Origin of the sequence: Inquilinus ginsengisoli (assembly GCF_050434925.1) — a bacterium.
Taxonomy (GTDB): domain Bacteria; phylum Pseudomonadota; class Alphaproteobacteria; order DSM-16000; family Inquilinaceae; genus Inquilinus; species Inquilinus ginsengisoli_B.
In genome coordinates this window covers 6721539-6834834 of the sequence record NZ_JBNDJK010000001.1, presented here as the reverse complement: position 1 = coordinate 6834834, position 113296 = coordinate 6721539, and the positions used below count along the sequence as shown (strand labels likewise).

Below are 113296 nucleotides of genomic sequence, written 5' to 3'. Positions count from 1 at the left end.
TGTGCGGCAACAACTACCTGACGAAAAACTTTGTTCCCCTTCCGTCAGACGCATTGAACTGGGCGCCGGAACACGGGCGCCGGCCGGCGCCGCGAGCGTCGCGGCCAAGCGAGACTAGACGCATCTGGCCAGGCCGTCACCGGTCCTGAATCGGACGCTCCGTGAAGCCTGGCTTCACGATGGGGTCGGATGATGGCGCCGTGGTGGCGCGGGCGGGCCAAGCAGCGCCGGCATGAACACCAGCACGGAGAACAGGGTGAACAGCAGCTCGATCGTCAGCAGCTCACCCATGCCCGCCGTGCCCGGATGGGGCGAAAGCCACAGGCTGCCGAAGGCCGAAGCCGTGGTCAGGGCGCTGAACACGATCGCGCGGGTGGTGCTGGACTGCAGCGGCTCGCCGCGCCGGGCGCGCCAGTTCACCACGAAGTAGATGTCGAAGGCGACGCCGACGCCGAGCAGCAGCGGCAGGGCGATGATGTTGGCGAAGTTGATCGGCAGGCCGGTGATGACGGTCGTCGCCAGGGTCAGCAGGCCGGCCAGCAGCAGCGGCGTCAGCGCCAGCAGCACGTCGCGTACCCGGCGCAGCGCAATCGCGAGCAGGGCCGCGATCATCACCGTCGCCAGTATGCCGGCGGTGATGAAGGCGCCGACGATGGTCCGGCTCGATTCCTGGATCGTCACCGCGGTGCCGGTGGCGTGCGGCGCGACCTTGCGGACGGCGTCGACGAATCGCTCCATGACGGCGTTGTCGGCGGCATTGCCCTTGGGGAACACCGTCAGCTTGGCCTGGCCGTCCGGTGCGACCCAGGTCTCTTTCAGATCCTTCGGCAGATCGGCCAGAGACACCGGCTCGGCCGAGAGCAGCAGCCGCAGCCGGTCCAGCGTCATCGGCAGCGCGTTCAGCAGGGCTTCGCTGACCCGGGCCAGGGTCGCCGCATCGGCCTTGGACAGCCGGTCCAGCCCATCGGCCAGGCGCCGCTCGGGGCTGTCCGGCTCCGGCGCGATCTGGCGCAGCGTTGCCGCCGTCTTGGCGGCCGCGGCGCGAATCGCATCGTCGGAAGGCGGGGTCGCGGCGGCCGGTGCGTCCAGCGTCGGGCCGATCAGCAGGCCGAGGTCGGACAGGATCGCCAGCTTGGGCTCCTGGTCGCCGGGCACGAAGCTGTTCAGCGACAGCACGGTGTCGACCTCGGGCAGCGCCTGCAGCTTCGGCGTCAGCGCCGCCGCGGCCTCGACCGACGGGGTCAGGATGTCGATGGTGTTCGGCGTGGTCAGCGGATCCCGCATCAGCTCGAGCATCGTCGAGGCCGCTTCGGAGCGCGGATCCACCAGGTTCAGGGGGTTGAAGTCGAAGGTCAGCCGCGGCATCAGCGCCAGGCATCCCAGCGCCAGCAGCGCACCGGCGGCGAGCACCCAGCGCCGGTGCTTCAGCAGGAAGCGGTCGGCTGGCGCCAGCTCCGTCCAGCCGACCTCGCGCGGCTCGGCCCGCACCGGCAGCACCGCCAGCAGGGCGGGCAGCAGCGTCAGGTTGAGCGTGACGGCGATCAGCATGCCGACGCCGGCGATCAGCCCGAGCTCGGAGACGCCGCGATAGTCGGTCGGCAGGAAGGCGAAAAAGCCGCTGGCGGCGGACAGCGCGGCCAGCACCAGGGCGGCGCCGACGCGGCGGATGGCGGCGTTGGTAGCGGCGAAGATGTTGGGCGCGGTGGTGCGCTTGGCCCGCACGGCGATGCAGAGCTGAACGCCGAAATCGACGGCGATGCCGACGAACAGCACGGCGAAGGCAACCGAGATCAGGTTCAGCGCGCCCACGGCCAGCGCCGCGAAGGCCGCCGTCATCAGCAGCCCGACCAGCAGCGTGACCATGATCGCCCCGGTCATGGCGAAGGAGCGCAGGGCCAGCAGCAGCAGCCCCAGCACCAGCACCACCGACACCGTGGTCGACACGCCGATGCCTTCACTGACGCTGGCGAACTGGTCGTCGTTCAGCGGGATGTTGCCGGTCTGGCGCACAGTGATGCCGTTGTCCGGGGTCAGGTGCAGCCTCTCCGCCGTGGCGCGGACGAAGTCGGTGGCTTTCGCCCCCGGCTCGAGCGCGCCGTAGTCGAGCACCGGCTGCGCCAGCACGAAGCGGCGCAGGGTCCGCGGCGACGGCGGGCCGGAGGACAGCAGGGATTGCCAGGACAGCGGCTGGACCACATGCGTCGAGGTCAGGTTGGCCTCGATCGTGGCGGCCATCCGGGTAAAGGCCGGTTGTGTCTGCGACCGCTCCGCCTGGCCCGTCTGCACGCCCTGCAGAGCCAGGTCGAGCACGCCGAGCAGCCCACGCAGCGTCGGGTCGGCCGCCAGGCCGCCGAGCAGCGGCTGGGCGGCGATGATGTCGTTCGCGGTCTGCTGCACCTCCTTCACCGACAGGAGGAGGATGCCGTTCTTATCGAAGAACGGCCCGCCATCCGGGCGGCGGACGGTCCTGAACAGCGACGGCTCCGCCGTCAGCGCCTTGGTCAGCTGCGTTGCCGCCGCTTCCGCCAGCTCGGGTGTCTGGCCGTCGATGACGATGGCCAGCAAATTGGTGTTCTGTGGAAACGCCTTGTCGAGCGCGGCATTGTCCTGCTGCCAGGGCAGGTTGGGGTCGATCAGCGTGCCGGTGTTCGTGTTGATCGACAGGCGGTGCATCACCACCAGCACGGCGCAGACCGATAGCACCAGCGCGGCGCCGATCACCCATGGGGCGCGGCTCTGGCAGAAGGCGCCCAGATAGACCAGGGCACGGGTGGCGGACAGTCTGGAGGCAGGCACGCGGTCTGCTTTGCAATGACGGGAAGGGCAGGCGGGCGAGCGGAGTTGTATCCTGCTTCGCCGATGCGCGGAAGCTGTCCGGTGACCGGGCGCAGCACTATGGCGCGGGGCAGGCGATCCGGGCCAGACCCAGCCAGGCCAGCGCCGCCGTGGCGATCGCCGCCATCAGCAGCCAGGGATCGGCGCCGGTGACGTGCAGCGCCCAGGGAATCAGCGCGGTGGTCCCGGCCAGGCCGACGAAGGTGGTCAGGAAGGCATAGCCGGCCTGGGCCATGTAGTGCAGCTCGGGCCGGATTCGGGTGCGGATCACGGTCTGGGCCGCCAGATAGGCGCCGCCGAAGGTCATGGCATGGCCGAACTGGCTGAGGATGATCAGGGGTGAGGGCGGGTCGGTCGCCAGCAGCAGCCAGCGGCCGATCGCGACCAGGCAGCAGACCGCCAGCAGCGTCGCCGGCGGGATCTTCTCCAGCCGCCGGGCGAAGTAGCGATAGACCACGATCTCGGCGGCGACGGCGGCGCCCCAGACGATGCCGGTGCTGCCCTTGGCGACGCCATGATCGATCCACCAGATCGTGCCGAAGGAATAGTAGAAGGCGTGCGACGCCTGCAGCAGCAGGGCGGGGACCAGGAGCGGCGCCGCCACCGCCAACGCGGCGGCACTGGCGCGAGGGTCGAGGCGCGGCGTCGGCGGCTGCCAGGTCGGGCCGAGGACCGAGACGCACAGGCACAGCAGCAGCCCCGCGGCGATGTAGGGCAGCAGCGCCGCGCCGTCCGGCAGGACCAGCAGCGCGCCCATCCCGACATTGCCGACCATGAAGGCGAAGGAGCCCCAGGCACGCATCCGGCCGTAGCCATGGCCGCTGCGCAGAGTGACGGTGTTGGCGAAGCTCTCGATCAGCGGGATCGAGCCGTAGACCAGCCCGACCGCCAGGACCGACAGCAGGCGGACGGTGCCAGGGTCGCCGACCAGCGCCGCCGCGATCAGCACCAGCGCGGCGGCCAGTGCGGCGCCGGCAGCCAGGCCGCCGGCCGGCAGCAGCAGGGTCGCGACCATGCCGAAGCCGAGAATGCAGACGGCGCGAAGGGCGAAGCCCGCGGCCATGGTCCAGCCGACCGCATCGGCGGCCAGGCCGCTCGCCGTCAGCCACACCGGCAGATAGGGCGTCAGGATGCCGCTGACCCCGTAATGCGCCGACAGCGCGGCGACCGCGCGCAGCCTGCTGTGATCCGGCCGGGCCTCGGCCCCGCCTGCCGCGCCGTCGCTCAAGATCGGCCCGTCACAGCCGGACCATGGTGCCGGTGCGGCGCGAGCGTTCGGCGGCGAAGGCCATGAAGTGGCTGTCCAGCGATTCCTCCAGCGAGGTCAGGGCGACATTCACCTGGCTGCGGCCGCGGCGCTGGATCTGCCGGCCCAGGAACTCGGCCATCAGCCGGTCGTCGCCGCCGGCATGGCCGCCATCCCCGGGCACGGTCAGGCGGATCGTGGTGACGTCGTCGGTGCGGAAGTCGATCACCGTGATCTCGTTCTTCTCCAGATGCCCGGCGATCTCGCCATGGGTGCCCATCAGATGCAACGTCCGGGTGTTCTCGGCGGTGAAGGCGCTGACGTTCAGCGTGGCGCTGACGCCGTTGGCGAAGCGCATCGCCACCACCTGGTTGTCCACCACGTCGTTGTCGCAGCGATAGACGCAGCGGCCGTAGGGGCCCTCGCGCAACGCGGCGCGGATGCCGTCGGGCGAGGTGTCGAGGCTCAGCACCTTGTGCGGCCAGGCATCGGCCGGCTTGAACTTCTCCAGATAGATGCGCTGGGCGGAATAGGGGCAGACGCGCTCGACCTTGCAGCCTTCGTCGCAGCGGTCGGTCGACCCGTCGGGCGCGTTCTCGCGCCGGAAATGGGCCAGCGAGCCGTAGGAGGAGACCTCCTGGCAGGGCGCACCGGCCAGCCAGCGGATGATGTCCAGGTCATGGCAGGTCTTGGCCAGGATCAGCGGGCTGGACTCCGCCTCGCGCCGCCAGTTGCCGCGCACGAAGCTGTGGGCGAAGTGCCAGTAGCCGATGTGCTCGGTCTGGCGCAGCGTCACCAGCCGGCCGATCACGCCACGGTCGAGGATCTCCTTGATGCGCGAGAAGAAGGCGGTGTAGCGCAGCACATGGGCGACGGTGACGTCCGCCCCGGTTTCCCTCGCGGCCTCGGCCAGGATGCGGGTCTCCTCCTCGGTCGGCGAGATCGGCTTCTCCAGCAGGATGCCGAGGCCGCGGCGGATCGCCGCCAGCGCCGGCTCCAGATGCAGCGCGTCCGGGGTGGTGATCAGCACCGCGTCCAGCTCGGTCTCGCGCGCCAGCAGGTCGCGCCAGTCGGCGTAGAGATGCTCGGACCCCAGGCCGTGCCGGGCCGCGGCGTCCTGCAGCCGGTCGGCCCGCGGGTCGGCGATGGCGACGATCCGCGCCTGGTCGGGCCGGCGCCGGATATAGTCGCCATAGGCCTCGATGCCGCGGCTGCCGGCGCCGATCACCGCAACGCGGATCTGCTGGGATTTCAGGGATTTGGACATCGGTCTTGGCTTTCGGCTCGAACGATGGGTTGAGAGCGAGGATTAACCTTTCACCGCGCCGGCGACCATGCCGCGGGTGAAGTGTTTCTGGACCAGGGCGAACAGGATCGCGGCGGGCAGGGTGGTGACGACGCCGGCGGCCATCAGATAGTCCCAGCGGATCACGTTCTCGCCGACGAAGCGGGTCAGGGCCAGGGTGACCGGCCATTTGCCGTCATCGGTCAGCATCACCAGCGGGAAGATCAGATCGCTCCAGGCGTGGATGAAGGTGTAGATCGCGGTCATCGCCAAGCCCGGCCGCACCACCGGCAGGATTATGTGCCACAGGCTCTTCAGCCGCGAGCAGCCGTCGACCATCGCCGCCTCCTCCAGCTCGCGCGGGATGCCCAGCAGGAAGCCGTGCAGCAGCCAGATCGCGATCGGCGTGGCCAGGGCCACGTCGCACAGGATCACCGACAGGTAGGTGTCCAGGAGGCCGACCGCGATCATGAATTCGTAGAGCGGGATGACGATGACGATCGGCGACAGCATCTGCGTCGCCAGCACCAGGAACAGCAGCGTGGTGCGGCCGATGAAGCGGAACCGCGCCAGGCCGTAGGCGCCGAGGAAGCCGAAGCTGGTCGAGATCGCCGCGGCGGTGCCGGCAATGATCAGGCTGTTGCCCAGCGCCTCGATCACCCGGTACTGGCCGAACAGGGCGCGGGCGTAGTTGCCGATGTCCAGGCTGCGCGGCAGGAACTCCGGCGGCCAGACATAGAGCCGGTCATAGGGGGTGAAGGAGGTCTTCAGCATCACCCAGACTGGCAGCAGCAGGAAGCCCAGCAGCAGGATCAGGGCGCTGTGCCGGCCGACCTCCGGGAGGGTGCGACGCGTGGTCATTCCTCGCCCCCTTTCAGCACGCGCCAGTACAGCAGCGACACCGACATCAGGATGGCGAAGACCACGACAGCCATCGCCGATGAGGTGCCGAAGTCGAAGTTGCCGAAGGCGGTCTCGTAGATCTGGATCGGGAGGGTGGCGGTGGCGCCGGCCGGCCCGCCCTTGGTCAGCGGCCAGATCACCTGGAAGGAGTTGAAGGTCCAGACGGTCGACAGCAGCACGCAGGTCATCAGCACCGGCCGCAGCAGCGGCAGGGTGATGCGGCGGAAGATCTGGACCGGCCGGGCGCCGTCGATCCGCGCCGCCTCGACGAGGTCGTCGGGGATGCGCTGCAGCCCGGCCATCAGCGTCACCACCATGAACGGGATGCCGAGCCAGGCGTCGACCACCACCGTGGCGATGAAGGCCGTAGTCTCCTGGCCGAGGAAGGAGATCGGCTCGCGGATCGCGCCGGTCATCAGCAGCACGGCGTTGATCCAGCCGGACTGGCCGTCCAGCACCCAGCGCCAGGAGATCGCGGCTATCACCGCCGGCGTCACCCAGGGCAGCAGCAGCAGCGCCAGATAGACCTTGCGGCCGGGGAAGGGGCGCTGCAGCAGCAGCGCCCCGCCCAGGCCAATTAGCAGCTTCGCCCCCACCGAGCAGGCGGTCCACGTCACCGTCAGCTGCAGCGTCCGCAGGAAGGCCGACTCCTGCACCAGCGCCAGGAAGTTCTCCGCCCCGACGAAGTCGTTGCCCTCCCAGGGCGCGGTCAGCACCACATGGTGCATCGACTGCCAGAAGATCCGCAGCACCGGCAGGCCCAGCAGCGCCGCGATCAGCAGTAGCGGCAGCGCCAGATAGGGCCAGGGCGCCCGGTCCGGCGACCAGGGGCGGGCCCGGACAGCCCGGCGCGGCGCGGTGGGAGCGAGCGCGACCACGGGATCAGGCGCGCGGTTCGATGCGGGCCTTGCGGATCTTCTCCGCCGCCGCATCCAGCGCCTCCTGCGGCGTCGCCTTGCCCAGGATGGCCGACTGCACCGCCTCGACCAGGATCTCCTCGAAGGGCTGCCAGGCCCGCGGCGTCGGCTGGGCGAAGCCGTTCGCCTTCATGGCGATGAAGGTCTGCCAGAACGGCGTCTTGAAGGTGTCGAGCTTCTCCTCCTCCGCCAGCAGCGGGACCAGCCCGCTGGTCGCGTCCCACTTCGCGTGGATGTCGGGCTGCAGCAGATAGGCGACGAATTTGCCGGCGGCCTCGGGATGCTCGCTCTTGGCCGAGATGGCGAGGCTGTCGGAGACCAGCTCGCCCTTGCACTCCTTGCCGCAGGGCAGCGGCGCCACGGCGTAGGGGGCGGTCTTGTTGTCGGGATCGAGGCCCATGATCGCCTTGCCCCAGGGGCCGCTGACCATCATCGCGATCTTGCCCTGGGCGAACAGCGGCGGGTGCTGCTCGCGGTTCAGCTCCAGCGGGTTGGGCACGACCTTGTCCTTCTGGAACAGGTCGACATAGAACTGCAGCGCGCCGACTGCCTCCGGGCTGTTGATCTTGGTCTCGCCTGATGAATCAAAGGCTTCGCCGCCATTCTGGTAGACGAAGTTCAGGAACTGGCTGACCAGGGTGACATGCGCGGCCGCGGCGGTGGCGTAGCCGTACATGCCGGGGTTCTTCTCGGTCACCGCCTTGGCCGTGGCCACCAACTCGTCCCAGGTCTTGGGCGGGGTCGGGATCAGGTCGGTGCGGTAGTAGAGGGCTTGGGTCGAGAATGCCATCGGCACGGCCATCTGCTTGCCGCCGAACTGCGCCGCGACGCGCACCGGCTCCGGAATCCGCCCCAGCGTCTCGGCGTCGACCAGCCCGTCCACCGGCTGGATCGCGCCCATCATCGAGAACTCGGCGACGTTGCGGGTGCCGATATAGGCGACGTCGGCGGCGCGGCCGGCGATGAAGTCGGTCGACAGCTTCTGGAACGCCTCGTCCCAGCCCACGCCCTCGACCTTCACCGTGATGTGCGGATACTTCTCCTGGAAGCCGGCGACGATCTCGTCCAGCAGCTTCTGATTCCGCTCCTCGCTGGCGCCGGGGATGAAGAAGCGGATCTCCTCGGCCAGGGCCGGCCCGGCGAGGCCGGCGGCTAAAGCAAGGATGCAAAGGCTCGGCCCGAGCCGCGTTGTGCGCAGGTTCATTCTAGCCTCCCGTGGCTGGCTGTGTTGCTTGGCTTCGGAACGCCCCGATCCCCGCGGGATCAGGGCGGGCGTCTCATCCCGCCCTGACGCAAGAGAAGATCCAGCGCCAGGCCGACCGCGCCGCGCAGATAGCCATCGCCCTCGTCGGGGCTGATGACGATCCCGGTGCGGCACTCGTCGAAATTGTAGCCATGGGCGCGGAAGCTCTCGTTCAGCGCCTTCAGCAGGTAGATGTTCAGCGCCGGCTGCGGCGCCCGGAACACGATCGCCTCCAGGTCGAACAGGTTGGCCACTTGGGCCAGGGCCTGGCCGATCCAGCGCCCGGCGCAGTCGAAGATCTCGATCGCCTCCGGGTCGCCCTGCGATGCGATCTGGGCCAGCACGGCGATGTCGTCGGACAGGCCGCGCTTCAGCGCCTGGCGCGAGATGGCGGAGAGCGAGGCCAGGGAGGCCAGGCAGCCGCATTTGCCGCAGCGGCAGGCGGCGCCGGAATAGGGGGCCAGCGACAGATGGCCGATCTCGCCGGCCTGGCCCTTGCCGCGATAGACGTCGCCGTTGATCGAGATGCCGGAGCCGATCTCGTTCTGCAGACTCACGACAGCGTAGTTCTCATAGGCCCGGGCCAGGCCCAGCATGCGTTCGGCGACGACGATGGCGTTGGACGGGGTCTCGGCCGCGACGCCGATGCCGAAGGCATCCTGCAGCGCCGCGGTCAGGCGCTGGCCGGCGCCGATCACCTCGGCCCGGCGCGGCCCGACCTCGCCTAGCACCACGCCGCCGGCGGCGAGGGCATCCCAGCCGGGACCGCCTTGGCGGCGCAGGCGGTCGAGCGCATCGACCAGCGGCGAGGGGTCGTCATTGGCCGGGGCGGGCAGGGGGATCGGGCTCTGCTTCGGCGTGCCCGCCAGGTCGGCGATCACCAGCTGCGTCGACTCGGCGCCGAGATGCAAGCCCAGCAACGTGCCGTAGCCGGGGTCGAGGTCCAGCATCATCCGCGGCCGGCCGCCGCCCGACGCCTTGGCGCCGGTCTCGCGCAGCAGGCCGTGGCCGATCAGGGTGCGGACCAATGGGGTCATGGCCGAGGCGCTGAGGCCGAGCTCGCGCGCCGCCTCGATCCGGCTGGCGCCGCCACGGCGATGGATCAGGCGCAGCAGCTCCGAGGCATCGCGCCCGCGCAGATCCAGCTCTCCCGTGCCTCGCCCCATCCCGCCCCCGCCGCGCTGCCCTTCGTTCGCGAAGGATGCGTCTGCTGCGACTCATATTTCAGGAGGCCGCAGGGAGCAAGCTGCATAATTTCTATTTCAGAAATAAGTTGCGACTCTATCGGAACAGCGCCCGCATCAGCGCCGAGGCGATCCGGTCCAGATGGGTCGCGTCCTGGTAGACCCGCTCCATCACCGCCAGGCCGCGGGTGAAGGTGACGACCAAGTCCGCGGCCTCGTCCGGCGTCACCGCCAGCCGGGCGCGGGAGGCGTCGGTCGACAGCGCGGCCAGGACGATGCCGTGCAGCTCGTCCAGCATGCCGCGCAGCCTCGCCCGCAGCCGCGGGTCGTCCAGCGCCGCCGGCTCGGTCGCCGTCCGGGTGCTCAGGCAGCCTCGCGCCGGTGAGCCGCTGGTCATGCTGGCGATGGCGGCGTTGAACAGCGCCCGCAGCCCCTGTTCCGGGTCCGGCGTCGAGTCCAGCGCCTGCCGGATGTTGTCCAGGAATCGGCCGACATAAGAGTCGAAGGCGAGCAGGAAGATCTCTTCCTTGCCGCCATAGGCATTGTAGAGCGAGCCGCGCAGCACGCCGGTCGCCTGGGCGATATCCTGCATGGTGGTGGCGCGCAGGCCCTTGCGCCAGAACACGTCCAGCGCCTCCGCCAGCATCTCGCCTTCGTCGAATTGCCGCACGCCGGCCATGGTTGCTCCGGATCATTCTTGACATCGATGTCAAATTTGACATTGATGTCAAACATAGCCGATCGACCTCGCGACGGCCAGACCCAAGGACCCGATGATGATCGACCTGCACTACTGGACCACGCCGAACGGGCACAAGATCACGATCGTGCTGGAGGAGTTGGGACTGCCGTACCGCATCCTTCCGGTGAACATCTCCCAGGGCGACCAGTTCAAGCCGGACTTCCTGGCGATCGCCCCGAACAACCGCATCCCCGCCATCGTCGACCACGACCCGGCGGAGGGCGGCGCGCCGATCTCGATCTTCGAATCCGGCGCCATCCTGGAATACCTCGCCGATAAGACCGGCCGGCTGCTGCCGCGGAGTCCGCGCGAGCGGTTCGGGGTGCTGCAGTGGCTGTACTGGCAGATGGGCGGCCTCGGGCCGATGGCCGGGCAGAACCATCACTTCTCGGTCTACGCGCCGGAGCGCATCCCCTACGCCACCGAGCGCTACGTCAAGGAGACCGGGCGTCTCTACGGCGTGCTCGATCGCCAGCTCGTGGGGCGGGACTTCGTGGCCGGCGAGTTCTCGATCGCCGATATCGCGATCTACCCCTGGATCGTGCCCTATCAGCGGCAGCAGCAGCGGCTCGAGGACTTCCCGAACGTCGCCCGCTGGTTCGCCGCCATGGCGGTCCGGCCCTCGGTGGTCCGCGCCTATGAAATCGCGGCGGAGGTCAACACCGTGCCGACGGTGACGGAGGAATCGAAGCGCCATCTGTTCGGCCAGTCGGCCGCGAGCGTGCAGGGCCGGGCCTGAACCATGGGCGAGGCCGCGCTGACACTTTACGAACTGGCCGGCGCCGACGACGCGCTGCGCTTCAGCCCGCATTGCTGGAAGACCCGCATGGCGCTGGCGCATAAGGGGCTGGAGGCCGAGCGGGTGCCCTGGCGCTTCTCCGAGAAGGAGGCGATCGCCTTCTCTGGCCAGGGGCTGGTGCCGGTGCTGGTGCATGACGGCGAGACGATCTGCGATTCCTGGCAGATCGCGCTGCATCTGGAGGAGCGGTTTCCGGACCGGCCGTCGCTGTTCGGCGGGGCCGCGGCGATTCCGCTGGCCCGCTTCATCAACAGCTGGGCGGATACCGCGCTGACGCCGGCGATCGCGCGGGTCATCATCCTCGATATTCATGACCGGGTGCATGATGCCGACCGCGCCTATTTCCGCGCCAGCCGCGAGCAGCGGTTCGGCCGGACGCTGGAGGAGGTGGCGGCCGACCGCCCGACCAATCTCGCCGCCGTCCGCCAGGCGCTGCTGCCAGTGCGGCGGGCGCTGACGGCAGAGGACTTCATCGCCGGGGCGGCGCCGGCCTATGCCGATTACTGCGTCTTCGGCATGCTGATGTGGGCCCGCTGCATCAGCCCGGTCGAGCTGCTGGAGACCGGCGATCCCGTCTTCGCCTGGCGCGACCGGCTGCTCGATGCTTGCGGAGGTATGGCCCGCGCGGCGCCCTGCGCCTAGGGCGCGACGTCGAAGGCCGGGTGGAACGTCACCGTCCCGCCCGGTACCTCCGCGCCGAAGGGCAGCACCAGGAAGTATTGGGGCGGGATGCCCGGCGACTGCAGCCGCGGGTCGGCGGTGAAGCCGAAGCGGCCGTAGTAGCCCGGCGCCCCGGCCAGGACGCAGCCTTGGGCGCCGAGGGCGCGGATCCGGTCCAGCCCGGAGCGGATCAGGGCCTGGCCGATGCCCTGGCCCTGCCGGTCGGGGCGGACCGCCACGGGGCCGAGCCCATACCAGTTCCGGGCCGTGGCATCGATGGCCACGGGCGAGAAGGCGACCTGGCCGAGGATCTCGCTGTCTTCTTCCGCCACCAGCGCGACGGTCAGAGCCCCGGCGGCCCGCAGCGCGTCGAGGATCGCCGGCTCGCGGCCGTCGCTGTAGGGTCGGCCGCGGAACGCATCCCCGACCAACTGCCGCACCGCCGCATCGTCCTCCGGCTGCTGGTCCCTGATCATGCCGTTGCCCTTGCCGACTCAGGTGTCCAGCATGGTCAGGGCGGCGCGGCGGTCGCCCGGCTTCAGCTTCAGGAACAGCGCCCGGGCCGCCTTGATGTCGCGCTCGATTCCGCTCTCCGCCGCGGCCTTGAGGGCCACCGCCGTCGCGTGCTCCGGCCCGCAGATGAAGGCCACCGCCTTGGCCAGGCGCCCCATGGCTTCGCGATCGATCTTGGTCTCGTCCATCTCGGTCCTGCTCCCTGCCGTCGGGGGTCTCAGGACCGGTTTGAACCATCGCCGGAGCGTTGCACAGGATTTTCCGCCGGGCGGTACCGGTCAGTCGCCGGTCCGCTCGAAGCGCATGATCCAGTTGGTCTCCCAGCTGTCGCCGCCATCGGTCGAGAACGCCTGCTCCCAGCGCGCCGAGCGCCCCGTGATCTCCGACCAGATGAAGCGCACTCGGATCGGCGTGCCCTCCCAGACATCGTCGGCGAAGAAGGTGCCGACACCGTTCTCGAACCGGCCGCGCAGTGGCGCCTCGTCCATGCGGAGAGTCCGGCCGTCGAACCACCAGATCGACCACAGCTTCGACTCGGCGTCGAACAGGCGCAGCGTGGCGGCGCGGTAGGTGCCGGCCGGCAATTCGAGGATGTTGTCGTCGATCGTGCCCAGGCCGCCGATCAGCGGGCGCATCTCCGAGGCGCCGGCGAACTCGTCCCAATGCGTGTCGCCGGCCAGGCGGCGGCGCAGCCGGCGGTGCGACACCGACCAGCGGCCGAACAGCGGGCCGAAATCGTCGCGGCCGTCGTTCGGCATATCGGGCACGCTGGAATCGGTGCCGGGGGCGGGCTTGGCGAACAGGGCGGGCATCGGTCTCTCCGGGTTGGACTGTCGATGCGACTGATGATGCCGGCGCCCAACTGACATCCAGTGTCAGGATTTTTTCGGCTATGCTCGCTTCATGCGTGCCAATCGCCTGCTGTCGATCCTGTTGCTGCTGCAGTCCCGCGGCCGCCTGACGGCGCAGGCGCTGGCGGCGGAGTTCGAGGTGTCGGTGCGCACCGTCTACCGCGACATCGACGAGCTGTCGGCCGCCGGGGTGCCGGTCTATGCCGATCGCGGGCCGGGCGGCGGCTTCGCACTGCTGGACGGCTATCGCACCCGGCTGACCGGGATGACCGCCGGCGAGGCCGAGACCCTGCTGCTGGCCGGGCTGCCCGGGCCGGCGGCGGATCTCGGCCTGGCCGAGCCGCTGGCCGCGGCACGGCTGAAGCTGCTGGCGGCGGTGCCGCAGGCGGCGGGGGAGGGGGCGGTCCGGGTCGGCGACCGCTTCCACCTCGACCCGGTCGACTGGTACCGCCGGGCCGAGCCGCCGCCGCACCTGCCGGCGATCGCGCGGGCGGTGTGGGGCCAGCGGCGGCTGGTGATCCGCTATGAGAGCTGGTCGGCCACGGTGCGACGGACGGTCGACCCGCTCGGCCTCGTGCTCAAGGGCGGCGCCTGGTACCTGATGGCGCGGATCGGCGCCGACACTCGTACCGACATCCGCACCTACAAGGTGGCCAAGGTGCTGGACCTCGACGTGCTGCCGGACGGCTTCGACTATCCCGCCGGCTTCGACCTGGCGGCGCAATGGCAGGAGTCGCTGCAGCGCTTCGCTCGCGAGCTCCGCCGGGCCGAGGCGGTGCTGCTTGTATCGTCCGAGGCGCTGCCGCTGCTCGACCGGCTCGGCGCCGACGCGGTGGAGGCGGTGCAGCAGGCGGAGCCCGACGCCAGGGGTTGGCGGCGGGCGGCGGTGCCGATCGAGGGTGTCGGCCATGCCGCGCGGCTGCTGCTCGGCTTCACCGACACCATCGAGGTGCTGGGGCCACCCGAGCTGCGCCAGGCTCTGGCGGAGGGCGCGCGGCGGGTGACGAAGTTGTATGACAAGGAGGATTGACAATCCCGGCCGGCGGCCTACCGTCCGGCCGATGCCGCGCCGCCAAGATGGTAAGACAAGCGGCCCGGCCTGCCAGCAAGAGAGAATACGATGGACAAGCGCGGCCTGCGGAAGGGCCTGACCAGCTACGGCGACGCCGGGTTCTCGCTGTTCCTGCGCAAGGCCTTCATCAAGGCCATGGGCTATTCCGACGACGCGCTGGACCGGCCGATCATCGGCATCGTCGACACCGGCAGCGACTTCAACCCGTGCCACGGCAACGTGCCGCAGCTGATCGAGGCGGTGAAGCGCGGGGTGATGCTGGCGGGCGGCATGCCGATGGCGTTCCCGACCATCTCGATCCATGAGTCCTTCGCCCACCCGACCAGCATGTTCCTGCGCAACCTGATGGCGATGGACACGGAGGAGATGATCCGGGCCCAGCCGATGGATGCGGTGGTGCTGATCGGCGGCTGCGACAAGACCGTGCCGGCCCAGATCATGGCGGCGGCCAGCGCCGACCTGCCGGCGATCGTGCTGCCGACCGGCCCGATGGTGGTCGGGCACCACAAGGGCGAGGTGCTGGGCGCCTGCACCGACTGCCGGCGGCTGTGGAGCCGCTACCGCGCCGGCGAGATCGACGATGAGGAGATCGAGGCGGTGAACGGCCGGCTGGCCCCATCGGTCGGCACCTGCATGGTGATGGGCACCGCCAGCACCATGGCGATCCTGGCCGAGACGCTGGGCCTGTCGCTGCCCGGCGCCGCCGCCATCCCGGCCACCCATGCCGACCGCATCCGCTGCGCCGAGGCCACCGGCCAGGCGGCGGCGCGGATGGCGGTGTCCGGCGGCCCGCGCCCGTCCGAGATCCTGCGGCCCGGCGCCTTCCGCAACGCCATGGTGGCGCTGCAGGCTGTGGGCGGGTCGACCAACGGGCTCGTGCATCTCGCCGCCATCGCCGGCCGGGTCGGGCAGCCCCTGGACTATGCCGAGTTCGACCGGATCGGGCGCGAGACGCCGGTGCTGATCGACCTCAAGCCCTCCGGCGCGCATTACATGGAACACTTCCACCACGCCGGCGGCGTGCCGCATCTGCTGGCGGAGCTGCAGGACTTGCTGGACCTGACCGTGCCGACCGTGGCCGGCGGCACCCTGGCCGACACGCTGCCCAAGCCGGGCGAATGGCGGGACGAAGCGGTGATCCGGCCGCGGTCGAACCCGCTGAAGGCGCAAGGCGCGATGGCGGTGCTGCAGGGCAACCTGTGCCCCCGCGGCGCGGTGATCAAGCAGTCGGCGGCGACGCCTTCCCTGCTGCAGCACACCGGCCGGGCGGTGGTGTTCGACTCGATCGAGGACATGGCGGCGCGGATCGACGATCCGGAGCTCGACGTCGCGGCCGACGATGTGCTGGTGCTGTGCAGCGCCGGGCCGAAGGGCGCGCCGGGCATGCCGGAGGCCGGCTACCTGCCGATCCCGCGCAAGCTGGCGCAGCAGGGGGTAAAGGACATGGTCCGCCTGTCCGACGCGCGGATGAGCGGCACCGCCTTCGGCACCATCGTGCTGCACATCACGCCGGAATCCGCGGATGGCGGGCCGCTGGCCCTGGTCCGCACCGGCGACCGCATCCGGCTCGACACCGCCGGCCGGCGGCTGGATCTGCTGGTCGACGACGCCGAGCTGGCCCGCCGCGCAGCCGAGGCGCCGCCGCCGAAGCCGGCGCCGGACCGCGGCTATGCCCGGCTGTTCCACGACAGCGTGCTGCAGGCCGATGAGGGCTGCGATTTCGACTTCCTGGTGCCCGGCCGGAAGGCCGGCTGAATGAAGGTGCCTGCCATGCCGAGACTGACCGGCGTCATCGCCGCCGCCGCCACGCCGCTGCGCGACGACCTTTCCATCGACCACGAGCGGCTGGTCATGCATTGCCGCTGGCTGCTCGGCGACGGCGGCTGCGACGCGATCAACCTGCTCGGCACCACCGGCGAGGCGACGTCCTTCTCGCTCGAGCAGCGGCTGGCGGCGATGCGGGCGGTGGCCGAGGCTGGCCTGCCGATGCATCGCTTCATGGTCGGCACCGGCGCCTCGGCGCTGGCGGATGCGGTGCGGCTGACCGCGGAGGCCAAGGCGCTGGGTTTCGCCGGGGCGCTGCTGCTGCCGCCGTTCTACTACAAGGGCATCGACGACGAGAGCCTGGCGGCCTATGTCGACACGGTGATCGACCGGGTCGGGGCCGAAGGGCTGAGCCTCTACCTCTATCACATCCCGCAGAACACCGGCGTGCCCTGGCCGATCGAGGTGGTGGCGCGGCTGGCGGAGCGGCATCCGGGCACCCTGGCCGGGTTGAAGGATTCCTCCGGCGACCTCGCCTATTCGACCGATCTGGCCAGGCGGGTGCCGGGCATCGCCGTGTTCCCGAGCTCCGAGGCCACGCTGGGGATGGCCAAGGACCGGGGCTTCGCCGGCTGCATCTCGGCCACCACCAACGTCACCGGCCCCCTGGCCCGGATCGCCTGGCACCAGGCCGGCACGCCGGAGGCGGAGACCGCGGTGGCCGCCGCCGCGGCGGTGCGGGCGGCGCTCAGCACCGTGACGCTGGTGGCGGCGGTCAAGGACACGGTGGCCGAGATCCATGGCGACGCCGCCTGGCGACGGCCGCACCCGCCGCTGCGCGCCCTGACCGAGGTCGATCGCCGGACCCTCCGCGAGGCGCTGGCCGGGACCGAGTATCCGCGGCTGTTCGGGCGTTGAGGGGAGAGGGGCTGGCGTTACACTACCTTGCCCGTGGAGCCGAATAATAATCCTCCCCCTCCCCTTGCGGGAGGGGGCAGGGGGAGGGGGTGTCGCAGCCAGGACCGGCGGTTGCCTGCACCTGATCCAGCCTCTCCCGTCAGGTCGTTCGCGCGCGGACGCGCGCAGCCCCTCCCCCAACCCCCTCCCGCAAGGGGAGGGGGAGAGTGAAAGGCTGGGCAGGCTTGCTGATCGACAGACAGGGTGGGCGACACAGCGCTTAGTTAGCTGCTGTCTGGTTCCGCTGGCTTCGGCGTGGGCCGGCCGGCGCCGGACTCATCCGGCGGGTGGGGCCAGCCCTCTGCGGGCTCGCGATCGTCAGCCTCTGTGCTCTCCGCCTCGGTCTCGGCGACGTCGTCCGAATCATGTGGCGACCGGATCGGGTGCGGCGGGCGGCCGATCTTGCGGCACACCGCCTGCAGGAACGCCTCCGGCGACAGGGTGTCGATCTGCACGTCCAGGATCTCGTCCTCGACCAGCGTCTCCCGCACCAGCTTCCGCATATGCTCGATATCGTCGATGTCCTCCGGCTGCGTCACGGCCTGGACCACCGCCTCGGCGGCCTGCTCCCGGCGCTGCCGCCGGCGCTCCTGCTCGCCCGATGCCTTGCGCTCCGTCTTGCGCATCAGATAGTCGGTGCGGATCCGCTCGGTCATCGCCAGCGACAGCCGCACCGACCGGGACAGCCGCGACTGCGTCAGCCCGAAATCCGGCGTGTCCGGCCCCGCCGGCGTCCTGTCCTGCTGCCGCTCGATCATCCGCTTGGTGCGCAGGTCGGACTGGACCAGCTCGCGCAACGCATCCAGCGCCCATCCCGTCCAATGCATGTCGGGATCGGTCGCCTTGATCTCGTCGGAGTCGGATTGCGGCATGTCCATGGAACACAGCATGAACAGAAGCGCCCGGTAATACTACCGCGATTGCGCTCGCCACCAGCGCGACCCGAAGGCCTACACCGCCTGCCAGTCCCCGAAGGCGGCGGCCTGACCGTGCAGAGTGCTGGCTTCGTCGATCAGCTGCCAGACGACGGCGCTTTCGATCCAGAAGCGGCGGCCTGATTTGGCGATGCGGATGCCGCGATAGTCGGCGATGAAGCCGTCGCGGGTGACGGCGTCCAGCAGGCGCTGCCGCTCCGCCCGGTCCGGCGCCTCGGCCGAGAGGCGGGAGGGCAGGCCGGTGAACTCGTCCCAGCCATAGTCGAAGCAGGCCTGGGCTGCCCGGTTGGCGTAGACGAAGCGCGGATCGGCCTCGGTGTTGTGGGCGAGTACGCAGAAGGGTGCGTCCTCATACAGCCAGCGCGCCCGGGCCGCGTCGTCGTCTCCGACGTCGTCCGGCAGCAGCGGCGCGCCGACCAGCCGGGCATGGCTGCCGGCCAGGAGGTGCAGGAAAGCGGGATCGTGGGACAAACCAGCAGGATGGAGACGCGGGGCGCGGAGGGGCTGGGCCATCACAGGTTGCTCGCTCTCGGATTGATGCCGAGGATGTGCCCGGCATCGACCGGCACGGTGACCAGGGTCGAGGCCGCGCCGCGGCGATGGGCGTCGAGAATGTCGTCCAGATTGCCGAGGTCGGGGCGCAGCGCGGCCGAGCGCCAGCCGCAGGCGCCGGCCATGGCGGCGAAATCCATCCGGGCCAGGCGGTGGTGGCGGCGCGAGGCCGGCGCGTCCGGGATGATCGTGTGCACCCCCTGCTCGATGATGCCGTAGCTGGCGTTGTCGAGCAGGAACAGCAGGATTCCCAGGTCGCTGGCCTCCGCCAGATACCCGGTGAACAGGCGGAAGCAGCCGTCGCCGGTGAAGCCGACGACATCGCTGTCCGGCGCGGCGAGCCTGGCGCCGATGGCCAGGCCGAGCACATTGCCCATGGCCGAGCCGCGATAGAGCGAGAAGAAGCGCGCCTGCGGGTGCGGTCGCTGGATGACGTATTGCCGATCCTTGTAGGCCAGGCAGACGTCGTCGAAGCCGATGGTGTTCGGCCGCCAGCGGGTATCCAGCGCCCGGAACAGCGCGGCCATGTCGACATGGCCGGGCCTCGGCGCCCCGGGACGGCGCGTGTTGAGGTCGTCCGGTGCCGGCCCGGTCCGGCGGGTTTCCGGCGGATGCCGTTCGAGCCGGCCGAGCAGGGACCGGAGCGCGGTGTCCAGCGGAACGACGAGCTGCCGGTAGGCGCCGGCGGCGCGGTGCCCGAACCCGCCATCGACCTGGCCGTAGCCGTCCGGCAGCCCGGTCAGGACGAAGGTGTCGCCGGCGGCATAGGGGGCGTGGTTGACCGTGTATTCGTCCGGGCAGGCCCCGAGCACCAGCAGCACGTCCTCCGCCCCGATGCCCCGCCAGAGCCGGATGGCCGCGTCGTTGCCGCCGAAAGAGAGATAGCCGTGGCCGTAGGGATTGCCGCGCTCGACCCCGTTGGCGCCGTTGATGCTCCAGACGATGGAACTCCCGAGCCGCTCGCACAGGCGGGAGGTCAGTTGCGGCGCGTCGGGATACCGCGCCAGCTCCTCGCCGGCGAGGATGACGACGCGCCGGCCGCCGATGCGCCGGCAGAATGCGTCGGCGAAGGCATCCGCTTCGGCCGAGGCGATCGCCGGATCCGGCTGCGGCGGCGCGCGATGCGGAGCCATTTCGGTCTTGAGCGCGCCATGATCCAGGACCAGGACGACCGGCTTGCAGCGCTGCAGCTGGGCATGGGCCAGCCGCAGCTGCCGCTCCAGGGCCGCGGAATCGTCCAGCACGAAGACGCCGTCCGGCAGCTCGGCGCGCAGCTGGGCCAGCATGTTGCTGCCGTGGCGGCTGGTGTCCTGCAGCGGGGACAGGCCTGCGGTCGCTTCCGGCGAGGCCGGGACGATGTAGACCGCCGGGATGTCGTGCAGCTTGGCGTCGCTGAGGCCGCAGCCCAGCAGCTTGGTCGCCGCGCCGGTGGTCGCGATGCAGGCGCCGATGCGGCCGGACGCCAGGTAGCTGCCGAGCGGCACGAAGCCGGCGGCATATTCGCCGAGCGACAGGAAGCGCATCCCGTCAGGCTCGCCCAGGCCGGCCGCATCCTCTCCCGCCTGGAGCGGCGCGAGCTTTTCCAGGAAGCGGATGGCGCCGCCGCCGGTGACGCCGGCACAGATCTCGATACCCCAGGATTCCAGCGTCGCCACCAGGGCGTCATAGCCGGTCACGGTTTCCGTCAGATGAATATCCATGCGAACGCCTCGTGTGCACGAATGTGCAAGTCGGGGATTTCTGGTTCAGGCCGGCAGCGCCGCTTCCGCCGTGTTCTGCAGGACCAGGGAGCGCAGCTTGCTGTCGCTGCAGACGGGTTCGTCCGACGCCGTCAGCTCGCGATAGATCGATTCGACCAGGCCGGGCGTCGGCGCCAGGCCGAAGGCCTCGATCTTCGCCTTCAGCGCGTGCCGGCCGGAATGGCGGCTGATCACCATCCGGCGCTCGGCGCCGAACCGGTCCGGCTCCAGGAACTCGTAGGTCTGCGGGTTGCGGATGATGGCGGCCTGATGAATGCCCGCCGCGGTGGCGAAGGCATTCTCGCCGATGATGGCCTTGCCGCGCGCCATCGGCAGCTGGAGGCTCTCGATCAGCAGCCGGCAGGCGGCATAGACCCGGCCGACATCGATGGTCGTCGACCGGTTGAAATGCCTCGGATGGGCGGTCAGCGCGGCGACCACCTCCTCCAGCGCGCAGTTGCCGGCGCGCTCGCCGATGCCGCACAGCGTCACCTGGATCTCGTCGATGCCCGCCTCGATGGCGGCGAGGGTGTTGGCGACGGCCAGGCCGAGATCGTCATGGGCGTGCATGGCGACCTTGACCCCTGGCGGCACGCCCGCCCGCACGGTGTCGACCAGGCCCGCCACCCGGCCGGGCAGCAGGCAGCCGACCGTGTCCGGGATCAGGATCATCGTGGCGCCGGCCCGGGCGGCGGCCCGGCACATCGCGCCGAGGAATTCCGGATCGGCCCGGGTGGCGTCCTCCGGGGCGACGCAGATGTCGTCGAAGCCGACCCGCCGGGCCAGCTCGACGGCACCTTCGATCTCGTCCAGCGCCTGCTGATGCGTGATCTGGCGCTTGTGGCGCAGGTGGATCTCGGAGGCGACGCCGAGGATCTCGATCTGCGACGCGTGGGCCGGCTCCACGGCCTTGGCGGCGGCCTCGATGTCGGTGCGGTTGGCCCGGGCGAAAGCGCAGATCCGGCTGTCGCGCACGGCCTCGGCGATGGCGCGCACGGCGGCAAGGTCGTTGTCGGACGCCGCCGGGAAACCCGCCTCGATGGTGTCCACCCCGAGTGCTTCGAGCTCGCGGGCGATGCGCAGCTTCTGCTGCAGCGACATGGCGTTGCCGGGCGCCTGCTCGCCGTCGCGCAGGCTGGTGTCGAAGATCGTCAGCGGCCTCTGCGTTGAAACAGTCGACATGATCGAACCTCCATTCAGGGCGTCCTCTTCTTCCGTAAGGACGCCAAGCCCCCTGTTTCAGGGCGCGAAGTTGCTTCACCGGATCCGTCGTCGTCTTCGCGACGAAGCCGGATTGGCGCGGCAGTCATGTTGTTGGATACAGTTGTTTTAGCCTTATTCGCGCGTCGCGAATATAGATGAGAATGCGCGATTCGTTTGTCTGACCTTATTTATGTCAGCAATGTTTTCCGAGTCAAAAGATTCCTTATCTCAAAAAGTGCAACCAATTTTATTTTAATGATAAAGGAGATGAAGAAAATTGCATTGAGTTTGTCGCGATATTAGGATTTTTATCATTGCAAATTCTGCCCATTGGCGCGGCGCATGCACAGGATGCAGCAAATGCTGAATTCAGAGATTCTGCCGCAGCGACTGAGGCGAGGCGTTGCGAATCGGATAAGTATCCGCTTATATGATCGCATGACCGCGCCCGAGATCTTCCAGGCCCTGGCCGATCCGACCCGCCGCGCCGTGTTCGAGCGGCTGGCCGACGGTGAGCTGAGCGTGACCGAGCTGAAGGCCGGCTTCGCCGTGTCGCAGCCGGCGATCTCGCAGCATCTCGCCGCTCTGCGCCGGGCCGGGCTGGTGGCGGAGCGGCGCGACGGCCGCTTCGTCTACTACCGGGCGGCGCCGGAAGGCCTGGCGCCGCTGGCCGGCTGGATCGACCGCTACCGCGCCTTCTGGCCGGACAAGGTGGCGCGCCTCAAGACCCTGCTCGAGGACATGGATGATGAGTGACCCGAAGCCGGACGATGCGGTCGTCGTCGACTGCGACCTGGACCACCCGCCGGAGAAGGTGTGGCGGGCACTGACCGAGCCGAAGCTGCTCGGCGCCTGGCTGCTGCCGAACGACATCGAGGCCGAGCAGGGGAAACGCTTCACCCTGCGTAATGGTCCGGGAACGGCCCAGCCGATCGACTGCGAGGTGCTGGCGGCGGAGCCGCCGCGGCTGCTGCGCTACAGCTGGCGCGGCCGCGACGCGGATGCCGCCGGCCGGAAACTGGACACGGTGGTGACCTTCACCCTGGACGGCACCGCGGCGGGCGGTACCCGGCTGTGCATCGTGCACAGCGGCTTCCGGGCCGAGGCGCTGCCCTGGACCGGGACGCCGGCGCCGCGGCGGGGGCGGCGCCCCGCGACGCGTCCGCTGATGAAGGCCTCCGCGGTCGGCGGGAGGCTGCGATGGGCGGCGTGAACCTGGTGCCGATGGTGGTGGAGCAGTCGGGCCGCGGCGACCGCGCCTTCGACATCTTCTCCCGCCTGCTGCGCGACCGGATCGTGTTCCTAAACGGCCCGATCGACGACGGCGTTTCGGCGCTGATCTGCGCCCAGCTGCTGTTCCTGGAATCGGAGGACCCGCGGAAGGAGATCGCGATGTACGTCAACTCGCCCGGCGGGGTGGTGAGCAGCGGCCTCGCGATCTACGACACGATGCAATACATCAAGAGCCCGGTGTCGACCGTATGCATGGGCACGGCGGGGTCGATGGGGGCCTTCCTGCTGATGGCCGGGGCGCCGGGCCGGCGCATCGCCCTGCCCAACGCCCGGGTGGTGCTGCACCAGCCCTCCGGCGGCTTCCAGGGTCAGGCCTCGGACATCGAGCGGCACGCCGAGGACATCGTGAAGCTGAAGCGGCAGTTGAACGGGATCTACGCCCGGCACTGCGGCCGGAGCTATGACGAGGTCGAGCGCACCCTCGACCGCGACCGCTTCATGACCGCCGCGGAGGCCAGGGACTGGGGCATCGTCGATCATATCTTCGCGCATCGGGAGGATGTGGCTGCTTAGAGCCGAGCGGCGGTTCTGCGTTGCCTCTCCCGCCTGGCGGGACCTTTTCAGAATGACTTCCACCCTTCCGGTATAGACTTTTTATCCTCCCCCTCCCCTTGCGGTCTACGGGATGCACGAAAGTGATTTGCGTGTGGAGGGAGGTGTGATTCAAGGCGAAGTCAAGCCGAGAGGAGACTTTGCCGTGACGTTTGGGCTGGGCGACATCCGGGTGGCAGCGCGAGCCGAGTGGTTGATCGAGCAGATCGTGGCGACGGGATCGCTGGTGGTGCGCGAGCTTGGCGGGACGCGGGCCGGAGAGATGGCGGTGCACCGGTTTTTGTCGTCGCCGTACAGCTCGGTGGAAGGGATCGTGGAGACGCTGGCGTCGCGGACAGCCCAGCAGTGTGTGGGGCGCCGGGTGGTGGCGATCCAGGATACGAGCGAGGTCAACTTCAAGGGTCGGGCGGCCAAGCGGCGCGGGCTGGGTCCTGGGGGCAACGGGAAGGACCCCGGCTTCTTCCTGCATCCGGTGATTGCGGTGGATGTGGAGGAAGAGGCGGTGATCGGCCTGGTCGGGGCCCAGATCTGGACGCGAGGCTCGGTGCCGGTGGGCGAGCGGCGTGGCCGGGCCCTGGCGGAAAAGGAATCGATGCGCTGGCACGACGGCTGCACCACCGCGGCCCGGGTGCTGGCCGAGGCGGCGGCGGTGACGATGATCGCCGACCGCGAGAGCGACATCTGGGAGCTGTTCACCGAGCGCCCGGACAATCTCGACCTGATCCTCCGGTCGGCGCAGAACCGCAGCCTGGCCGGCGGCGGCCGGCTGTTCGCCGCCCTGGACGATGCCCCGGAGCTGACGCGCCGCCGCATCCTGGTGCCGCCGAGCCGACCGGGCGAGCGCAGCCGTGAAGCGACCCTCGCGATCAAGGCGGGCAGCGTGCAGATCGCCCGTCCGAAGAGCCGCAAGGCCGAACCGGGCGCGGTGCGCACCGTAACCCTGACGCTGGTCCAGGCCATCGAGATCGATCCGCCCGACCCGAAGCAGGCCATCGCCTGGCGCCTGCTCACCACCCATCCCGCCGACGGCGCCGACGCCGCCACCGAGATCATCGATCTCTATCGCCTGCGCTGGCGCATCGAGCAGGTCTTTCGTGCCCTCAAGAGCGATGGCCTGGGCCTCGAAGACACTCAACTCGCCGATGCCGAGCGGCTGTTCATCCTCGCCGCCATGGGCTTGGCCGCCGCAGTCCGCACCCTGCAACTCGTCGATGCCCGCGACGGCAGCCCCAGGCCGGCCACCGACGTGGTCGATCCCGACCTCCTCGCTCCACTTGCCGCCATCTCTCGATCCCTCGAAGGCAACACCCCGCGCCAGAAGAACCCCCATGCCCCCACCAGCCTCGCCTTCCTCTCCTGGGTCACCGCTCGCCTCGGCGGATGGAACTGCTACGGCAAGCCACCGGGTCCCAAAACCATGCACAATGGATGGAAACGGCTCGCCCCTATGCTCCATGGCTATGCCCTCGCAACACAGGCAAAACTTCCGTGAATCCCGTAGCCCCTTGCGGTAGGGGGAGGGGGCTCTTTCGGCTCGACCTGGCCTGGATTGTCGGCAGACCAACGAACGGCAAGCTCCATTCACTGCCCATGCGCGCGCGGACGCGCGCAGACCCCTCCCCCTGCCCCCTCCCGCAAGGGGAGGGGGAGGATTAAAGGCATAGGTCGAGTCGAGCGGCTGTGTTCTGAAAAAGTCTCGCCTGGCGGGAGAGGCGACGCAATGAATTTTCAGGTCTTTCTTGCCGCGGCCAGCACCCGGTCGATGAAGGCGTCGGCGGCGCCGAGGTGGCGGGCGGGGTCGCGCAAGACGGGCCAGTCGACCGGGGCCGCGGACATCTCGGCCAGCAGGTCGAACAGGTGGCGGCCGGTGGCGGTCGCTTTCGCCGCCGCCTCCTTCACCAGGCGCTGCGCCTCGGGGCGCGGCATGTGGGCGGCGAGGGCGAAGCTGGCGGCCTCGGCCAGCAGCAGGCCGTGCGAGGCTTCGAACTGGTTTGCCATCCGCTCTGTGTTGACCGTCAGGCCGCCGACGACGGCCAGGGCATGGTTCAGCGCCGCGCCGGCGGCGACCGCCATCTGCGGCAGGGCCAGCCATTCGACCGGCCAGGCGGCGCCGTCGCGCTCATGCTCGTGCAGCATCGCCTGGTGCAGCTGGCCGGTGAGGCCGGCGTTGAAGCGGGCGAGGGCGACCAGCGTCTCCGGCCCGACCGGGTTGGATTTCTGCGGCATGGTCGAGGAGCCGCCGCCGGCACCGGGCCGCACCTCCGCCACCTCGGTCTGGGCCAGGAGGCACAGGTCGCGGCCCAGCTTGCCCAGCGTGCCGGTGACCAGCGCCAGCCAGCCGGCGAATTCGGCGATGCCGTCGCGCTGGCTGTGCCAGGGCATCGGCGGCACGGCGAGGTCGAGGATCTCGGCCAGCGCCGCCTCGACCCTGGTGCCGTGCTCGCCCAGCGCGCCGAGCGTGCCGCTGGCACCGCCGAAGGAGAGCAGCAGCAGGCGGGGCTTGAGTTCGGCGAGCCGGTCGCGGTCGCGCAGCAGCGGCGCCAGCCAGCCAGCTGCCTTCAGGCCGAACGAGGTCGGCGTCGCCTGCTGCGACCGGGTGCGGCCCGGCATCACCGTGGCGCGATGGGCGTCGGCGAGGCTGGCCAGGGCCTCGATCAGCGCCGTTAGCCGGGTTTCCAGGATCGCGATCACCCGGCGCAGCCGCAGCACCAGGCCGGTGTCGAGGATGTCCTGGCTGGTGGCGCCCCAATGCACCGCCTGGGCCGCTTCCTCGCCCGCCGAGACGGCGACCGCCTGGCGCAGTGCCGCGACCAAAGCGGGCACCGGCACGCCGTCCTCGGCCGTCTTCGCCGCCAGCGCCGCCGGGTCGGGGTCGAGCGCGCCGACGGTCGCGGCGATGGCGCTGGCGGATGCAGCCGGGATCACGCCGCAGCGCGCCTCGGCCTCGGCCAGCGCGCCCTCGACCCGCAGCATCGCCCGTAGCGCCGCCTTGTCGCTGAACAAGAGGGCTGTCTCGGCATCGGAGAGGAGCGGGGCATACAGGGCGGAATCGAAGGGTGAGACGGTCATCTTCTACTCAAGCTCATCGTCGCTATCGGAAACGGCCTCGCGCCCGAACCTGTCTCTGAATTTTTGGCTGATCTGCTGGTGCCAATTGTCCTCATAGAGCGGATTCATGCCTTCGGCCGTCAGCACCAGGTTCGCGAACAGGCGGTCCGTGATCGTGCCGTGCTCGCGGAGAAGGTCGGCGCCCGACAGTCGGTTGCAGAAGCCCAGTCCGACGCAGAGGTCGCCGAGAAGGAAATCGAGATCCTGCGCTAGGGTGCGCTGGCGCGTGGTTCTCCCCGATTTCCGGTATCGCTTCGACATCGTGCGACGTTGGCGCATCGCCTGAGTGTCGGCAAGCTCGCGTCGCTTCTCCCGCCGATCAGATCGCTTCGTTGCGCGAGCCCAACCTCGTCATTGCGAGCGCAGCGAAGCAATCCATGGGTCAGCACGAGCGGCGGCATGGATTGCTTCGTCGGCTTCGCCTCCTCGCAATGACGGTGAGGGGTTCAGACCGCTTCCAGTGCCAGGGCGATGCCCTGGCCGACGCCGATGCACATGGTGGCGAGCGCCCGCTTGCCGCCGCCGAGGCTCAGCTGCAGCGCCGCGGTGCCGGCAAGGCGGGCGCCGGACATGCCGAGCGGGTGGCCGAGCGCAATGGCGCCGCCGTTCGGGTTCACCTGCGGCGCATCGTCGGGCAGGCCGAGGTCGCGGGTCACCGCCAGGGCCTGGGAGGCGAAGGCCTCGTTCAGCTCGATCACGTCGAAATCGCCGATCGACAGGCCCAGCCGCGCCAGCAGCTTGCGGCTGGCCGGGGAGGGGCCGAAGCCCATGATCCGCGGCTCGACGCCCGCCACGGCGCCGCCGAGGATGCGGGCGATCGGGGTCAGGCCGTGGCGCGCCGCCGCTTCCTCCGACGCCACGATCAGCGCCGCGGCGCCGTCATTGACGCCGGAGGCGTTGCCGGCGGTGACGGTGCCGCCCTTGCGGAACGGGGTGGGCAGGGCGGCCAGCTTGTCCAGCGAGGTCTGACGCGGATGCTCGTCGCGGTCGACCACCACCGGCTCGGCCTTGCGCTGCGGGATGGTCACCGGGACGATCTCGCGCGCCAGGCGGCCATTGGCCTGGGCGGCCAGCGCCTTCTGCTGGCTGCGCAGGGCGAAGCCGTCCTGGTCGGCGCGGGTGATGCGGAACTGCTCGGCCACGGTCTCGCCGGTCTCCGGCATCGAGTCCGTGCCGTAGAGCTCCTCCATCCGCGGGTTGACGAAGCGCCAGCCGATGGTGGTGTCGTAGACGGCATTGGATCGGGAGAAGGCGCTCTCCGCCTTCGGCATGACAAACGGAGCGCGCGACATGCTCTCGGCGCCGCCGGCCAGCATCAGCTCGGCCTCGCCGGCCCTGATCGCCCGGGCGGCGATGGTCACGGCGTCGAGGCCGGAGCCGCAGAGGCGGTTGAGGGTCGAGCCGGGGATCCCGGCCGGCAGCCCGGCCAGCAGCAGCGCCATGCGGGCGAGGTTGCGGTTGTCCTCGCCGGCCTGGTTGGCGCAGCCGAGGACGACGTCGTCGACCGCCTCCCAATCCACCTTAGCGTGACGCTCGACCAGCGCCTTCAGCGGGATCGCGGCGAGGTCGTCGGCGCGGACGGCGGACAGGGCGCCGGCATAGCGGCCGATCGGGGTGCGCAGATAGGCGCAGATATAGGCGTCGCGGCTCATGCGGCCTCTCCATGGGCGATGCGAGTGCGCTCCTTCAGGTCGCGCAGCGTCTTCAGCTCGAGCGCCGAGGGCGGCGGGGTCTGTTCCAGGTTATCGGCGAAGCGGACGGTCCAGCCGCAGGTCTCCTGCACCTGGTCGCGGGTCGCGCCCGGATGCAGCGAGACCACGGTGAATTCCTTCGTCACCGGATCCGGCCGCCAGACGGCGAGGTCGGTGACCAGCAGGGTCGGCCCCTTGGTGGTGACGCCGTGGCGGGCGCGGTCGTCGCCGCCGGTGCCGTGGCCGAGCGAGGTGAAGAAGTCGATGGTCTCCACCATGCCGCGCTTGTTCTGCTTCATGGTGATGAAGATCTCGCCGCAGGAGGTCGCGATCTCCGGCGCGCCGCCGCCGCCCGGCAGGCGGACCGTGGGCTTGCGGTAGTCGCCGATCACCGTGGTGTTGATGTTGCCGAAACGGTCGAGCTGGGCGGCGCCGAGGAAGCCGACTGTGACCCGGCCGCCCTGCAGCCAGTAGCGGAACATCTCCGGCACCGAGACGGTGGTGACGGCGGTGTCGCACAGATCGCCGTCGCCGATCGACAGCGGCAGCACCTCCGGCGCGGTGCCGATCGTGCCGCTCTCATAGATCAGGGTGATGTCCGGGGCGTGGGTCAGCCGCGCCACGTTGCAGGCGGCGGACGGTGCGCCGATGCCGACGAAGCAGACATCGTCGTTGCGCAGCGCCCGGGCCGCCGCGATGGTCATCATCTCGTCGGGGGTGAAGTCTGAGGTCATCTCACACCGCCAAGTGCTTGAACACTTTACAACTGTCATGCCCGGGCTTGACCCGGGCATCCAGGGAATGTCGATGCCGCGCCGGGTGGCCCCTGGATCGCCGGGTCAAGCCCGGCGATGACAATAAAAGAGAAAGCCGGTCCTTCACCCTCAGACCCTCCCGCTCAGCGTCGCGACTCGGCCGGCGAAGGCGTCTGGGCCGCTGTCGATCACGTTGGTCTTCATCCAGGCCAGGAAGCCGTCGCGGTCGGTCGCGATCTTGTCCCAGGCCAGGTAGAAGGCGTTGTCGCGCGGGTAATAGCCATGGGCGTAGGAGGGGTGGGCGCCGCCCGGGACATGGATGATCGAGGTCACGGTCCAGCGCGGCAGCACGCAGGCATTCGGGTGGACGTCGTCGAAATCCTCGACGATCGCCTCCACCGTCACCACCGACCGTTTGGCGGCCAGCACCGCCTCCTTCTGCACCCCGACGATGCCTTCGATCAGCACGTCGCCGCGGCGGTTGGCCTTCTGGGCGTGGATGAAGGACACATCCGGGCGGATCGCCGGCACGGCGGCCAGGGTCTCGCCGGTGAAGGGGCAGGTGACCGATCTGATGTTCGGGTTCACCTCGGCCAGGCCGGCGCCGCGATAGCCGCGGAACACGGCGCAGGGCAGGCCGGCCGCCCCGGCCTCATAGGCATTGGCCATGGCGGCGTGGGAATGCTCCTCGATCTCGACCGGGTTCGGCCAGCCCTTCTCGATCGCGTCGCGCACCCGGCGCAGCAGGCCGACGCCGGGGTTGCCGGCATAGGAGAAGACCAGTTTGGCGGCGCAGCCCATGCCGACCATCTGGTCGTAGACCAGGTCGGGCGTCATCCGCACCAGCGTCAGGCCGCGCCGGCCCTGGCGGATCGCCTCATGCGCGGCGGCGTGCGGGATCAGATGGGTGAAGCCCTCGAAGGCCGCGGTATCGCCGTCATGGAGATTGTCGGCGACGGCCTCGGCCAGGGTCTGGAATTTTGCCATGGGTCAGATCTCGAAGAAGACGGTCTCGCCGTCGCCCTGCATGCGGATGTCGAAGCGGTAGCGGCCGGGGCCGTCGCTCTGCGCGATCAGGGTGCCGCGGCGGGACTCGGGCACTGCCAGCAGCACCGGGTCCCCGGCGTTGGCGGGTTGGTCGGGAAAATAGATGCGGGTGAAGCAATGCACCAGCAGGCCGCGCATGAAGACAATGACGCTGAGATGCGGCGCCTGGCCCGGCCCTGGCGCGCCCGGCTTGATCGTATCGAAGACGAAGCGACGCTCGGGATCCGTGCCGGTGCCGCAGCGGCCGAAGCCGGTGAATCCGTCATTGGCGGTGCGCTGCGGGCCCGGGAACACACCCTGGGAATCCGCCTGCCAGATCTCGACCAGCGCATCCTCGATCGGCTGGCCGGCGCCGTCCAGCACCCGGCCGGTGAGGCGGATGCGCTCGCCCGGCACGGCGTCGCCGGCGATGGTGCCGTCGGCGATCTGCGGGAAATCATAGCCGTATTGCCGCGGCGTCAGGCCGTAGGCGAAGAAGGGGCCGACCGTCTGCGACCCGGTCTGGAGAAGCTTCGGCACGATCAACCCTCCATCGGCGTCGCCAGGCGCCCGCGCAGCACGATGTCGAATTCGTAGCCCAGCGCGACTTCCGGCTCGGTGAGGTCGAGGCTAAAGGCGGCGACCAAGCGCTCGCGCCCGGCCGGGTCGGGGATGCTGTTGAACATCGGGTCCAGCGTGTGCAGCGGGTCGCCGGGGAAGTACATCTGCGTCACCAGCCGGGTGGCGAAGGCCGGGCCGAACAGCGAGAAGTGGATGTGCTGCGGCCGCCACGCGTTGGCGTGGTTGCGCCAGGGATAGGCGCCCGGCTTGATCGTCAGGAAGCGGTAGCGGCCCTCGGCATCGGTGACGCAGCGCCCGGCGCCCAGGAAGTTGGGGTCCAGCGGCGCGTCGTGCTGGTCGACCTTGTGGATGTAGCGGCCGGAGGCGTTGGCCTGCCACAGCTCGACCAGCGTGTTCGCCACCGGCCTCGCGTCCTCGTCCAGCACCCGGCCGGCGACGATGATGCGCTCGCCCAGCGGCTCGCCGTTGACCCGGCCGTTGCGGGTCAGGTCGGCCTCGCCCGCCAGGGCCGCGGGGAAGGACGGGCCCTGATGCTCGGAGAGGGCGCCGGAGAGCGGGAGCAGCTTCTGCGACGGGGCGCGCAGCACGGTCGAGCGGTAGCCCTCGTAGAGATGCGGCGGGTGGATGCGCCAGTCGCGCGGCTGGAAGCTCACTTCTGTTCCTCCCGGTCGACGCCGTCGCGTTCGGCGAAGACTTGCTTGGCGGTGGCGAAGGCCGCGTTGGCGGCTGGCACCCCGGCATAGACCGCGACATGCAGCAGCGCCTCGCGGATGTCCTCCGGCGTCGCGCCGGTGTTGGCGGTGGCGCGGATATGCATCGCCAGCTCCTCATGATGGCCCAGCGCGGCCAGCAGGGCGATGGTCAGCATCGACCGCTCGCGATGGGTCAGCTGCGGCCGGCTCCACACCCCGCCCCAGGCGCCGCGGGTGATGAACTCCTGGAACGGCGCGTCGAATTCGGTTGTGCGGGACTGGGCGCGGTCGACATGGGCGTCGCCCAGCACGGTGCGGCGCACCGCCATGCCCTGGTCGTAGAGCGGGTCAGCCATGCCCCACCTCCTTGTCGACTCCCTCCTCGACGAAGTCGCGGATCAGCCCGGCCAGCAGCTCCGGCGCCTCGACGCAGGGCAGGTGGCCGGCACCGGGGATGTCCTGGTAGCGCGCGCCCGGGATCAGGGCGGCGAGGGACCGCACCAGCTCCGGCGTGGTGGCGATGTCCTCGGTGCCGCACAGGCACAAAGTCGGCACGGCCACGGCCCGGACCGCCGCGGTCATGTCGCCGTCGCGCAGCGCGGCGCAGGCGCGGATGTAGCCGTCGGCCGGGGTGCGGCTGAGCATGGTGCGGGCGATTGCGACCAGGTCCGGCCGCCTGGCCCGGAAATCCGCCGAGAACCAGCGCTCCATCGTCGCCGCGGCGATGCTGCCGACGCCGCCGGCCTCGACCCCGGCGATCCGCGTCCGCCAGGCCTCGGCCGTGCCGATCTTGTGGGCCGTGTCGCACAGGACCAGCCGTTCGACCAGGTCCGGCCGCAGCCGGGCGAGGCCGAGCGCGATCATGCCGCCGATCGACAGGCCGACAACCGTCGCCCGGCGGATGCCGCTGGCTTCGAGCAGCGCGGCGAGATCGGCGGCATGGGCGTCGATGCTGTCGCCGCCCTCGCTGGTCGACAGGCCATGGCCGCGCTTGTCGTAGCGCAGGGTCCGGTGATCGGGGAATTGCGGCACCACCGCATCCCAGATGCGGAAATCGGTGCCGACCGAGTTGATGAAGACCAGGACGGGCGCGTCGCGCGGGCCCCTGTCCTCGACATGCAGCACGATGCCGTTCGCCTTGACCGCGTCCATCCCTCGCCCTTGGCCCTCGTCCCTGGTTCCGCCCGGGTGTCGTGCCGCACTGTGCGTCGCCGGCACGGTTATGTAAAATGAGGAATTCGCCGCAAAACATAACCTGGAGAGTATGGTGGAGCGCGACAACGCCGGCGCGATCGAGCGGCGGATCAAGCTGCGCCACCTGCAATGCTTCCTCGAGGCGGTGCGGCTGCGCAGCGTGGTGGCCGCGGCCGACGCGCTGGGGATCAGCCAGCCGGCGGTGTCGAAGACCCTGCGCGAGCTGGAGGAGGCGCTGGGCGCGCCGATGTTCGACCGCAGCCGCAAGGGCGTGGTGCTGACGCCGTTCGGCCGCACCTTCCTGCACCATGCCGGCACCAGCGTCACGGCGCTGCGCCAGGGCATCGAGAGCGTGGTGCGGGCACGGGCGGCGGGGGAGGAGCTGCTGCGCGTCGGCGTGCTGCCGACCGTGGCCGGGCAGATGATGCCGGCGGCGCTGGAGCGGTTCCGCACCGCCTGTCCCGGCGTGGTAGTGCGGGTGGTGGACGGGCCGAACCAGATGCTGCTGGGCCAGTTGCGCGTCGGCGGGCTGGACCTCGTGCTCGGCCGGCTGGCGGAGCCGGAGCAGATGACCGGCCTGTCCTTCGAGCATCTTTATTCCGAGCGCATCGCCTTCGCCGTGCGGCCCGGCCATCCGCTGCTGTCGCGCCCGTCCCTGGCCATCCGCGACATCAGCAGCTTCCCGGTGATCGCGCCGCCGCCCGGATCGGTGATCGGGCCGACGGTCGACAAGCTGCTGATCGCCGCCGGGGTGGGGGCGCTGCCCGACCGGATCGAGAGCGTCTCCCCCACCTTCGGCCGCTCCTACACCCGCCGCACCGATGCGGTCTGGATCATCTCGCGCGGCGCCGTGGCCCAGGATGTGGCGGAGGGCGTGCTGGCCGAGCTGCCGATCGACGACGGCGATTCGACCGGCCCGGTCGGGCTGACCATGCGGGCCGAGGTGCTGCCAACCGATGCCGGCCGGATCTTCATGGCCATGGTGCGCGACGCCGCGCGGGAGGTGCGGGGTACCTGAAAGGAGGATAATGATCCGGCCCGGTGCCGGCCGTGCCCTGTGGTAGGCTCGTGCCGTTCGGAAAGGGTGCCGAACCCGTATGACGTGAGCCGCCACTTGCTTCCACGCAGACAGGGAGACCGCCCATGGCCATGAGGCCCGACCCGACCTTCCACGCCTCGCCGAAGCTGGCGATGGAAGCGCCGCCCGAAGATTTCGCCTACACGCTGCTGCTCAGCCCGGACGCCTCGCAGCCCGACGCGCTGGCAGTGATCGACGTCAAGCCCGGCTCGCCCAATTACAGCCGGATCGTCCACACCGTGGCGATGCCGCACAAGGGCGACGAGTTCCATCATTTCGGATGGAACGCCTGCTCCTCTTCGCTGTCGCCGCTGACCGGCCACGCCTTCCTGGAGCGGCGCTATCTGATCATCCCGGGCATCCGCTCGTCGCGGATCTATGTCGTGGACACCAAGCCGGACCCGACCCAGGCGAAGATCCACAAGGTGATCGAGCCGGAGGAGGTGTTCCGCAAGACCGGCTATTCCCGGCCGCACACCGTGCATTGCGGGCCGGACGGGATCTATGTCTCGACCCTGGGTGGCGGCGGCAAGGACGGCACCGACGGCCCGCCAGGCATCTTCATCATGGATTGCGAGAGCTTCGAGGTGCTGGGCCGCTGGGAGATCGACCGCGGGCCGCAGGAGCTGCATTACGACTTCTGGTGGAACCTGCCGCGCGACTACATGGTCAGCAGCGAGTGGGGGCTGCCGCCGCAATTCGAGAACGGCATCGTGCCGGAGGACCTGCTGGCCAACAAATACGGCCACCGGGTGCACTTCTGGGACCTGCGCGCCCGGCGCAACGTCCAGACCATCGATCTCGGCGCCAACCACCAGATGGCGCTGGAGATCCGGCCGGCGCATGACCCGGCGAAGGAATATGGCTTCCTCGGCGTTGTGGTCGACACCACCAACCTGGAAGGATCGATCTGGACCTGGTGGCGCGAGGGCGGCCGGTTCCACATCGAGAAGACGGCGACGATCCCGCCCGAGCCGGCGGAGGCCGACCGGCTGCCGCCGCTGCTGAAAGGGTTCGGCGCGGTGCCGCCGCTGGTGTCCGACATCGACCTGTCGCTGGACGACCGCTTCCTCTACGTCTCCTGCTGGGGCACCGGCGAGATGCGGCAATACGATGTCGGCGACCCGCGCAAGCCGAAGCTGTCCGGCTCGGTCCATATCGGCGGCATCGACCGGCGCACGGCCCATCCGAACGGCAAGGCCTGTACCGGCGGGCCGCAGATGGTCGAGATCAGCCGCGACGGCAAGCGGGTGTACTGGACCAACTCGCTGTACTCGACCTGGGACGACCAGTTCTATCCGGACGGCGTGCCCGGCGCCCAGGTGATGGCGCAGGCCGGGCCGGATGGCGGGCTGGAGCTGGCCAAGGATTACTGGGTCGAGTTCCCGGACGGCTACCGGGCGCATCAGGTCCGGCTGCAGGGCGGCGACTGCTCGACCGACAGCTTCTGCTACCCCTCGGCCTGACGATGCCGGAGGCGGCCGGCCTGTGGCTGGCGGTGGTGGCGAGCGGCCTCTATCACGGGATCAACCCCGGGATGGGCTGGCCGCTCGCGGTCTCGGCCGGGCTGATGGAACGCAGCCCGCGCGCCCTGGTGGCGGCGCTGGGGCCGCTCACCATCGGCCATCTGCTGGCGATGGCGGTGGTGATCCTGCCCTTCGCCCTGCTGGTGACGCTGGTGGTGTGGCAGCAGCCGATCCGGATCGGCGCCAGCCTGCTGGTGATCGGCTTCGGCGTGTTCCGCCTCGTCAACCGGCGCCACCCGCGGGCGCTGGCGCGGATTCGGCCGACCCAGCTCGGCCTGTGGTCCTTCGCGGTGGCGACGGCGCATGGCGCCGGGTTGATGCTGGTGCCGATCTATCTCGGCCTGTGCCGGGCCGCCGGCACCGACCAGGCGGCCGGGACGCTGATCGGCGGCGATTTCGGCATGGGCGTGCTGGTCGCCGTCGTCCACTCCCTGGCCATGGTCGCGGCCGGCGGCGCCTTCGCCTGGCTGGTGTACCGGACACTCGGCCTCAAGGCGGTGGCGCGCAGCTGGTTCAACCTCGACGCGGTCTGGGCCGGCAGCCTGATCCTGGTCGGCGGCCTGTCGCTGGCACTCGCGCTGCACGGCGGGATGTGACTCGATTCTCAGACCAAATGTGAAGACCCGCCCTTCCGGCGCGCGGCAGCGTTGCGCGACAAGCCCTTGTCCCGGATCGCGGTTTGGGCCGAAGCTTGACTCGTTTCTCATCATCCCCGCGGGGGCGGGCAGCGCTCGACCGGCACCATCGCCCAGGCGGCATGGCGCGGGCCGGGCCGTGCCGCGTTTGAGCGAGACCGTTCGATGTCGTTCGTCAGCAGGATCACCGGCACCGCGTCCCGCCGCGCCATGCCGGCGCCGGGCTTCGTCGAGTTCGTCGGCCTGATCGCCTTCATGATGGCGCTGATCTCGCTGTCGATCGACAACCTGCTGCCGGCCTTCGGCGCCATCCAGGCCGATCTCGGCATCGCCGACGCCAATTCGCTGCAATATGTGCTGACCGCCTACATGGCCGGCTTCGGCGTGATGCAGCTGGTCTACGGCCCGGTCTCCGACGTCATCGGGCGGCGGCCGACGCTGATGATCGGGCTGACGATCTACACCTTCGGCAGCATCCTGGCGATCGTCGCCCATGGCTTCGAATGGCTGCTGATCGCGCGGGTGGTGCAGGGCATGGGCGCTGCCGCGGCGCGCGTGCTGACCGTCACCATCGTCCGCGACCGCTACTCCGGCCGCGAGATGGCGCGGGTGATGTCGCTGACCATGATGGTGTTCATCATCGTGCCGATCCTCGCCCCGGCGATCGGCCAGGGCTTCCTGTTCCTCGGCGGCTGGCACGCGATCTTCGTCAGCATGCTGGTGCTGGCCCTGGTGCAGATCGTCTGGTTCAACCTGCGCATGCCCGAGACGCTGCATCCGGAATACCGCAGGCGGTTCTCGCCGGCGCAGATCGCCGGCGCGGCGCGGCGCTGCGTCACCACCCGCGTGTCGATCGGCTACGCCACCGCCATGGGGCTGATGATGGGCGCGCTGATGTCCTATCTCGGCTCGTCCCAGGCGATCTTCGAGACCGATGTCTATGGCCTGGGCACCTATTTCCCGATGGCCTTCGGGCTGATCGCGATGGTGATGGGCTTCGCCTCCTTCCTCAATTCGCGCCTGGTGCGCCGGCTGGGCATGCGGCGCCTGTCGCACACCGGCATCCTGGGCTTCGTCGCCGTCGGCGCGCTGCAGGTGATCTTCGCCTTCGCCTTCGACGGCAAGCCGCCCCTGTTCCTGTTCGGCGTGGTGCTGGCCGCCAACATGTTCCTGTTCAGCCTGACCGTGCCGAACTTCAACGCCATGGCGATGGAGCCGCTGGGCGACGTCGCCGGCACCGCGTCGTCGGTGTTCGGCAGCTACACCACCATCGTCAGCGCGGTGCTGGGCGCCATCGTCGGCCAGGCCTTCGACGGCACGGTGGTGCCGCTGGCCTTCGGCTATTTCGGCCTCGGCCTGCTGGCGCTGGTGATCGTGCTGTGGACCGAGCGCGGCCGGCTGTTCGTGCCGCACCACCCCGACCCCGTCCGCTGAGGGTTTCCCTCGGGGCTGGGCGGGCTAATTCTGTCCCCTACTTCCCCGATGCGGAGACCGTGAGATGCGCCAGCAGACCTCGTTCCTGTTCGACCTCGACGGCACGCTGGTCGACAGCGTCTACCACCACGTCATGGCCTGGCGCGAGGCGCTGGACGCCGAGGGCATCGAGCTGTCGGTCTGGCGCATCCACCGCAAGATCGGCATGAGCGGCGGCCTGTTCACCAACATGCTGCTGCGCGAGACCGGCCTGGACATCAGCGACGAGCGGGTGGAGCGGCTGCGCCGCCGCCACGCCGAGGCCTACAACCGCCATCCGGAGCAGAGCGTGCCGCTGCCCGGCGCGCGCGAGCTGCTGGCCTGGCTGACCGAGGCCGGCATCCCTTGGGCGATCGCCACCAGCGGCCGGATGGAAACGGCGCGCCCGGTGATCGAGAATCTCGGCGTCGATTTCGACAAGGTGCCGGTCGTCACCCGCGACCAGGTGAAATACGCCAAGCCCGACCCCGACCTGTTCCTGGCCGCTGCCGAGAGGCTGGGCGTGCCGATCGAGCGCGCCCATGTCGTCGGCGACAGCGTCTGGGACATGCTGGCGGCACAGCGGGCCCGGTCGCTGGGCATCGGCTTCCTGTCCGGCGGCTACGGCCAGGACGAGCTGGAGCGCGCCGGCGCCTACCGCGTCTTCGAGGACCCGGCCGACATGCTGCTGCATATCGACGAGGTCGGCGGCAGACGCTGAGACCGCCTGATACTGCTACTGGCGCGGCCGTCTGACGGCGGTTTCCGCGCTTCCGGTGCTCACGGACCTATGTCCGCTGCGCTCCGGTTCTCGAAACCACCGCCAGCCGACTCACGCCAGCGCAGTCTCAGACGATCTCAGAGTGATCCAGGGGGACGCACAGCCGTAAGCGATCCGTAAGTCGGGACCGGCCAGGATTTCCGTCAGCCGCAATGGGCGGCGGGGACCTGGAGGGATCGACATGCTGGCATTGCTCGACGAACCGGCCCTGGAGCGGGACGACGCGCTCGGGGCGCTGGACCGGCTGGCCCATGGCGTGGCGCTGGTAGCGCCCGGCGGGCGCGTCCTGTTCCTGAACGGCGCGGCCGAGGACATCGTCGGCGCCCGCGACGGGCTGGCGATTGGCCCGGGCCGGGTGCTGCGGCTGGCGCGGCCGGCCGAGGACACGGCGCTGCAGCGGCTGATCACGCAGGCCGTGCCGGGCTGCCTCGCCGTCAGCCGGCCCTCGGGCGCGCGGTGCTATGCGGTGCAGGTGGCGCCGCTCGGCTCCGTGCTGCGGCCGGCGGACCGTCCTCCGGCGCCGGCGCTGCTGATGATCCTCGACCCCGATTCCGGGCCGGAGCCGCGGCCGGCGACGCTGCAGCGCCTGTATGGCCTGACCGCGGCCGAGGCGCGGGTCGCGCTGCTGACCCTGCGCGGCGCCGGGCTGCGTCCGATCGCCGAGGAACTGGCGGTCTCGGTCTCTACCGTCCGCATCCATCTGCAGCGCGTGTTCGAGAAGACCGGCACGCATAGGCAGGCCGCCCTGGTGCGGCTGCTGCTGGGCGCGGGGCTGGTCGCCGGCGGATAGGACCCCAAGCCGCAGCATCAAGACGAAGCCCATGAGCCTCTATTAAGCTCGCATTTCAAAATTTAGCTTGAGCTACATTTGAGTCGATGCGAGCATTCCCAGGCACCGACGATGTGATGGGAGAGGCTGATGCTGAGGGTTCGGAGCGTGCTGGCGGCGGCACTGGTGTTCGCAGGCGTGCTGGCGGCCGGGAGCGTCTCGGCGGAGAGCGCGCGGCCGAAGCGGATCGTCACCACCTTCACCATCCTGCAGGACATGGCCCAGCAGGTGGCCGGCGACGCCGCGATCGTCGAATCCATCACCAAGCCGGGGGCGGAGATCCACGACTACGACCCGACGCCGCTGGACGTGGTCAAGGCGCAGGATGCCGACCTGGTGCTGTGGAACGGCCTGGGCCTCGAGCGCTGGTTCGAGAAGTTCTTCCAGGGCGTCAGCGACGTGCCGAGCGTGGTGGTGACCGACGGCATCCAGCCGGTCTCGATCACCGACGGGCCCTACACCGACAAGCCGAACCCGCACAGCTGGATGTCGCCGACCAATGCGGTGATCTATGTCGAGAACATCCGCAAGGCGCTGGTGGCGCTCGACCCGGCCAACGCCGCCATCTACGACCGCAACGCCGCCGCCTACACCGCCGAGCTGAAGGCGTTGGACGCGCCGATCCGCAACGCTCTGGCGAAGATCCCGGCCGACCAGCGGATGCTGGTCAGCTGCGAGGGCGCGTTCTCGTACCTCGCCCGCGACTACGGGCTGAAGGAAGGCTATCTCTGGGCGGTGAACGCCGATGAGGAGGGCACGCCGCAGCAGATCCGCAGGGTGATCGACACGGTGCGCCGCGACCATGTGCCGGTGGTGTTCTGCGAGAGCACGGTCAACGACAAGGCGATGCGGCAGGTGGCGCAGGAGACCGGCGCCCGCTTCGGCGGCACGCTGTATGTCGACAGCCTGACCACCGGGGACGGGCCGGCGCCGACCTATCTGGCCATGCTGCGCTACAACGCCAGGCTGATCCAGGACGGGTTCAATGTCGGCCAGTGACGCGCCCTCCATTGCAGTCTCCGGCATCACCGTCCGCTACCGCGCCGGCAACGTCGCGCTGAGCGACGTGTCGCTGACGCTGGACCGGCCCAGCATCTGCGGCCTGATCGGCATGAACGGCAGCGGCAAGTCGACCCTGTTCAAGGCGATCATGGGCTTCGTCGACCCGGCCGCCGGATCGGTCTCGATCTGCGGCCGGCCGGTGGCCTGGGCCCAGAAGGCCAACATCGTCGCCTATGTGCCGCAGACCGAGGAGGTTGACTGGAGCTTCCCGGTCTCGGTCCGCGACGTGGTGATGATGGGCCGGCAGGGGCGGATGGGCTTCCTGCGCATCCCGTCCGCCGCCGACCGCGCGGCGGTGGCGGCCAGCCTGGAGCGGGTGGGCATGCAGGATTTCGCCGGCCGCCAGATCGGCGAGCTGTCCGGCGGCCAGCGCAAGCGGGTGTTCCTGGCCCGGGCGCTGGCGCAGGAGGCGCGGATCATCCTGCTGGACGAGCCGTTCACCGGAGTCGACGTCAAGACCGAGCGCGCCATCACCGGCATCCTGGCCGGGCTGCGCGACGCCGGCCACCTGATCCTGGTATCGACCCACAACCTGGCCAGCGTGCCGGAGTTCTGCGACCAGGCGGCGCTGATCAACCGCAGCCTGATCGCCTTCGGCCCGGTCGAAGCGGTGTTCACCGCCGACAACCTGGCCCGCACCTTCGGCGGCGCGCTGCACCAGCTGCCCTTCGGCCTGACCGGCGTGGCGGAGCCGCGGCTGCGGGCGGCGGCGGGATGACCGGGCTGCTCGACCTGCTGGCCGAGCCCTTCGGCTACCAGTTCATGGTCAAGGCCATCCTCGGCGGCGGCGCGGTCGGCGCGGTCTGCGCCGTCCTGTCCTGCTTCGTCACGCTGAAGGGCTGGTCGCTCTTAGGCGACGCGCTGTCCCACGCCGTGGTGCCGGGCGTCGCCATCGCCTATCTGGCCGGCGCGCCCTTCCTGCTCGGCGCCGTGCTGTCCGGGCTGTTCGCGGTGCTCGGCATCGGCGCCATCGAGCGCGCCACCAAGCTGCGCAGCGACGCGGTGATCGGCGTGGTCTTCACCGCCTTCTTCGCCCTCGGCCTGCTGCTGATCTCGCTGTATCCCAGCAACCTGCGGCTGACCACGATCCTGTTCGGCAACCTGCTGGGCATCGCCGATGCCGATCTGTGGCAGCTCTTCGCCGTCGGCGCCGGCTGCCTGCTGGTGGTGGCGGTGAAGTGGAAGGACCTGCTGCTGTACTGCTTCGACGCCCAGCACGCCCGCGCCATCGGCCTGCCGACCGGGCGGCTGCACCTGCTGCTGCTCGGCCTGCTGTCGCTGACCGCGGTGGCGGCGCTGCAGGCGGTGGGGGCGCTGCTGGTCGTCGCCATGCTGATCACCCCCGGCGCCACGGCTTTCCTGCTGACCGACCGCTTCCCGCGCATGCTGGTGCTGGCCGCGGTCATGGGGGCGGCGACGGCGATGGCCGGCGCCTATGCCAGCTACTTCCTCGACGGGTCGACCGGCGGGCTGATCGTGCTGGCGCAGACCGGCCTGTTCCTCCTGGCGCTGGCCCTGGCGCCGAAGCACGGGCCGCTGCGCCGGGTGACGGAATGAACGGTTTCCAAACCCGATCGCCTGGCCGGCCCGAACCAATCAATCCTCCCCCTCCCCCCGCGGGAGGGGGTAGGGGGAGGGGGTGTCGATCGAAGGGAACCGGTCTCGGCCATCCGGGATCGTTTTGCAGTCGCGTCGATCGTTTGACATCGATCCCGGCGGTGCCAAACCCCTCCCCCAACCCCCTCCCGCAAGGGGAGGGGGAGAGTGAAAATATCGACGCAGGAGAGAGAGGCGCTCTTCCGCGGGAGTGCTTGAGCCCGGCCACGGGAGGAGGCAGATGACCTTCCTCCTGTCTCTCCTCGAGGCCGCGGCCGAGCCGCTGCGGCACGGCTTCATGGTCGAGGCGATGCTGATCGCCGCCTTCGTCGGCACGGTCTGCGCCGTCCTGTCCTGCTTCGTCGTGCTGAAGGGCTGGGCCCTGGTCGGCGACGCGGTCTCGCACGCCGTGCTGCCCGGCATCATCCTGGCCTATGTCGCCGGGCTGCCGATGTCGCTTGGCGCCGTCGCCAGCGGCATGGCCTGCGTGCTGTCGGCCGGCGCGATCGAGGCGCGCTGCCGGGTCAAGAGCGACGCCGTGCTCGGCATCGCCTTCACCGGCTTCCTGGCGCTCGGCATGGTGCTGCTGGTGGCGACGCCGAGCGACATCCACTTCATGCATGTGCTGTTCGGCAACCTGCTGGGCATCGAGCCGGCGGACAGGATCCAGACCCTGGCGGTCGGCTCGGTCACGCTCCTGGCCGTGCTGCTGCTGCGCAAGGACCTGATCCTGTTCTGCTTCGACCCCGGCCAGGCCCGGGTGATGGGGATCTCGCCGCGGCGGCTGGAGCTGATCCTGCTGCTGCTGGTGGCCGCCACCATCGTCGCGGCGCTGCAGGCGGTCGGCGTGGTGCTGGTGATGGCAATGCTGGTGACGCCGGGCTGCATCGGCCTGCTGCTGGCAGACCGCTTCGGCCGGGTGATGGCAGCGGCGGTCGCCTCCGCGGTGCTGTCGAGCGTGCTCGGCACCCTGCTCAGCTTCTGGCTCGACGGCGCCACCGGCCCGTCGATCGTCGTGGTCCAGGCCCTGCTGTTCGCCCTGGCCTTCCTGTTCGCCCCGAAGAACGGGCTGCTGCGGCGGCAGGTGGCGGCGGGGTAGGGGAACCCGGGCTATCTCCTCGGATGGATCAGCAACCACCGGCCTGCAAAGGATGGAGAGCCGCCATTGCCGGATGAGCGATGATCATTCGCCGGATGCGTCGTCCACGAGACGACCCGGCGCGCTATGCTTCGCCATGCGCATGCCGCGCCGGATCGGAGGGAGCAAACCGAGATGGACGTCGCCGGCCTGGTTCTTCCCGTGTTCGCGATCATCGTCACCGGCTGGCTGGCCGGCTGGTCCGGCTACGTCTCGCGGTCTCTGGCCGATGGGCTGGTGCATTTCGCCTACAACGTCGCGATGCCGGCGTTGCTGATCGTCACCATCGCGCAGGAGCCGGCGCGCAACCTCCTGCAATGGCGCTTCCTGCTGGCGTTCGGCGGCGGTTCCGCCCTGTGCTTCGCGCTGGTGTTCCTGGCCGTTCGCGCCGGGCGCGGTCTCGCCAGCAGCACGATCCACGGCATGGCCGCGGCGATGACCAACACCGGCTTCGTGGCTCTGCCGATCCTGCACTCGATCTACGGCCAGCCCGCCGTCCTGCCCGCCGCCATCGCCACCGTGTTCGTGGCGGGGGTTATGTTCCCGGCGGCTGTCATCCTGCTGGAACGCGAGCGGCACGGCGGGCGGTCCGTACGCCCGGCCGCCCTGGCGAAGCAGATCCTGCTCAATCCGATGGTGCTCTCCACCCTGATCGGCTTGGCCGGGGCGATCGCGGGACTGCCGATCCCGGCCCCGGTCGCGGCCTATCTCGCCATCTTCGCGGCGGCGCTCACGCCCTGCGCGCTCTTCGCCATCGGGCTCGGCCTGTCGGTCGACGGGCTGCGCGCGAACCTCCGGGTGTCGTTGCTGCTCGCGGTGGTGAAGCTGGTGGTCATGCCGCTGATCGTCTACGGCCTGTGCCTGGCGACGGGCCTCGACCCGCTCTACACCATCGCCGCCGTGGTCTGCGCCGCCGTGCCGACGGCGAAGACGGTCTATATCCTGGCCGGCGAATACAAGGTGGAGGAGCCGCTGGTCGCCGCCACGGTCTCGATCACGACGCTGCTGTCGGTGCCGACACTGCTGATCTGGCTCTATGCCTTGTCCGGACCTGTGGCGCGGGCGGGGTGAGGCGCGGCTCGTGATCGGCCGCAATGCCGCCCACAGATGCAAGAGAGACGGGCCGCCTACCTCTTTGCGGCGAAGCGAGAGATGGCACTGCGCACGCTCGGGGGCAGGTCGTGGCCGTCCAAACCCTTGACGATGACCATAGCCGCCTCACGTTCGGATTCGTGCGCCGTCCAGAAGACGTCAGGGGCCTGCAGCACGTTCTGTAGCAAGTCGCCGGGGAAGAAATCTCCGGACAGGAGCGGATCGTCGCGCAGGCGCTCCAGGGCCAGCCGTACCAGCCATTCCAGCCATTCCAGCCCGATCTGCTGGCCGATGGCGAGGCGAAGCTCCTCGTCCGACAACGAGCGGATCGGCTTCTTCCGCAGGGCTTGGCTGGTTTGAACGACGTAAGAGTCGAAGTCGGAATGGGGCCAGATATCCCCGTCCAACTGCTCCACCGTGAGGTCGAGGGCACGCTCCCACCGGCGCCGGGCGAGGCCCTGCCTGTCCCTATCCCGCCGGGGGTCCTTCCTGTCGGATCTCATCTGCGCAACCTGTTCCGCAATGCGGCACCTCACGACTCTCCGGCAAGAAGGGGTTCGAAGGCAATCGGGAGCGCGAGCATCGACAGGCTTTCGGGCCGTCCCCGGGGGTAGCGATCGCCTTACTCGTCCACCGCCGCCAGCGCCCTGTCGGTGAACCCCCGGTGGCACTCGCGCAGGCGGCGCTGCTCCTCCGGCGCCAGGCCCCAGCCGGGCAGGCCGGCGATCGGGCGCAGCGCTGCCCATAGGTCCCAGATGGGGAGGGCGGCCGTGTCGACCGCGGACAGCGCAAGGTAGCGGCGGGTGAGGGCGGCCATGGCGTCCTCGCCGAGGGCGATGAACAGCTCCAGCCGGGCATTGGCCAGGTCGGCCAGCGGGTCGCCGACGGCGGCATCCTCCCAGTCGATCACCGCCTGCAGCCGGCCGCGGCGCCACAGCAGGTTGCCGGGCCAGACATCGCCATGCAGCAGCGCGGGCGGGTTGCGGCGGGGCGGGGGCCAGGCGGCCAAAGCCGCGCGCAGGCGGGATTCGGCCAGGGTCTCATCCGGCTCGGGCCGATGCTCCCTGATCAGCGCCGCCGCCTGCTCCTCCTGGAGCGGCAGGAATGCCACGTCGGCCGCCGGCACGCGGTGGATCGCGGCCAGCGCTTCGGCCAGCTGGCGCATATGGTCGTCCAGGTCGGCCGGCACATCCTCCGGGTCGCCGTCGACGAAGCTCTGCAGCAGCCAGGGCGTGGGCAGGATGTTGCCGCTGGTGTCCAGGTGCAGCGGGGTGGGCGCGGGCACGCCGGCCGCCTGCAGCACCTGCAGCAGCCGGAACTCATGCGCCGCGATGTCCGGGTCGCGCGCCAGGTCGGCGGCGCCGTGCCGGCGCAGCACCACGGTCCGGCCGTCCGGAGGCGCGAGCTCCAGCGCCGTCACCCGGGCCGAGACGCCGCCGGCAAGCGGCTGGGCGGCCAGCAGGCGGGCGCCGGGCGCGACCTGCCGGAGCAGGCACGCGAGAGCGCCGGGATCCTCCACCTACCGGCCCAGCGCGATGGCCGAGCCGGTGAAGGGCACCACCGCCGTGTAGCCCGCCGGCGTCGGTGAGACTGGCGCGCCCGCGGCCGTGCCGAACTGGGTGACGCCCCGGCCGAGATGCTCGGCGATGTCGTGGCGGCCGCCGCCGAAGTCGAAGGGCGTGCTGGCGACCAGGCGGGCGGAGAACACGTTGGTGCCGACCAGCGACACCGCCGTGGTGCCGTCGGGCTGGGTGACGGTGGTGCCGACCACCAGGCTGGCACGGCGGAAGGTGGCGATGCAGTCGCCCCGGGCGAAGGAGGCCGGGTCGTCGAAGGTCCCTTCCGGCCGGCGCTGCAGGTAGATCGAGAACTCCCCGACCGGATCGACCCCGAGCTTCAGCGCGCCATTGTCGACGCCCCTCGCCTGGAACGGTTTGGCGGCGAAGGTGAAATGTGCGGTGGTCTCGCCGCGCGGCCCGTCGAACAGCGGCACGTCGAGGAAGGGCAGGTGCAGGAAATAGCCGTAATCCGCCACCGGGCCGTCCGGCTCGGCCTGGTAGAAGCGGCCGGTGACATACCAGGCGAGCTCGGCGGGGAGGAGGGAGGGCATGGGGTGGTCCTTGGGTCGGGATGGGGTAAGAGAGACTTAGCATGAGCGGCGTGGCTCGGCGCAGGTGGAAGGCTTGCCTGACGCCGCCCCGGAACGCCGCGACTTCTAGGATTCACGCCAGATCCACGGCGCCATGCTGGCGCGGTGCCACGGTCTCGATCCGTTCATCGATTCCAACCTGCAACTCGACCACCGTCTGGGACAGAGGAGCGGCGCCGCGAGCTAATCGCGTTGTCGATGTATTCGGCCGCCGATTTGCTTAAGAATATGGAAGTCACTCCATCTTCCGACGATATCATCGGGGGATGACTCTCCTCGGCTGCCGAGGCGCCGTCCAGACCGATCATAGTCTAGCAAAGCGGGGCCGATTTTCGTGCTTAATCCTTCTGCGGGTATAGTAGAGCACCAGTACCTTGAGTGATCGCGATGCTCTCCATGTCGTTTGTACGCGCCCACGTAAATGGCCATACGACCATTTCGGGTTCGAAGTTGCGCCCCAGGTTTTAATTCTCTCCACTCGTAGAACGATGAGCTCGTGAGCTCCCATAGCCCTATGATGCGTCGAGCCTCGATTCTCGGTCTTTCTGAGTGCTTACCGCGCTGCACCATGCTTCCCAAAGTGTCGAATTCATATACTCGGGGGCGACGTTCGATCGTCGCGGAGGTCAAAAAGTCTTCGCGCGGGTTCATTTCAATTGTGCAGACGTGTGTTGAGTTAGAAGAAAACTCCGATGGTTTATACATTCCCATGTATATAGCACGTTCATACTTGTTCGTTCGATATACTGTTCCAAATTTTTTAATATCGAATATTGGATTTTGGTTGTCATCGGAATTCATGCCCAAGTCCTCCCGCTGCGAAGAGGTGCGATGAATGTCGTATGTAATGCTCACTTCCCCATTGAGGAAGAGGTGGCACGTATCCTCATCGATCTTGGAAGAGGGATCGCTCAGCGTAATCACCGCAACCGAGCGACGAGTTGGGATGGTGCCGAGCTCCCTGTTCTCTCACCCCCCCGTCTGCGCCGACAGCAGCACCACCGCGCGCCCCTGCAGCGCATACGTTTCTCCCGCCGGCAGGTGCCCCCGCGGCGCCGCGTCCGGCTCGGCCGTGTCGACCAGGGCGGTCCAGACGGTGCCGTCCGGGACCTCCGGCAGCAGGAAGGGGACCGGCTCGTGGTGGGCGTTCAGCAGGAGCAGCAGCGTCGCCTCGGAGCCGCGGCGGCGGATGCCGGTGGGCTGGGCGCGGCCGTCGATCAGCATGCCCAGGCAGCGGGTCTGCGGATTGGCCCAGTCGTCATTGCTCATCTCCTGCCCGTCGGGGCGCAGCCAGGCCACGTCCTTGACGTCCAGCTCCTCATTGTAGAGGCCGGTCAGGAAGCGGCTGCGGCGCAGCACCGGGAAGCGCTGGCGCAGCGCGAGCAGCCGGCGGACGAACCGGGCCAGGGCGCGGCCGTCCTCGCCGGTCGTCTCCCAATCCACCCAGCCGATCTCGTTGTCCTGGCAATAGGCGTTGTTGTTGCCCTTCTGGGTGCGGCCGAACTCGTCGCCGCCGAGGATCATCGGCGTGCCCTGGGCCAGCAGCAGCGTGGCCAGCAGGTTGCGCTTCTGCCGCTCGCGCAAGGTCCGGATCTCCTGGTCGCCGGTCGGGCCTTCGGCGCCGTGGTTCCAGGACAGGTTGTCGGAATGGCCGTCGCGGTTGTCCTCGCCGTTGGCCTCGTTGTGCCGGTCGTTGTAGGAGACGAGGTCGTTCAGGGTGAAGCCGTCATGGGCGGTGACGAAGTTGACGCTGGCCCAGGGCCGGCGGCCGCGGCGGTTGAACAGGTCGCCCGAGGCGGCGAGGCGGGAGGCGAGGTCGGCCACCTGGCCCTCATCGCCCTTCCAGAAGCCGCGCACGGTGTTGCGGAAGCGGTCGTTCCACTCGGCCCAGCCGGGCGGGAAGCCGCCGACCTGGTAGCCGCCGGGGCCGAGGTCCCAGGGCTCGGCGATCAGCTTCACCCCGGCCAGCACCGGGTCCTGGCGGCAGGTGTCGAGGAAGCCGCCATTCTCGTCGAAGCCGTAGGGCTCGCGGCCGAGGATGGTGGCGAGGTCGAAGCGGAAGCCGTCCACCCCCATCTCGGTGACCCAGTAGCGCAGGCTGTCGGTCACCATCTGCAGCACCCGCTGGTGGCTGAGGTTCAGCGTGTTGCCGGTGCCGGTGTCGTTGATGTAGTAGCGCTCGTCCTCCGCCAGCCGGTAGTAGGAGGCGTTGTCGATGCCCTTGAGCGAGAGGGTGGGGCCGCGCTCATTGCCCTCGGCGGTGTGGTTGTAGACGACGTCGAGGATGACCTCGAGCCCGGCATCGTGCAGCCGCGCCACCATCTCCTTGAACTCGGTGGTCTCGCCGGTGGCGGAATAGGTCGGGTGCGGGGCGAAGAAGCCGATGGTGTTGTAGCCCCAGAAGTTGCTGAGGCCGCGTTCCAGCAGGTGCCGGTCCTGGACGAAGGCGTGCACCGGCATCAGCTCGACCGTGGTGACGCCGAGGTCGCGCAGATGCTCGACCACCGTGGGATGGCCGAGCCCGGCATAGGTGCCGCGTCGGCGCCGCGGCACCGAGGGGTGGCGCATGGTGTAGCCGCGGACATGCAGCTCGTAGATCACGCTGCGGTCCCAGGCCACGGCGGGCGGGCGCGAGCGGCCCCAGGTGAAGGCGGGGTCCACCACCCGGCATTTCGGCATGAAGGGCGCGCTGTCGCGGCTGTCGAAGGACAGGTCCTCCTCCGGCGCGCCGATGGTGTAGCCGAACAGGGCGTCGTCCCAGGTCAGCTCGCCCACCAGCCGCTTGGCATAGGGGTCGAGCAGCAGCTTGTTCGGGTTGAAGCGGTGGCCGGCGGCGGGCTCGTAGGGGCCGTGCACGCGATAGCCGTAGACCGTGCCGGGGCGGGCGTCGGGCAGGTAGCCGTGCCAGACCTCGTCGGTGTATTCCGGCAGCTCGACCCGGGCGAGCTCGCGCTTGCCCTCCTCGTCGAACAGGCACAGCTCGACCTTGGTGGCATTGGCCGAGAACAGGGCGAAGTTCACGCCCAGCCCGTCCCAGGTGGCGCCGAGCGGAAAGGGCTGGCCCTCCAGCACCCGCACCGACGCCGGTCGTACGCGCTTCATTCGCTCTTTCCCCTCCGGGCCGGCCGAGCCGGCCCCGTGTCTCTTGCGCCAGTCAGTTGCCTCGAACGACTGCGAGGCCTTCAGAAAGTCCATCCGCCTTCTCACTCTCCCCCTCCCCTTGCGGGAGGGGGTGGGGGGAGGGGTGTTCGGTGCCGTCAGGACTGGTGCTGGGCGAACACTCAATTCAGCAATCGTGCTGAATGTGCCACGTCCTATCCCAGTGTCGGCGGCCCCCTCCCCCTACCCCCTCCCGCGAGGGGAGGGGGAGGATAAAAGGGCGAGGGCCGATCCAGACCCAGCCGCCTACAGCGCCTCGCGCCAGCGGGCGCGCCATAGCCGGTAATCCATCCCGTATTCGCTCGCCGGGCTGGTCTCGTTGCCGAAGCGGTCGCGGAACGGGTTGAGCACGCGATGGCCGCGCCAGTCGAACACGTCGGTGGCCGCCGTGGGTCCCAACGCCTCGGCCAGCGCATCGTTCCGCAGGCCGCGCAGCAGGGCGAAGGCGTCGACCGGGCGCAGGCCCAGCCATTCGTCGAGATCGCTGGGGTGCAGGCACAGCCGGCGCCGCTTGCGCCAATGGCCGAGCACGTCCCAGACCACCGGCGCCGGCTCCTCCTCGTCCCCCGGCGGGCGGGCGACGGCGCGGATGTCGACCTGCCCGGCGAAGCAGCCGGTCAGCTCGGTCCGGTCCGGGGGGGAGGATGCGACCGACAGGCCCAGCCGCTCGAAATGCGCGCGCTGCGGCTCGTCGGGGGAGAGGGGGCGGGACAGGGGCGGCCCACCCTGCAGGGCGGGGTTCGAGATCAGGCGCAACACTCTATCGGCCATCGCGACCTCCAAGACGATGCAGGAACACCGGCAGCCGGCCGAAGACAGGGCCGAGATCGGCCCGGCTGCCCCCATTCCCCCGCTCTCCATCCCCCACAGAACGCCCATCCGGCAGCGTCAGTGCCGTGCCGTCGAAGCCGCTCAAACCCAGCGCTCCGTTCAGCTTGCCGGCCACCAGCCGCGGCACCGCGACGACCAGGTGCCGGCCGTCCAGCGACCGGCGCCAGGCCACGACATGGGCCGCCGCCGGGCCCTGCGCCGGCACCGGCGCGTAGTCGCCGCGGGCGAACAGCTCCGGGTCCTCACGGCGCAGGCGCAGCAGGCGCGCCGCCAGCCAGTGCTTGATCCGCGCGTCCGGCCAGGCGATGGCGAGCTCTTCCGGATCCGCCTCGGCGACCGGGTCGAGCTGCCCCGCCAGCCGGTCCCATTCGACCGGGCGGCGGTTGTCGGGGTCGACCAGCGACAGGTCCCATTCCTCGGTGCCCTGGTACAGGTCGGGCACGCCGGGCAGGGTCATCTGCATCGCCAGCTGGGCCAGGCCGTTGATCGCGCCGATCCGGGCGAGGCGCTCGGCGAAGGGCGCGATCGTGGCCGGGAACGGGCCGGAGGGGTCGAGCGCGGCGCGGATGAAGCGCTCCAGCCCGGCCTCATAGGCCTGGTCCGGGTCGGTCCAGCCGGTCTCGTCCTTGCCCTCGCGCGCCGCCTTCAACAGGTAGGCGACGATCCGGTCGGCATAATCCTTGTCTGGCCCGCCGGCGGGCCAGGTGCCGAGCACGGTCTGGTAGAACAGATGCTCGTGCCGGCGGCTCGGCACCGGGCGATCCTCGCTGCCGCCGCGCTGCGGTGCCAGCAGGGCCGACCAGGCGACCAGGCCGGACTGCCATTCGGGCGCCAGCTCGGTCAGCGCCGCCAGGCGGGCGCGGACATCGGCGCCGCGCTTGTGGTCATGGGTCGACAGCGACGACAGCGCATCCGGCGACAGCTGCCGGCGGCGGGCGAAGATCGCGTGGAAGTCGTCGGGCTCGATGCCGAACCGCTCCGGCCAGCCGCCGACCTCGTTCAGCGAGGCGAGGGGCAGGTGGCGGTAGAAGGCCGTGTCCTCCACCGCCTTGGCCGCGACGGCGCCGGTCAGCTGCTGGAAGCGCTGCAGGATCAGGGCGGCGTCGTCGCCCGAGGCGCCGCCGGAGACGAGCTTCGCGACGGCGTCGAGGGCCGGCCCGGGCACGGTCTCGCGGGCCCGGGCGATCGCGGCGTCGAGGCTGAAGGTGCCGCCATCACCGGGATAGTCGCGATAGGCCTGCAGATGCTCGATCACCGTGGCCAGCGCCTCGCGCAGGTCGGCGCGGGTCAGGTCGCGGGTGTCCCAGCCGGCATAGGCCAGCCGGTCGATGGGGTCGACCAGCGCCTCGAACGGCGCGGCCAGGTTGCCTTCGATCACCGCGCGGCGGCAGCGGCGGATGGTGTCGGCCATGCTGCCCTGGTCGCCGGTGAAGCCGGCATAGGCGGCGCGGATCGGGCCGGCCGCCGCCGGATCGACCTGAAGCGCATGGATCGCGTTGGCGACCTCGTAGCCGGTGGTGCCTTCGACCGGCCAGCCGGCGGGCAGGTCCTCGCCCTCGGCCAGGATCTTCTCGACCCAGATGGTGAAGGGTCCGGGGCGGACGGCGTCGACCGCCTGGCGCAGCCGGGCCAGATAGCCGGCCGGGTCGGCCAGCCCGTCGATATGGTCGATGCGCAGCCCCTGGACCTGGCCGGTGGCGACGGCGGCGAGGATGCGGCTGTGGGTGGCATCGAACACCGCCGGGTCCTCGACCCGCACCGCCACCAGATCGTCGATGTCGAAGAAGCGGCGGTAGTTGATCTCGGCCGCCGAGACCCGCCAATGGGCCAGGCGGTAATGCTGCCGCTCCAGGATCGCGTGCAGCGCGTCCGGCCCCAGGGTTTCGTCGATCGCCTCCACCGTGCCGGGGGCGACGGGGAGAGTGTGGCCGGGGATGGCGATGACCGGGCGGCCGGTTTCGGGATCGCGGCGCAGCTTGATGTCGCCGGCGCGCAGCGCCTCGCCATAGCGCTGGCCGAGGATCGGCAGCAGCAGCCGGCCGGGATGGGCCGGCGCGTTCCAGTCGATGTCGAACACGGCGGCATGCGGGCTGGCGCGGCCGTGCTCCAGCACGTCGCGCCACCAGGGGTTGTGCAGGCTCGCCGCCATGTGGTTCGGCACGATGTCGAGGATCAGGCCCAGGCCCTGGGAGCGCAGGGCCGCGGCGAAGCGCTCGAAGCCGGCCTCGCCGCCGCGCTCCGGGTCGATCCGGGTCGGGTCGATCACGTCATAGCCATGGCCCGAGCCGGGCCGGGCGGCCAGCAGCGGCGAGGCGTAGACATGGCTGATGCCGAGCCGGGCGAGATAGGGCAGGGCGGCGCGGGCGTCGTCCAGCGTGAAGCCGGCATGGATCTGCAGCCGGGCGGTGGCGCAGGGCGGGTGGGCGATCATGCCGCCGGCTCCAGCACCACGACGGTGCCCCAGCCTTCGATCCCGCCGGCGAGGACAGCGGCGAGGCCGGTGGTGCTCTCGAACAGGATCTCGCCGGCCGGCGCCTCCCAGGCGGGCCCCCGGCCCGGCGCCAGATGGGCGACGATGCGCAGCCAGCCGCCGCCCTGCAGCATCCAGGCGACGTCCAGCATGTGGTCGCGGCTGCGGTCGATGCCGGGACCGATCCGGCGCGGCGCCAGCAGCGGCATCACCCTCTGCCGCCGCAGGTCCAGCAGCCGGCGCACCAGATCAAGCCGGCGCGCGGCCTCATCGTCGTCGGGCTGCTGCAGCACCGCGGCCTCGAAGGTGGCGGGGTCGAGCGCGTCGGGCAGCGTCCCGGCCGCGTCGGTGAAGCCGGCGAAGGCGGCGAACTCCTCGCGCCGGCCGCGGCGCACCGCGTCGGCCAGCTCGCCCTCGAAGTCGCAGAAGAACGGGAAGGGCTGGCGGCTGCCCCATTCCTCGCCCATGAACAGCAGCGGGATCTGCGGCGCCAGCAGCAGCACCGCGGTCATCGCCTCGACCGCTACCGGCTCGGCCAGGGCGGTCAGCCGGTCGCCGAGGGCGCGGTTGCCGATCTGGTCGTGGTTCTGCAGGAAGTTGACGAAGGCGGTCGGCGGCAGATGGGCGCTGGGCTCGCCGCGCGTGGCCTTGCGATGCTCCGACCAGTCGCCCTGATAGATGAAGCCCTCGGCCAGCGCCCGGCCCAGCCGCGGCACCGGGGCGTCGGCGTAGTCGGCGTAATAGCCGTCATCCTCGCCGGTCAGCACGACATGGGCGGCGTGATGGGCATCGTCGTTCCACTGCGCGTTGTAGCGCCCTTGGGGGCCGGGCGTGCCGACGAGCCGCCGCGCCTCGTTGCTGTCGTTCTCCAGCACCAGGTGGATGTGCCGGTCGGGGAAGGCAGCGCGGGCGGCGTCGGCGATCTCGGTCAGGATGTCGGGGCGGCTGTCGTCCCGGATCGCGTGCACCGCGTCGAGGCGCAGCCCGTCGAAACGAAACTCCTCCAGCCAGTACAGCGCGTTGTGGCGGAAGAAGGCGCGCACCTGCGGCCGGCGGAAGTCGATCGCCGGGCCCCAGGGGGTCAGGCGGTCGGCATCGAAGAAGGATTGGGCGTAGAGCGGCAGAAAATTCCCGGCCGGGCCGAAATGGTTGTAGACGACGTCCAGCAGCACCATCAGCCCGCGCCGATGCGCGGCGTCGACCAGGCGCTTGAGGTCGTCCGGCGTGCCGTAGATCGACGCCGGGGCGAAGGGCAGCACCCCGTCATAGCCCCAGCCGCGCGATCCGGGGAAATCGGAGACCGGCATCAGCTCGATGGCGGTGACGCCGAGGCCGGCGAGGCGGTCCAGCTGCTGCTCCACCGCCGCGAAGCCGCCGGGCCGGCCGATGGCGCCGCAATGCAGCTCGTAGATCACCGCCTCGTGCCAGGGCCGGCCGCGCCAGCCCGTGGCCTGCCAGTCATAGGCCTGCGGGTCGCAGACGATGGAGTGACCGAAGGGGCCGCCCGCCTGCGCGCGCGACGCCGGGTCCGGCACCTCGGTGCCGTCGGCCAGGCGGTAGCGATAGGGCGTGCCGGCCGGCGCGCCGGTCACGGTGCAGCCGAACCAGCCGTCGTCGAGGCGTTCCAAGGGCAGGGGGGCGTTGTCCTGCCCGAGCAGCAGGGTCATGCCCTCGGCATCGGGCGCCCACAGGCGGAAGCGCGTGCTGCCGTCCGGGCGCAGCTCGGCGCCGAAGGGCATGGCATGGGCGGTGCGCTCCGTCTGCGCCGCCGGCACGGCGCGGGCGGCGGCAGGCGGGGCCCCGGCCTCCGGCCGCAGGACCGGAATCCGGTCAGCCCCGCTTCGTTGCGCCATCGGGGTCCAGCTCCTCCGCCCCTTCCGGAGCACTCCCGGTGCCCGTGCCTTCATCGGCCAGGATCTCGGCCTCGGCCTCGGCCCAATGCTGCTGCTGCCCGCCTTCGGGCCGGCCCAGCGCCTCCCAGATCTCATAGGCTCGCCGCCGGATCTGCTCGTCGCGATCGTCACTCATCCCACCACTCCTTCTTTAGTATTAGGGCCATTATGACCCTTTCCTTCGGACCTGCACTGCGATTCGCCCCAACAAATGTGAATGTTTTGTAAATTGAAATGATCTTTCTTCAGGATCGGATCCTGATATTCACGTGGAGATCGCGCACAATTTATTGTCTGGGCAAAAGAAATCGCTTTGCCATCTGCCGAAGTATTCCTTCCTGTCTACGGCGGGGCGCACCGGGACGGCTGCGTCCGCTTGGTCTCGGGAACTCGCCGGGCCGGTCGCGGCGGAAACGCGCCCACATCACGGCCTCGTCAGCGTCAATAGCGGCGGCGCGGTTCGGTTCCGGCCCGCTCGGCGATAATTTTCAAGCTGGGAAGATAGTCTTTTCAGAACCGGAATGATTGCCGCATGATCGCCTTCGCGATGCCCGCTTGACGGGAGGAGATGGGAATTGGTAACGTTCCCACACAACCTGCCCGAGAGGCAGGGCGATGTTTCATCCGGGAGATGCCCTTGAACGGCAAGCGCCAGCCCACGATCATCGATGTCGCCCGCCTGTCCGGCGTGTCGAAGACGACGGTGGCGCGGGTGCTGTCCGGCGTCGGCGCGGTCCATACCGACACCCGCCAGCGGGTGGAGGAGGCGGTCCGCCAGTCCGGCTACGAGCGCAACCACCTGGCCTTCGGCCTGCGCACCGGCCGCAGCCGCATGATGGGCCTGGTCATCCCCGACATCTCAAACCCGTTCTGGGCCGACCTCGCCCGCGGCGCCCAGGACCAGGCGGAGGCCGAGAAGCGGTCGCTGCTGATCTTCAGTTCGGACTGGGATGCGGAGCGGGAGCGCCGGCACCTGCAGGCGCTGCGCCAGGCCCGGGTCGACGGCATCATCCTCAATCCGGCGACCGACGACCGTGGCCTGCTGCGCCAGACCGAGGCGCCGGTGGTGGTGATCGGCTCCTCCGGCGAGCGCTTCCCGGAATTCTCCAGCGTGCGCAGCGACGTCGCCCAGGGCGTGCGCCTGGCGCTCGATTACCTGATTGCCGCCGGGCACCGCCATATCGGGCTGATCAACGGCCGCGACCGGCGCGTCGCCCGCACCCGCTTCGTCACCGAGGCGCAGGCGCATTGGCAGCGCCACGGCTTCGACCCCGCATCCCTGCCGATGGACGATGGCGACTACACCGCCGACTCCGGCCTGGCGGCGACGCGCCGGCTGATCGAGCGCGAGGGCCGGCGGATGACCGCGGTCTTCGCCGCCAACGATCTGATGGCGGTCGGCGCCATCCTGGCGGCCCGCACCGCCGGCCTGGCCTGCCCGCGCGACATCTCGATCATGGGCATGGACGGGGTCGAGGCCGGCGGCTTCACCGATCCCGGCCTGACCACGGTCGACAAGCCGCGCTACGACATGGGCGTCCACGCGATGCGCCTGCTGCAGGCCGGGATCGACGGTGGGGCCGAGATCGAGCACACGGTGCTGCCATGCCGGGTGGTCGAACGCGCCTCGGTCGCCGCACCGCCGCCGGCTTTGCGGACCGTCCGGAAGAAGAGCGCCTGACATGACCGGCCTCGACCACAGCCCCTCCGGCCTGACGCAGCCCCTGGTTGGGAACGTTCCCAAGGCCGCCCGCCAATCCGGCTTCCGCCGGGTCTGGCGCTGGCGCGGCTACTACCTGATGCTGCTGCCGGGCCTGCTGTACTTCGTGGTCTTCCACTACCTGCCGATCTGGCAGGCCAAGCTTGCCTTCCAGGACTATCGCATCATCGGCCCCAGCATCTGGGTCGGGCTGAAGCATTTCCGGGCGCTGTTCGAGAGCCCGGTGTTCTACCAGGTGCTGTGGAACACGGTGCTGATCAGCGCCATGAAGCTGGTCATCCTGTTCCCGGTGCCGGTGATCGTGGCCCTCTTGGTCAACGAGGTGCAGGGCAGCCGCTACCGCCGTTTCGTGCAGTCGGCGATCTACCTGCCGCATTTCCTGTCCTGGATCGTGATCGCCGGCGTGTTCATCGCCGTGCTGTCGCCGACCGACGGCACGGTCAACGACATCCTCGGCCTGTTCGGCTTCGCCCCGGTGCCGTTCATGACCTCGGAGGGCTCGATCCTCTGGGTCCTGGTCTTCTCCGAGATGTGGCGCAGCGCCGGCTGGGATTCGCTGCTGTTCCTCGCCGGCGTGATGGCGATCGATCCGCAGCTCTACGACGCCGCGACGATCGACGGTGCCGGCCGCTGGCGCAAGATCTGGCACGTCACCCTGCCGGCCCTGGTGCCGACCATGGCGACGGTGTTCATCCTCAATCTCGGCGCCTTCATGAGCGCCGGCTTCGACCAGGTGTTCAACTTCTCCAACGATGCGATCCGCGACCGGATCGACATTCTCGACACCTATGTCTACCGCATGGGCCTGGTCGGCGGCGAATACGCCTATGCCACCGCCGCCGGCGTGTTCAAGGCGGTGATCGGCATGGCCATGATCCTGGCCGCCCATTTCGTCGCCAAGCGCGTCACCGGCAAGGGGGTGTGGTGATGGCCGTGTCCCAGATCCGCAAGACGCCGTTCGAGCGCATCGAATACGCCATCATCTGCTCGACCCTGCTGCTGATGGTGGTGATCACGGTCCAGCCGATCCTGAACCTCCTGGCCGTGTCGCTGTCCGACAGCGCCGAGGTACCGGGGATGAGCGGCCTGGCGGTGCTGCCGCACGGCTTCTCGCTCGACGTCTGGCAGGTGCTGCTGACCCATCCGCAGGTGCTGCGCGGCCTGGCCAACAGCCTCTTGATCACCATCGCCGGCACGGTGATCAACGTCGTCGCCACCACGCTGATGGCCTGGGCCCTGTCGCGCCAGGGGCTGCCGGGGCGGCGGGCGATCCTGGTCTTCATCCTGGTCACCGTGGTGTTCGAGCCCGGGGTGGTGCCGGACTATCTGGTGATGAAGCAGCTCGGGCTGCTCAACTCCTACTGGTCGGTGATCCTCTATCGCGGCGTCTTCGCCTGGTACCTGATCGTGCTGATCCGCTTCTTCGAGGAGATCCCGAAGGAGCTGATGGAGGCGGCCGAGATCGAGGGCGCCTCGCCGCTGCAGACCCTGTGGTACGTGGTGGCACCGCTGGCGCTGCCGGCGATCGCCACCATCACCCTGTTCTACACGGTGTTGCACTGGAACGAGTATTTCCGGGCGATGATCTACCTGAACGATCCGAAGATGTGGCCGCTGCAGGTGGTGCTGCGCCAGTTCGTGGTCGAGGGCGACAAGTCGCTGATGGTCGGGCTGGACGCCATGAACAAGTACACCGGCGGCAGCCAGATCGACCTCAGGGCGCTGAAGGCCGGGATGATCATCCTGACCCTGATCCCCGTGCTGGCGATCTATCCGCTGATCCTGAAGTTCTTCACCAAGGGGACCATGAGCGGCGCCGTTAAAGGCTGATCCGCCATAACCCAATCAAAAAATCGAGGAGGAGACGCAATGAACAAGATGCTTCTGGGGCCGGCGTTGGCCCTGGTGTTCGCGGCGGCGCTGAGCATGTCGGCCCAGGCCGCCGACCCGGTGACCATCCGTGTCGTCAGCAAGGACTTCACCAAGTCGAACCCGGACGACGTCAAGCTGGTTGGTGCGATCGAGGCCGGGATGGCCGCCAAGGGCCATCCGATCAAGATCGATCTGGTCGACGTGCCGCCCGGCGGCTATGCCGACAAGCTGTCGCTGATGCTGCTGTCGGGCGACATCCCGGACCTGATCTATTTCCAGGGCGGCGACCAGAAGATCGTCGAGCAGGGGCTGTTGGAGGACTGGCGCCCCTGGCTGGACAAGGCGCCGAACCTGAAGCAGGCGCTGTGGGCGCACAACAAGCCGCGGCTCGAGAACTACCCCTATCTGATCTACCCGTTCCCGGTGCGCGCCAAGGTCGGGGTGATGCGCCAGGACTGGCTGGAGAAGACCGGCCTGCCGGCGCCGCAGACGCTGGAGGATTGGGAGGCGATGTTCCGCAAGATCGTTGACGGCGATCTCGACGGCAACGGCAAGAAGGACACCTACGGCATCACGGTGGCCACCATCCCGCCGGCCGGCGCCACCGACGAGCTGGACGAGATCTTCAACCAGGCCTTCGGCGTCAGCTCAACCTGGCTGAAGGACGCCTCCGGCCAGTGGATCCACTCCCGCGTCTCGCCGCAGGAGCGCGACAAGGTCGCCTATTACCGCAAGCTGTTCGCGGAAGGCCTGCTGGACCCCGACTTCATCACCACGAAGTGGGACACCCGCGAGGACAAGTTCTACTCCGGCCGGGTCGGGGTGATCCTCGGCGTGGTCGGCGTCAACATGGACATCTACCAGGGCAAGATGCGCCAGGTGCATCCGGGCACGACCCTGGTGCCGCTGGACCCGCCGAAGGGCCCGGGCGGGCAGGGGCTCCGCGCCGTCGACGTCAGCCGCGAGAGCCGCGGCTTCGCCATGTCCGCCATCTCCGAGCACAAGGAGGACGTGGTCGCCCTGCTGGACTTCATGGCCAGCCCCGAGGGCCAGCAGATCGACCGCATGGGCTTCGAGGGCGAGGAGTGGGTCAAGGACGGCGGGACCGTCAAGACCACCGACAAGATGGCGACCTGGTATCCGCGCTTCATCATCGACCAGCCGGATGCCTGGACGCCGCCGGTGCCGCTGCTGTCGGAGCAGGCCCAGAAGTCGATCGCGCTGGCGCAGAAATACTATGCGCCGGACAACGCCTTCGTCTTCCCCAGCGAGTACGCGGCCCGGCTGGACGCGGCGGAGAATGTCTATCGCAGCTATGTCTGGAAATTCATCTCCGGCGAGCTGCCGATCGACAAATGGGACGACTACGTCGCCGAGTGGAACGCCAAGGGCGGCGCCGAGATCACCGAATATGCGAGGACCAAGCTGAATGGAACCAACTGACGCCGGCGCCTCGCTGAAAGGCCGGGTCCGGGGCATGCTGCATGGCGTCGCGTTCGGCGACGCCATGGGCGCCACGATCGAGAAGCTGTCCGCGGCCGAGATCCGGCAGCGCTACGGCCGGGTCACCTCGCTGGACGTCGACTGGCACCGCAAGGACGCGCCGGAGGCGGCGCGCGGCGGCCGGATCCGCGGGCACGGCATCGTCACCGACGACACGCTGATGACGCTGTGCCTGATGGCGGTCTACCAGGAGGCCGGCCGCCATCTCGACGCCTGGGACATGGCCGGCGGCATGGTCCGCCAGATCGCCTGGACGCCGCGCTGGATCCCGGAGATGCAGCGCGAGACCATGCTGATCGAGCGGCTGTTCTACCCGGAGAAATGGATCTTCCAGCGCCACCAGCTGACCAGCTGCGACCCGCGCGAGGGCGGCATCGGCAACATGGTCAATTGCGGCGCCGCCATGTACATCGCCCCGGTCGGGGCGGTGAACGCCTGCGACCCGAAGGCGGCCTATGACGAAGCAGTCGATCTGGCCGCCGGCCACCAGCACAGCTACGGGCTGGAGGCGGCCGGGGTGATGGCCGCCTGCGTCGCCGCCGCCATGGTGCCCGGCACCACCGTTGAAACGGTGGTTGAGACCGCGATCGAGCTGGCCAAGGACGGCACCCGCGCCGCCATCGCCGACATCGCCGAGGCGGCGCTGCGGCTGAAGCCGCACCGCGCCGACCATGCCCGGGTGACGGCGGAGTTCCAGTCGGTCATCGGCCGCTATTCCAGCATGGGCGACAACGTCCATCGCCGGGTCGAGACGGCGGGCGTGCCGACGAACGACTACACCCCGTCGCGCCTGCGCGCGATCGAGGAACTGCCGCTGGCGCTGGGCTTCTGCCTGATCCATGACGGCGACTTCCGCGCGGCGGTGGTCGATGGCGTCAACTCCGGCCGCGACACCGATTCCATCGGCTGCATGGCCGGCGCCATCCTCGGCGCGATGCATGGCGAGGCGGTGATCGACCCGGCCGATCGCGACCTGCTGGACCGTGCCAACCGCTTCGACCTGGCGGCTGAGGCCGACCGCTTCCAGGATGTGGTCTCCGCCATCCTGGCCGCCGATCTCGACCGCACCTGCCGCCGCGATGCCCAGCGCCTGGCGCTGACCGCCGACGGATCCTTCGCCCGCACCTCTTCTCAAGTCCCCCCTCCCCTTGCGGGAGGGGGGCAGGGGGAGGGGTCTGCGCGCGTCCGCGCGCGAATGGGAAGTGCGTCGGACAGCTGAACCAACCCCCGCCGGCTCGACTGTCGACAACCCCCTCCCCCTACCCCCTCCCGCGAGGGGAGGGGGGACAAGGAAGAGCGGCACCGCTCTTTGCCATTGACCAGATCTCGCTGAAGGCCCCGGAATGCCCCTCCCCACCGACACCCTCGACCGCATCTATGCCGGCTTCCTCGGCAAGGCCATCGGCGTGCGCCTCGGCGCCCCGGTCGAGCCGACGATCTGGACCTGGGACCGGATCGACAAGACCTATGGCGAGATCACCGGCTATCTGCGCGACTTCAAGAACTTCGCCGCCGACGACGACACCAACGGGCCGGTCTATTTCATCCGGGCGCTGCGCGATTTCGGGCTGGACCCGTCTCCGCAGGATGTCGGCCGCACCTGGCTGAACTACGCCGCCGAGCTGCACGGCATGTTCTGGTGGGGCGGCTACGGCATCTCGACCGAGCACACCGCCTTCGCCAACCTCCAATCCGGCGTCCCGGCGCCCGAATCCGGCTCGATCGCCCGCAACGGCGCGGTGATCGCCGAGCAGATCGGCGGCCAGATCTTCGTCGATTCCTGGGGCTGGGTGTGCCCGGGCAACCCGGCCCGCGCCGCCGACCTGGCCGCCCGCGCCGCCAGCGTCTCGCATGACGGCAACGGCCTTCACGGCGCCCGCTTCGTCGCCGCCGCCATCGCCAAGGCCTTCGTCGCCGAGACCATCGAGGAGGTGGTGGAGGCCGGCCTGGCCGCCATCCCGGCCGGCAGCGAATATGCCCGCGTCGCCCATGCGGTGCAGGCCCTGCACCGGGTGAAGCCGAAGGATTGGCGCGCCTGCCGGCGGATGCTGGAGAGCGAGTTCGGCTATGACCGCTATCCCGGCGTCTGCCACATCATTCCGAATGCGGGGCTGCTGATCCTGTCCCTGCTGTACGGCCAGGGCGACCTGTCGCGCACGGTCGAGATCGCGACCATGGGCGGCTGGGACACCGACTGCAACGCCGGCAATGCCGGGGCCATCGTCGGCACCCTGGCCGGCATCGCCGGGGTGGCGGCGCATTACCGCAAGCCGATCAATGACGGCATCGTCGCCTCCGGCATCACCGGGTCGCTGAACATCGTCGACATTCCCAGCTTCTGCCGCGAGCTGGCGGTGCTGGCCCATCGCCTGGCCGGGGAGGAGCCGCCGGCTGAGTGGGTCGCGGACATGGAGCGGCGTGGCCTGCGCTTCGACTTCGACCTGCCGGGGTCGACCCATGGCTTCCGCACCGAGCCCGACAACCGCATCGCCCTGTCCTGGTCGGACGAGCGCAAGGCCACCGGGCGTGGCTCGCTCTGCGCCCTGCTTGACCGGCTGGAGCGCGGCGATGGCGGCCGGATCTTCTGGAAGCCCTTCTACCGCCGCAGCGATTTCGACGACGAGCGCTACCGGCCGATGTTCTCGCCGGTGGTGGCGACCGGGCAGGAGGCAACGCTGCGACTCTGGCTCGACCCCTGGGAGGGCGACGGCCATCTCCGCATCGTGCCCTATGTCCGCCGGGCGATGAGCGGCACGATCGACGAGATCGGCGCCTGGACCCAGCCGGCGGCCGGCGAATGGCAGGAGCTGCGCTTCACCGTGCCGGAGACGGGCGGCGAGGCGGTCGACGAGATCGGCATCAAGGTCGAATATTTCGGCCGGCTGAAGTTCCTCGGCCGGATCTTCATCGACGAGTTCACCGTCGGCGGTGCCGGCTCGGCCCGGCTGGATCCGCGGATCGAGGCCAATGAATGGGGCGGCATCACCCGCTGCACCTGGAACCGCGGCGTCTGGAAGATCGAGGACGGCCGCATCCACGCCCTCACGTCATCCGACGCCGACCTCTGGACCGGGCATCTCTACGCCCGCGACCTGACGGTGACGGCAGAGGTGACACCGCTGGCCGGCGAGGGGCACCTGGTCTGCGCCCGCGGCCAGGGCAATGAGCGCTGCTACGCCGCCGGCTTCGTCTCGGCCGATGAGGTGGCGATCATCCGCCGCGACTTCGGCGAGACCGTCCTGGCCCGGGCGCCGTTCCAGCGTGAGCTCGGCCGGACCTACAGCCTGGCACTGGAAGCGGTGGGCGACCGGCTGGCCCTGTCGGTCGACGGCAAGGTGCTGCTGGAGGCCCGCGACGACACACTGGCCTACGGCATGGCCGGACTGCGGCTGCCCTCGGCCGGGCGCATGCAGGCCGGGGTGATCGAGATCCGCGAGGCCGCCCATGGCTGAGGCGCGGCCTGCCAAGATCGAGCCGGAGAGCCAAGGGCCGCTCTCCGGCATCCGGGTGCTCGACCTCTCGCGCGTCGTCGCCGGCAACGCGCTGGGGCTGGAGCTGGCGGATTTCGGCGCCGAGGTGATCAAGGTCGAGCCGCCGGGCGGCGACCCGCTGCGCGACTGGCAGGTGAAGGGCCACAGCCTGTATTGGAAGGAGCTGTCGCGCAACAAGCTGTCGGTCGTGCTCGACCTGCGCAAGCCGGAAGGGATGGCGGCGCTGGAGCGGCTGATCCCGACCGCCGACGTGATGATCGAGAACTTCCGGCCCGGCGTGCTGGAGGAGATGGGGCTGGCGCCCGACCGGCTGCAGGCGATGGCGCCGGATTTGATCCTGGTCCGTATCTCCGGCTTCGGCCAGACCGGACCGGCCAGCCGGCTGCCCGGCTTCGGCACGCTGGTCGAGGCGATGTCCGGCTTCGCCTCGCGCAACGGCTTCGCCGACCGCGAGCCGGTGCTGCCGCCGCTGGCCCTGGCCGACATGATCGCCGGGCTGCATGGCGCCAAGGCGGTGCTGGCGGCGCTCAGGGCGCGCGACCGCGGCATGGCCCGCGGCCAGGTGATCGATCTGTCGCTGCTGGAGGCGATGTATTCCGTGCTGGGGCCGGAGGCCGGCAGCTACGCCGTCACCGGCCAGGTCAAGGAGCGCACCGGCAGCGCCTCGGGCAACAGCGCGCCGCGCAACGTCTACAAGACCCGCGACGGCCGCTGGATCGCAATGTCCGGCTCCACCGACCGCATGGCCAAGCGCATCCTGCTGCTGGTCGGCGGCGACGACCTGGCGCGGGACCCGCGCTACGCCACCAATGCCGACCGGGTGCGTAACCGGGTGGCTCTGGACGCCGTCATCGGCGAATGGATCGGCGCGCGCGACCGCGACACGGCGCTGGCGATCTTCCGATCCGAGGGCATCACCGTCGGCCCGGTGCACGACATCGCCGATTTCATGGATGACGACCATGTGATCGAGCGCGAGGTGGTGGTCTCGATCCCCGATCCGGATATAGGCCCCCTGCCGGTGCACAATGTGCTGCCGCGCCTGTCGGCCACGCCGGGCGCGATCCGCCGCCTGGCGCCGGAGCCGGGCGCCGATGCGGAGGACGTGCTGCGCCGGGCCGGCTTCTCGGCCGACGAGATCGACAATCTGCGCGCTGCCGGGGCGCTGGGATGATTCCGGCCGGCTATGACGACCGGGTCTATGCCGGATGGCTGGGCAAATGCATCGGCGTCCGCTTCGGCGCCCCGCTGGAGAACTGGACCGAAGCGCAGATCCGCAGCCATATCGGCGAGCTGGAATTCTATCTCAGCGAGGATGACGGCCGGTTCTTCAAGCCGGACGACGACACCGCCTTCTCGATGATCCTGGCCAGCATCTTCGAGGATTGCGGGGCCTCGGCGCAGGTGACGACGCAGCAGATCGCCGAAGGCTGGCTGAACTATCTGGGCGACCAGCACGGCACGCTGTGGTGGGGCGGCTACGGCGTCGCCGCCATGCACACCGCCTATGTCAACCTCGCGGCCGGGATTCCGGCGCCACTGGCGGGATCGGCCGCGCTCAACGGCCGGATCGTCGCCGAGGAGATCGGCGGCCAGATCTTTGCCGATATCTGGGGGCTGATGGCGCCGGGCCGGCCGGATCTTGCCGCGGATCTGTCGGAACGGGCGGCGCGAGTGGCCTGGGACGGCAACGCGCTGCAGGGCGCCCGCTTCGTCGCCGCCATGGTCAGCGCCGCCTTCGGGGTTCGCGAGCCGACGGCGCTGATCGCGGCGGGGCTGGCCCAGGTCGACCGCGACGGCGACTACGCCGCCATGGTCCGCGCCATGATCGACGCCCATCGCCTATATCCCGACGACTGGCGGGCCGCCTTCGCCGTGCTGGCGGCCGAGTTCGGCTACGACCGCTACCCCGGCACCGTCCCGATCGTGCCCAATGCCGGCGTGATCGTCCTCGCCCTGCTGTACGGCGCCGGGGATTTCACCCAGGCGCTGCGGATCGCCGCCATGGCCGGCTGGGACACCGATTGCAATGTCGGAAATGTCGGCGCGGTCATGGGCGTCGCCGTCGGGGTCGGCGGCATCGACCCGGCCTGGCGCCGGCCCGTGAACGACATCCTGGTCAATGCGGGGCTGATCGGCGGTCGCAACCTGATGACGATCCTGCAGGGCGCCGACCTGCTCGCCCGGCTCGGCCGCGGCCTGGCTGGGGTCGAGGCTGGGCCGAAGCCGCCCCGGCGGCACGTCCGCCACGATGGTGCGATGGGCGGGTTCCAGGCCAGGGCGACCGGCGGCCTGGGCCGGCCGATCGAATGGCGGCGCTCGACCGAAATCGATCCGGCCGGCGCGCTGGCCGTCGTGATCCGCAAGCTCGGCAGCACCGGCGAGATCCGGCTGTCGACCCGCAGCCATATCCGGCCGGCGGAGCTCAGCGGCAATTTCTACGGCGCCAGCTTCTCGCCGCAGGTCCATCCGGGCCAGCGGGTGACGGCGCGGCTGTGGGTGCCGCCCGATGCGCCGTCCTCGCTGCGGGCCGGCCTCTATGTCCGCGACGACAACCACGATCGCTGCCACCAGGCCGAAACCACGCCGCTGCGGCCGGGTGAATGGCAGGACCTTGCCTTCGACATCCCGCCGCTCGCGGATGCCTGCCTGTCCGAGGTCGGCATCGTGCTGCGCAACCTCGGCGGCACCTGGGAGGCTGGATCGCTGCACCTGGCCTGGCTCGACTGGGGTGGCGCGCCGAGATTCTCGACCAGCTTCGCCCGAGAACGGCCGCAGACCGGCGGCATCAGCCAATGGACCTGGCTGCGCGGCTTCTGGCGGCTGGAGGATGGCGGCTATCACGCCAGCGGTGCGGCCCGGTCCGAAAGCTATACCGGCGACGTCGAGTGGAGGGACTACGCGGTGGCCGCCACGATGGTGCCGCTGGTCGGTCCGGCCCACGCCGTGCTGACGCGGGTGCAGGGCGCCCGCCGCAGCTACGCCCTGGCCCTGACCGGCGACGGTTGCCTCACCCTGTTCCGGACCGAAGGCGGGACCCGCCCGGTGCGATCCGTGCCCTTCGCCTGGTCGCATGGCCGCAGCTACCGCCTGTCCGTCGCCGCCTCTGGCGCAGCCCTGCGCTGCCAGGTCGCCGGTGCCAAGGGCTCGGCCGGGTTCGAATGGACCGACGAGCGGCCCATTCGTCACGGTCAGATCGGCCTCGCCAGCTGGGGCGGCGCCCACACCCGCTTCACCGCCCTGGAGGTCGGCTGACCCCAGCCGGGGAGGAGGACGCCGCCGGGACGTGGCGGCGCCTCCAGCGCCGGATCATGAGATGTTCAGGGCCTGCTTCAGCGCGGCGTCGATCGATCCCGGCGGCAGGCCGTTGCTGCGCCGGAACGTGTCGATCGCGGCGCTGGTCTTCGGGCCCATGATGCCGTCGGCCGCCAGCGAGGGGAAGCCGCGGCTCTGCAACGCCTGCTGGACCCTGCGGATGTCGTCCTTCGTCGGCGGCGCGCTGGTCGTGGGCTGGGGGCCGGAGGCGGGGTTGAGGACGGTCCGCACCTTCTCCAGCCAGGCTTGCCGGTCGGCCAGACCGACCGTGCCGCCGTTGATCAGGCGCGTCACCTTGACGAAGTCGCCCGTGTCGCACGCCGCATTGATGTTCTTCCATTTCCAGAAGCCGCAGGCGACCTGCAGCGCATCCGCCGGCGTCGCCGCCAGACCCGGATTGTTCACCAGGTCGATGCCGATGGCGGCGCCGACATTGCTGTAGCCGTCGCGGCCGGTGATCTGGATATATCCCCGGCCCCGGTAGCTCCAGCCGTCGCCCGAGTCCGGCGCGCCGTTGCCCATGCGGTTGGCATAGACCTTGTTGGCCAGCGCCTGCGGGTTGTTGGCGAAGGGGGCTGCCGAGGCGAGGGTGGGGAAGCGCGACGGCCAGACCTGGGTCAGCCGCCGGGCGCTGTAGTTCAGGTTCTCCTCGACGACGGTGAGGCCGGCGGATTCATGGCCGATCTGCGCCAGGAAGAACTGCAGCCGGTTGGCCGTCTTGGAGATGCCGAAGTCGGCGAACACGGAGTTGGCCTGGCTGGCGAAGGCCTGCAGCATGTCCTGGCGACCCCTGGGGAACAGTTGTTGCAAAATCTGAAGTGAAATCATCGTTGATCTCCTGAAACCGGTCCTCCAGCGGCCTGCTGGACCTGAAATCAAGTCGCTGGAATTGAAATTTCGAAAAATTCGATGCAGTTTCTAGCAAACGACTGAAAGTATGGGCGCTATCAAAGGTCGCGGCAATGCTCTCTTCGCGTGCTGTCCAGTTGGAGTGTCACGTTGAAAAGGATTGAGCCGGGCGCTTGGCCGATATCTACTCCATAGGACTAAATAACCATGGGAGGATTCGGCCATGCGCGCTGCGGCGTTCGCCTGCACCATGCTTGCGTTGTTCCTGACGGCCGCATCGGCCATGGCGGCCCAGCCGCGCTGGTTCACCTACGACCCGGCCGAGCTGGAGCAGGCGCGGGCGAAGATCGCCGTCGGCGATCCGCTGTACCGGCCGTCCTATACCGCGCTGCTGCAGGCCGCCGACAAGGCGCTGGCCAAGGCGCCGCCGTCGGTCACCGACAAGTCGCTGACCCCGGCCTCCGGCGACAAGCACGACTATTTCAGCTTCGGCCCCTATTGGTGGCCGAACCCGGACACGCCGACCGGCCTGCCCTATATCCGCCGCGACGGCCAGACCAACCCGGACAGCAAGACCGACGCCACCGACAGCGTGCGCCTGTCCACCTTCGGCAGCGACCTGCGCAGCCTGGGGCTGGCCTACACCTTCACCCGCGACCCGAAATACGCGGTCAAGGCGGCGGAGATGCTGCGGGTCTGGTTCGTCGCGCCGAAGACGCGGATGAACCCGAACATGACCTACGCCCAGGCCATCCCGGGCATCGTCGACGGCCGCGGCATCGGCATCATCGACAGCCGCGCCTTCATCGACGTGATGGATGCGGTCGAGCTGATCCGCCCCAGCGGCGCGCTGCGCGAGGCGGACTACCAGCTGATCAAGCTGTGGTACCGCCTTTTCACCATGTGGCTGCTGACCAGCGAGAACGGCTTCGAGGAGGCCAACTGGCACAACAATCACGGCACCTGGTACGACGCCCAGGTGACGGCCTTCGCGCTGTTCACCGACCAGCCTGACTTGGCCAAGCGGCAGATCAAGATCGCGGCGCTGCGCCGGGTGGCCGGGCAGTTCGACAAGGACGGCCGCCAGATGGCGGAGCTGGAGCGGACCCGGGCCTTCCACTACAGCCAGTTCAACCTGCAGGCCTATAACCGCCTCGGCCGCTATTCCGAGCTGGTCGATGCCGGCCTGACCAATGGCGACACCGATCCGACCGACCTGTGGCGGTTCTCGCTCGACAGCCACACGCTGCAGAAGGGCTATGGCTTCATCGCCGGCTATGTCACCGCGGCCGGCACCATCGACCCGTCCTGGCCCTATCCGGAGCTGACGCCGGGCGACGGGCTGGACGAGGCGCTGGGCAACCTGCTGGCCGCTGCCCGGGCCTATCAGGACCCGGCGCTGCGGCAGAAGGCGGCGATCCTGCTGGCCAAGTTCCCCGGCAAGATCGACGCGCTGCTGCTGCCGCTGGATTGATACCAGTGGCTCTGGGATCGCCTCTTCGGTTCCTTCCCCCGTCATGGCGAGGAGGCGAAGCCGACGTGGCCATCCAGGAGTCCGTTCCGGTGGGATGGCCACGCCCTTTCGCGGCTCGCCATGACGAGCCAATGTTTAAGGCCGCTGGACTGAGCCGGCGCACGGATCGCTCCGATTCCAGCGCCACTCGGACCCTTGCTCGTCAGCGTGTATCCTCGCGGGATTGACGATGAGCGGGACGAGATGAGCGCGGAAGCGGAGTTTGCCGATCTGACCGCCTTCCTGGCGCGGGTTCCCGGTATTGCCGGGGCTATCGGGACCGGTGTGTCGCCAGATGGGGAATGGTGGGCGAAATTCACGATCGACATCGCCCATCCACTCGCCTGGAACGTCGTTCAGGAGCTGGGGCATGTGCTGAACTACATGTCGCTGGACGATCGCCTGCCCACGGTTTTCATGCCGGTCTCGCCGCCGCCATACGCCAATGGTGGTCCAGCCGATTTCCTCTCCTGGGTGATCGAGTGCCGCGTCCGTGAGTTCACGCCGCAGCTGGCGGCGAAGTGGCTCGAAGGTCGGCTGCCCAGGCCGGTAGACGACCTCACGCAGTGGGAGACGGAGACCTGACCGCCGGCCTCACGACACCGGGCGCTGCAGCTCCAGCCGGTCGCCGATGCGCAGCAGGCGCAGCTCCAGGGCCGGCTGGCCGGCGCCGCGCGGCACCGCCACCACCGCCTCCTGGCCCGGCGCCAGGGTCGAGACGAAGCGGACGACGCTGCCCGGCGCGTCGGTCCCGGCCGTGACCACGGTCTCGTAGCCGGAGGCGGCCGGCTGGTAATGGACGCTGATATTCACCGCGCCGAGCGTGGCGGTCAGGCCGGCGCCGGGCGGGATCACCTCCGCGGCGGCGGGGCGCGCCGCGAAGGCGCCGAGCAGGGCGGTCGCGAGCAGGATCTGCGGCAGCCGACCGGCGGCCGGGGCCTTGCGTGCACGAGTCATGATGATGTCCTCACGGGGTGTTCGAGCCGGCGTCAGGCCGCGCTCTGGCCGCCATCGACGATGATGGCCTGGCCGTTGACATAGGAGGCCCGGTCCGACAGCAGGAACAGGGCGACCTGCGCGATCTCCTCCGGCTCCGCCAATCGCTTCAGCGGGATGCCAGTGGCGAGGGGGTGGGATTCGGTGCCGTCCTCGTTCTTCACGATCCGGCCCTGCGTCATCTCGGTGCGGGTGATCGACGGGTTGATCGAGTTGACGCGGATGCCGTGCGGCCCCAGCTCCACCGCCGCGGCGCGGGCCAGCGAGACGATGCCGCCCTTGCTGGCGCTGTAGATCGAGGTGCCGGGCGCGGCGATGCCGGCGAGGACCGAGCCGTTGAACAGGATCGATCCGCCGCCGCCCTGCGCCTTCATCTACGCGGCCTCCGCCTTCAACGCGAAGAACTGGGCCTTGAGGTTGGTGTCGATCAGGTTGTCCCAGCGCGCCTCGTCGAGCGTCTCGATCGGCCCGCCGCCGGAGATGCCGGCATTGTTGAAGGCCGCGTCCAGCCGCCCGAAGCGCGCCACCACCCGCTCGATGATGCCGGGAATGACGTCGATCCGGGTCAGGTCGGCCTGAATGAAGACCGCCTCGCCGCCGGCCTCGGCGATCTCCGCGACCACGGCCTCGCCCTCGGCCGCCCGCCGTCCGGTCAGCGCCACCCTGGCGCCCTCGCGGGCGAACAGCACGGCGCTGGCGCGGCCGATCCCCGACGTGCCGCCGGTGACCAGGGCCACCTTGCCATCCAACAGTTTCATCTCTCGCTCCTTTTACATGACTGCCATCATGCAATGAGCGTTAGATGATGCGGATCATCCTTTTTGCAAGGTCCGCTCGGGCGGGCTAGGGAGCTAGTCCAGGAAGTCCCCGTGCTTCCGCACATGCTCGGCCAGGCCCAGCGTGTGCTCGCGCACCAGCGTCTCGGCCAGGTCGGCGTCGCGGGCCTCCAGCGCGGCAACGATCTTCTGGTGGTCGACCACCGAGCGCTGCGCCCGGTGATCCTGGCCGATCGTCACCCGACGGATGCCGCGCATATGGATGAACAGGTTGTCGGTGATGTCGACGATCAACTGGCAGCCGCTGATCCGGATGATCTGCTTGTGGAAGGCGATGTTCGCCTCGGAATATTCGGTGACATGCTCCTCCGGGTTGCGGTCGTGGAACACGTCGACATAGTCGTGCAGCTTGCGGATCTGGGCGTCGGTGGCGACCTGGGTGGCCAGCCGCGCGGCCATGCTCTCCAGCGCTGCCCAGACCGTGACCATCTCCAGGACCTCGGCCTTGCTCTTGCGGATCACGAAGATGCCGCGGCGGGGGACGGAGCGGACGAACCCTTCCTGCTCCAGCAGCGTCATCGCCTCGCGGATCGGGGTGCGGCTGACCCCCAGCATCTCGCTCAGCTGCCGCTCCTCCAGCTTGATCTCGCCGGCATGGCCATAGATGTCCATCTCGGTGATGGCCTGCTTCAGCGCCTTATAGGCCTTGATCCGGAAGCTCGTTTCGGTGTCGAGCGGTTTGACGTCGATCTGGGGGAAGCTCATCGGAGGCCCTTCTGTCGCCTGCGCGGCCGGCGTTCCCCTCGGCTATAGCTCCGGGCGCTGCCGGTCACAAGTATACCGTAGACGAGAGTCCAACGCAGCTTTCCTCCCTGGGACAGATTGGCCCTTGGATCGATTGACACGAGGTATTTTGTATACCACGATGATCCGGTCGGCTGCTCAGCGGCCCTGACTCCAATCAATGGGAGGAAGGCGCGGCCATGAAACTCTGCATCTATGGCGCGGGAGCCATCGGCGGCTATCTCGGCGTCCAGCTTCACCGCGCGGGGGTCGAGGTCAGCCTCGTCGCCCGCGGCCTGCATCTCGAGGCGATGCGCCAGAACGGCCTCACCCTCAGGATCGACGACGAAACCCGCACCGCCCGCATCCGCTGCACCGACAACCCGGCCGAGCTGGGCCCGCAGGACTATGTCGTGATCTGCCTCAAGGCCCATTCGGTGCCGGGGGTGGTCGAGGCGATCCAGCCGCTGCTGGGGCCGGAGACGGCGGTGGTCACCGCGGTGAACGGGCTGCCCTACTGGTACTTCCATCGCCATGGCGGCGAGCTCGAGGGGCGTACCATCGAGACCGTCGATCCCGGCGGGGTGCAATGGAAGCGGCTGGGGCCGGAGCGCGGCATCGGCTGCATCGTCTATCCGGCCACCGAGGTGGTGGCGCCCGGCGTGGTCGAGCATCACTACGGCGACAAGTTCCCGCTCGGCGAGCCGGATGGCAGCCGGTCGGCCCGCGTCACCGCGCTCAGCGAGGCGATGACGGCGGCGGAATTGAACGCGCCGGTGCGGGACAACATCCGCGACGAGATCTGGCTCAAGCTCTGGGGCAATCTCTGCCTCAATCCGATCAGCGCCCTGACCCATGCGACGCTCGACGTCATCACCGGCGATCCTTCGACCCGCGACGTGGCGCGGCGGATGATGGCCGAGGCCCAGGCGATCGGCGACCGGCTCGGCGTCCATTTCCGGGTCGACATCGAACGGCGGCTGGACGGCGCCGGCGCGGTCGGCGCCCACCGCACCTCGATGCTGCAGGATCTCGACCGCGGCCGGCCGATGGAGATCGACCCGCTGGTCACCGTGATCCAGGAGCTCGGCCGCATGGTCGGGGTGCCGACCCCGACGGTCGACACCGTCCTGGCCCTGGTGCAGCAGCGCGCCGAGATCGCCGGCCTCTACAGCCGGTCCGTGGCGGCCGAAGCAAAGCATGCGCCGGCGCTGGTGCCGGCCTGACCCTTGTCCGAGCGGCCGGAAAGAGCCGCCTTATCCAGAGGAGGAACCCAGCCAATGAGGGCCGAAGACATTCTCCGCCAGAAGGACTCGCGCGTCGTCATGATCCGCGTCGGCGAGACGGTGGCCACCGCCGTCGCGCTGATGACCAAGGAGATCATCGGCGCCCTGGTCGTCAAGGAGGTGTGCCGCACCGAGGGCAATGTCGTGGTCGGGGTGTTCTCCGAACGCGATGTCGCCCGGGCGCTGGCCACGCATGGCGCCGCGGCGCTGACCATGCCGGTCTCGGCCTTCATGGGCCGCACGGTGATCAGCTGCGAGCCGCGCGACAGCATCGAGACGGTGCTGCGGCTGATGGACGAGAACCACATCCGCCATGTGCCGGTGATGGAGGATCACACTCTGGTCGGGGTGATCAGCGCCCGCGACCTGATCCGGCACTTCCTGCAGCAATCCTCGCCGGCGCTGCAGGATCCGGCGGCGGCCGTGGTCCACGCCTGACCTCCACTTGATGGGTGGAACCGCGGCGGCCCGATCGGCTGCCGCGGCGTCTCTAACGCGATGCGGCGCCGCCCCCAGATCACCTCGGGGCGGGCCGCATGGGGGAGTCTTGTCCATGCGGATAGGTGTGTTGCGTGAGCGGCGGGACGGCGAGCGCCGTGTGGCGGCGACGGTGGACAGCGTGAAGAAGCTGGTGGCGCTGGGCGCGACGGTGGTGGTGGAGACCGGCGCCGGTCTGGGCAGCGCGGTGACGGACGAGGCATACCGCGCGGCGGGGGCCGAGGTGGCGCCGGACGCGGCAGCCGCTCTCGCGGGCGCCGATGTGGTGCTGAAGGTGCGCCGCCCGCTGCGGGCCGGCGAGGGCGAGGTCGACGAGCTGTCGCTGATCCCGCGCGGGGCGACCCTGATCGGCGTGCTGGAGCCCTATGACGACGCCGACAGCCTGGCGGCATACGCCGAGGCCGGGATCGAGAGCTTCGCGCTGGAGCTGGTGCCGCGGATCACGCGGGCGCAGGCGATGGACGTGCTGTCGAGCCAGGCCAACCTGGCGGGCTACCGGGCGGTGCTGGAGGCGGCGTCGGTGTTCGGCCGGGCCTTCCCGATGATGATGACGGCGGCGGGCACGGTGCCGCCGGCGCGGGTGCTGGTGATGGGCGCGGGCGTGGCGGGCCTGCAGGCGATCGCGACGGCGCGGCGGCTGGGGGCGGTGGTGTCGGCGACGGATGTGCGCCCGGCGGCGAAGGAGCAGGTGCAGTCGCTGGGGGCCAGCTTCGTCGCGGTCGAGGATGAGGAGTTCAGGGCGGCCGAGACGGCGGGCGGCTACGCCAAGGAGATGTCGGCGGAATACCGGGCCAAGCAGGCGGCGCTGATCGCCGAGACGGTGAAGAAGCAGGACATCGTGATCTGCACCGCGCTGATCCCGGGCCGCAAGGCGCCGGTCTTGATGGACGAGGCGATGGTGCGGTCGATGAAGCCGGGCTCGGTGATCGTGGATCTCGCGGCGGAGCGCGGCGGCAACTGCGCCCTGACCCGGCCGGGCGAGGTGGTCGAGGACCAGGGCGTCACCATCGTCGGCCACCGCAACGTGCCGGGCCGGATCGCGACCGATGCTTCGGCGCTCTATGCCCGCAACCTCGTCGCCTTCCTGACGCCCTTGGTCGACAAGGCGAGCCAGGCGCTGAAGGTGGACGGATCGGACCAGATCGTGGCGGCGACGCGGCTGACCTCGGGGGGCCGCGTGGTGCATCCGGGCTTCGGCGGCCAGGCCGAGCAGGCGGCGTAAGGGAGCGGGCAGATGGCGACAGAGGAACTCGCGCAAGGCGCGCAAGGTCTGGCCGAGGCGGCGCGGGGCCTGGCCGACCAGGCCCAGGCGCTGGCGGTGCAGGCCCAGGCAACGGTGGCACCGGCGGGGGAGCACGGCTTCTTCCTGACCGGTCTGACTGTGTTCGTGCTGGCCTGCTTCGTCGGCTACTACGTGGTGTGGCGGGTGACGCCGGCGCTGCACTCGCCCTTGATGAGCGTGACCAACGCGATCTCCTCGGTGATCGTGGTCGGGGCGCTGATCGCGGCGGGCCCGGCGGTGATCGGGGCGTCGAGCCTGCTCGGCGCGCTGGCGGTCTTGCTGGCCTCGGTCAACATCTTCGGCGGCTTCCTGGTGACGCGCCGGATGCTGGCGATGTACCGGAAGAAGGGCTGATCCAGCCCGTTCAGGCGACAATCCGAGACGAGAAGTGCGAGGGGACGCGATGACGAGCCTGGCGGTGCTGGCGTATCTGGTGGCGGCGGTGTGCTTCATCATGGCGCTGCGGGGCCTGTCGAGCCCGGTGACCAGCCGGCAGGGGAACCTGTTCGGCATGGCGGGGATGGCGATCGCGGTGGCGACGACGCTGATCCTGGTGCCGCAGGTGCGGAACTACTGGCTGATCGTGCCGGCGATCGCGATCGGCGGCGGCATCGGCTATGTGGTGGCGCAGCGGATCCAGATGACGGCGCTGCCGCAGCTGGTGGCGGCGTTCCACAGCCTGGTCGGGCTGGCGGCGGTGTGCGTGGCGGCGGCGGCGTTCCTCGACCCCGCGGCCTACAATATCGGCACGCCGGGCGCGATCCATGTCGGCAGCCTGATCGAGATGGCGCTGGGGGCGGCGATCGGGGCGATCACCTTCACCGGCTCGCTGGTGGCCTTCGCCAAGCTGCAGGGGCTGGTCACGGGCAAGCCGCTGGTGTTCCCGCTGCAGCACCCGCTGAACGCCGGCCTGGGCCTGCTGATCCTGCTGCTGATCGTGTGGATGTGTGCCGGCCAGTCGGGGGCGGCGTTCCTGCTCTTGATCCTGGTGGCGCTGGCGCTCGGCTTCCTGCTGATCCTGCCGATCGGCGGGGCGGACATGCCGGTGGTGGTGTCGATGCTGAACAGCTATTCCGGCTGGGCGGCGGCGGGCATCGGCTTCACCCTGCAGAACAACCTCTTGATCGTCACCGGCGCGCTGGTCGGGTCGTCGGGCGCCATCCTCAGCTACATCATGTGCAAGGGGATGAACCGGTCGATCATCAACGTCATCCTGGGCGGCTTCGGCGGCGAGGCGGCCTCGGCGGCGGCGGGACCGGCGGGCGACCGTGCGGTGAAGCAGGGCTCGGCGGAGGATGCGGCCTTCGTAATGAAGAATGCGCGCTCGGTGATCATCGTGCCCGGCTACGGCATGGCGGTGGCGCAGGCGCAGCACGCGCTCCGGGAGATGTCGGACCTGCTGAAGAAGGAAGGCGTGGATGTGCGCTATGCCATCCACCCGGTGGCGGGCCGCATGCCGGGGCACATGAACGTGCTCCTGGCCGAAGCCAACGTGCCCTATGACGAGGTGTTCGAGCTGGAGGAGATCAACCGCGACTTCGCCCAGGCCGACGTCGCCTTCGTGATCGGCGCCAACGACGTCACCAACCCGGCGGCCAAATCCGATCCGGCGAGCCCGATCTACGGCATGCCGATCCTGGACGTGGAGAACGCCAAGACGGTGCTGTTCGTGAAGCGCTCGATGGCCTCGGGCTATGCCGGGGTCGAGAACGAGCTGTTCTTCCGCGACAACACCCTCATGCTCTTCGGCGACGCCAAGAAGATCAGCGAAGACGTGGCCAAGAGCCTGGCTGCTTGAGGTAGCGACCGCTCGCCCTGTTTGTCATCGCCGGGCTTGACCCGGCGATCCAGGGGCCACCCGGAGCGGCATCGACATTCCTGGATGCCTGGGTCAAGCCCGGGCATGACAGAAAGGGAAGGCAGAGAAGAAGGCCTCCCGCGCACAAGTTTCCTCCCGACTGGGCCGTGCCACGCTGTGGCGCGGCCATCTTTTTTGCGCTGCAGCATAAACTGTCGCCGGGCCAAGTAAAAAAAGACGAAGACATCCACTTTCTCGGCTTGCCGGACCGATTCTTCTGGTATACAAAATTCTGAATTCAGTCGACCAAAGAGCTGCAACAGCCGGTCGCACGATCTGGGGCAGGGACGCCGATGCTGGTGGATGGGGTGACGCTCGATGTCGCGCCGCTGGCCGCCAAGGCCAGCTACAAGGCCAAGGCGTATCAGGCCCTGCGCGATGCGATCGTGCGCATGAACATCTACGGCCACAGCCGTCCGATCCGGATCGACGAGCGGCAGCTGTGCGAGGCGCTGGGCATCAGCCGGACCCCGGTGCGCGAAGCCATCGCGCTGCTGGAACAGGAAGGGCTGGTGCGGTCGATGCCGCGGCGCGGCGTCTTCGTGGTGCGCAAGACCAGGGCCGAGATCCGCGAGCTGATCGTGGTCTGGGCCGCGCTGGAGGGCATGGCCGCCCGCCTGGCGGCGCAGCATGCTACCCCGACCGAGATCGAGGCGCTGCGCGCCATGATCGCCGGCCAGGCGGCGGAGGCGGAATCCTCGGATCGGTTCGCCGCCGCCAACATCGATTTTCATCAGGCGCTGATCCGCCTCGGCGGCTGCGCCCTGATCACCGAGATGACCGAGACCCTGTTCCTGCACATCCGCGCCATCCGCTGGTCCCTGATCGGCCGGCCGGAGCGGGCCGAACGATCGGTGGCGGACCACGCCGCCATCGTCGAGGCCCTGGCGCGGCGCGACGGGGATCTCGCCGAGACGCTGGTCCGCAACCATGCCCTCGACCTGTCGCGGTCGGTCGAGCGGCACGGGACCGGCTTCGAATGACCGCTCGGCGCCACGCGGTGCCGTGCATCCCGAGCAAGAGGTGAGGAGGAAGCATCATGCCCGATACGACAGTGAAGGAAGCGGCCGCGACGGAGGAGGTCATCTCCGGCGGTCACCTCGTGGCCAAGGCGCTCAAGGCCGAGGGCATCGACACCATCTTCACCCTCTGCGGCGGCCACATCATCGACATCTATGATGGCTGCCTGGACGAGGGCATCCGCATCATCGACGTCCGGCACGAGCAGGTCGCGGCCCATGCCGCCGACGGCTATGCCCGCGTCACCGGCAAGCCCGGCTGCGCCGTGGTCACCGCCGGCCCGGGCACGACCGACGCCATCACCGGCGTCGCCAACGCCTTCCGCGCCGAGAGCCCGTTCCTGCTGATCGGCGGCCAGGGTGCCCTCGACCAGCACAAGATGGGGTCGCTGCAGGACCTGCCGCATGTCGACATGATGAAGTCGATCACCAAGTTCGCGGCCAATGTGGTGACCACCGAGCGCGTCGCCGACATGTGCTCGATGGCCTTCCGCGAGGCCTTCGCCGGCGCCCCCGGCCCGGTCTATCTCGAGATCGGCCGCGACATCCTCGACGGCCATGTGCCGCTGAAGAAGGCCCGGCTGCCGCAGGCCGGCCACTACCGCTGGTCGACCAAGAGCATCGGCGACCCGCGCGACGTCGAGAAGCTGGCCGACATCCTGGTCCATGCCAGGAAGCCCTGCGTGCTGCTGGGCCAGCAGGTCTGGACCTGCCGCGCCGCCGACGACGCCATCGCCTTCGTCCGGGCGCTGAACATCCCGGCCTTCATGAACGGCGCCGGCCGCGGCACGCTGCCGCCGGGCGACCCGCACCACTTCCAGCAGACCCGGCGCTACGCCTTCGACAACGCCGATGTGATCCTGATCGTCGGCACGCCCTTCGACTTCCGCATGGGCTACGGCAAGCGCCTGGGCCGCAACGCCACGGTGGTGCAGATCGACCTCGACTACCGCACCGTCGGCAAGAACCGCGACGTCTCGCTCGGCCTGGTCGGCGACTGCGGCGCCATCTTCGCCGCCGTCACCCAGGCCGTCTCCGGCCGGGTCGACAACGGTGCCAAGGGCCGCGAGCCCTGGCTCGAGGAGCTGCGGACCGAGGAGGCGAAGATGGAGGCGGCGCGGCTGCCGAAGCTGCGCTCCGACGCCTCGCCGATCCACCCGCTGCGCCTGGCCTATGAGCTGAACGAGTTCCTGACCGACAACACCGTCTATATCGGCGACGGCGGCGACGTCGTCACCTTCTCGGGCGGCGTGGTCAAGCCGCGGGCGCCGGGCCACTGGATGGATCCGGGCCCGCTCGGCACCCTCGGCGTCGGCGTGCCCTTCGCCATGGCGTCGAAGATCGCCCAGCCGGAGAAGGAGGTGCTCTGCCTGTTCGGCGACGGCACCTTCAGCCTGACCGGCTGGGACTTCGAGACCATGGTGCGGTTCAACCTGCCGTTCATCGGCGTGGTCGGCAACAACTCGCACATGAATCAGATCCGCTACGGCCAGATCCAGAAATACGGGCCGGAGAAGGGCAATGTCGGCAACAAGCTGGGCGACGTCCAGTACTCGAAATTCGCCCAGATGCTCGGCGGCTACGGCGAGGAGGTCCATGAGGCCAGCCAGATCCGCCCGGCGCTGGAGCGGGCGCGGGAATCGGGCAAGCCGTCGCTGATCAATGTGTGGATCGATCCCGACGCCTACGCCCCGGGGACGATGAACCAGACGATGTACAAGTAAGGGCCGCGGGCGCGGGCTGTTCTCAGCCGCCCGCGCCCGCCCCAGCGCAGGAACAAACGGGAGAGAGACCATGGGCAAGGCCCTGGATGGAGTGCGCGTCCTCGACATGACGCATGTGCAGTCGGGACCCTCGGCGACGCAGATCCTGGCGTGGTTCGGGGCCGATGTGATCAAGGTGGAGATGCCGGGCCGCGGCGACATCACCCGGTCGCAGCTGCGCGACAAGTCGAATGTCGACAGCCTCTACTTCACCATGCTGAACAGCAACAAGCGCAGCATCACCATCAACATGAAGTCGCCGCAGGGGCAGGAGGCCTTCATCAAGCTGCTCGAGCAGTCCGACGTGCTGATCGAGAATTTCGGTCCCGGCGTGCTCGACCGCCAGGGCTTCCCCTGGGACAAGATCCAGAAGATCAACCCGCGGGTGATCTACGCCTCGGTCAAGGGCTTCGGCCCCGGCCCCTATGTCGACTGCAAGGCCTATGAGACGGTGGCTCAGGCCATGGGCGGGTCGATGAGCACCACCGGCTGGCATGACGGCCCGCCGACCTCGACCGGCGCCCAGATCGGCGACAGCGGCACCGGCATGCACCTGGTCGCCGGCGTGCTCGCGGCGCTGCTGCAGCGGACCCAGACCGGCAAGGGGCAACGGGTCGAGGTGGCGATGCAGGACTGCGTGCTGAACCTGGTCCGGGTCAAGATGCGCGACCAGCAGCGCCTGGTCCATGGTCCCCTGCGGGAATATCCGAACACCGAGTTCGGTGAGGCCGTGCCGCGCTCCGGCAACGCCTCCGGCGGCGGCCAGCCGGGCCAGGCGCTGCGCTGCGCCCCGGGTGGCGAGAACGACTATGCCTATGTCATCATTCAGCCGCAGGGCTGGGCGCCGCTGATGCGCCTTATCGGCCGCGAGGAGCTGATCGAGGACCCGGCCTTCGCCACGCCGGAGGCGCGCCTGACCCATCTCGACGAATGCTTCGGCATCATCGAGGGCTGGACCAGCCGGCGCAGCAAGATCGAGGTGATGGAGGCGCTGAACGGCATCGACGTGCCCTGCGGCCCGATCCTCAGCATGAAGGACCTGATCGAGGACCGCTCGATGTACGACCGCGGCATGCTGGTCGAGGTGCCGCATCCGGAGCGCGGCAACTACATTCAGGTCGCCTTGCCGATCCGGCTCTCCGACAACGACGTGCCGGTCGAGCGCTCGCCCCTCCTGGGCGAGCACACCGAGGAAATCCTGGCCTCGGTCGGCTACGACGCCGACGCCATCGCCGCGATGCGCACCGCCGGCGCGATTTGACGAAGGCTCTTTGCGTTGCCTCTCCCGCCTGGCGGGAGAGGTCGGGCGTCCGCAGGACGACCGGGTGAGGGCCGGCACCGGCCTCGACAAAGGGCCCTCACCCGGAGCCGCTTCGCGTCTCCGACCTCTCCCGCAAGCGGGAGAGGCAACGCGGAAGAGCCGCTATTGATCCGACGGCCCTGCCGTCGACCCGAACTCACTGCGACCGGGCAGCCTCAGGTGGGTCCGGTCCTCCCCCACATCCTTTGCTGAGCGAGGACCGCCATGAATGGCCACGTCGACGTCCTGGACGATGCCCGGACGACCGCCCGCAGCATCCTAGACACCGTCAAGCGCGAAGGGCGCACCAGCCTGACCGCGCCCGAGGCCCGCCAGCTGTGCGAGGCCTGGCAGATCCCGATCCCGAAGGAAGCGCTGGCGACCACGGCCGATCAGGCGGCGGCCCAGGCCGAGGCGATCGGCTTCCCGGTGGTGCTGAAGATCGTCTCGCCCCAGATCCTGCACAAGACCGAAGCCGGTGGCGTGCTGGTCGGCGTCAAATCGGCCGATGACGTCCGCGCCGGCTTCAAGCGCATCGTCGAGAGCGGCCGGCCGCTACGACCCGAAGGCCGAGATCCTCGGCGTCCAGGTCCAGCAGATGCTGGTCGGCGGGCAGGAGGTGATCGTCGGCGCGGTCACCGACCCCAGCTTCGGCAAGCTGGTCGCCTTCGGCCTCGGCGGCGTGCTGGTCGAGGTGCTGAAGGACATCACCTTCCGCCTCGCCCCGGTCGACCATGACGAAGCGCTGTCGATGCTGGACGGCATCCAGGCGGCCGCGATCCTGAAGGGCGTGCGCGGCGCGCCGCCGGTCGACCGCGAGGCGCTGTCCGACCTGATCGTCAAGGTCTCACGCCTGGTCGATGCGGTGCCGGAGATCGTGGAGCTCGACCTCAACCCTGTCTTCGCCCGCACCGACGGCGCCATCGCCGCCGATGTCCGCGTCGTCGTCGACTTCGAGCCGAAGGAGGCCCGGCCGCGGCCGTCCTCCGAGGCCATTCTCGCCAAGATGAACCGGATCATGCGGCCCGACGCGGTTGCCGTGATCGGCGCCTCGGCCGAGGACGGCAAGATCGGCAATTCGGTGATGAAGAACCTGATCAATGGCGGCTACAAGGGCGCGATCTACCCGATCCACCCGAAGGCCACCGAGATCCTGGGGCTCAAGGCCTATCCCAGCGTCAAGGACGTGCCGGGCAATATCGACATCGCCGTCTTCGCGATCCCGGCCAAATTCGTGCCCCAGGCGCTGACCGAGGTCGGCGAGAAGAAGATCTCGGGCGCGATCCTGATCCCCTCCGGCTTCGCCGAGACCGGCGACCATGCGGCACAGGAAGAGATCATCGCCATCGGCCGCAAATACGACGTCCGGCTGATGGGCCCGAACATCTACGGCTTCTACTACACGCCGAAGAACCTGTGCGCGACCTTCTGCACGCCCTTCGACGTCAAGGGCCGTGCGGCCTTGTCCTCGCAATCCGGCGGCATCGGCATGGCGATCATCGGCTTCAGCCGGTCGACCAAGATGGGCGTCTCGGCGATCGTCGGCCTCGGCAACAAGTCGGACATCGACGAGGACGACCTGCTGACCTTCTTCGAGCAGGACGATGCGACCGACGTCATCGCCATGCATCTGGAGGATCTGAAGGACGGCCGCGCCTTCGCCGACGTCGCCAAGGTGGTGTCGAAGAAGAAGCCGGTGGTGGTGCTGAAGGCCGGGCGTACCTCGCTCGGCGCGCGGGCCGCCAGCTCGCACACCGGGGCCCTGGCCGGCAACGACAAGGTCTATGACGACGTGCTGCGCCAGTCCGGCGTGATCCGGGCCAAGAGCCTGCAGGACCTGCTGCAATTCGCCCGCGGCATCCCGGTGCTGCCGACGCCGAAGGGCGAGAACGTCGTCATCATCACCGGCGCCGGCGGCTCGGGCGTGCTGCTGTCCGACGCCTGCGTCGACAACGACCTGCAGCTGATGGCGATGCCGGCGGATCTCGACGCGGCGTTCCGCAAGTTCATCCCGCCCTTCGGTGCCGCCGGCAACCCGGTCGACATCACCGGCGGCGAGCCGCCGACCACCTACCGCAACACGGTGAAGCTGGGGCTGGAGGACGACCGCATCCACGCGCTGATCCTCGGCTACTGGCACACCATCATCACGCCGCCGATGGTGTTCGCGAAGGTGATCACCGAGGTGGTGGACGAGATGCGGGCCAAGGGCATCAACAAGCCGATCGTGGCCTCGCTGGCCGGCGACGTGCAGGTCGAGGAGGCGTCGCAATACCTCTACGACCACGGCATCGTCGCCTACCCGTATTCGACCGAGACGCCGGTCGCGGTGCTGGGCGCCAAATACCGCTGGGCCCGCGGCGCCGGGCTGCTGTGAGCTGGACGCGGCGACCTGAGGTGCGCCGCCGCCTCCTTCACTGTCATCGCCGGGCTTGACCCAGCGATCCAGGGGCTTCCGGGAGCGGTGCCTGTGGCCCCTGGATCCCCGGGTCAAGCCCGGGCATGACAGAAAAAGAAGCGGGTCGGCCAAAGCATGCGCCGCTGTGAAGAACTGAACCGGCCCTGCCCGCGGGCGGGGCCGGCCGAGCGGAAGGGCAGGGCATGAACATCCACGAATATCAGGCGAAGGGGCTGCTGGGGCGCTATGGCGTTCCGGTGCCGCGCGGCGGGGTGGCGTACACGCCGGAGGAGGCGGTGCGCGTGGCGGAGGGTCTCGGCGGCGCGGTGTATGTCGTCAAGGCGCAGATCCATGCGGGCGGCCGCGGCAAGGGCCATTTCAAGGAAGAGCCGCAGGGCAAGGGCGGCGTCCGGGTGGTGAAGTCGACCGCGGATGTCGCGACGGCGGCCGAGGCGATGCTGGGCCGGACGCTGGTGACGGTGCAGACCGGGCCTGCGGGCAAGGAGGTCGGCCGGATCTATGTCGAGGAAGGCTGCGACATCGGCCGCGAACTGTATCTGTCGCTGCTGGTCGACCGCAAGAGCGGCCGGGTGACGATCATCGCCTCGACCGAGGGCGGCATGGCGATCGAGGAGGTCGCGGAGGCGACGCCGGAGAAGATCCAGACCATCGCCATCGACCCGGCGACGGGCCTGTCGGACTTCCACGCCCGCAAGGTCGCCTTCGGCCTCGGCCTGGAAGGCAAGCAGGTCAATGCGGCGGTCGGCTTCCTGAAGGCGCTGTACAAGGCCTTCAACGATCTCGACGCCGCGATGGTGGAGATCAACCCGCTGGTGGTGACCGGGGCCGGTCAGCTGATCGCGCTCGATGCCAAGATGGGCTTCGACGACAACGCCCTGTTCCGCCACAAGGAGGTCGAGGAGCTGCGCGACGAGAGCGAGCAGGATCCGACCGAGACCGAGGCGGAGAAGGCCTCGCTGAACTACGTCAAGCTGGACGGCAACATCGGCTGCATGGTCAACGGCGCCGGCCTGGCGATGGCGACCATGGACATCATCAAGCTGGAAGGCGGCGAGCCGGCCAACTTCCTGGATGTCGGCGGCGGCGCCACGCGCGAGCGGGTGACCACCGCGTTCAAGCTGATCCTGTCGGACCCGAATGTCGAAGGCATCCTGGTCAACATCTTCGGCGGCATCATGCGCTGCGACGTGATCGCCGAGGGCGTGGTCGAGGCCGCGCGGGAAGTCTCCCTGCACGTGCCGCTGGTGGTGCGTCTGGAAGGCACCAATGTCGAGCGCGGCAAGCAGATCCTGGCCGAGAGCGGGCTGCCGATCCTGTCGGCCGACGACCTCGGCGACGCCGCAGTGAAGATCGTCCGTGCCGTGAAGGAGGCCGCATGATGGCCGTGCTCGTCGACAAGAACACCAAGGTGCTCTGCCAGGGCTTCACCGGAGCCCAGGGCACCTTCCACTCCGAGCAGGCGATCGCCTACGGCACCCGCATGGTCGGCGGCGTCACCCCGGGCAAGGGCGGCACCCGCCACCTCGACCTGCCGGTGTTCGACACCGTGGCCCAGGCGGTGGACCAGACCGGGGCCAATGCTTCGGTGATCTACGTGCCGCCGCCCTTCGCCGCGGATGCGATCCTGGAGGCGATCGACGCCGAGATCCCGCTGGTGGTGTGCATCACCGAGGGCATCCCGGTCTTGGACATGGTCAAGGTCAAGCGCGCCCTGGCGGGATCGGCCACCCGTCTGATCGGGCCGAACTGCCCGGGCGTGATCACGCCGGGCGAGTGCAAGATCGGGATCATGCCGGGGCACATCCACCGCCGCGGCAAGATCGGCATCGTCAGCCGCTCTGGCACGCTGACCTATGAGGCGGTGGCGCAGACCACGGCGGCGGGCCTGGGCCAGACCACCTGCATCGGCATCGGCGGCGATCCGGTGAACGGCACCAGCTTCGTCGACGCGCTGGAGCTGTTCCTGGGCGATCCGGAGACCGAGGGCATCATCATGATCGGCGAGATCGGCGGCGACGCCGAGGTGATGGGCGCCGAGTTCCTGAAGGCCAGCGGCACGACCAAGCCGGTGGTCGGCTTCATCGCCGGCCGCACCGCCCCCCCGGGCCGCCGCATGGGCCATGCCGGCGCCGTGATCTCCGGCGGCCATGACACCGCCGACCACAAGATCGAGGCGCTGAAGGCCGCCGGCATCGCCGTCGCCGACTCCCCCGCATCCCTCGGCAAGACCATGGTCCGGGCGCTGCGCGAAGGCAGCCGGGCGGCCGCGGAATAGCGGTCGCGAGATGCTGCGGTGCAGCCACGATTCCGGCTTGTCAGCGCGGCGGAAACGTTCTTTGGTATCTCGGGTTCTGCATTTGGTATGCCAGAGGGCCGGTCATAACGGCCCTGTTAACAACGACATAACCGAGGGGAGGGGCAGCCGATTCACACATCGGCGCGACGGTACTGTTGACCCAACGAAGCCGGTCAATTCCGGTCCGCGGCCGCAGTCCGGCGCACCCCTCCTCGAGGACGATGGCGTCCGTCACGGGCCGTCACCTCCGATGCCATGGGGTTGCCTCAACCGACATGCGAAGGATTGGGACGGAAATGCTGACAGAAAACTCATCCCGGGGACCGGCTGTCAAAGGACCGCCGGGGGGACGCTGGCTCCAGCTGCTCATCGGCATCGTCTGCATGGCGATGGTGGCCAATATGCAATATGGCTGGACCCTGTTCGTCGGCCCGATCGATGCGACGCATCACTGGGGAAAGGCGGCGATCCAGGTCGCCTTCACCATCTTCGTGCTGACCGAGACCTGGCTGGTGCCGGTCGAAGGCTGGTTCGTCGACAGGTTCGGGCCGCAGATCGTGGTCCTGATCGGCGGCCTGCTCTGCGCCATCGCCTGGGCGCTGAACTCGGTGGCGGATTCGCTGACCCTGCTCTACATCGCCGCGGCGATCGGCGGCGTCGGCGCCGGAGCCGTCTACGGCACCTGCGTCGGCGCGGCGCTGAAATGGTTCCCGGACCGGCGCGGCCTGGCGGCGGGCCTGACCGCGGCCGGCTTCGGCGCCGGTTCGGCCGTGACCATCGTGCCGATCGCCAACATGATCCACTCCGCCGGCTACCAGTCGACCTTCATGACCTTCGGCCTGATCCAGGGCGGGGTGGTGGTGCTGCTGTCCTTCCTGCTGGCGACGCCGGCCAAAGGCCAGCTGCCGGTGGTGAAGGCCAGGATCGTGCAGACCCGGCGCGACTATGCGCCGTCGGAGATGCTGCGCAGCCCGGTGTTCTGGGTGATGTACGCGATGTTCGTCATGGTCGCCTCCGGCGGCCTCCTCGCGACCGCGCAACTGGCCCCGATCGCGGCCGACTTCAAGATCGGCGACACCCCGGTCAGCCTGCTGGGCCTGACCATGCCGGCCCTGATCTTCGCGCTGTCGCTCGACCGGGTGCTGAACGGCGTCACCCGGCCGTTCTTCGGCTGGGTCTCCGACCATATCGGCCGCGAGAACACGATGTTCATCGCCTTCTTCCTCGAGGCGGTCGGCATCGTCATGCTGATGGAGTTCGGTCACGACCCCGTGGCGTTCGTGATCCTCACGGCGATGGTGTTCTTCGCCTGGGGCGAGATCTACTCGCTGTTCCCGGCGACCTGCGGCGACACCTTCGGGTCGCGCTACGCCACCACCAATGCCGGGCTGCTGTACACCGCCAAGGGGACGGCATCGCTGGTCGTACCCCTCGCCAGCATCGCGGTCGCCCAGCTCGGCAGCTGGGACGTGGTGTTCATCTTCGCCGCGCTGGTGAATGTGATCGCGGCGGTGATGGCGATGTTCGTGCTCAAGCCGATGCGGGCCCGGGCGCTGGAACAGGCGCGAACCGGCATGACCCCGGAAGGGGAGCCGCGCCTCGCCAACTGAGAGGCCGGGCCGCGCCCGGCAGCCGAGACAATCCCAGGGAGGCGGTTTCGCCTCCCTTTTTCTTTGTCCGCCTTACAGCGCGCGCATGAAGCTGGCCCAGGTCGGGTCGGCGGCCTCGGACTCGTCGGCCTCGCCGCCGGTCTCGGCCCGGCGCAGCCCGCCCGCGGCGTTGCCCGACAGCGAGCCGCCCTGGGCCGCCGCCAGGCGGGGGGCGGAGACGAGGCCCAGGAGGGAGACGAGGGCCAGGGCGGTCCCGATCAGCAAGCCGGTCATGATCAATCCTTTCGTGGGGTTCGTGTCCTGCTGCATTGCAATATACGCCTGATCCGCGAGCAGGCAAGGCAATCTGGTATACAGAATACGTAAAACGGGTATGCGGCGAACCCCTGGCGTGCAATGCCGCATTCGCAATGTCGTCACCGTTAAAAGAACAATATATACAATGAGATAGGTCAGGATTCACCGAGTGGACCGGAATCTGCAGGGCAGCCATGGGTATCTGGCATACAAAATCCATAATGCGCGAACTTGCTGAAGGTCAGCGTCTCTGCCATATGATGCAGCGCAAGAGACCCAATCCCACGGAGCCCGCCATGACCCTCGGACTGATCGCCCTCATCATCGCCGGCGCCGGCCTGGCCGCCGTGATCTCCGAGATCGCCGTGAAGGCGCCCGACCTGTTCGGCGCCATTGCCACCGATGTCCGCCGCATGGCGACGCCGCATCGGCGGGCGGCCGAAGCCCAGGCTCCTGCGAACAGCAACCTCTGGCGCAAGGCGGCCTGACCGGCCTCTCTCCGCTTTCAAGTTTTTCGCATGTCGTGGCAGGCGGCCCTCGGGGCCGCCTGTCGTGTTTCCGGCCCTTGTGCATAGGCGAAGAGGTGACGCCGGCCCTAACGGCCTGAAAAGGGCTGATCTTTCGCTATTTGTAATTTCGTTCTGTTGCAATGCGGTATTGCGATCGAAATGAATCGATCCGGTTGCCAAAAGATCCATTGCGTTACATTCCAGATACAATATATTGGATACCAGCCAGCCTCGGTCACCGACCTGGCCATCCACCAACAAGACAGTCGGGCCGCGGTTGACGCGAAGCCGCGGCGCTGGGGAGGCACCAATGACCGGGAAAGTGCGTAAAGCGCTTGTGCATGGATTTGCCTGCGCTGCGGCCGCGGTGGCCCTGCTGGGGGCCGGCATCGCCCAGGCGGACTGGAAACCCACCCGCAACGTCGAATTCGTCGTGCCCGCGGGCACCGGCGGCGGCGCCGACCAGATGGCGCGGATGATCCAGGGCATCATCCAGAAGCACGGGCTGATGGAGCAGTCGATCGTCGTGGTCAATCGCTCCGGCGGCGCCGGGGCGGAGGGCTTCCTCGACGTCAAGGGGTCGGGCGGCGACCCGCACAAGATCATCATCACCCTGTCGAACCTGTTCACCACCCCGCTGGCCACCGGAGTCCCCTTCAACTGGAAGGACCTGACGCCGGTCACCATGCTGGCGCTGGACGAGTTCATCCTGTGGGTGAATTCCTCCGAGCCGTACCAGTCGGCGCAGGACTACGTCACCGCGATCAAGGCGGGCGGCGACAACGCCTTCAAGATGGGCGGCACCGGCTCGAAGCAGGAAGACCAGATCATCACCGCCGGGCTCGAGCAGATCATCGGCAAGCGGCTGACCTACATCCCCTACAAGGGCGGCGGCGACGTCGCGGCCCAGCTGGTCGGCAACCACGTCAACTCCAGCGTCAACAACCCGATCGAGGCGGTGTCGCAATGGCGCGCCGGCGCGCTGCGCCCGCTCTGCGTCTTCGACGACCAGCGCATCGCCGTGACCACGCCGCAGGCGGAGGGCAAGGCCTGGAGCGACGTGCCGACCTGCAAGGAGGCCGGCCTGGACATGAAGTACCTGATGCTGCGGGGCATCTTCATGCCGCCCGAGGCGTCGCCGGAGCAGGTCGCCTATTACGTCGGCCTGTTCGAGAAGGTGCGCGAGACGCCCGAGTGGAAGGAGTTCATGGCCGCCGGCGCCTTCAACACCACCACCATGACCGGCGACGCCTTCAAGACCTGGCTGACCGAGACCGAGCAGACCCACAAAAACCTGATGGAAGTGGCCGGCTTCATCGCGAAGTAGGGCCCGGTCCCGGGGGCCCTCCGCCCCCGGGCCTCAGTTTTCCGGCGTCCCCGAGGAGGATCAGGCATGGCGAACCACGACCAAGGGTCTGAGAGCACCGTCAGCATGCGGACGATGGAGGTCGTCGTCGCGGCCGTCCTGATGATCGTCGCTGTCGTGGTGATGGTCGACAGCATTCGGGTCGGCATCGGCTGGGCCTATGACGGCCCGGAATCGGGCTATTTCCCGTTCTATGTCGGCGTCGCCCTGTTCCTGGCCAGCGCCGGCACGCTGCTGGCCAACCTGTTCGGCCGGTCGGCCGACCTCGGCGCCTTCGTCGGCCGGTCGCAGCTCAAGCTCGTGCTCAAGGTGCTGGTGCCGACCATCGTGTTCGTGGCGCTGATCGGCTTCATCGGCCTCTACGTCGCCGCGGCGCTGTTCATCGGCTTCTTCATGCGCTGGCTCGGCAAATACCCGGCCGCGAAGATCGTGCCCGTCGCGATCCTGGTGCCGGTCGCGCTCTTCCTGATGTTCGAGATCTGGTTCCTGGTGCCGCTGCCCAAGGGGCCGCTCGAGACCATGCTCGGCTACTAGCCGCCGACCGGAACAACCAAAGACCCGCGCGCAGCGGGCGAGGCGAAACGCTGGGAGGGACCGTTGGACGCTCTCTATTCTCTGATTCACGGCTTCGGCGTGCTCGCCGACCCGATGAACATCGTCTACATGTTCGTCGGCATCACGCTCGGCGTGCTGATCGGCGTCCTGCCGGGGCTGGGCGGCGCCAACGGCGTGGCCATCCTCCTGCCGCTGACCTTCGCGATGTCGCCGACCTCGGCGATCATCATGCTGTCCTGCATCTACTGGGGGGCGCTGTTCGGCGGCGCCATCACCTCGATCCTGTTCAACATCCCCGGGGAGCCGTGGTCGGTCGCCACCACCTTCGACGGCTATCCCATGGCCCAGCAGGGCAAGGCGGGCGAGGCGCTGACCGCCGCCTTCACCTCCTCCTTCTTCGGCGCCTTCGTCGCCGTCGTGCTGCTGACCTTCCTGGCGCCGCTGATCGCCAGCTTCGCCTTGCAGTTCGGACCGGCGGAGTTCTTCGCGGTCCAGCTGCTGACCTTCTGCAGCTTCATCGGCATGGGCCGAGAGGCGCCTTTGAAGGTGATCGCCTCGATGATGCTGGGCTTCGCCCTGGCGGCGGTCGGCCTCGACACCGTCACCGGCCAGCTGCGCATGACCTTCGGGTCGACCGAGCTGCTGCGCGGTTTCGACTTCCTGATCGCGGTGATCGGCCTGTTCGGCATCGGCGAGATCCTGCTGACCATGGAGGAAGGCCTGGCCTTCCGCGGCAAGAACGCCAAGATCAACGCCAAGGTGGTGCTGGAGGCCTGGAAGCAGCTGCCGAGATACTGGGTCACGGCGATCCGCAGCGCGATCGTCGGCTGCTGGATGGGCATCACCCCGGGCGGCGCCACCCCCGCCTCGTTCATGGCCTACGGCCTGGCCAAGCGGTTCTCGCGCAACGGCAAGCGCTTCGGCCGCGGCGAGATGGAGGGCGTGGTCGCGCCCGAGACCGCGGCCCATGCCGCCGGCACCAGCGCCCTGCTGCCGATGCTGACCCTCGGCATCCCCGGGTCGCCGACCGCGGCGGTGCTGCTGGGCGGCCTCCTGATCTGGGGGCTGCAGCCCGGGCCGCTGCTGTTCGTCGAGCATCCGGATTTCGTCTGGGGCCTGATCGCCAGCATGTATCTCGGCAACATCGCCGGGCTGATCGTGGTGCTGACCACGGTGCCGCTGTTCGCCTCGATCCTGCGCATCCCGTTCAGCATCATCGCGCCGGTGATCATCGTCATCTGCGCGGTCGGCGCCTATACGGTGAACAACGCCCTGGCCGACATCAGCGTGATGCTGGTGTTCGGCGTCGTCGGCTACCTGTTCAAGAAGCTGTCCTATCCGCTGGCGCCGCTGGTGCTGGCCCTGGTTCTGGGCGACATGGCGGAAGGATCGTTCCGGCAGGCGATGCTGTCGTCGCAGGGCAGCCTGTCGATCTTCTGGTCGAACGGCCTGGTCGGCGGCATCTGCGCCCTGGCCCTGGCGATGCTGTTCTGGCCGCTGATCTCGCTGGTGATCGCGCGGCTGCGCGGCGGCGGCAAGCCGATCGTCGCCGCGGACTGAGGGACGGGGAGGGGGCCGTGCTCGAGGCGCGGATCAGCACCCGGCTGGCGCTCTCTCGCCTCGACGCCAACGACAGCTTCCGCGCCCAGGCCTATCTGGCGCTGAAGCAGGCGATCTCGGCGATGGACCTGTACGACCATCCCGGCGAGATCCGGCTGGACGAGCGCCAGCTGTGCCGCGACCTCGGCGTCAGCCGCACGCCGATCCGCGAGGCGCTGACGGTGCTGGAGCAGGAGGGCTTCGTGCTGACCCTGCCGCGCCGCGGCATCTTCGTCCGCCGCCGGACCAGGCGCCAGATCGTCGAGATGGTGCAGGTCTGGGCGGCGCTGGAGAGCATGGCGGCGCGGCTGGCCGCCGCCCGGGCGACGGATGCGGAGATCGCGGCGCTGCGCGGCCTGTTCGAAGGCTTCGCGGGCCGGCCGGCGGCGGAGATCGAGGGCTATTCCGACGCCAACATCGCCTTCCACCAGGCGATCGTCCGGCTCGGCGGCAACCGGCTGATCATCGCCCGCACGGCCGACCTGTTCCTGCAGATCGACGCCATCCGCCGCCGCACCATCCGCGAGGCCGACCGCGCCGACCGCTCGATCCAGGACCATCTGCGGATCATCGAGGCGCTGGAGCGCCGCGACGCCGACCTCGCCGCCCGGCTCGACCGCGACCACACCCTGGGCCTGGCCGAGCATATCGAGCGGAACTGTCACTTCCTGGCGTGAGCGGGGCCCAGGAACGATCGCGGGTAAGAATGCGTATTGCCTCTCCCGCCTGGCGGGAGCGTTTCGAAACATTCATCCCTCACCGTCATTGCGAGGAGGCGAAGCCGACGAAGCAATCCATCGTCCCGCACGAGCGGCTGTATGGATTGCTTCGCTACGCTCGCAATGACGATGTTGGGAATTCTGAAAAGGTCTCGCCTGCCGGGAGAGGCTATCGGAGTGCCCGGGAGATCCGTGAAGGCAGCCGGGAAAAGACATCTCCCGGCAGCACCGCAATCGCAAAGCCCAGCAGGATCAGGCCGATGCCGACCACGTGGAATCCATGCACCGGCTCGCCGAGCAGCAGGAAGGCCAGCGCCGCGGAATAGACCGCCATCAGGTGGAACGACGCCCCGGTCAGCGCCGGCCCCAGCGCCGCGACGCAGCGGTTCCAGAACAGGTTCCCCAGCAGCGACGAGAACACGCCGATGAACAGCAGCGCGGCGACGGCATAGGGCGCGAACGGAACCGACCGCCCCGCCGCCTCCTCGAAGACCCAGAACGGCGCCATCAGCACGCAGGCGGTCAGCGTCGCCGCCGCCAGGAACGCCATGTCCGGAACGTGTCCGGGACGCCAGCGCAGCAGGATCGAATACAGCGCGAAGCCGGCGACGGCGAGCAGCACCAGGATCTCGCCGCCGCCGATCGACAGCGTGGCCAGCGTGGCGGGATCGCCGCGCCCGACGATCCAGCCGACGCCGAGGAAGGACAGCACGATGCCGGCCACGACGCGCCGGCGCGGCGCCTCCCGGGTGATCGCCCAGGCCAGCAGCGGCACCATCAGCGGCAGGGTGGAATTGAGCATCGCCGCCGTCGCCGCCGGCGTGCTGTGCAGCCCGAGATAGTTCAGCACGGGATAGCCGGCGAAGCCGCTGGCGGCGCAGACGACGATGACCGGCCAATGCGCCAGCAGCGCGCGCCGATGCGCCACCAGGTCGCGCCAGACGAAGGGCAGCAGCACCGCCGAGGCCACCACCCAGCGCCAGAAGGTCAGGCCGAAGGGCGGCAGCTCCTGGGCGAAGGCGCGGCCGATCACCAGATTGCCGGCCCAGAACAGCGGCGGCAGCGGCAGCAGCAGGTAGGGCCGGCGCCAGACCAGGCCGAGCAGGCCGGCAGACCGGCCCGCGGTCACGGCACCGCCCCGGCCAGGCCGATGCGGATGCGCCGGTTGTGGCGGCCCTTGTTGTCGACCTTGAGGATGCGGATCGGCGCGGACCGGCCGGTGGAGGCCAGATGGGTGCCGCCGCAGGCCTGGCGGTCCAGCCCGGCGATGTCGACGATGCGGATCAGCCCGTCCGCGGTCGGCGGCGGCGTCACCGATTTCGAGCGGATCAGCCCCGGCGTGGCATGGCCCTCGGCGATGGTGACGTAGTCGTCGCGCACCGCCAGGTCCTGGCGCACGACCTCGTTGATCGGGCCCTCCAGCGCGCGCAGCCGGTCGTTGTCGGCATCCGGCAGGTCGAAATCCAGCCGGGCGGTGCCGTCGGCGCCCAGCTGCGCCCCGGTCACCAGCGCGCCGTCAAAATGCCGGAACACCAGCGCGTTAAGGATATGGGTGCCGGTGTGCAGCGCGCGCATCATCCGGCGGAACCCGGGGTCGACCGCGGCCTCCACCGCGCCGGCGACCTCGGCCGCCGGGTCCTCCAGCAGGTGCCACAGCCGGCCGCCCGCGGGCTCGAAGCCGGCGACGGCGTGCTCGCCGCCCTGCCAGCGCAGCGTGCCGCGGTCCGCCAGCTGCCCGCCGCCGCCGGGATAGAAGGGCGACTGCGCCAGCAGCACCCGGCCCGGCCGGGCGTCGATCACCTCGGTCTCGAGGACGAGGCGATCCGGATTCTCGTGGTAGAAGGAGCGTGCCATGATGACCAACCCGATGGAGTGAACTCGGGCAGTCTGGCGCCGGCCGCACCGGCGCTATTGGCGGAAATCGAGGTTCTGATGGCCCGGGTGGACCGGCTGAACATCGCCCATTACTGGCAGGACCGGACCGTCCGCGGCCTCAGCCTGATGCAGGCCGATTTCCGCACCCAGGAATACCCGCCGCACCGGCACGAGGCGCTGGTCGTCGCCGTCACCGAGGGCGGCGGCTCGATCATCCAGACCCGCGGCGTGACCGAGCCGGCGAGCGCGGACCAGGCGCTGTTCGTGTTCAACCCGGTCGAGCCGCATGCCGGCTGGATGGGCGAGAGCCGGCGCTGGCTGTACCGCGCGCTGTATCTGGAAGAGGCGGCGCTGCAGGAGGTGGCGCGGTCGCTCGGCGTCGAGAACCTGACCTATTTCACCCGCAACGCCTATGCCGACCGCGACCTGATCGCCGGCTTCCTGGCGCTGCACCGCGCCCTGCAGGCGGGGCGGGACCCGCTGCTGGAGCGCGAGCTGCTGGTGTCGGCCTTCGGCACCCTGTTCCGCCGCCACGGCAGCGGCGAGGGGCGGATCCAGCCCGGGCCCCGCGACCGCACCCGTCTGCGCGCCGCCACCGACTTCATCCAGGGGCGCCTGGGCGGGACGATCTCTCTGGCGGAGCTGAGCGCGGCGGTCGGGCTGACCCAGTACCAGCTGATCAGCCTGTTCAAGCGCACCACCGGCTTGACCCCGCACGCCTATGTCACCCAGCTGCGTGTCGACCGCGCGGCCGGGTACCTGGCGCAGGGCCTGCCGCTCGCCGAGGTCGCCGTCGCCGCCGGCTTCTACGACCAGAGCGCCCTGACCCGGCACTTCAAGCGCTGCCACGGGATCACGCCGTTGCAATATGCCGGGGCGACGCGGCCGACTGAGTAGGGAGCTGTCGCGGCTTGCGGCTCGGTGCGGACGTGACCCAGCGAAGATCTGGGTTGTCCGGCCGGTCCCCATAGCGGACGTTCGGAGGCCGCCCAGGCTCCTCCAGAGCGGACATTTTCATCAAGAGCTCGTCCGCAAGGTAGCCTTCACGCTTCCTGACTGGAGTTTACTATTGCCGCCGCTTGAACGACTCCCGCAAACTGGACACCGCCGTCGAGGCAAGCGCAGCCGCAAACGGATAGTTCTTCGGGCCTACCTTTCCGAAGGGAGCGTAGAAAACACTAATTTCCGGCACCGGCATGTGACGCTCGTCGGGAAAAGTTGCATTCTTCGACACTTGTTCCAAACAGGGTTGTGCACGATCCGTAAATCCGAGACGGATCGAAAGATTGCCTCAAGCCCGACCAAGGATAATGGCCAACGCCGCTACCGTTCATCTGCCGCCACCGAAGGACTGGGATGCCTTCGAGGACATGTGCGCCGACACGTTCCAAAACCTCTGGGGCGACCACAATGCCACGCGCTACGGGCGTCAAGGACAGAGGCAGAACGGGGTGGACATATACGGCTCTCTCGCCGGAGGCGGCGTCGCTGGGGTGCAATGCAAGGGCAGGCGGAGCTGGCCTCCACCGAAGCTCACCATCGAAGGTCTCAATGTAGAAGTCGAGAAGGCGAAAGGCTTTGAGCCGAAGCTCGCGGAATTTACGGTAGCCACCATCAATGCGGATGACGCCAAACTGCAGGACAGGGCTCGCGAACTAACTGTCGAACATCAAAAGCAGGGCCTGTTCAGAGTTCACGTCATTGGGTGGGGCGAGCTGACACGCAAACTGACACAGTTCCCCAACCTCCTTGAGAAACACTACAGCTTCACTTCACTCGGAACGTTGCTCACTGAAATTCCCGAACGTGCAGCTCAGCTCATAGCAGAGCAATTCGGCCGGATCGATTTTGGCAGAAGGTCTTACGATGAGCATCGCGACGCTATGCTGGCACCGCCAATTGATGAACCTGAACTAATCGCGGCGAGTGAGCGGGACCTAGCGAGTCAATATGAGCTGGCGTTAAAGCGCTCGCTGTTTCCCGAAACTGCAAAAACCGACCGCTTCGCAGCCCTTGGCGAGGATCTTGCTTCAGGAAAGTATGGAAAGGTCTCGCCAAGCCTACGGAGGCGAGTATTGCTGCGAGCAGCCCGCAGCGCAGCTGTGCGCGGCGTGATAGATGCCGCTGACCGGTTCCTCGCCGCAGCGGTCGAGCTGTCCGGCCCAGACAGTGATATTCTCGCTCGCGCCCGCCTTGCTGAGGCCCGCGGCGAGATAGATAGCGCGCTTCTTCTGCTACGCGACCGCAGGGATGCCGACAGCCGCTCCACGCTTCTCAACGTTCTCTTTCGCCACCGAGGTGCAGATGCTGCGCTGCAGTGGTTCAACGAAAACGGGATGAGCGTTGCCGACCTTACGGCCAATGGCTTGCATAGCCTTTCGCTCATTCACCTCCAAGCGGACAGGACCGAGGCTGCGCGCGACGCACTGGCGGCAGCTTCAGAAGCGATAATTGAGGAAGCGCCGTATTTTTTGCTGCTGAGGGGAACAGTGCGCCTAGCCTGTCTCTTGCCGAAGCCGGATCAAGCACTGCCTCTGCAAGGACTGCCGTTGGATGTGCGGTCTGCGCGCGTTATCGTCTCGGAAACGGTCGCCACCGAGCAGCTTGAGCTTGCAATCACCGATCTCACGCGACTCCAACCCATTGCAAGACATCTTCAACTCCAACAAGCAAGCCGGATTGCAGTCGCCTACTTGCTGTGGTGCCAGCTTCTCCATCCACACCGTAAAGCGCGAGCCGTGGCACAACTGTGCGCCGATATGTCTTCGCCCGAGACTGCACTCGATAAACTGCAGTTCGCATTTGTATTTATAAAGGACTTCGACTCGTCGCCTGTTGCCCAATATCTTGCGCGCCGTGAGCAGCTAGGGGGGTTAGCCGACGATGAGTTGCGAGCCGCGCTCGTCCTGCGCATGCACGGTGACGATCCTAAGGCAGTGGCGGCTCTCATTGCTAGACATCGTGAAGCTCTCGAAGCCGCATTCGGAAGATCGGGAGTGCTGTCGCTCGAAATACAGGCACTGATCCTAGCTGGTGACGTTGCTACGGCATCGGTTATTATTGACCAAAATCGTGCACTTTTCGATCATGCCTTCGTTTCCGAACTTGAGGCAGAAATTGCAAACGCGAAGGGGGCTGACCCTGTACAAGAGTACTTGCGAGTTTTTGAGGAAACGGGGAGAACTGAAGCACTGCGGGCGTTGGTTCGAGAACTGAGCCGAAAAAATGATCATGGCGCGCTTGCGCGCTATGCCGAGGAACTTTATCGCCACACAAACGATCCTCAGGACATCGCACTCGCCGCCGAGGCCTCTCACGTTGCGGGCGACCACGCGAATTTTGTTCGTGTCGTCGAGGCGCATGCGTTCCTCCTTGTTCAGTATCCAAGCATAACGCGCGACTATGGCTGGGAGTTGTTTCGGCTGGGGAGGCTTGATGAAGCCGGTCGTCAAACCGAGTATCTGCGCGCGCATGCGCCCTCTAACCGTGCCCTACAGCTGGAAATCGCGATCGCGATAGAAACGGGCGAATGGGAGTTGCTGGCGCAACCATTGGCAGCTCATCTGGAAATGGCCGATCGCCTCAAAGGCACGACGCTGATTCGGGCAGCACAGACGGCACAGGCTTCAGGTCACGGGCCTATGATGGATTTGCTGAAAGCTGCGATTCAGAAGAGCGGTAGCGACCCAGAGGTTCTGCTGGGCGCCTATCTTCTGACCATTGACGAGGGCATTGAAGGTACACTCGCCGATGCGCAGGAATGGTTCCGCCGCGCGGTCGATCTCTCGGGCGAAGACGGACCGGTGAGGCGGTTCGAACTGAAAGAACTGCTGAATCAGCAGTCCGACTGGAACCAGCAGAGCCGAACTGTCAATGACGGCATAGCGCGCGGTGATCTTCCTCTCGTCATCGCGGCGCCAAGCCTGCGCATGACACTCGTCGAAGCGATACTCGGAAATCTGGTGCGCAATGCCGTCTCGACCGATCCGCGACGTATGGCGGCGATCCCTCTGTTCAGCGGCCGGAGAGCCCCAGATCGTTTAGGCGAGGCCCGCCGCATCGCCATCGACGCCACCAGCTTGCTGGTGCTCGGCTGGCTCGGGCTACTTCCTAAAGTGCTTTCGTTCATGCCCGAGATTGTGTTGCCGGCGGGGGCGCTCCTTGAACTTTTCGAGGGCCGCCGCCGTATACGCAGTTTTCAAAAATCACGGTTGAAGCGAGCCACACAAATACGCGACGCAATCGCGGCGAGGCGAGTCAGCATTGCTCCCGCACCAAGCCCTGATTCGCGCTCCCTTGCGGATGAGATTGGCGTCGATCTGGCAGCGTTGGTGCATGCTGCTGATGCTGCCGGTGGTGTGGTCCTGCGACCTGCACCTGTTCACAGGATCGGCCTCGATATGGAAGACGCCGACATGTCGAGCCATGCAGCACTGCTGGCCGACATGCATGGCTTGCTGGAGGTCTTAGTCGATCTAGGAGGGCTCGACGAGGCAACTGAGGAGACCGCCAAAGGGTATTTTTTGGTTCAGGACCGGGGTTGGCCGATGGGGGGGCGCCCCGACGTCAAACGACCGCTGTTCATAGACGATCTCGCTCTCAACTACCTGCAAACGACGAACCTGTTTGATTCGGTTCTAGACCAGTTCTCCGAAGTCTACATCGAGGCCAGCGCAGAACGGGAAGCTACGACGCTTATCGAGCATGACCGGCACGTTGGTGATGTACTGCATGTGATTGATGAAATCCGCGCGGCGGTGCGTAGCGCACGCACCGCGGGCAAGATTATCTTCGGCCCGCGTCGTTCCGGTGGGGAGGATAATGAGAAGCGATCCGATCTATCGACTATTCACTTGCTGTATGACCTCTGTGATGCTGATGCCGTGGTTTTCGACGACAGAGCCCTGAACAAAGAGCCATTTGCGCAGGATCGAACCGGCTATCGTGCGCGTATCGTCACCTCGCTTGACCTTATCGAGGAGCTTTTCGCACGTGAGTTGGTGACGGAGGCCGAAAGGCGGACGGCTAGGCATCGCCTCCGCGTTGCCGGGGCGATGCTCATGCCGATTGATGCAGATGAGATCGCGAACGCAGTCCTGCGTAGTCGTAGGGACGCATCTCGTGAGTTTCGTGCGCTTAGGGAGAACCTAGATTTGGCGCGGATTGCCGACTTTCCACGCTTTCCAGCAGAGGTTGCTTGGCTCGCGACCCTTGCGATCGAAACGAAGTCCGCCATCATGCAGATCTGGCAAAGGGAGGAAGACGCGGTGCGAGCAGCCGCCCTCTCGGATCTCGTCATGGAGTTGGCGCCCCAACCCGAAGCTTGGCTCGCATGTTGGACCGGGAATCCTCCTCCTGGTTGGGCAGGGGTCGTGAAGCGTATGATTCCCGGCAGACTTGCGATGCCATTTGAGCTTGGTGATATCCACGTATTAAACGCTTATCACCGGTGGTTGGAGTCGAAAATATTCGAGCCGATGAGACAGCTCTCTCCAGATTTTTATCGTGAAATCATTGATTTTATCCGATCCCTCATTCTGAATTCCGAAGACGCGGAGAACGAGGATGACGCAGCTATCTGAACTTGCTCGCATCAAGGCCGCCTTCGTCCTGGACCGGCTTTCTTCGCAAGTCAAATCTGATGTGCTTGCAGATGGTGCGATTGCCGGCCGCTTTGATCTCGAACTTGAGCACCCGATCCAGTTGGCGGACAATCTAGTTTGCCGGCGTGAGGATCTGTTTGCGGCCTTTGCCCGGACGGCTGACAAAGGGCGTTCCGTTGCCCTTCCAAAGATTCGCGGAGCCAGAATTTCTATATCTGACGATTACGCGGGTGTCGTTACGCTTGGCAGGCGGCGGTGGCGTTTTCGGCATGCAGCCCTACTGACCACCATTGTCGAGCGACGCAGCCAAATTGTAGAAGTTCTGCTCGAACGAAATACTTTATCTCCCGCGGCGATCAGAAAAATACGTGCACAAATTAGCAAAGCCGATTTTGATCATACTGACTTCCATGACGTGACATCCATACTGTCGTCATCACCGGAGAGCTTTGTTGAGAGACTGGAAGCTCGCGTGGCAGTCCAGCAGGTTGGCAAGCGTGATCTATTGCCGGAGGACGCCCGACATTGGGATAATTTGACGGCCCCTATTCTATCCTCCAGCAATTTTTCTGATTACCTAACGCACGAACTCATGATTGTGCGCCAAGACCGGCTTGCCGCGGAACCGCTTCGTGCCTTTCTGGCAACGTCATTAACATTCTCCTCCAGCGCATTGGTACCGCTCGGACTGCTGCGTTCCATCGACGTGGACTCACTGTGCTTAATGATCGATAAAAGTTTGTCGCTTGATGATCACTTTGCGCTGATCGGCGCATTTGAATTGTGCGCCGATGCTCTCGCTCGGGACAGCCGCTTCTCAGAACTCGGCGAGAGGGTGCTGGAACGTCTTTTCGGTGATATGAACCGCCTGAATAGTACCTGCAGCATATTCGCCGCTGCGTTTATCATTGCAAGTGCTCATTTTTCCGAGCACCAATCTTTACGAGGGCGCCCGGTTTTCTGGCGACGACTCGCGGCTGCTGCGCATGCGTCACTGATAGTGCGCACCTGTGACCTCGAGAAAATTGAACCGGATAATCTAGTGGGGTGGGCCCTCCGGGTGGCTGGAAGGACTTACTTTGCGTCGGTGCTAGCCGAGATGGGAGACGAGCCACGCTGGCGGCCGGAATGGATATTCTCGAACTTCCTAATTGCAGACGCTGTCGGTCGAGTACGAAATGCCATTGCCTCAATTCTGGGAAAGGAGGTGCCCTACGCTTGGACCCAGCGGCTTGAGTCTGTCCTTGCCTGGATCAATGAGCAGAAAATTGGACCGGCGATGACATTTCCCTCCGTGCTGGAGGGCGTTCCACGGCCTGTCCAGACCGATCTTTCAGTGGAAGGTCCGCTTACCAACGCCTACAAAACATTTTTTGCGGATCCGACCCTCGACCATTTTCTCTTCATTGGTCAGCTTTTATATTCTTTTGGAGTTCCGCCGGAGATCGCACCAAAGATTGGCACAATCCTTGATCTCATTCGTTTGGATAAACGCTCGGTTGCCGATCCGCCTATCAATTCAGCGCTTGCACTCGCAGCAAGCATCACGGTCCAACTCAAGGATGTAGCTCTAGCGGACGCTGTCGCCGACCTATGCGTCGACAAGTGTAGCAGTGCAGACGAGGCCGCGATAGTCTTGGAATGCGTATCCCGTTTGATCGAGTGCGCTCAGGCCTATCCAGACAGAAAAACGGCGCGAAATAGTCTCGTCCGATGGCTAGAAAGGCTAGCTTTTCGTATCCCGGCAGGAGTCGGCTCTGATCTCGCCGAGGCGCTACTATGCATAACGGAGATTAGGCCGGAGATGTCAGATCCTCTCTCAAAGGCGATGGCTGCGGCCAGGCTGGCTGGCGCACGCCTTCCGGCTATTTAGGAGGCCGATGCACAGATTGTTCGCCTGCGATGACAGTCGGATGCCGATGTCTGCGATTGGGGTGCTTCAGCCTGGCCACTACCTGGGACGGGCTACGATTCCGGCAGGCTTGGCGGCGTATGTCCCCTTCTAAGACGCCCCCGACGACCGCTTTTGTTTAGGGCTTCGGATGCCGGCCTCGGTACGCTCTGTTTCCCTGCGAACAAGATCATCCCCGGAGGCCCGTCGAACGACGCCCGTCGCCTCGTCATGCCCCGGGCTGAGGCGTACCTCCACCGCCCCCAACGTCGGTGCCCTCAGCGATCGTCCCCGCCCTCACCACCAGCAGCCACCTCGAACACCTCCTCGAACAGCGCCAGCATCATCGTCCATGACCGCCTGTCCGCGGCGGCATCGTAGCCGTAGCCGGGCCGGTTCAGCCGGTCGGCGTCGGGGTTGGTGTAGGCATGCCCGACCCCGCCGAAGAGATGCAGTTGCCAGTCCGCCTGCTTTGCCTGCATCTCCGCCGCGAAGGCGGTCCTGTCCGCCGGCGGCACGTCGGGGTCCTGGTCGCCGATCATCATCAGCACCTTCGCCCGGATCGGCCGGTCCGGGCTTCCCGCGGGGCGCATCAGGCCCGGATGGAAGCCGACGGCGCAGCGCAGGGGCGCCCCACCGCGCGCCAGCTCCAGGGCGGTGATCCCGCCCTGGCAGAAGCCGATCGCGGCCGTCCGCTCGCGGTCCACGCCGGGCAGGGCCGTCAGCACGCCGAACCCGGCGTTCGCCCGGGCCAGCATCAGTCCCGGCGCCGACATCAGCGCGACATGGCGGCTCACCGCTTCCGGCAGCGCCAATCCCTCGGCGCCATACATGTCGAGCGCGAAGGCGGCATAGCCGAGCTCGGCCAGCCGCCGCGTCCGTGCCCGGATATGGTCGTTCAGCCCGAAGGCCTCATGCGCGACCAGGATCCCCGGCTTGGTCCGGTGCGGCGCGGCGTCGGCGAAAAAACCCGTCAGCCTGGTCCCGTCGCAGTCATAGGCGATCGCCCGCGTTTCCATCGTCCCGTCTCCTCAGGCGCAGGCCGCCAGTCTAGGCGGTGAACCGATGAAGACCAGAGGGTGGATCGCCGCTTGCCCGTTTCCTGCGGCCGGGCGGGGCAGGGCGGCGCCGCAGGGCGCTACTTCAGCGGCAGGAACAGCTCCGCCACCGCCTCGTGCTCCGGCACCTCCGGGAAGAAGCTCAGCCGCTGGCAATAGAGCGGGACGTCGCGGGCGTCCTCGCCGCTGGCCGGCAGCCAGTCGCGATACAGGAACAGCGCGGCGGGCTCCAGATTGTCGGTGTGGCCGACCACGCGCAGCACCGCGCAGCGCCCGCCGGGGATCTCGCCGGCCTTCATCGGCTCGTCCTTCGCCTCGACCGGCCGGTCGGTCCCGGCGCACAGGTCCACGCTGTAATCGGCCGGCGACGCCGGGCGCCGTTCGGACCGCCAGACGGTGAAGGTCGGGCTCGTGCTCGGGTGCAGGCCGGCGGCCTTGCGCCAGGCGATGAAGCGCTGGATGGTGGCGCCCAGCGTCGCCGGGTCGCCCCGATGCTCCAGGATCGCCACCGGCGTCGGCGGCACGTCGCGGATCGTCACGTCGCCGGCGGCAAAGGTCTTCTGCATCAGCTTGCTCCTCGCATCGTCGAGAGGCCCGAAGGCCGCAAGCCACGGCTCCCAGTCGGGAGACTTCCGGAACGACGACGGCGATTGCCCGAGCCGCTGGCGAAAGGCGCGGGCGAAGGCATCCGGCGCATCGTAGCCGGCATCCATCGCGATGTCCGTGACGCTCTGGGCGTCCCGGTAGGCCCAGCCGGTAGGACGCGCGCTTCATGCGGGCGAGCTGGACATAGCGATGCACGGACAGCCCGAAGGTCGCCGTGAACTGCCGGTGGAAGTGATATTTCGAATAGGCGGCGACGCCGCTCAGCGCGTCCAGGTCCAGATCCTCGTCCAGATGCCGGTCGATGTGGTCCAGCACCCGCTGCATCCGGGCATGGTGGTTCCGAAGCGCCGCCTTCATCGTTCCGTCCTCCGTGGCAGCGCCAGTTCAGCGCAGGCCGGCACGGCACGCTCGGCGGATCTTGCGGTTTTGTCACGGGCCGCGAACGTCGCGGGGCGCCGCCCCTCGGCATCCTGTGGTGCCGGGCTTGGACGAAGCGGTGACGATGCCATTGCCCTGCGGTTCCGCTTGACTCTGAGTTCCTGTTTTGTTCTAATGCAGGGATGGTCGATCGTGGGATCAAAGCCCGGACTCCCTCTGCCGCTTCGCCGGCCACGGACGAGGCCGACCTCGCGCTGCTGTCCCGCATGGCCGCTGGCGCCGAGGCGATGGCCATGGGCTTCAAGGCCCGGGTCATGGCCGCCCTCGAGGCCGACGATCTCGACCGCGCCGGGAAGGCCGAGACCCACTTCAGCAGCCTGTTCCGCGGCATCCGCCGCGCCATCGCGCTGAAGGCCAGGCTGCGCCGGCAGCGCGAGGACGCGCGGCGCAAGGCTGAGGCCGGCGCCGACCGGCGGCAGGACCGGAAGGACCGCCGGCGCCAGGCCGTCGCCGCGGGCCTGTCCCAGGCCATCGCCGTCGTCAAGCCCGAGGCCCGGGCGCGGCTCACCGCCGATCTCTGGGAACGGCTGACCGAGAACGACCGCATCGATGCCGACCTCGCCGACACCGCCCTGCCGATCGCAACCCTGATCCGGCGGCTGGGCCGCCAGATCGGCCTCGCCGGCAGCGTCATCGCCTATGGCCTCGACCCGGCCCTGGCCAAGGCCAGGGCCGATCGGGCCGCCGCCGGTCCGAAGCCATGGGACCAGCCCTCCGGCCCGGCTGCCGCCCCGCCGCCGCCTCCGGCCCCCTACCACCGCGGCCTGGTGGTCGCGCGCGGCATCCCGGCCAGCCTTGTCGGCGGACCCGAGGGCGAGCACTGGATCCACAACGTCACCACCGGCGAGGTCAAAGACAAGACCGGCAAGGTCGTCCGCATCCTGCCCGTGCCCGACCAGCCCTGGCGGCCTGGTGCCGGCGACACCGTATTGCCCCCCAGGACCGCGCCGGCCGATCCCGGCGGCGCCCGGCCTCCGGCAGCGGCCGGGCCGCCGGATCCCCCGCCGTCACCGGCCGAGCTCGATCCGGACGAAGCCGAGTTCCAGCGCCAGGCGGCCTATGCCAAGCAGTACGGCCGCATCCTGCTCAGGCCGCCCGCGCTGGCACGGCGGCTGGGATTGCCCGAGTATGGCACGGCCGACGGCGGTCCCGCCCCCATCCTCGGGAAACCGGGCGGAGCGGATAAGGGGCCGTGAGCAGCGGACGCCGCGAGGCCACCGTCAGGCGGCCTCGCCGGCCGCGTTTCCGATTCGGCGACCATCGAGACGCCAGGGCGCGCAGCCCGAGCCTCTCGGGCTACGGCATTCACGCATCTCATCCGCACACGCATCAGGCCTTGTTCGTTGCCTCTCCCGCAAGCCAGCCCGTGTGAGAAGTGTGGGGATTTGCTTGAGGGGTCAGAGGGGACAGAAGATTTAGGTCGAGTGGGCCAGTCATGGCCCGGCGGGAGTGGGTTGGAGGGCGGCGAGGAGGAGTGGGACGCCGCGGGTGGCGATGGTTCGCTTGAGATTGAAGGCGAGAACCATGAGGGCGAGTTCGGCCTTGGCCTTGCGCCGGCCGCGGAGCAGGAAGCGTGGATAGCCCATCATCCATTTGATGATGCCGAAGGGGTGTTCGACGAGTTCGCGGCGGCGCTGCATCCAGCCGGGATCCTCGACGGCACGGCGGTGCATGGCCTCGCGGGCGTCTTCATGGAAGTGGCGGGTGACCTTGCGCCGTTTGCCCCTGGTGCATTGGACCTTGATGGCACAAGCGGCGCAGGCCGGAGTGGCATAGGTGTTCTTCTGCTCGGGTTGGGAGACCGAGACGAGGGTGAGGATCTCGCCGGCCGGGCAGGTCCAGCAGTCGCGGGCCGGGTCGTAGGTGAAGGCGTCGCGGGAGAACAGATCGGCGTTCTTGGGATTGACGACCGTCTGGCGCGGCACCACGGCGGTGATGCCGGCCTCGGCGCAGGCTTGGCCCTGGGTGCCGTTGGAATAGCCGGTGTCGGCGACCACGGTCAGGGTCTCGACCGCCAGGCTCTCCTTGGCCGCCTGGGCCATCGGCAGGAGCTGGGTCTGATCGTTGCAGTCCCGGGTCAGATCGAAGGCGGCGATCAGGCCGTGTTTGCCGTCGACCGCGCTCTGGGCGTTGTAGGCGACTTGATGGCCATGGCGGGCGGTCTTCATCAAGCGGGCGTCGGGCTCGCTGGTCACGGTCTGACTGAGCCCTGCCCCGGCCAGGGCCTTGGCCTGGGCCTGGACCGTGTCGCGCTTGGCCTGCAGCACCGCCAGGGCCCGGGCCACATCGGTCGGTCCGGCCTCCGTCGCCGCCTCCTGGCGGTCGGCTTCGTCCATCGCCGCCAGATACTCGGCGATCTTGGCGTCCAGCGCCGCCGCCCGCTTCTCCAGCAGCGCCGGCGTCAGCACCTTCTTGCGGCTGGCCACGGCCTCGATCTTGCTGCCGTCGATGGCGACCAGTTCACCGCCATACAGCGATTGCCCGCGGCAGAACTGCATGAAGGCGCGGCACACCCCGGTGATGGCCGCGACATGGTCGCGGCGGAAGTCGGCGATGGTCTTGAAGGCGGGGGTGATCCGGTTGACCAGCCAGTGCACTTCGAGGTTGCGCACGCATTCCCGCTCCAGCCGCCGGCTCGACCGCATCTGATTGAGGTAGCCGTAGATGTACAGCTTCAACAAATCGCCGGGATGGTACGGCGGCCTGCCCGTGCTCTCCGCCTCCACCTTGCCGAACTTCAGATCCCTCAGGTCCAGCGTGGCCACAAACGCGTCGATCACCCGCACCGGATGCTCGGCAGCGACGATCTCGTCCAGGCTCGGTGCCATCAGCAACCGCTGATACCGCGACTCCCCCGTCACATGAACCATCACCGCCACTCCGAATGTCTTGTCGAAGCAGTAGATCACACCGGACCGGCCTCTAGAATCCCCCGCCAGTGGGTTTCCACACGGGCTGTTGCGGGAGAGGCAATGGTCTCGCAAGCCCGTCGACCGTGTCGCCGATCGATGTGCGAATCCGACAGGCCTCTCAGGAGAGGGGCGGAACCGCTTCGGTCTCGTCCGCCGTGGCGCGATCCTCGCCGGCCGCGGCGGCGTCGCGATCGGCCACGGTCCTCGCCGGTGCCTCCTCCCGCGCATTCGGGTCGCCGGGGGCCGTCTCCAGGCCCAGGTCCGGCAGCGCCACGATGCGGTGGCCGCCGCGGCCGGCTGTGCGGCAGACGATGAAGTTGCGCTGCTCCATATAGGACAAGAGGCGCCGGGTGCGGCCGACCGACTGGGTGCCGTAGGCGCGGGCGATGGTGGCGTCGGACGGGCAGGGGGCGCCGGCCATCGCCGCCTTGACCAGCAGCAGGAAGATGCCCTGCATGTCCTCCGGCAGCTCCCGCGCCAGCCCGGTCGCGTGCTGCCAGGCCGGGCTCTCCGCCGTGTCGGTGTCGACCCCGGCTCGGGCCACGGCCAGCCGGCCGCGGAAGCCGGCGAGGTCCAGCGCCGGGGCGCTGCGGCTGCCGACCCGCTGGATCCGGCAGCGCACCAGGAAATCCTGGTACAGCACCGCGATCGGGCGGAACGCCGAATCCTCCGCCGCCACCAGGTCGCGCAGCACCGCGTCGATCGCGGCGTCGCGCTCGGCCTGGGTCATCGCATCCGGCTCCTCCTCCGGCGCCGGGGCGGTGTCGGGGCGGCTGCGGATCAGCTGGGCCAGCAGCTCGGCGGTCGATTGCTGCGGCTGCGGCGGCGGCCGCGTCGGGCGGGGCATCGGCGGCTCGGACTCGGCCGCCTTGAAGATCAGCTCGTGCACGTCCTCGGGCGGCGTCTCGGGCATCGGCAGCAGCTTCGGGCTGGCCGAGCGCGCGCCGGTCTCGACCGCGCCGATGCGGATCTCGATCGGCCGGCGCGACAGGGCCGGCCCGAGGGCGACGAAGCGGCCGCGGCCGAGGTCGCGGAACATCTCGGCCTGGCGCCGCTCCAGCCCCAGCAGGTCGGCGGCGCGGGCCATGTCGATGTCCAGGAAGGTGCGGCCCATCAGGAAGTTCGAGGCCTCGGCCGCCACGTTCTTGGCCAGCTTGGCCAGGCGCTGGGTGGCGATCACCCCGGCCAGGCCGCGCTTGCGGCCGCGGCTCATCAGGTTGGCCATGGCGCCCAGCGTCGCCTTGCGCGCCTCCTCCGACACGTCGCCGGCCGCGGCCGGGGCGAACAGCTGGGCCTCGTCCACCACCACCAGGATCGGGTACCAGAGGTCGCGCTCGGCGTCGAACAGCCCGTTCAGGAAGGCGGCGGCGGCGCGCATCTGGCTGTCGATGTCGCAGCGCTCCAGGTTCAGCACGGCGGAGGTGCGGTGCTGCCGCACCCGCCCGGCGATGCGGTACAGGTCCTCGTCCGACCGGTCGCCATCGACCACGATATGGCCGAAGCGGTCGGCCAGGCTGACGAAGTCGCCCTCGGGGTCGACCACCACCTGCTGCACCCAGGGCGCGCTCTGCTCCAGCAGGCGGCGCAGCAGATGCGACTTGCCGGAGCCGGAATTGCCCTGCACCAGCAGCCGCGTCGCCAGCAATTCCTCGAGATCGATCATGGCCGATGTCCCGTCGGACAGCGCTCCGATGTCGATTTGGACCGTCATCACCCCTCCGCACACTGCGGCCCCGTCCTCCGGGGAGGGCGGGGCGGGGCATGGTCTATCACGATCGGGCGGTCGGCGTGCAACCCGCCGGGGCAGGTCAGGGTCCCGGCATGCCCGGCCTTGCCGAGCGACCGCGGAACCATATCAATAGTGGATAGCGTGATGCGGGAACCGGATCCGCGAGAGGCTTGGATGCCGGCCGCCGGGGCCGCGGTCGAGCCGCCGATACGCCCAGCCAGCAAGGCTTGCGAACCGGTCGCGGCCGATCTGCCGCCCGCCAATCGCCTGGGAAACATCGGACAATTCCCGGTCCTCGGGCGATGAAGCCGCTCACCGCCATGCTTGACTCTTGCCCGGTCCGGGAATGAGCATCTGTTCACAAGATGAGCATAAGATCATGTTCACCCGGACAGACAGCCTCGCCGATAAAGGGTCGATTCTTCGGCCTCGTCCCACCCGGAAACCCTGACGGTTTCCGGCCTTTCCCGCCGAGCGAGAGAGACGCCTGTCGCCCGCTCCCTGCCTGGAAGAGGGAAGAATGCATGTTTGAAGGTGCTTTCACGCCGACGGCTTCGGCGCCACAGGCCTTGAGCGGCGGCGACCGCTATCCGGCGCCGCCGCGGCCGGCGATGAACCTGGCCTCGGTCGACCTGAACCTGCTGGTGGCGCTGGAAGCGCTGCTGGAACACCGCAACGTCACCCACGCCGCCCAGCATGTCGGCCAGAGCCAGCCGGCGATGAGCCGGGCGCTGGCCAGGCTGCGCGGCATGTTCAACGACGATCTCCTGGTCCGCACCTCCACCGGCCTGGCGCCGACGCCGCGCGGCGAGCGCCTGGCCGTGCTGCTGCCGTCGGTGCTAGGGGCGATTCGCGACATCGTGACCAGCCGCAGCTTCGCCCCCGGGGAGTGGCGGTCGAAGGTGACGATGGCGATGCCCGACCACCAGGCGCTGGTGCTGCTGCCGCGCCTGCTGCCGCGACTGCGCGAGCGCGCCCCCCATCTCGATATCGTCACCGATCCGCTGCTGGCCGGCGCGCTGCGGCGGCTCGAGCAGGGCGAGATCGACCTCGCCGTCGGCCAGATCGGCGAGACCCCTTCGGGCTATTTCCGGCGCAGCCTGTACTCCGACCGCTTCGCCTGCCTGCTGCGGCAGGACCACCCGGCCCTGGCGCAGGAGTGGACGATCGAGCGCTTCTCGACCCTGCGCCATGCCGTGATCGCCTCGGGCTCCGAGGACGGCTTCGGCCAGGTCTATGACGGGCTGGCCAAGCTGGACCTGCCGGACCGCGACCCGATCCTGGTCCCCAACATGCTGACGGCGCCGGCGATGATCGCGGAGACCGATCTGGTGCTGACCGTGCCGCACCGCGTCGCCACCCGGGTCGCCGCGATGCTGCCGCTGGCGGTGGTCGATCCGCCGCTGGAGCTGCCGCCCTATGAGGTCGCGCTGATCTGGCACGAACGGCGCCATCGCGACCCGGACCACAGCTGGCTGCGCGGCGAGATCGCCGCCGCGGCGCTGGCGACCGTCCAGGGCGGCCGCCGGTCCGCCGATCCGATCGAATTGCGCTAGCCGCCCAGCCGGTCCTCGACCCGCCGGATCAGCCCCTTGGCGTCGGCGGGGGCGCGCACCTTGGCGTCATTGTCGAAATAGACATAGACGTCGCGCTTCGCCCGCTTCGGCCCGGGCTTGTCGACCACCCGCTCGGCATCCGCCGGCTCGCCGCCCGTGGCCCAGGCGGCGACGCGGTCGGCCCAGCTGTCGAGCGCCTCGTCGTCATAGCCGCTGACATACAGCTGCTCCGACCCGTGCAGCCGGCAATAGATGAAGTCGGCGGTCAGGTCCATGCGCCGCGGCCAGTCGACCGTGTCGGCGCAGACCAGGGCGACGCCGTAGCGGCGCAGCAGCCGGATGAAGGCCGGATCGAGGAAGCTGTCGTGGCGGATTTCCATGGCGTGCCGCATCGGCCGCTTGCGGTCGGTCCTGGTCCAGACCCGGCCGGCATAGCGCTCGTCGTGCCGGTGGGAGATCTCGGCCGCGGCCTCGGTGTCCTTCGGCAGCAGCTCGAGGAAGGCCTCGATCCGCTCCTCGTCGAAGCGGAAGCTGGGCGGGAACTGCCACAGGATCGGCCCCAGCTTCGGCCCCAGGCGCAGCGGGCCTGAGGCCAGGAAATTGGCCAGCGGCGCCTCGACCTCGCGCAGGCGGCGCAGATGGGTGATGTAGCGCGGCCCCTTGACCGCGAAGACGAAGCCGTCCGGCGTCTCCTCGGCCCAGCGGGCATAACTCTCCGGCCGCTGGGTGCCGTAGAAGGTGCCGTTGATCTCGACCGTCGGGAAGCTCTCGGCGGCGAAGCCCAGCTCGCGCTTCTGCGGCAGGCCCTTGGGATAGAACACGCCGCGCCAGGGCCGGTAGGTCCAGCCCGAGATCCCGATCCGCACCTGCCCGGTCTTTCCGCCCATCACGCTCCTCCTGTGGTGGAACGCCATGGGACGCGATGCCGTGCCCGAAAACGGAGAGGGCGGCCCCTGGCGCCGCCCTCTCCTTCGCTCGGTCGGTCGGGACGTCTTCGATCAGAAGGCGAGCACCACGCCGGTGGTCAGCGCGGTCGACTCGTAGTCCTGGCCGGCACGGAACTCGTTCCGCTCGTAGGCCAGCTCGGTGAAGCTGCTGAGGCCGGGCGCGAAGTTGTAGAGGAACGAGCCGATGACGCTGTGATTGGCCTTCAGGTCCGCGCCGTCGGTGAAGGACGACTTCAGGCCGTTGTTCTTCTCCGCCGTGGTGTAGGCATAGCCGACCGACACGACATAGGGCCCGCCGTAATAGGACAGGTCGCCGGTGATCGAGTCGATCGCCTTGTCGGCGCGGAAGGTGCTGGCGAAGTGCACCCAGTTGACGCTGCCGGCGAAGCCGCTCGAATGGACGATCTGGCCGCCCAGGCTGTAGGCCTCGTAGTCGTGGTTGCCGCTGACGCCGTTGCCGGTGCCGGCCGATCCCCGCACCAGCACCGTGGTGCCGTCGAAGGTGTCGGAGTACTGGACGCCGCCGGTGGCGATGTTCTCGTACCGGGCGCTGCTGTCGTTGAACAGGTCGTTGCGGCCGCCATTGCCGGCATGGCCGTTGCCGCCGGCCAGCGGGGTGAAGTCGACGCCGAAGGAGAAGCCGGAGAAGCTCGGCGAGGTGTATTTGACCTTGGTGTCCTTGCCGTTCAGCCCGCCGATGCCGTAGCTCGGGTCGACGGCGTAGAAGGTGTCGGAGCCGCCGAACAGGTTGAACTTGCCGTCCAGCCCGTCGCCCCAGCTGGCGCCGAGGCCGAGCTTGCCGTTCAGCGTGTCATGGGCATAGACGTAGCCGAAATCGGCGATGGCATAGGGCGCGTCGCCGAGGGTGACGGTGCCGAAGCCCCCCTTGAGGTAGACATAGGTGCGGTCGATCGTCACGTCGTTGCGGCGGTCGACATTGTTCATGCGGATGCGGGCGCCGTATTCCAGGCCGGAATCGGTGACGTTCTTGACGTCGAACTGCAGCCGCGCATTGGACACGAAGTCATAGTCGCGGTCGAAGGTGTCGTCGGCGGTGTTGCTGAGCGACAGGCCAGCCATGAAGCCGATCCAGCCGCTGATCTTCAGCGACAGGCCCGAGGTGACGTTCGCATCCGCCGCCCGGGCAATACTCGTCCCTCCCGCGGCGGCCGCAAGGCACACCCCGAGCAACAAAAACTTCCGCATTTTACTTCCCCTCAGGTGTCGGGCGCGCGTCCCCCCAAATGGAACCGGCGACCCTTCTCTGGTGCGGCGAGGCTTATACGAAGTCCCTCGTTTTGAAATCAACCATCAGGCCCGACATAAAAGCTGCTTGCCGACAAACTTCATAAAATCGTCACTGCATGTCGGCGCGGGCAATGCAGGGCGCGCCGGTCCGGCATTCCGTGAACAGCGGCCGACGACGCGCAGGCCGGTTGCCAAGCGGACCGTGCCGTGGATATCAACGACGATCCAATGGAAAGGAACGGCGCATGCAGCGGGATTTCGGCCAGCCGGGGCGCTCGGCGCTGATCGCGGGCGAGGCGGCGATCGCCACCTCGCATCCGCTGGCCTCGGCCGCCGGGCTCGAGGTGCTGATGGATGGCGGCAACGCGGTCGACGCGGCACTGGCCGCGGTCGCGGTGCAATGCGTGGCCGAAGCCCACATGACCGGCATCGGCGGCGACTGCTTCGTGCTCTACGCCCCGGCCGGGCGCGACGCGCTGGCGCTGAACGGCAGCGGCCGCGCCCCGCGGGCGGCATCGGCGGAAGCGCTGGCGGCCCAGGGGCTGACAGCGATCCCGCAGCGCAGCCCGCATGCGGTGACCGTGCCCGGCGCGATCTCGGCCTGGTGCCGGCTGCATGAAGAGCACGGGTCGCTGCCGCTCGACCGGCTGTTCGCCCGCGCCATCCTGTATGCGGAGGAGGGCTATCCGGTGGCGCCCCGCGTCGCCTGGGACTGGGCCGAGGATGCCGGCTTCCTGGCCGGCGACGCCGGCTGCCGCGCCGTGTTCCTGCCCGGCGGCCGGATCCCTGCGGTCGGCGACCGGCATGCCCAGCCGCTGCTCGGCGCCCGGCTGCGCGACATCGCCGCCCACGGCGCCGCCGCCTTCTACGAGGGCGCGGTGGCGGAGTCGCTGGTCCGCCTCCTCAAGGCCCATGGCGGGCTGCACACGCTCGACGATTTCGCCGCCGGCCGCGAGGTCGCCAACTGGGTCGACCCGATCCGGCTCGACTATCACGGCACCGAGGTGGTCGAGTGCCCGCCGAACGGCCAGGGCCTGGCGGCGCTGATGATCCTCGGTATGCTCTCCGGCCACGACCTGGCGGCGGAGATGCCGGAGGCCGACCGCATCCACCTGCATGCCGAGGCGACCAAGATCGCCTATCACCACCGCGACGCGCTGATCGGCGACCCCGACCACCTGCCGCACGACCCGCGCACCCTGCTGTCGCAGGAGGTGCTGGGCACGCTGCGCCGGCGGATCGACCCGAAGCGCGCCGGCCGGCCGGCGCTGTGGACCGAGCCGGAGCACCGCGACACCATCTATCTCTGCGTCGTCGACCGTGACGGCAACGCCGTCTCCTTCATCAACTCGATCTTCGACAGCTTCGGCAGCGGCCTGCTCGATCCCGACACCGGCGTGCTGCTGCACAGCCGCGGCCGGTCGTTCCGGATCGAGCCCGGGCATCCGAACGCGATCGGGCCGGGCAAGCGGCCGATGCACACCATCATCCCCGGCCTGCTGCGCCGCGGCGGCCGCACCGCCGGCGTGTTCGGCGTGATGGGCGGGCACTACCAGGCGGCCGGCCAGGCCCAGTTCGTGTCCTCGATCGTCGACCGCGGCCTCGACCCGCAGGCGGCGCTGGACCTGCCGCGCAGCTTCGCCTTCGACGGCGAGCTGCAGCTCGAGACCCGGATCGGCGAGAGCGTGGCGGCGGATCTCGCCGGCCGCGGCCACAAGGTCGCGGTCCGGGACGAGCCGCTGGGCGGCGGCCAGGCGATCCTGATCGACCACGAGCGCGGCGTGCTGATCGCCGGCTCCGACCCCCGCAAGGACGGCTGCGCGCTGGGGATCTGATACGGCTCCCTCCCCCTTCCTGTCATTGCCGGGCTTGACCCGGCAATCCAGCGGGTGTCGACAGTCTCTGGATGCCCGGGTCAAGCCCGGGCATGACAGTTTTTGAATTTCATCCGTTGTTCTCCAAGGGCCGTCACCCAGCACGAGAGCAAAACCGGAGGACCCATGCAGCTTCAGCTCAGCTCCTGGCCGGAGATCGAGGCCTATCTCGAGACCTCGCGCGGCGCGATCATGCCGATCGGGTCGACCGAGCAGCACGGCCCGAACGGGCTGATCGGCACCGACGCGCTGTGCGCCGAGGGCATCGCCCGCGGCGTCGGCGACCAGACCGGGGCGGTGGTCGGCCCGACCATCGGCGTCGGCATGGCGCATCACCACATGACCTTCCCGGGCAGCATGACGCTGAAGCCGTCGACCCTGG

At 68.8% G+C, this 113296-nt stretch carries 98 protein-coding genes and 3 pseudogenes (1 of these 101 running past the window's edge); 55 read left to right on the top strand and 46 right to left on the bottom strand.

Annotation, left to right across the window (positions count from 1 at the left end; genetic code table 11):
• Positions 1 to 174 precede the first annotated feature (174 nt).
• The 8 genes from QFZ27_RS32245 to QFZ27_RS32210 form a co-directional block, all read right to left on the bottom strand.
• On the bottom strand, positions 175 to 2796 hold the full coding sequence (locus QFZ27_RS32245) for an MMPL family transporter (protein ID WP_429230548.1): 2622 nt from the start codon (positions 2794 to 2796) through the stop codon (positions 175 to 177).
• A gap of 97 nt (positions 2797 to 2893) precedes the next feature.
• Entirely contained in the window at positions 2894 to 4063 is a 1170-nt protein-coding gene (locus QFZ27_RS32240) for an MFS transporter (RefSeq protein ID WP_429230547.1), read from the bottom strand.
• Positions 4064 to 4073: 10 nt separating this feature from the next.
• Positions 4074 to 5348 carry a Gfo/Idh/MocA family protein gene (locus QFZ27_RS32235; protein ID WP_429230546.1) on the bottom strand — a complete coding sequence of 425 codons (1275 nt, stop codon included), beginning with the start codon at positions 5346 to 5348 and terminating at the stop codon, positions 4074 to 4076.
• Between the two features lie 42 nt (positions 5349 to 5390).
• The gene (locus QFZ27_RS32230; protein ID WP_429230545.1) at positions 5391 to 6227 is read right to left on the bottom strand and encodes a carbohydrate ABC transporter permease; all 837 of its coding nucleotides are present in this window, start codon (positions 6225 to 6227) and stop codon (positions 5391 to 5393) included.
• Positions 6224 to 7147 (bottom strand): carbohydrate ABC transporter permease, encoded by a 924-nt coding sequence (locus tag QFZ27_RS32225; protein ID WP_429230544.1) that lies wholly within the window; start codon positions 7145 to 7147, stop codon positions 6224 to 6226. Before QFZ27_RS32225 ends, QFZ27_RS32230 begins: the two co-directional genes overlap by 4 nt.
• Positions 7148 to 7151: 4 nt before the next feature.
• Entirely contained in the window at positions 7152 to 8390 is a 1239-nt protein-coding gene (locus tag QFZ27_RS32220) for an ABC transporter substrate-binding protein (RefSeq protein WP_429230543.1), read from the bottom strand.
• A 59-nt stretch (positions 8391 to 8449) separates the two neighbouring features.
• Complete coding sequence (locus tag QFZ27_RS32215) at positions 8450 to 9595, bottom strand: ROK family protein (protein ID WP_429230542.1); 1146 nt, start codon at positions 9593 to 9595, stop codon at positions 8450 to 8452.
• A gap of 115 nt (positions 9596 to 9710) precedes the next feature.
• On the bottom strand, positions 9711 to 10292 hold the full coding sequence (locus tag QFZ27_RS32210) for a TetR/AcrR family transcriptional regulator (RefSeq protein WP_429230541.1): 582 nt from the start codon (positions 10290 to 10292) through the stop codon (positions 9711 to 9713).
• Between the two features lie 97 nt (positions 10293 to 10389).
• On the opposite strand from QFZ27_RS32210, the gene QFZ27_RS32205 reads away from it, so the two are divergent.
• Positions 10390 to 11094 carry a glutathione S-transferase N-terminal domain-containing protein gene (locus QFZ27_RS32205; RefSeq protein ID WP_429232517.1) on the top strand — a complete coding sequence of 235 codons (705 nt, stop codon included), beginning with the start codon at positions 10390 to 10392 and terminating at the stop codon, positions 11092 to 11094.
• A 3-nt stretch (positions 11095 to 11097) separates the two neighbouring features.
• Positions 11098 to 11796 (top strand): glutathione S-transferase family protein, encoded by a 699-nt coding sequence (locus QFZ27_RS32200; RefSeq protein WP_429230540.1) that lies wholly within the window; start codon positions 11098 to 11100, stop codon positions 11794 to 11796.
• Here the strand turns inward: QFZ27_RS32200 and QFZ27_RS32195 are convergent.
• The 3 genes from QFZ27_RS32195 to QFZ27_RS32185 form a co-directional block, all read right to left on the bottom strand.
• Entirely contained in the window at positions 11793 to 12290 is a 498-nt protein-coding gene (locus tag QFZ27_RS32195) for a GNAT family N-acetyltransferase (protein WP_429230539.1), read from the bottom strand. The two genes, QFZ27_RS32200 and QFZ27_RS32195, sit on opposite strands and share 4 nt — an antisense overlap.
• A gap of 18 nt (positions 12291 to 12308) precedes the next feature.
• Positions 12309 to 12515 (bottom strand): hypothetical protein, encoded by a 207-nt coding sequence (locus QFZ27_RS32190; protein WP_429230538.1) that lies wholly within the window; start codon positions 12513 to 12515, stop codon positions 12309 to 12311.
• Positions 12516 to 12605: 90 nt separating this feature from the next.
• Positions 12606 to 13139, bottom strand: a complete 534-nt coding sequence (locus QFZ27_RS32185) for a DUF1579 domain-containing protein (protein ID WP_429230537.1) — start codon at positions 13137 to 13139, stop codon at positions 12606 to 12608.
• Between the two features lie 91 nt (positions 13140 to 13230).
• Here QFZ27_RS32185 and QFZ27_RS32180 point away from each other — a divergent pair, with 91 nt between their 5' ends.
• The 3 genes from QFZ27_RS32180 to QFZ27_RS32170 all read left to right on the top strand — a co-directional run bounded on the left by QFZ27_RS32180 (position 13231) and on the right by QFZ27_RS32170 (position 16932).
• A complete protein-coding gene (locus QFZ27_RS32180) occupies positions 13231 to 14208 on the top strand; it encodes a helix-turn-helix transcriptional regulator (RefSeq protein ID WP_429230536.1) in 978 nt (325 codons plus the stop codon).
• A 90-nt stretch (positions 14209 to 14298) separates the two neighbouring features.
• A complete protein-coding gene (locus QFZ27_RS32175) occupies positions 14299 to 16005 on the top strand; it encodes an IlvD/Edd family dehydratase (RefSeq protein WP_429230535.1) in 1707 nt (568 codons plus the stop codon).
• Positions 16006 to 16020: 15 nt separating this feature from the next.
• Positions 16021 to 16932, top strand: a complete 912-nt coding sequence (locus QFZ27_RS32170) for a dihydrodipicolinate synthase family protein (RefSeq protein WP_429230534.1) — start codon at positions 16021 to 16023, stop codon at positions 16930 to 16932.
• Between the two features lie 263 nt (positions 16933 to 17195).
• Here the strand turns inward: QFZ27_RS32170 and QFZ27_RS32165 are convergent, their stop codons facing one another.
• The 4 genes from QFZ27_RS32165 to QFZ27_RS32150 are packed head-to-tail and all read right to left on the bottom strand — an operon-like array spanning position 17196 to position 21379.
• A complete protein-coding gene (locus QFZ27_RS32165) occupies positions 17196 to 17861 on the bottom strand; it encodes a hypothetical protein (protein ID WP_429230533.1) in 666 nt (221 codons plus the stop codon).
• A 60-nt stretch (positions 17862 to 17921) separates the two neighbouring features.
• Positions 17922 to 18419, bottom strand: a complete 498-nt coding sequence (locus tag QFZ27_RS32160) for an MEKHLA domain-containing protein (protein WP_429230532.1) — start codon at positions 18417 to 18419, stop codon at positions 17922 to 17924.
• Positions 18419 to 20158 carry a thiamine pyrophosphate-dependent enzyme gene (locus QFZ27_RS32155; RefSeq protein ID WP_429230531.1) on the bottom strand — a complete coding sequence of 580 codons (1740 nt, stop codon included), beginning with the start codon at positions 20156 to 20158 and terminating at the stop codon, positions 18419 to 18421. The genes QFZ27_RS32160 and QFZ27_RS32155 overlap by 1 nt, the downstream gene beginning before the upstream one ends.
• A 45-nt stretch (positions 20159 to 20203) precedes the next feature.
• A complete protein-coding gene (locus QFZ27_RS32150) occupies positions 20204 to 21379 on the bottom strand; it encodes a LeuA family protein (RefSeq protein WP_429230530.1) in 1176 nt (391 codons plus the stop codon).
• 459 nt (positions 21380 to 21838) lie between these two features.
• On the opposite strand from QFZ27_RS32150, the gene QFZ27_RS32145 reads away from it, so the two are divergent.
• The 4 genes from QFZ27_RS32145 (at position 21839) to QFZ27_RS32130 (ending at position 24737) form a co-directional block, all read left to right on the top strand.
• Positions 21839 to 22156: an ArsR/SmtB family transcription factor gene (locus QFZ27_RS32145; protein ID WP_429230529.1), complete on the top strand. Its 318-nt coding sequence runs from the start codon at positions 21839 to 21841 to the stop codon at positions 22154 to 22156.
• On the top strand, positions 22149 to 22613 hold the full coding sequence (locus QFZ27_RS32140) for an SRPBCC family protein (protein ID WP_429230528.1): 465 nt from the start codon (positions 22149 to 22151) through the stop codon (positions 22611 to 22613). The genes QFZ27_RS32145 and QFZ27_RS32140 overlap by 8 nt, the downstream gene beginning before the upstream one ends.
• The gene (locus QFZ27_RS32135; protein WP_429230527.1) at positions 22601 to 23206 is read left to right on the top strand and encodes an ATP-dependent Clp protease proteolytic subunit; all 606 of its coding nucleotides are present in this window, start codon (positions 22601 to 22603) and stop codon (positions 23204 to 23206) included. The genes QFZ27_RS32140 and QFZ27_RS32135 overlap by 13 nt, the downstream gene beginning before the upstream one ends.
• A gap of 184 nt (positions 23207 to 23390) precedes the next feature.
• Entirely contained in the window at positions 23391 to 24737 is a 1347-nt protein-coding gene (locus QFZ27_RS32130; protein ID WP_429224333.1) for an IS4 family transposase, read from the top strand.
• Between the two features lie 236 nt (positions 24738 to 24973).
• Here QFZ27_RS32130 and QFZ27_RS32125 read toward each other — a convergent pair whose 3' ends face one another.
• The 9 genes from QFZ27_RS32125 to pcaD all read right to left on the bottom strand — a co-directional run bounded on the left by QFZ27_RS32125 (position 24974) and on the right by pcaD (position 32251).
• Positions 24974 to 26314, bottom strand: a complete 1341-nt coding sequence (locus tag QFZ27_RS32125; RefSeq protein WP_429230526.1) for a 3-carboxy-cis,cis-muconate cycloisomerase — start codon at positions 26312 to 26314, stop codon at positions 24974 to 24976.
• A 3-nt stretch (positions 26315 to 26317) separates the two neighbouring features.
• Positions 26318 to 26632 (bottom strand): hypothetical protein, encoded by a 315-nt coding sequence (locus tag QFZ27_RS32120; protein ID WP_429230525.1) that lies wholly within the window; start codon positions 26630 to 26632, stop codon positions 26318 to 26320.
• A gap of 167 nt (positions 26633 to 26799) precedes the next feature.
• Positions 26800 to 28005 carry a 3-oxoadipyl-CoA thiolase gene (pcaF, locus tag QFZ27_RS32115; protein ID WP_429230524.1) on the bottom strand — a complete coding sequence of 402 codons (1206 nt, stop codon included), beginning with the start codon at positions 28003 to 28005 and terminating at the stop codon, positions 26800 to 26802.
• Complete coding sequence (locus tag QFZ27_RS32110) at positions 28002 to 28778, bottom strand: CoA-transferase subunit beta (RefSeq protein WP_429230523.1); 777 nt, start codon at positions 28776 to 28778, stop codon at positions 28002 to 28004. The genes pcaF and QFZ27_RS32110 overlap by 4 nt, the downstream gene beginning before the upstream one ends.
• 150 nt (positions 28779 to 28928) lie before the next feature.
• Positions 28929 to 29786 (bottom strand): CoA transferase subunit A, encoded by an 858-nt coding sequence (locus QFZ27_RS32105; RefSeq protein WP_429230522.1) that lies wholly within the window; start codon positions 29784 to 29786, stop codon positions 28929 to 28931.
• A gap of 3 nt (positions 29787 to 29789) precedes the next feature.
• The gene (pcaG, locus tag QFZ27_RS32100) at positions 29790 to 30365 is read right to left on the bottom strand and encodes a protocatechuate 3,4-dioxygenase subunit alpha (protein WP_429230521.1); all 576 of its coding nucleotides are present in this window, start codon (positions 30363 to 30365) and stop codon (positions 29790 to 29792) included.
• 2 nt (positions 30366 to 30367) lie between these two features.
• A complete protein-coding gene (gene pcaH / locus QFZ27_RS32095; protein WP_429230520.1) occupies positions 30368 to 31060 on the bottom strand; it encodes a protocatechuate 3,4-dioxygenase subunit beta in 693 nt (230 codons plus the stop codon).
• The gene (pcaC, locus tag QFZ27_RS32090) at positions 31057 to 31455 is read right to left on the bottom strand and encodes a 4-carboxymuconolactone decarboxylase (protein WP_429230519.1); all 399 of its coding nucleotides are present in this window, start codon (positions 31453 to 31455) and stop codon (positions 31057 to 31059) included. The genes pcaH and pcaC overlap by 4 nt, the downstream gene beginning before the upstream one ends.
• Entirely contained in the window at positions 31448 to 32251 is an 804-nt protein-coding gene (gene pcaD / locus QFZ27_RS32085; protein WP_429230518.1) for a 3-oxoadipate enol-lactonase, read from the bottom strand. Before pcaD ends, pcaC begins: the two co-directional genes overlap by 8 nt.
• 115 nt (positions 32252 to 32366) lie before the next feature.
• Here pcaD and pcaQ point away from each other — a divergent pair, with 115 nt between their 5' ends.
• The 11 genes from pcaQ (at position 32367) to QFZ27_RS32030 (ending at position 43461) form a co-directional block, all read left to right on the top strand.
• Complete coding sequence (pcaQ, locus tag QFZ27_RS32080; RefSeq protein WP_429230517.1) at positions 32367 to 33311, top strand: pca operon transcription factor PcaQ; 945 nt, start codon at positions 32367 to 32369, stop codon at positions 33309 to 33311.
• 125 nt (positions 33312 to 33436) lie between these two features.
• A complete protein-coding gene (locus QFZ27_RS32075; protein WP_429230516.1) occupies positions 33437 to 34837 on the top strand; it encodes a selenium-binding protein SBP56-related protein in 1401 nt (466 codons plus the stop codon).
• Positions 34838 to 34839: 2 nt separating this feature from the next.
• Positions 34840 to 35493, top strand: a complete 654-nt coding sequence (locus QFZ27_RS32070; protein ID WP_429230515.1) for a hypothetical protein — start codon at positions 34840 to 34842, stop codon at positions 35491 to 35493.
• A 204-nt stretch (positions 35494 to 35697) separates the two neighbouring features.
• Positions 35698 to 36966, top strand: a complete 1269-nt coding sequence (locus tag QFZ27_RS32065) for a multidrug effflux MFS transporter (protein WP_429230514.1) — start codon at positions 35698 to 35700, stop codon at positions 36964 to 36966.
• Positions 36967 to 37030: 64 nt separating this feature from the next.
• Positions 37031 to 37705: an HAD family hydrolase gene (locus QFZ27_RS32060; protein ID WP_429230513.1), complete on the top strand. Its 675-nt coding sequence runs from the start codon at positions 37031 to 37033 to the stop codon at positions 37703 to 37705.
• Positions 37706 to 37946: 241 nt separating this feature from the next.
• Entirely contained in the window at positions 37947 to 38555 is a 609-nt protein-coding gene (locus tag QFZ27_RS32055) for a helix-turn-helix transcriptional regulator (protein ID WP_429230512.1), read from the top strand.
• Positions 38556 to 38684: 129 nt separating this feature from the next.
• A complete protein-coding gene (locus QFZ27_RS32050) occupies positions 38685 to 39593 on the top strand; it encodes a metal ABC transporter substrate-binding protein (RefSeq protein ID WP_429230511.1) in 909 nt (302 codons plus the stop codon).
• Positions 39580 to 40374, top strand: coding sequence for a metal ABC transporter ATP-binding protein (locus QFZ27_RS32045; protein ID WP_429230510.1), 795 nt, complete (start codon positions 39580 to 39582; stop codon positions 40372 to 40374). Before QFZ27_RS32050 ends, QFZ27_RS32045 begins: the two co-directional genes overlap by 14 nt.
• A complete protein-coding gene (locus tag QFZ27_RS32040) occupies positions 40371 to 41213 on the top strand; it encodes a metal ABC transporter permease (RefSeq protein ID WP_429230509.1) in 843 nt (280 codons plus the stop codon). Before QFZ27_RS32045 ends, QFZ27_RS32040 begins: the two co-directional genes overlap by 4 nt.
• A 280-nt stretch (positions 41214 to 41493) precedes the next feature.
• A complete protein-coding gene (locus QFZ27_RS32035; RefSeq protein ID WP_429230508.1) occupies positions 41494 to 42351 on the top strand; it encodes a metal ABC transporter permease in 858 nt (285 codons plus the stop codon).
• Between the two features lie 174 nt (positions 42352 to 42525).
• Entirely contained in the window at positions 42526 to 43461 is a 936-nt protein-coding gene (locus QFZ27_RS32030; RefSeq protein ID WP_429230507.1) for an AEC family transporter, read from the top strand.
• Between the two features lie 56 nt (positions 43462 to 43517).
• Here QFZ27_RS32030 and QFZ27_RS32025 read toward each other — a convergent pair whose 3' ends face one another.
• From QFZ27_RS32025 to QFZ27_RS31990, 8 genes are all read right to left on the bottom strand, one after another.
• Complete coding sequence (locus QFZ27_RS32025) at positions 43518 to 43898, bottom strand: contact-dependent growth inhibition system immunity protein (RefSeq protein ID WP_429230506.1); 381 nt, start codon at positions 43896 to 43898, stop codon at positions 43518 to 43520.
• Between the two features lie 206 nt (positions 43899 to 44104).
• Positions 44105 to 45001 carry a phosphotransferase family protein gene (locus tag QFZ27_RS32020; RefSeq protein WP_429230505.1) on the bottom strand — a complete coding sequence of 299 codons (897 nt, stop codon included), beginning with the start codon at positions 44999 to 45001 and terminating at the stop codon, positions 44105 to 44107.
• Positions 45002 to 45592 carry a hypothetical protein gene (locus QFZ27_RS32015; RefSeq protein ID WP_429230504.1) on the bottom strand — a complete coding sequence of 197 codons (591 nt, stop codon included), beginning with the start codon at positions 45590 to 45592 and terminating at the stop codon, positions 45002 to 45004.
• Positions 45593 to 46600: 1008 nt separating this feature from the next.
• Positions 46601 to 48733, bottom strand: a complete 2133-nt coding sequence (glgX, locus tag QFZ27_RS32010; protein WP_429230503.1) for a glycogen debranching protein GlgX — start codon at positions 48731 to 48733, stop codon at positions 46601 to 46603.
• 303 nt (positions 48734 to 49036) lie between these two features.
• Positions 49037 to 49561, bottom strand: a complete 525-nt coding sequence (locus QFZ27_RS32005; RefSeq protein WP_429230502.1) for a hypothetical protein — start codon at positions 49559 to 49561, stop codon at positions 49037 to 49039.
• Entirely contained in the window at positions 49551 to 52052 is a 2502-nt protein-coding gene (gene treY, locus QFZ27_RS32000; protein WP_429230501.1) for a malto-oligosyltrehalose synthase, read from the bottom strand. Before treY ends, QFZ27_RS32005 begins: the two co-directional genes overlap by 11 nt.
• Positions 52049 to 53944: a malto-oligosyltrehalose trehalohydrolase gene (gene treZ, locus QFZ27_RS31995; RefSeq protein WP_429230500.1), complete on the bottom strand. Its 1896-nt coding sequence runs from the start codon at positions 53942 to 53944 to the stop codon at positions 52049 to 52051. Before treZ ends, treY begins: the two co-directional genes overlap by 4 nt.
• Positions 53922 to 54119, bottom strand: coding sequence for a DUF2934 domain-containing protein (locus QFZ27_RS31990; protein ID WP_429230499.1), 198 nt, complete (start codon positions 54117 to 54119; stop codon positions 53922 to 53924). The genes treZ and QFZ27_RS31990 overlap by 23 nt, the downstream gene beginning before the upstream one ends.
• A gap of 501 nt (positions 54120 to 54620) precedes the next feature.
• Between QFZ27_RS31990 and QFZ27_RS31985 the strand changes: the two genes are divergently transcribed.
• The 8 genes from QFZ27_RS31985 to QFZ27_RS31950 all read left to right on the top strand — a co-directional run bounded on the left by QFZ27_RS31985 (position 54621) and on the right by QFZ27_RS31950 (position 65824).
• On the top strand, positions 54621 to 55664 hold the full coding sequence (locus QFZ27_RS31985; RefSeq protein WP_429230498.1) for a LacI family DNA-binding transcriptional regulator: 1044 nt from the start codon (positions 54621 to 54623) through the stop codon (positions 55662 to 55664).
• 1 nt (position 55665) lies between these two features.
• Complete coding sequence (locus QFZ27_RS31980; protein WP_429230497.1) at positions 55666 to 56631, top strand: ABC transporter permease; 966 nt, start codon at positions 55666 to 55668, stop codon at positions 56629 to 56631.
• Complete coding sequence (locus QFZ27_RS31975; RefSeq protein WP_429230496.1) at positions 56631 to 57533, top strand: carbohydrate ABC transporter permease; 903 nt, start codon at positions 56631 to 56633, stop codon at positions 57531 to 57533. Before QFZ27_RS31980 ends, QFZ27_RS31975 begins: the two co-directional genes overlap by 1 nt.
• 39 nt (positions 57534 to 57572) lie before the next feature.
• On the top strand, positions 57573 to 59018 hold the full coding sequence (locus QFZ27_RS31970; RefSeq protein WP_429230495.1) for an extracellular solute-binding protein: 1446 nt from the start codon (positions 57573 to 57575) through the stop codon (positions 59016 to 59018).
• Entirely contained in the window at positions 59005 to 60297 is a 1293-nt protein-coding gene (locus QFZ27_RS31965) for an ADP-ribosylglycohydrolase family protein (protein WP_429230494.1), read from the top strand. The genes QFZ27_RS31970 and QFZ27_RS31965 overlap by 14 nt, the downstream gene beginning before the upstream one ends.
• 124 nt (positions 60298 to 60421) lie before the next feature.
• Positions 60422 to 62530, top strand: a complete 2109-nt coding sequence (locus QFZ27_RS31960) for an ADP-ribosylglycohydrolase family protein (RefSeq protein ID WP_429230493.1) — start codon at positions 60422 to 60424, stop codon at positions 62528 to 62530.
• A complete protein-coding gene (locus tag QFZ27_RS31955) occupies positions 62523 to 63743 on the top strand; it encodes a CaiB/BaiF CoA transferase family protein (protein ID WP_429230492.1) in 1221 nt (406 codons plus the stop codon). The genes QFZ27_RS31960 and QFZ27_RS31955 overlap by 8 nt, the downstream gene beginning before the upstream one ends.
• Positions 63740 to 65824 carry an ADP-ribosylglycohydrolase family protein gene (locus tag QFZ27_RS31950; RefSeq protein ID WP_429230491.1) on the top strand — a complete coding sequence of 695 codons (2085 nt, stop codon included), beginning with the start codon at positions 63740 to 63742 and terminating at the stop codon, positions 65822 to 65824. Before QFZ27_RS31955 ends, QFZ27_RS31950 begins: the two co-directional genes overlap by 4 nt.
• Before the next feature lie 54 nt (positions 65825 to 65878).
• On the opposite strand, the gene QFZ27_RS31945 is transcribed toward QFZ27_RS31950, so the two are convergent.
• Entirely contained in the window at positions 65879 to 66712 is an 834-nt protein-coding gene (locus QFZ27_RS31945) for a peptidoglycan-binding protein (protein ID WP_429230490.1), read from the bottom strand.
• Positions 66713 to 66956: 244 nt separating this feature from the next.
• Between QFZ27_RS31945 and QFZ27_RS31940 the strand changes: the two genes are divergently transcribed.
• Together QFZ27_RS31940 and QFZ27_RS31935 are read left to right on the top strand one after the other, a co-directional pair.
• Positions 66957 to 68207, top strand: coding sequence for an alginate lyase family protein (locus tag QFZ27_RS31940; RefSeq protein ID WP_429230489.1), 1251 nt, complete (start codon positions 66957 to 66959; stop codon positions 68205 to 68207).
• A 243-nt stretch (positions 68208 to 68450) separates the two neighbouring features.
• Entirely contained in the window at positions 68451 to 68831 is a 381-nt protein-coding gene (locus tag QFZ27_RS31935) for a hypothetical protein (protein WP_429230488.1), read from the top strand.
• A 9-nt stretch (positions 68832 to 68840) separates the two neighbouring features.
• Here the strand turns inward: QFZ27_RS31935 and QFZ27_RS31930 are convergent, their stop codons facing one another.
• The 3 genes and pseudogenes from QFZ27_RS31930 to QFZ27_RS31920 form a co-directional block, all read right to left on the bottom strand.
• On the bottom strand, positions 68841 to 69203 hold the full coding sequence (locus QFZ27_RS31930) for a hypothetical protein (protein WP_429230487.1): 363 nt from the start codon (positions 69201 to 69203) through the stop codon (positions 68841 to 68843).
• 32 nt (positions 69204 to 69235) lie between these two features.
• Positions 69236 to 70000 (bottom strand): annotated as a pseudogene (locus QFZ27_RS31925) (SDR family NAD(P)-dependent oxidoreductase).
• Between the two features lie 93 nt (positions 70001 to 70093).
• Positions 70094 to 70783: a GntR family transcriptional regulator gene (locus QFZ27_RS31920; RefSeq protein ID WP_380313756.1), complete on the bottom strand. Its 690-nt coding sequence runs from the start codon at positions 70781 to 70783 to the stop codon at positions 70094 to 70096.
• Positions 70784 to 71001: 218 nt separating this feature from the next.
• On the opposite strand from QFZ27_RS31920, the gene QFZ27_RS31915 reads away from it, so the two are divergent.
• From QFZ27_RS31915 to oxlT, 13 genes and pseudogenes are all read left to right on the top strand, one after another.
• The gene (locus QFZ27_RS31915) at positions 71002 to 72027 is read left to right on the top strand and encodes a 2-dehydropantoate 2-reductase (RefSeq protein ID WP_429230486.1); all 1026 of its coding nucleotides are present in this window, start codon (positions 71002 to 71004) and stop codon (positions 72025 to 72027) included.
• Between the two features lie 54 nt (positions 72028 to 72081).
• Positions 72082 to 72525: a CBS domain-containing protein gene (locus QFZ27_RS31910; protein ID WP_429230485.1), complete on the top strand. Its 444-nt coding sequence runs from the start codon at positions 72082 to 72084 to the stop codon at positions 72523 to 72525.
• A 115-nt stretch (positions 72526 to 72640) separates the two neighbouring features.
• A complete protein-coding gene (locus QFZ27_RS31905) occupies positions 72641 to 73807 on the top strand; it encodes a Re/Si-specific NAD(P)(+) transhydrogenase subunit alpha (RefSeq protein WP_429230484.1) in 1167 nt (388 codons plus the stop codon).
• 12 nt (positions 73808 to 73819) lie between these two features.
• Entirely contained in the window at positions 73820 to 74221 is a 402-nt protein-coding gene (locus QFZ27_RS31900) for a proton-translocating transhydrogenase family protein (RefSeq protein ID WP_429227968.1), read from the top strand.
• 49 nt (positions 74222 to 74270) lie between these two features.
• Positions 74271 to 75665, top strand: a complete 1395-nt coding sequence (locus tag QFZ27_RS31895; RefSeq protein ID WP_429230483.1) for an NAD(P)(+) transhydrogenase (Re/Si-specific) subunit beta — start codon at positions 74271 to 74273, stop codon at positions 75663 to 75665.
• A 353-nt stretch (positions 75666 to 76018) separates the two neighbouring features.
• Positions 76019 to 76708 carry a GntR family transcriptional regulator gene (locus QFZ27_RS31890; protein WP_429230482.1) on the top strand — a complete coding sequence of 230 codons (690 nt, stop codon included), beginning with the start codon at positions 76019 to 76021 and terminating at the stop codon, positions 76706 to 76708.
• Between the two features lie 56 nt (positions 76709 to 76764).
• Positions 76765 to 78468 carry a thiamine pyrophosphate-binding protein gene (locus QFZ27_RS31885; protein WP_429230481.1) on the top strand — a complete coding sequence of 568 codons (1704 nt, stop codon included), beginning with the start codon at positions 76765 to 76767 and terminating at the stop codon, positions 78466 to 78468.
• A gap of 70 nt (positions 78469 to 78538) precedes the next feature.
• Positions 78539 to 79768: a formyl-CoA transferase gene (gene frc / locus QFZ27_RS31880; RefSeq protein WP_429230480.1), complete on the top strand. Its 1230-nt coding sequence runs from the start codon at positions 78539 to 78541 to the stop codon at positions 79766 to 79768.
• Between the two features lie 264 nt (positions 79769 to 80032).
• Positions 80033 to 80314 (top strand): annotated as a pseudogene (locus QFZ27_RS31875) (acetate--CoA ligase family protein); the annotation flags it as partial.
• 1 nt (position 80315) lies between these two features.
• The gene (locus QFZ27_RS31870) at positions 80316 to 82184 is read left to right on the top strand and encodes an acetate--CoA ligase family protein (RefSeq protein ID WP_429230479.1); all 1869 of its coding nucleotides are present in this window, start codon (positions 80316 to 80318) and stop codon (positions 82182 to 82184) included.
• 224 nt (positions 82185 to 82408) lie between these two features.
• Positions 82409 to 83605 carry an ADP-forming succinate--CoA ligase subunit beta gene (gene sucC / locus QFZ27_RS31865; RefSeq protein ID WP_429230478.1) on the top strand — a complete coding sequence of 399 codons (1197 nt, stop codon included), beginning with the start codon at positions 82409 to 82411 and terminating at the stop codon, positions 83603 to 83605.
• On the top strand, positions 83605 to 84501 hold the full coding sequence (gene sucD / locus QFZ27_RS31860) for a succinate--CoA ligase subunit alpha (RefSeq protein ID WP_429232516.1): 897 nt from the start codon (positions 83605 to 83607) through the stop codon (positions 84499 to 84501). Before sucC ends, sucD begins: the two co-directional genes overlap by 1 nt.
• A 296-nt stretch (positions 84502 to 84797) precedes the next feature.
• Positions 84798 to 86132 (top strand): oxalate/formate MFS antiporter, encoded by a 1335-nt coding sequence (oxlT, locus tag QFZ27_RS31855; protein WP_429230477.1) that lies wholly within the window; start codon positions 84798 to 84800, stop codon positions 86130 to 86132.
• A 72-nt stretch (positions 86133 to 86204) separates the two neighbouring features.
• Here the strand turns inward: oxlT and QFZ27_RS31850 are convergent, their stop codons facing one another.
• Positions 86205 to 86405 carry a hypothetical protein gene (locus QFZ27_RS31850; protein ID WP_429230476.1) on the bottom strand — a complete coding sequence of 67 codons (201 nt, stop codon included), beginning with the start codon at positions 86403 to 86405 and terminating at the stop codon, positions 86205 to 86207.
• A gap of 320 nt (positions 86406 to 86725) precedes the next feature.
• Between QFZ27_RS31850 and QFZ27_RS31845 the strand changes: the two genes are divergently transcribed.
• The 5 genes from QFZ27_RS31845 (at position 86726) to QFZ27_RS31825 (ending at position 91135) form a co-directional block, all read left to right on the top strand.
• Positions 86726 to 86917, top strand: a complete 192-nt coding sequence (locus tag QFZ27_RS31845; protein WP_429230475.1) for a hypothetical protein — start codon at positions 86726 to 86728, stop codon at positions 86915 to 86917.
• Positions 86918 to 87248: 331 nt separating this feature from the next.
• The gene (locus tag QFZ27_RS31840) at positions 87249 to 88265 is read left to right on the top strand and encodes a Bug family tripartite tricarboxylate transporter substrate binding protein (RefSeq protein ID WP_429230474.1); all 1017 of its coding nucleotides are present in this window, start codon (positions 87249 to 87251) and stop codon (positions 88263 to 88265) included.
• Between the two features lie 66 nt (positions 88266 to 88331).
• Entirely contained in the window at positions 88332 to 88838 is a 507-nt protein-coding gene (locus QFZ27_RS31835; RefSeq protein ID WP_429230473.1) for a tripartite tricarboxylate transporter TctB family protein, read from the top strand.
• A 63-nt stretch (positions 88839 to 88901) separates the two neighbouring features.
• Complete coding sequence (locus tag QFZ27_RS31830) at positions 88902 to 90419, top strand: tripartite tricarboxylate transporter permease (RefSeq protein WP_429230472.1); 1518 nt, start codon at positions 88902 to 88904, stop codon at positions 90417 to 90419.
• A gap of 17 nt (positions 90420 to 90436) precedes the next feature.
• The gene (locus QFZ27_RS31825; RefSeq protein ID WP_429230471.1) at positions 90437 to 91135 is read left to right on the top strand and encodes a GntR family transcriptional regulator; all 699 of its coding nucleotides are present in this window, start codon (positions 90437 to 90439) and stop codon (positions 91133 to 91135) included.
• A 211-nt stretch (positions 91136 to 91346) separates the two neighbouring features.
• Here the strand turns inward: QFZ27_RS31825 and QFZ27_RS31820 are convergent, their stop codons facing one another.
• Positions 91347 to 92306: a DMT family transporter gene (locus QFZ27_RS31820; RefSeq protein WP_429230470.1), complete on the bottom strand. Its 960-nt coding sequence runs from the start codon at positions 92304 to 92306 to the stop codon at positions 91347 to 91349.
• Positions 92303 to 93031: an alanyl-tRNA editing protein gene (locus tag QFZ27_RS31815; RefSeq protein WP_429230469.1), complete on the bottom strand. Its 729-nt coding sequence runs from the start codon at positions 93029 to 93031 to the stop codon at positions 92303 to 92305. The genes QFZ27_RS31820 and QFZ27_RS31815 overlap by 4 nt, the downstream gene beginning before the upstream one ends.
• A gap of 78 nt (positions 93032 to 93109) precedes the next feature.
• Here QFZ27_RS31815 and QFZ27_RS31810 point away from each other — a divergent pair, with 78 nt between their 5' ends.
• From QFZ27_RS31810 to QFZ27_RS31800, 3 genes are all read left to right on the top strand, one after another.
• Positions 93110 to 93949: a helix-turn-helix domain-containing protein gene (locus QFZ27_RS31810; protein WP_429230468.1), complete on the top strand. Its 840-nt coding sequence runs from the start codon at positions 93110 to 93112 to the stop codon at positions 93947 to 93949.
• Between the two features lie 413 nt (positions 93950 to 94362).
• Positions 94363 to 98634: an HTH domain-containing protein gene (locus QFZ27_RS31805; RefSeq protein WP_429230467.1), complete on the top strand. Its 4272-nt coding sequence runs from the start codon at positions 94363 to 94365 to the stop codon at positions 98632 to 98634.
• Entirely contained in the window at positions 98618 to 100528 is a 1911-nt protein-coding gene (locus tag QFZ27_RS31800) for a hypothetical protein (protein WP_429230466.1), read from the top strand. Before QFZ27_RS31805 ends, QFZ27_RS31800 begins: the two co-directional genes overlap by 17 nt.
• A 296-nt stretch (positions 100529 to 100824) precedes the next feature.
• Here QFZ27_RS31800 and QFZ27_RS31795 read toward each other — a convergent pair whose 3' ends face one another.
• The 3 genes and pseudogenes from QFZ27_RS31795 to QFZ27_RS31785 form a co-directional block, all read right to left on the bottom strand.
• A complete protein-coding gene (locus QFZ27_RS31795) occupies positions 100825 to 101565 on the bottom strand; it encodes a dienelactone hydrolase family protein (RefSeq protein WP_429230465.1) in 741 nt (246 codons plus the stop codon).
• A gap of 119 nt (positions 101566 to 101684) precedes the next feature.
• Positions 101685 to 102170: an AraC family transcriptional regulator gene (locus QFZ27_RS31790; RefSeq protein WP_429230464.1), complete on the bottom strand. Its 486-nt coding sequence runs from the start codon at positions 102168 to 102170 to the stop codon at positions 101685 to 101687.
• Positions 102171 to 102245: 75 nt separating this feature from the next.
• Positions 102246 to 102332: pseudogene (locus tag QFZ27_RS31785) on the bottom strand (AraC family transcriptional regulator); the annotation flags it as partial.
• A 522-nt stretch (positions 102333 to 102854) separates the two neighbouring features.
• On the opposite strand from QFZ27_RS31785, the gene QFZ27_RS31780 reads away from it, so the two are divergent.
• The gene (locus QFZ27_RS31780) at positions 102855 to 103844 is read left to right on the top strand and encodes a hypothetical protein (protein ID WP_429230463.1); all 990 of its coding nucleotides are present in this window, start codon (positions 102855 to 102857) and stop codon (positions 103842 to 103844) included.
• A gap of 237 nt (positions 103845 to 104081) precedes the next feature.
• On the opposite strand, the gene QFZ27_RS31775 is transcribed toward QFZ27_RS31780, so the two are convergent.
• Together QFZ27_RS31775 and QFZ27_RS31770 are read right to left on the bottom strand one after the other, a co-directional pair.
• Positions 104082 to 105518, bottom strand: coding sequence for an IS1182 family transposase (locus QFZ27_RS31775; protein ID WP_429230462.1), 1437 nt, complete (start codon positions 105516 to 105518; stop codon positions 104082 to 104084).
• 160 nt (positions 105519 to 105678) lie between these two features.
• Positions 105679 to 107271, bottom strand: a complete 1593-nt coding sequence (locus QFZ27_RS31770) for a helicase HerA domain-containing protein (RefSeq protein WP_429230461.1) — start codon at positions 107269 to 107271, stop codon at positions 105679 to 105681.
• Between the two features lie 542 nt (positions 107272 to 107813).
• Here QFZ27_RS31770 and QFZ27_RS31765 point away from each other — a divergent pair.
• Positions 107814 to 108845: a LysR family transcriptional regulator gene (locus QFZ27_RS31765; RefSeq protein ID WP_429230460.1), complete on the top strand. Its 1032-nt coding sequence runs from the start codon at positions 107814 to 107816 to the stop codon at positions 108843 to 108845.
• Here QFZ27_RS31765 and QFZ27_RS31760 read toward each other — a convergent pair.
• Positions 108842 to 109732 (bottom strand): DUF72 domain-containing protein, encoded by an 891-nt coding sequence (locus QFZ27_RS31760; RefSeq protein WP_429230459.1) that lies wholly within the window; start codon positions 109730 to 109732, stop codon positions 108842 to 108844. The genes QFZ27_RS31765 and QFZ27_RS31760 overlap by 4 nt on opposite strands.
• 111 nt (positions 109733 to 109843) lie before the next feature.
• On the bottom strand, positions 109844 to 110998 hold the full coding sequence (locus QFZ27_RS31755) for a porin (protein ID WP_429230458.1): 1155 nt from the start codon (positions 110996 to 110998) through the stop codon (positions 109844 to 109846).
• Positions 110999 to 111285: 287 nt separating this feature from the next.
• Here QFZ27_RS31755 and QFZ27_RS31750 point away from each other — a divergent pair, with 287 nt between their 5' ends.
• Together QFZ27_RS31750 and QFZ27_RS31745 are read left to right on the top strand one after the other, a co-directional pair.
• Positions 111286 to 112875 (top strand): gamma-glutamyltransferase family protein, encoded by a 1590-nt coding sequence (locus QFZ27_RS31750; RefSeq protein WP_429230457.1) that lies wholly within the window; start codon positions 111286 to 111288, stop codon positions 112873 to 112875.
• A gap of 165 nt (positions 112876 to 113040) precedes the next feature.
• Positions 113041 to 113296 carry the start of a creatininase family protein gene (locus QFZ27_RS31745; RefSeq protein ID WP_429230456.1) on the top strand. It continues 482 nt past the right edge of the window, so 256 of the gene's 738 nt are visible here — the first part of the coding sequence; its start codon is at positions 113041 to 113043; its stop codon lies off the right edge, out of view.

What these genes read in the sequence shown, in the direction of transcription:
- QFZ27_RS32170 (WP_429230534.1), top strand. Translation starts at nt 16,021, where the DNA reads ATGCCGAGACTGACCGGCGTCATCGCCGCCGCCGCCACGCCGCTGCGC.
- QFZ27_RS32150 (WP_429230530.1), bottom strand. Translation starts at nt 21,379, where the DNA reads ATGTCGACTGTTTCAACGCAGAGGCCGCTGACGATCTTCGACACCAGC.
- QFZ27_RS32165 (WP_429230533.1), bottom strand. Translation starts at nt 17,861, where the DNA reads ATGCTGTGTTCCATGGACATGCCGCAATCCGACTCCGACGAGATCAAG.
- QFZ27_RS31965 (WP_429230494.1), top strand. Translation starts at nt 59,005, where the DNA reads ATGGAACCAACTGACGCCGGCGCCTCGCTGAAAGGCCGGGTCCGGGGC.
- pcaF (WP_429230524.1), bottom strand. Translation starts at nt 28,005, where the DNA reads ATGAGCCGCGACGCCTATATCTGCGCCTATCTGCGCACCCCGATCGGC.
- treZ (WP_429230500.1), bottom strand. Translation starts at nt 53,944, where the DNA reads ATGGCGCAACGAAGCGGGGCTGACCGGATTCCGGTCCTGCGGCCGGAG.
- QFZ27_RS32210 (WP_429230541.1), bottom strand. Translation starts at nt 10,292, where the DNA reads ATGGCCGGCGTGCGGCAATTCGACGAAGGCGAGATGCTGGCGGAGGCG.
- QFZ27_RS31885 (WP_429230481.1), top strand. Translation starts at nt 76,765, where the DNA reads ATGCCCGATACGACAGTGAAGGAAGCGGCCGCGACGGAGGAGGTCATC.
- QFZ27_RS31975 (WP_429230496.1), top strand. Translation starts at nt 56,631, where the DNA reads ATGGCCGTGTCCCAGATCCGCAAGACGCCGTTCGAGCGCATCGAATAC.
- QFZ27_RS31775 (WP_429230462.1), bottom strand. Translation starts at nt 105,518, where the DNA reads ATGGTTCATGTGACGGGGGAGTCGCGGTATCAGCGGTTGCTGATGGCA.
- QFZ27_RS31760 (WP_429230459.1), bottom strand. Translation starts at nt 109,732, where the DNA reads ATGGGCGGAAAGACCGGGCAGGTGCGGATCGGGATCTCGGGCTGGACC.
- QFZ27_RS31980 (WP_429230497.1), top strand. Translation starts at nt 55,666, where the DNA reads ATGACCGGCCTCGACCACAGCCCCTCCGGCCTGACGCAGCCCCTGGTT.
- QFZ27_RS31955 (WP_429230492.1), top strand. Translation starts at nt 62,523, where the DNA reads ATGGCTGAGGCGCGGCCTGCCAAGATCGAGCCGGAGAGCCAAGGGCCG.
- pcaC (WP_429230519.1), bottom strand. Translation starts at nt 31,455, where the DNA reads ATGGCTGACCCGCTCTACGACCAGGGCATGGCGGTGCGCCGCACCGTG.
- QFZ27_RS32125 (WP_429230526.1), bottom strand. Translation starts at nt 26,314, where the DNA reads ATGACCGTCTCACCCTTCGATTCCGCCCTGTATGCCCCGCTCCTCTCC.
- QFZ27_RS31920 (WP_380313756.1), bottom strand. Translation starts at nt 70,783, where the DNA reads ATGAGCTTCCCCCAGATCGACGTCAAACCGCTCGACACCGAAACGAGC.
- QFZ27_RS31795 (WP_429230465.1), bottom strand. Translation starts at nt 101,565, where the DNA reads ATGGAAACGCGGGCGATCGCCTATGACTGCGACGGGACCAGGCTGACG.
- QFZ27_RS32135 (WP_429230527.1), top strand. Translation starts at nt 22,601, where the DNA reads ATGGGCGGCGTGAACCTGGTGCCGATGGTGGTGGAGCAGTCGGGCCGC.
- QFZ27_RS32205 (WP_429232517.1), top strand. Translation starts at nt 10,390, where the DNA reads ATGATCGACCTGCACTACTGGACCACGCCGAACGGGCACAAGATCACG.
- QFZ27_RS32015 (WP_429230504.1), bottom strand. Translation starts at nt 45,592, where the DNA reads ATGCCCTCCCTCCTCCCCGCCGAGCTCGCCTGGTATGTCACCGGCCGC.
- QFZ27_RS31835 (WP_429230473.1), top strand. Translation starts at nt 88,332, where the DNA reads ATGGCGAACCACGACCAAGGGTCTGAGAGCACCGTCAGCATGCGGACG.
- QFZ27_RS32220 (WP_429230543.1), bottom strand. Translation starts at nt 8,390, where the DNA reads ATGAACCTGCGCACAACGCGGCTCGGGCCGAGCCTTTGCATCCTTGCT.
- QFZ27_RS31765 (WP_429230460.1), top strand. Translation starts at nt 107,814, where the DNA reads ATGTTTGAAGGTGCTTTCACGCCGACGGCTTCGGCGCCACAGGCCTTG.
- QFZ27_RS32200 (WP_429230540.1), top strand. Translation starts at nt 11,098, where the DNA reads ATGGGCGAGGCCGCGCTGACACTTTACGAACTGGCCGGCGCCGACGAC.
- QFZ27_RS31780 (WP_429230463.1), top strand. Translation starts at nt 102,855, where the DNA reads ATGGCCGCTGGCGCCGAGGCGATGGCCATGGGCTTCAAGGCCCGGGTC.
- QFZ27_RS31870 (WP_429230479.1), top strand. Translation starts at nt 80,316, where the DNA reads ATGACGTCCGCGCCGGCTTCAAGCGCATCGTCGAGAGCGGCCGGCCGC.
- QFZ27_RS32105 (WP_429230522.1), bottom strand. Translation starts at nt 29,786, where the DNA reads ATGGCAAAATTCCAGACCCTGGCCGAGGCCGTCGCCGACAATCTCCAT.
- QFZ27_RS32230 (WP_429230545.1), bottom strand. Translation starts at nt 6,227, where the DNA reads ATGACCACGCGTCGCACCCTCCCGGAGGTCGGCCGGCACAGCGCCCTG.
- QFZ27_RS32195 (WP_429230539.1), bottom strand. Translation starts at nt 12,290, where the DNA reads ATGATCAGGGACCAGCAGCCGGAGGACGATGCGGCGGTGCGGCAGTTG.
- QFZ27_RS32145 (WP_429230529.1), top strand. Translation starts at nt 21,839, where the DNA reads ATGACCGCGCCCGAGATCTTCCAGGCCCTGGCCGATCCGACCCGCCGC.
- QFZ27_RS31970 (WP_429230495.1), top strand. Translation starts at nt 57,573, where the DNA reads ATGAACAAGATGCTTCTGGGGCCGGCGTTGGCCCTGGTGTTCGCGGCG.
- QFZ27_RS31935 (WP_429230488.1), top strand. Translation starts at nt 68,451, where the DNA reads ATGAGCGCGGAAGCGGAGTTTGCCGATCTGACCGCCTTCCTGGCGCGG.
- QFZ27_RS32050 (WP_429230511.1), top strand. Translation starts at nt 38,685, where the DNA reads ATGCTGAGGGTTCGGAGCGTGCTGGCGGCGGCACTGGTGTTCGCAGGC.
- QFZ27_RS31840 (WP_429230474.1), top strand. Translation starts at nt 87,249, where the DNA reads ATGACCGGGAAAGTGCGTAAAGCGCTTGTGCATGGATTTGCCTGCGCT.
- QFZ27_RS32040 (WP_429230509.1), top strand. Translation starts at nt 40,371, where the DNA reads ATGACCGGGCTGCTCGACCTGCTGGCCGAGCCCTTCGGCTACCAGTTC.
- QFZ27_RS31800 (WP_429230466.1), top strand. Translation starts at nt 98,618, where the DNA reads ATGACGCAGCTATCTGAACTTGCTCGCATCAAGGCCGCCTTCGTCCTG.
- frc (WP_429230480.1), top strand. Translation starts at nt 78,539, where the DNA reads ATGGGCAAGGCCCTGGATGGAGTGCGCGTCCTCGACATGACGCATGTG.
- QFZ27_RS32185 (WP_429230537.1), bottom strand. Translation starts at nt 13,139, where the DNA reads ATGCCCGCCCTGTTCGCCAAGCCCGCCCCCGGCACCGATTCCAGCGTG.
- QFZ27_RS31815 (WP_429230469.1), bottom strand. Translation starts at nt 93,031, where the DNA reads ATGGCACGCTCCTTCTACCACGAGAATCCGGATCGCCTCGTCCTCGAG.
- QFZ27_RS32140 (WP_429230528.1), top strand. Translation starts at nt 22,149, where the DNA reads ATGAGTGACCCGAAGCCGGACGATGCGGTCGTCGTCGACTGCGACCTG.
- pcaD (WP_429230518.1), bottom strand. Translation starts at nt 32,251, where the DNA reads ATGGACGCGGTCAAGGCGAACGGCATCGTGCTGCATGTCGAGGACAGG.
- QFZ27_RS32065 (WP_429230514.1), top strand. Translation starts at nt 35,698, where the DNA reads ATGTCGTTCGTCAGCAGGATCACCGGCACCGCGTCCCGCCGCGCCATG.
- QFZ27_RS31900 (WP_429227968.1), top strand. Translation starts at nt 73,820, where the DNA reads ATGGCGACAGAGGAACTCGCGCAAGGCGCGCAAGGTCTGGCCGAGGCG.
- oxlT (WP_429230477.1), top strand. Translation starts at nt 84,798, where the DNA reads ATGCGAAGGATTGGGACGGAAATGCTGACAGAAAACTCATCCCGGGGA.
- QFZ27_RS31910 (WP_429230485.1), top strand. Translation starts at nt 72,082, where the DNA reads ATGAGGGCCGAAGACATTCTCCGCCAGAAGGACTCGCGCGTCGTCATG.
- glgX (WP_429230503.1), bottom strand. Translation starts at nt 48,733, where the DNA reads ATGAAGCGCGTACGACCGGCGTCGGTGCGGGTGCTGGAGGGCCAGCCC.
- QFZ27_RS31990 (WP_429230499.1), bottom strand. Translation starts at nt 54,119, where the DNA reads ATGAGTGACGATCGCGACGAGCAGATCCGGCGGCGAGCCTATGAGATC.
- QFZ27_RS31905 (WP_429230484.1), top strand. Translation starts at nt 72,641, where the DNA reads ATGCGGATAGGTGTGTTGCGTGAGCGGCGGGACGGCGAGCGCCGTGTG.
- QFZ27_RS32005 (WP_429230502.1), bottom strand. Translation starts at nt 49,561, where the DNA reads ATGGCCGATAGAGTGTTGCGCCTGATCTCGAACCCCGCCCTGCAGGGT.
- QFZ27_RS31850 (WP_429230476.1), bottom strand. Translation starts at nt 86,405, where the DNA reads ATGACCGGCTTGCTGATCGGGACCGCCCTGGCCCTCGTCTCCCTCCTG.
- QFZ27_RS32030 (WP_429230507.1), top strand. Translation starts at nt 42,526, where the DNA reads ATGGACGTCGCCGGCCTGGTTCTTCCCGTGTTCGCGATCATCGTCACC.
- sucD (WP_429232516.1), top strand. Translation starts at nt 83,605, where the DNA reads ATGGCCGTGCTCGTCGACAAGAACACCAAGGTGCTCTGCCAGGGCTTC.
- QFZ27_RS32070 (WP_429230515.1), top strand. Translation starts at nt 34,840, where the DNA reads ATGCCGGAGGCGGCCGGCCTGTGGCTGGCGGTGGTGGCGAGCGGCCTC.
- QFZ27_RS31895 (WP_429230483.1), top strand. Translation starts at nt 74,271, where the DNA reads ATGACGAGCCTGGCGGTGCTGGCGTATCTGGTGGCGGCGGTGTGCTTC.
- QFZ27_RS32160 (WP_429230532.1), bottom strand. Translation starts at nt 18,419, where the DNA reads ATGGCCCAGCCCCTCCGCGCCCCGCGTCTCCATCCTGCTGGTTTGTCC.
- QFZ27_RS31810 (WP_429230468.1), top strand. Translation starts at nt 93,110, where the DNA reads ATGGCCCGGGTGGACCGGCTGAACATCGCCCATTACTGGCAGGACCGG.
- QFZ27_RS32035 (WP_429230508.1), top strand. Translation starts at nt 41,494, where the DNA reads ATGACCTTCCTCCTGTCTCTCCTCGAGGCCGCGGCCGAGCCGCTGCGG.
- QFZ27_RS32155 (WP_429230531.1), bottom strand. Translation starts at nt 20,158, where the DNA reads ATGGATATTCATCTGACGGAAACCGTGACCGGCTATGACGCCCTGGTG.
- QFZ27_RS32055 (WP_429230512.1), top strand. Translation starts at nt 37,947, where the DNA reads ATGCTGGCATTGCTCGACGAACCGGCCCTGGAGCGGGACGACGCGCTC.
- QFZ27_RS31945 (WP_429230490.1), bottom strand. Translation starts at nt 66,712, where the DNA reads ATGATTTCACTTCAGATTTTGCAACAACTGTTCCCCAGGGGTCGCCAG.
- QFZ27_RS31930 (WP_429230487.1), bottom strand. Translation starts at nt 69,203, where the DNA reads ATGACTCGTGCACGCAAGGCCCCGGCCGCCGGTCGGCTGCCGCAGATC.
- QFZ27_RS31750 (WP_429230457.1), top strand. Translation starts at nt 111,286, where the DNA reads ATGCAGCGGGATTTCGGCCAGCCGGGGCGCTCGGCGCTGATCGCGGGC.
- QFZ27_RS31915 (WP_429230486.1), top strand. Translation starts at nt 71,002, where the DNA reads ATGAAACTCTGCATCTATGGCGCGGGAGCCATCGGCGGCTATCTCGGC.
- QFZ27_RS31790 (WP_429230464.1), bottom strand. Translation starts at nt 102,170, where the DNA reads ATGCAGAAGACCTTTGCCGCCGGCGACGTGACGATCCGCGACGTGCCG.
- QFZ27_RS32190 (WP_429230538.1), bottom strand. Translation starts at nt 12,515, where the DNA reads ATGGACGAGACCAAGATCGATCGCGAAGCCATGGGGCGCCTGGCCAAG.
- QFZ27_RS31940 (WP_429230489.1), top strand. Translation starts at nt 66,957, where the DNA reads ATGCGCGCTGCGGCGTTCGCCTGCACCATGCTTGCGTTGTTCCTGACG.
- QFZ27_RS32110 (WP_429230523.1), bottom strand. Translation starts at nt 28,778, where the DNA reads ATGACCTCAGACTTCACCCCCGACGAGATGATGACCATCGCGGCGGCC.
- sucC (WP_429230478.1), top strand. Translation starts at nt 82,409, where the DNA reads ATGAACATCCACGAATATCAGGCGAAGGGGCTGCTGGGGCGCTATGGC.
- QFZ27_RS31755 (WP_429230458.1), bottom strand. Translation starts at nt 110,998, where the DNA reads ATGCGGAAGTTTTTGTTGCTCGGGGTGTGCCTTGCGGCCGCCGCGGGA.
- QFZ27_RS31805 (WP_429230467.1), top strand. Translation starts at nt 94,363, where the DNA reads ATGGCCAACGCCGCTACCGTTCATCTGCCGCCACCGAAGGACTGGGAT.
- QFZ27_RS32075 (WP_429230516.1), top strand. Translation starts at nt 33,437, where the DNA reads ATGGCCATGAGGCCCGACCCGACCTTCCACGCCTCGCCGAAGCTGGCG.
- QFZ27_RS32060 (WP_429230513.1), top strand. Translation starts at nt 37,031, where the DNA reads ATGCGCCAGCAGACCTCGTTCCTGTTCGACCTCGACGGCACGCTGGTC.
- QFZ27_RS32120 (WP_429230525.1), bottom strand. Translation starts at nt 26,632, where the DNA reads ATGCGCCAACGTCGCACGATGTCGAAGCGATACCGGAAATCGGGGAGA.
- QFZ27_RS31890 (WP_429230482.1), top strand. Translation starts at nt 76,019, where the DNA reads ATGCTGGTGGATGGGGTGACGCTCGATGTCGCGCCGCTGGCCGCCAAG.
- QFZ27_RS32180 (WP_429230536.1), top strand. Translation starts at nt 13,231, where the DNA reads ATGCGTGCCAATCGCCTGCTGTCGATCCTGTTGCTGCTGCAGTCCCGC.
- QFZ27_RS32215 (WP_429230542.1), bottom strand. Translation starts at nt 9,595, where the DNA reads ATGGGGCGAGGCACGGGAGAGCTGGATCTGCGCGGGCGCGATGCCTCG.
- treY (WP_429230501.1), bottom strand. Translation starts at nt 52,052, where the DNA reads ATGATCGCCCACCCGCCCTGCGCCACCGCCCGGCTGCAGATCCATGCC.
- QFZ27_RS31950 (WP_429230491.1), top strand. Translation starts at nt 63,740, where the DNA reads ATGATTCCGGCCGGCTATGACGACCGGGTCTATGCCGGATGGCTGGGC.
- QFZ27_RS31960 (WP_429230493.1), top strand. Translation starts at nt 60,422, where the DNA reads ATGCCCCTCCCCACCGACACCCTCGACCGCATCTATGCCGGCTTCCTC.
- QFZ27_RS31845 (WP_429230475.1), top strand. Translation starts at nt 86,726, where the DNA reads ATGACCCTCGGACTGATCGCCCTCATCATCGCCGGCGCCGGCCTGGCC.
- QFZ27_RS32175 (WP_429230535.1), top strand. Translation starts at nt 14,299, where the DNA reads ATGGACAAGCGCGGCCTGCGGAAGGGCCTGACCAGCTACGGCGACGCC.
- QFZ27_RS31770 (WP_429230461.1), bottom strand. Translation starts at nt 107,271, where the DNA reads ATGACGGTCCAAATCGACATCGGAGCGCTGTCCGACGGGACATCGGCC.
- QFZ27_RS32045 (WP_429230510.1), top strand. Translation starts at nt 39,580, where the DNA reads ATGTCGGCCAGTGACGCGCCCTCCATTGCAGTCTCCGGCATCACCGTC.
- QFZ27_RS32235 (WP_429230546.1), bottom strand. Translation starts at nt 5,348, where the DNA reads ATGTCCAAATCCCTGAAATCCCAGCAGATCCGCGTTGCGGTGATCGGC.